Raw genomic sequence first — 115,343 nt, 5'->3', positions numbered from 1 at the left:
CGTAACTTGATTCGTGAAAACAAAATCCCACAAATGTATTCAGCGATTCAAACTGGTCAAAATGTGGGTATGCAGACCTTAGATCAGAACTTACAAGATTTAGTAAAACGCGGTGTAGTTTCAGCGAATGAGGCGCGTGCCAAGGCAGCAAACAAAGATACAATTATGGGGTAGTCGTAGTTTTATATCTAGGTAATCGCATTAATATCGGGTTTAGTAAAGGGAGTGGCCGTGCAAGGACAAATGGAAAAAGGGCAAGCTGAAAAGTTTGTGTTCGATTTATTAAGGCTGATGTTAGCTAAGAATGCATCTGATTTGTTCATTACAGTCGGTTTTCCGCCTGCCATCAAAGTGGATGGGAAAGTAACGCCACTTAGTAGCCAGGTGCTAACCGCACAGCAGGCACGTGAAATTTCGCGTGCGATTATGAATGATAAGCAAACAGCAGAGTTTGATGCGACTAATGAGTGTAACTTTGCGATTGGCATTCCTGGTGTTGCACGTTTCCGTGTGAATGCTTTTGTGCAAAGAGGTTCTGTTGGCTTAGTGTTTAGAACGATCACTACCAAGATTCCTGAGTTTGAAGAACTGGGTTTACCTTCTGTGCTGAAAGATGTAGCCATGACCAAACGTGGACTGGTTATTTTTGTGGGCGGTACAGGTTCGGGTAAATCAACTTCTTTAGCGGCAATGGTTGGTTATCGTAATCAAAACAGCTACGGCCATATTATTACGATTGAAGACCCCGTTGAGTTTGTGCATGAACATAAGAACTGTATTATTACCCAGCGCGAAGTGGGGGTTGATACCGATAATTGGCATATTGCCTTGAAAAATACCTTGCGTCAGGCGCCTGATGTGATTTTGATTGGGGAAATACGCGATCGGGAAACGATGGATTATGCAATTGCCTTTGCCGAAACCGGCCATCTCTGCATGGCGACCTTGCATGCTAATAGTACTAATCAGGCATTAGACCGTATTATTAACTTTTTCCCAGAAGAGCGTCGCCATCAATTGTTGATGGACTTGTCGTTAAATGTGCGCGCATTTATTTCACAACGACTGATTCCCAAAAAAGAGGGTAAAGGTAGAACCGCTGCCATGGAAGTGATGCTTAATTCACCATTAATCTCAGATTTAATTTTTAAAGGTGAAGTGCATGAAATTAAAGAGATTATTTCTAGATCACGTGAGTTAGGGATGCAAACCTTTGACCAATCATTATTTGATTTGTATGAGGCTGATGCAATTACCTATGAGGATGCTTTACGCAATGCTGACTCAGTGAATGATTTGCGCCTCAAAATTAAACTTGAAGGCAAGGGTGCACATAATAAAGACTTATCTGCAGGACTAGATGCCTTAGGAATCGTTTAACCTTAGGCAATTGTTTAGTTTTAGTAATAAAAAAGGGGCCGATTTATCAGCCCCTTTTTATTTGCTTTGTTGAAGTTGGTACTACGTGCGCTATCTAATCATGATAAACAACTATTCCATTCACCAACGTGAATTTCACCTTGCCTGCGAGTTCTAGTCCTGTAAATGGTGTGTTTTTCCCTTGGCTTTTCAGTGTCTTTGGGCTAACTTTCCAGTACTCATTTGCATCAAAAATACACAAATCCGCATTGCTGTTGGGGCTTAAGTCGCCAGCCTCAATCCCCAAAATGTTAGCTGATGCAGTGGTAATGCGCTCAATGGCGTGTAATAAGCTTACTTTTTCTTGAGTTGCCCACTTGAGTGTTAGCGGTAGCAGGAGTTCTAGGCCGGTTGCGCCAATTTCAGCTTCGGCAAAAGGTGCTAATTTAGCATCATCATCCACAGGCGTGTGGTCTGAACAGATGGCATCTATCGTACCGTCTTTTAAGCCAGCGCTCAGCTCAGCTTTGTCTCGTTGAGTGCGTAATGGTGGTTTTAAGTGGCAGTTAGCGTCAAAGTAGGCAATATCGTATTCGGTTAGGTGCAGATGGTTTGCACTGACATCGCAGCTCACTTTTAAGCCTTTTGCTTTAGCGGCACGAATCATGGCAACGCCTTCTGCAGTGGATAGGCGGCTAATATGTACGCGTGCACCTGCTTCTTGGGCAATGCGTAATATGCTCGCCAAAGCCAGTGCTTCTGCAGCGCTAGGAATACCTTTCAGCCCCATTCTGGTGGCAACTTCGCCATCATGCGCTACGCCATTTGCGGCTAAAAATGGTTCTTCAGCATGTAAAAATAGCGTGAAGCCGAAAGTCGCGGCATATTCCATCGCACGCCACAGTACTTGTGTGTCAGTGACCGCAATATTAGCTTGAGAGAAACCGACACAGCCTGCAGTGTGTAGCTCATTCATTTCTGAAAGTGCAGCCCCTTTTAATTGCCTAGTCATTGCACCAAGTGGATATACATGCGCTAATCCTTGTTGTTTAGCGCGATGCTTAAGCATTTCTACCAAGCCAGGTTCGTCTAATACTGGGTCTGTATCGGGAGGGCAGGCTAGGCTAGTGACGCCACCAGCAACTGCGGCTTGTAGTTCACTGGCTAATCTGGCTTTGTACTCATCACCAGGTTCGCGTAGTCTGGCAGATAGGTCGACTAATCCAGGGCACACTGTCAGGTTGGTTGCATCAATGGTTTTGGCCACAATAAACCCATCAGGCATAGCGCCAATGCTGACGATTTTTCCAGCGGCGATAAATACATCTAGTTTGTCGTTGATGTTATTTTTTGGGTCAATCACATGCCCATTTTTAATATGAATTTTCATAGTGTTGCTCCTGCACCGCCACCCAAAATGGCCATGACCGCCATGCGAATCGCAATGCCATAAGTCACTTGCGGCAATATCACGGATTGTTTGCCATCGGCTACTGTTGAATCAATCTCCACGCCCCTATTCATTGGGCCAGGGTGCATCACAATGGCATCGGGTTTGGCAAGAGCCAGCCGTTCAGGGGTAAGTCCGTAGGTTTTAAAATACTCTTCTGAGCTAGGTAGCATCGCGCCGTTCATGCGTTCATTTTGCAAGCGCAGCATCATGATGACATCAACATCTTTCAAGCCTTCATTCATATCGTGGTACACGTGAACGCCGAGTTTTTCAACTTGGGTAGGTAATAGTGTTTTTGGAGCAATCACACGTACTTCTGGCACACCTAGTGTCGTGAGCGCATGAATCTCTGAACGGGCTACGCGTGAATGCAAAACATCGCCCACAATCGCAACTCTTAAGTTGTGTAGCTCAGGCTTATATTTACGGATGGTAAATACATCAAGTAAGCCTTGTGTAGGATGGGAATGGCGCCCATCACCTGCATTAATGACGTGTATGTGCGGCGGTACATGTTTAGCAATTAAATGAGCAGCCCCCGACTGTGCATGGCGTACAACGAACATGTCAGCGTGCATGGCGATTAAGTTATCCACCGTGTCTAAAATAGTTTCGCCTTTAGATTGTGACGATGTGCTCACGTTTAAGCTGATCACGTCTGCAGAAAGACGTTTTGCTGCAATTTCAAAGGTGGTGCGGGTGCGGGTGCTGTTTTCAAAAAAGAGGTTGCATACGGTTTTTCCGCGTAGTAACGGCACTTTTTTTACTTCACGTTCAGCCACGCCTACAAATGATTCTGCGGTATCTAAAATTTGGTTCAGTATCTTTTTGGGTAAGCCTTCAATGGAAAGCAGGTGTCGCAGTTGACCGTCAGTATCAAGTTGAGGGTTATTCATGCTGTTATGGTCTCGCACTATTGTGTTGAGGGGTAAGGTCTAAGGCTAAACTACCGTCAGCTAATTGAGTTAACTGTAGGTGTTGTGACGTATTTAACGACAGGTCAGCCGCAACAATTTGCGGAGTGATTGGTAGTTCACGACCACCACGGTTAATCAGTGCGATTAATGTAATGCTGGCAGGTCTGCCGTAATCAAATAGCTCGTTCATCGCTGCACGGGTAGTGCGGCCTGTATAAAACACATCATCAATCAGAATGATATGTTTGTTTTCTACCTCAAATGGAATTTGGCTCGGTCGATTTTCTGCTTTTAAACCACGTTGTGCATAGTCATCTCTATAAAAAGAAACGTCTAGAGTGCCATGTTCAATTTGATGTAACTTAATGGCATCATCTAGCAACATTAATAGTCTTTGCATCAACCAGACACCACCGCTGTGAATACCGACTAGGGCAGTATTTGCTTTAAGCAAAGGCTTGAGTTTAGCTGCAAGGGTATGAAGTAGCTGTTCTGCATCTGGCAGCTGGCTATTGTCTAGTGGGGTGTTGGCATCAGTCATGTTGTTATTTTACTCAATATTCCTGATTACTTGTAATTCTTAATTGAATGCACGTACAAAGTTGTGCGCTTATAAAAATCATTATCTAGTATCAATTATTTTGCGTTGCAGATAGCGCCATTGCGAACTTAATGCTGATTTGATGCATGATCAAAATAACTTTGTAATATGGTCTGTGCTGCTACTTGGTCTAACATTTCTTTCTGCGCGCGGCCTCTAATACCAGCTTCATTTAATCGCTGACTTGCTTCAACAGAGCTGTAGCGCTCGTCAATCAACATAACAGGTAAGTTAAATCTGCCGTTCAGGCGACGTGCAAATTTTTTGCATAATTGAGTGACTGCGTGTTCTGTGCCATCTAAGCTCAACGGTAATCCAACCACTAAAAGCCTAGGCTGCCATTCGCTCACAAGTTTGGTAATGATTTGAAAGCGTATTTCATTGCTTTCGTTATCAATCGTCATGAGCGGCGTTGCGCTGGCTAGTAAATGTTCACCAACGGCAATGCCGATGCGTCTTTCACCAAAATCAAACGCGAGCACGGTGCCTGATTGCACATGGTCTTTGTTGTAAACTTTTTCGTTATCAATCAGTTGCATGTGTGTTGTCACTGACATTAAGCGTGCCCAGCAACATCTGACAGCATGGCAGGGTCAAATCCTAGCAGTGACATCGCAGCATTGAATTGCTCTTCGTGTGGGGTATCAAATAAGACTTTATTGAGTGTTTCTATATCTTTGGCCTGCACTGAAAGCCAGCTATTTTGTGCAATTTCTTGTTCAAGCTGATTAGGTGTCCACCCAGCATATCCTAGTGAAAAAATCAGTTTTTTGGGACCAGCTCCAACTGCCACTGCTTCTAGAATGTCTTTTGACGTGGTGAGTGAGGTTTTGTCGTTAATGATAATTGAGCTGTCCCAATCACCAAATGGCTCATGTAATACAAATCCACGTTCAGGTTGAACTGGGCCGCCGTATAGCACAGGGTCGTTTGCAATATGGGTATGCTCTAGTTTGATATTGATTTTTTCAAACAAGGTTTCATACGTCATATCAGTCGGGCGATTAATGACAATGCCCATTGCACCATCTTGATTATGGGTACATATGAAGGTGACTGATTTAGCAAAGTAAGGATCAGTCAAATTTGGCATGGCAATCAAAAAGTGGCCTGTAAGGTTCATATTATCTAAAGACATATATTAAAAAACAAATATTTAAGCAGGTTTAGTCGCTTCCAAGTAGCCAGTAACTTCTAGGCCAAATCCTGCCATGCTTGGCATTTTCCGTTGATTGGCCATCAATTTCATTTTTCTGACATTGCAGTCCAACAGTATTTGCGAACCGATGCCATAAGTGCGAAGTTCTTGATTCACACGGATAGGCTCGTCCGCACCTTTGATGCGGTCAACAATGGTTTCACCAGACTCTTGATGGTGCAGCAGTATCATGACACCTGCTTCTGCACCAGCAATGGTTTTCATGGCTTCCAGTGTATTCCAGCTATGTGTGCAACTTGAGCTATCTAATAGATCAAAAATAGAAAGCGGTTCATGTACGCGCACCAATACTTCTTGTTCTGGTGTCGGTGTACCCTTAATTAAAACCAGATGCGTTTCTTTGGCGATTTTATCCTGATACGCAATCAGTTTCATTTCACCATAAGGCGTTTGCACCATGCGTTCTGCAGCGCGCTCAATCAGGCTTTCAGTTTCAGCGCGGTAGTGAATTAAATCCGCTATCGTGCCGATTTTAAGTTTGTGTTCTGCTGCAAACTTCATTAAGTCTGGCAGTCTTGCCATGCTGCCATCATCTTTTAGAATCTCACAAATGACACTGGCAGGTTCTAAGTTGGCAAGTTGTGCCAAATCGCAGCCTGCTTCTGTATGGCCTGCACGTACCAACACGCCGCCATCCATGGCGGTAAGTGGGAAAATATGACCAGGGCTTACAATGTCTTGGGGCTTGGCTGCTTTTGCTACCGCAGCTTGAATGGTTCTAGCACGGTCGGCGGCAGAGATGCCAGTCGTTACCCCTTCTGCAGCCTCAATCGATACTGTAAAGTTGGTGCCCATGCGCGCACCATTTTTTTGCACCATTTTGCTTAAGTTGAGTTGATTGCAACGAGATTCAGTGAGTGTTAAGCAAATCAGGCCACGCCCGAATTTAGCCATAAAGTTAATATGCTCTGCAGTTGCAAACTCTGCAGCAAGCACTAAGTCACCTTCGTTTTCTCGATGCTCATCATCAACTAGCACCACCATGTGACCCAGTCTGATTTCTTCGATAATTTCTTTGGCCGGGCTGATGTTGTTGATAGGTGCTTCTGTGTAATTCATGGCTAGTGCCCCTGCTTTTCTGGCGATGCTTGATTATCTGTTTTAAGTGGGTCTTCTTTAATGCTGTCCTCTGTGGACCATTGTGTCATGCGCTCAACGTAGCGTGCAATCTGATCAACCTCTAGGTTAACTGCGCTACCCTCACTTAAGTGTTGTAAGGTGGTATTTTCCAGTGTGTGCGGTATTAAGTTGATGCTGAAATCGTCCCCGCTAATTTTGTTAACGGTAAGGCTGACACCGTTGACACAAATAGAGCCTTTGATAGAGATATATTTTGAGATCACGTGCGGTGCTCGAATATCAAGCTGCCAGCACTCTCCCAAAGACTCAAATTTAAGCACTTTGCCAACACCATCTACGTGGCCGCTCACCAAGTGCCCACCCAGTCTGTCAGATAAGCGTAACGCTTTTTCTAAATTCACTGTGTGTGCCATATTTAGTCCGACGGTCACGGATAATGTTTCCTGAGAAACGTGTGCTTCAAAATGCGCGTTGGTCATTTTAACTACCGTCAGGCAAACACCATTGACTGCGATGCTGTCGCCTAACTTTACATCGCTCATATTGAGCGCTTCGCTGGCGATTAAAAGATGCACATCTGCACCAACTGGGTTGGTTTGCGTGATTGCGCCGACTGATTGAATGATTCCTGTAAACATAATCAGAATTTTAACAGATAACACTAGATAACGATTAGAAGCCTGCTAAAATCTGCCCTATGAAATATCTACCATACGAATTATTTGTCGGCTGGCGTTATACGCGGGCTAAACGCAAGAATCATTTCATTTCATTTATTTCTTTGACGAGCATGATAGGCATTGCGCTTGGGGTTGCTGCCTTAATCGTCGTGCTTTCAGTGATGAATGGTTTCCAGAAAGAGCTACGTACTCGTATTTTAGGGGTGGCTTCGCACTTGGAAGTGACTGGAGCGGGTAATCAGCTTACGGATTGGCAGTCAGTTTCAGCGTTCACTACAAAGTTGCCAAATGTACAGGCAAGTGCGCCATATATTAGTGCGCAAGCGATGTTGAGCTACGATCAAGGTGTGCAAGGCGCGATTGTTCGCGGGGTGATTCCTAGCGCGGAAGACCAAGTGGCCGATTTGGGTAAGCATATGAAAGCTGGCCGCTTAGATAGTTTACGTGCAGGTGAGTTTGGTATTGTGCTCGGTGTTGATCTAGCGATGGCGCTGGGCGCAAAAATTGGGGATAAAGTCGTTTTGATGGCACCTCAAGGTCAGTTTACTCCCACTGGTGTTGTGCCGCGTTTAAAGCAATTTACGTTGGTTGGACTCTTTCAGATTGGCATGTATGAGTACGATGCTGGTTTGGCTTTAATTCATATTGACGATGCTGCAAAACTCTACCGTATGGGGCAAAACGTTTCTGGCGTGCGCTTGAAGCTGGATGATTTGTTTGATGCCCCAGCGGTGGCCGCCAATATCTCTGATCGACTAAATGGCCAACTGAATCAAAGCGGCAGTTATTATGTGTCTGATTGGACTAGGCAGCACGCTAACTTTTTCCGCGCAGTGCAGATGGAAAAGCGTGTGATGTTTATTATCCTTACGCTCATTGTTGCGGTTGCGGCATTTAATATTGTGTCAACGCTAGTGATGGCGGTGACCGATAAGCGCGCTGATATTGCCATCATGCGCACTTTCGGTGCTAGCCCTAGCAGCATTATGAAAATATTTATCGTGCAGGGTGCATTGATCGGCATTATCGGTACCGCATTAGGTGCGCTTTTTGGTATTTTGATTGCACTTAATATAGATACCATCATCCCTTTTATCGAAGGTTTATTTAATGTGCAGTTCTTGGCAAAAGATGTTTATTACATCAGTGACTTACCCTCTGATTTAATTTGGTCTGATGTAATCACCATCGTCACGGTTTCATTTTTATTAAGTTTACTAGCAACGCTCTATCCGAGTTTTAAAGCCAGTAGAATCAACCCAGCTGAGGCGTTGCGTTATGAGTAGCCAAACTTCAAAGCCAATTATTGCTTGTCAACATTTGCATAAAACTTATCAGGGCTTAGATGTTGCCGTGCTGAATGGTATCGATCTTAGTGTCAATACTGGGGAGCAAGTGGCAATTGTCGGTGCTTCAGGGTCGGGTAAAAGTACCTTATTGCATTTGCTGGGTGGTTTAGATGTGCCAAGCAGTGGAGATGTGCATATTCTTGAACATAATCTTGCACAATTGTCTGAAACGCAAAAAGGTGATTTACGTAATCAGTCTTTAGGGTTTGTCTATCAATTCCACCATCTATTGCCAGAATTTACTGCACTTGAAAATGTAGCGATGCCCCTATTGATTCGCCGCACCCCACGAGAGCAAGCGCTTACAGTGGCAGGTGAAATGTTGGCAAAAGTAGGGCTAAAGCACCGGCTGGAACATATGCCAGGTGAATTGTCTGGCGGTGAGCGGCAACGTGCCGCATTAGCGCGAGCAATGGTCACCTCACCGCAATGTATCCTTGCGGATGAGCCTACCGGTAATCTCGATCGTCATACTGCGCATGCAGTGTTTGATTTGCTATTGGAAATGAATCAAACGCAAAATGTAAGTTTGGTGGTTGTTACGCACGACTTGGAGCTTGCTGCAAAAATGCAGCGGCGCTACAAGCTCGTTGACGGCAAATTGGTGACTTTGTAAAGCATGATTCTTTTTGCACTGGGGTTTGTGTTAGGTGCTTTTTGCCTGCAACAGATGCCAGTGTTGCCAGACCTGATATGGTCATTGTCAATCTTACCTTTTGTCTTTATCAGTATTTATCTTCGTAAAGCGCAATTCAAATTTATACGTCTTTTTCAGCTGCAATTATGGTTAATGATTGCCCTGATGTTCGGTTTTTTCTGGTCTGCTGCTTTTGCTACATTCAGGCTTGCTGAAGCGTTACCAGTTTATTGGCAAAATAAGCCAATTGAGTTGGTGGGAGTTGTGGCAAGCGTTCCTGTTTTAACTGAGCAGGGTGCTCGCTTTAATTTTGCTGTTGAACGTGTTGTGACTAAAGGTGCTGTCGTTCCTCGACATCTTTCACTTAGCATTTACCGTAAACGAGACCAGCAACCACAAGTGCATGAGTCTATGCAGTTTTCAGACGTTCAAGCCGGACAGCGTTTGCATTTGGTCGCACGACTCAAACGTCCACATAGCGTACAAAATCCGCATGGTTTTGATTTTGAGTCATGGTCCTTGGCTGAGAATATCCGTGCTATTGGCAGTGTCAAAGGTAAGCCCACCGTACTTGATGAGTTTGTTTGGCGTCCGCAATATGTGGTTGAACGTATTCGTCAGTCAGTGAAACTACGCATTACTGAAGTCTTAATGAGTAAGCCATATAGCGGGGTGATACAGGCGTTGGTGATGGGGGATGATAGCCAGATTTCAGTGCGAGATTGGCAATTGTTTTTACGCACAGGGATTACGCATTTAATGAGTATCTCTGGTTTGCATATTACGATGCTGTCTGGGCTGATGTTTGTGCTAGTGAACTTTGTTTGGAGACGCGTCCCCAACCTAGGTAATAAAGTCCCAACGCGGAAAGCGGCAACTTTTGCAGCAGTATTGACCGCGCTAATATATGCCCTCATTGCAGGGTTTTCCGTGCCAACGCAACGCACCCTGTATATGCTGATGGTGTTTGGTGTTGCATTATGGTCTGGTCGGCGCTTTGTCATTGCTCAAGTGCTAGCCTTGGCCTTATTGATTGTGGTTTTAATTGATCCGTGGGCTGTGATTTCTGCTGGTTTTTGGCTATCTTTTGGTGCCGTTGCACTTCTAAGCTTTGCAATGGGCGCGCGAATAGCTACGCCGCATTGGTTGAAAGTTGCAGTGCAAACGCAATGGGCAGTGACAATAGGTATGTTGCCATTGCTATTAATCATGTTTCACCAAGCCTCTATCATCTCACCCGTGGCGAATGCAGTTGCAATTCCATTAATCAGCTTCTTTGTCACTCCCTTGGCTTTGCTAGGTAGTTTCCTGCCAATTGATTGGCCATTACATTTAGCTTATTACTTGCTAGAGCTATGTGTTGTCTTTCTGGATTGGCTAAATCAATTGCCCGTTGCTGTCTGGCAACAACATGCGCCTGCATTATGGACATTAGCTCCAGCGCTATTGGGTGTGATTTGGATGTTAATGCCACGGGGAGTGCCGTTACGCTGGTTGGGTATTTTTGGTTTTTTGCCCATGATGCTAATTTCACCTGTTCGGCCAGCATCAGGTGAGATGAAAGCGACGATTCTAGATGTAGGGCAAGGCTTAAGTGTGGTGGTGCAGACATCAACACATACCTTACTTTATGATGCGGGTGCAAGATTTAATGCCCAAAGTGATGCTGGTAGTCGCGTTGTTGTGCCATTTCTGCAAGGTGAGGGCGTTCAAAAGCTTGATGGATTTATCGTGACGCACGATGATAATGATCATAGTGGCGGCATGGACTCTGTATTGACCTTAATGCCAGTGGATTGGTTTGCAAGCTCAATGCCTGAAACGGTGATTACTCCTCCTAATGTTGAGCGTATGAAATGTTACGCCGGTCAGGGCTGGCATTGGGATGGTGTTGATTTTGAAATGCTATACCCGAACCTAAGTGATTATGAGAATGTTGGAATTAAAGATAATGATAGAAGTTGTGTGCTAAAAATTACCAGTGAGGCAGGCAGTTTATTGCTTACAGGAGACATTGAGCGTAATGCTGAAGCCGCCTTAGTTTCAGCAAACGCAAGTTCGTTACCAGCTATATTGAAAAGTGACGTCCTAGTCGTGCCTCATCATGGCAGCAAAACATCATCCACCACAAGTTTTGTGGAAGCTGTCGCACCTAGCGTTGCAATTTTTACAGTGGGGTATTTAAATCGCTTTAAACATCCAAGGCCGGAAGTCACTGCCAGATATCCGCTCGTTGGTAGTCAATTGTATAGATCCGATTATCATGGTGCAGTAGAGCTAAACTTCAGGATGCAGGGGCCTGCACCTCAAATTGCTGTGCAGAATTGGCGAGCCCAACGTAAGCGTTACTGGCATGATAAATTCTAAATTAGGTGATGAAAGTTAAGATTCAATTGCTAATCATTCTTAGGTGAGGCTTGCCCAAAAGCACATGACAAGCTAAAGTATCGCTGGGCCTGATTTATGGCATTTGTTACAGAATTTTATTTGGTATTGATTTAAGGGGAATTTCACTGTGTGGGAAATCATTCTAGCTGCTGGTTGGCCTATCTGGCCACTTGTTATTGCGTCAGTGATTGCTGTAGCAATCATAGGTGAGCGTAGTTTTGCATTGCGAGAAAATATTGTATCCCCTAGCAATTTATTACCAGAGCTACAAGCATGGTTAGCGAAGGGTGGTATCACAAAAGATACGATTAATCGCTTAGAGCAGCACTCATTGTTGGGCCGTGTATTTGCAACTGCACTTGCAAATGCAAAAAACTCACGTGAGGTGACGAAAGAATCTATTGAAGAAACAGCGCGTGCAGTGGCGCATCAGATGGAAAGGTATCTTTCTACACTAGGAACCATTGCAACCGTATCACCTTTATTAGGGTTGCTCGGTACCGTGATTGGTATGGTGGAGTTATTTGGTGCTTTCACTACGCAAGGACATGATGTCGCTCAATTTGCACGTGGCATTTCAGTTGCCTTATATAACACTGCTGCAGGTATTGTAGTAGCAGTGCCAGCGATGATCGCTTACCGTTATTTCCGTACCAAAGTAGATGCTTTGCTGATTGAGATGGAGCAACAAGCCATTAAGTTAGTTGAAATCATTCACGGCGAGCGTCAGTAATTTAGTACGATAGATAAAGGGAACACCAAATGGATTTTCAACGTGGGAAAAAACACGAAGAACTTGAAATCAACTTTATCCCGTTGATCGATGTATTGCTGGTGATTATTATTTTCTTAATCGTCAGCGCAACATTTTCACGTACTAACGAACTGCAAATCAATCTGCCAACAGCCGAGGCAAATGCACCTCAGGACAAACCGTTGATGATTGAAGTAGCGGTTGATGCAACCGGGAAATATCTGATTGATGGTAAACAGTTGGCTGACGGGTCAGTGTCTGCGATTAGTGCAGCCCTGCAAGCCGCAGCTAAAGCAAGTAATGAAGAGCCAACTATTGTTATTAATGCCGATGCCAATACCACGCATCAGTCTGTCGTTAATGTGATGGAAGCATCACGTGTTGCAGGGTACACAAGAATTACATTTGCCACCCAAGTGCAATCGGGATCTTGAGTTTTATATACTCAATCCCGTACGTTTCCTTTTAATTCTTATCGACGTTAGCCCATGTCGAACTCAAACCTAAAAAAATCTAAACCCAAAACGCACGATGTTGTGCATGTATCAAACGCAAAGGTTTTATATTTGCGTTTGTTTCACTATGCATGGCATTACAAATACGTCTTTATGATCAGTATGCTTGCGCTAGTATTGCTAGCCGGCAGTAATACTGCATTTCTTGCCTTGATCAAACAAGTCACGGATGAAGGTTTTGTTAAAAAAACAGCTGACCAGGCGATACTGCTACCCTTGATGTTGATTGCTTTAATGGTGGCGCGAGGCATTACAGGCTTTGTGTCTACTTATTGCATGCGAGTGGTTGCTAGGCGTGTGGTTGAAGACTTTCGTAAGGAAATGTTTTCTAAACTAATGCTTTTGCCAGTGCATTATTTTGATGCAAGGTCGGCAGGCTCTATCGTTTCCAAGTTTACCTATGATGTAGAACGGCTCTCAACTGCCACCACTCGTTCATGGATGAACGTGATGCGTGATTTGTTGACGGTGGTAGGTTTAATTGGCTACATGCTCTATCTTGATTGGCGATTAACCTTAATTTTTGCAATCGTATTGCCATTCATTGCCTTGTATTTGAAGAAAATGACGCCAAAATTAAAGGCAAATGCAAAACAAGTACAGCACAGCGTTGGTGAAATGACCAAGTCTGCAGAAGAGGCAATTGCGGGTCAGCGCATTGTTAAGATTTTTGGCGCACAAGATTTTGAATATAGCCGCTTTGCTCAAATTGTTTCTAACAATCGGAAAATTGAGTTGCGTGTGGCGCGCATTGCCGGCTTGAGTAGCTTTATTGTCGAGCTATTTGCGGCTCTAGCGTTAGGGTTGGTTATTTACTATGCGATAGGTAATTTTAGTGTAGGTGAGTTTGCTGCTTTTGTTGGCGCGTTGCTCATGCTTATCTCCCCTATTAAGCATATCGCTGCCGCTAATGAAGACTTGCAAGTAGGTCTAACCGCTGCGCAAAGTATTTTTGATGTAATCGATAGCCAGCCAGAAGTGGATCAAGGGCAGTTAACGATAGAACGAGCAAAAGGTGATATCGAGTTTAAAAATGTTACTTTGCATTATGAAGATACCCCAAAGCCTGCATTAGATAGCTTAAGCTTCAGCATTCAGGCTGGGGAAAAGATTGCGTTGGTTGGGCGCTCAGGCGGCGGTAAAACCTCTTTAGTGAATTTGCTGCCTAGATTTTACGAGCTACAGCAGGGTGCAGTGCTACTAGATGGTGTCGATTGCCGCGCAATACAGCTTAAAAATTTGCGCCAGCAATTTGCGCTGGTTAGCCAAGATATTATTTTATTTAATGATACTATTTTCAATAACATTGCATATGGTGTGTTGCGTAATGCAACCGAAGCAGAAGTAATTGCTGCAGCTAAGGCAGCTAATATCTGGGAATTTATCCAGCACTTACCTAATGGTCTGCAAAATGAAATTGGTGATCGCGGCGTGAAGCTATCTGGCGGTCAGCGTCAACGTATTGCCATTGCACGTGCCATTCTGAAAAATGCGCCAATCTTACTGTTGGATGAAGCCACATCAGCTTTGGATACAGAGTCTGAGCAACATGTTCAACAGGCAATGGATGCGTTAATGCTTAATCGTACCAGTATTGTGATTGCGCATAGATTAAGCACCATCGAAAATGCAGACCGCATCATGGTGATGGAGCATGGTCATATTGTTGAGATTGGCTCGCATGATGAGCTGATGAAGCTTGATGGATATTACGCAAAGTTATATCACAAGCAGTTTAGCGTTTAAGTGTGACTTAAATGGCTAATTGGCTGCAGAAGCAGTGGCTCACTTTTACACTGTGGCATTTGTTGCTTTTGCCAATTTCTTGGTTGTTTTCGATAATCGTAGCTTTAAGAAGATTCTTATATAAAGCAGGTTTTTTCCGCAGCTACCGTTTAAATGTTCCTGTCGTCGTCGTCGGCAACATCAATGTGGGTGGTGCTGGTAAAACGCCGTTAGTGATATTGGTGGCTGAGCAATTGATATTGTTGGGTTATAAGCCGGGTATTATTAGTCGCGGTTATGGAAGCAATTTGACTGGTATTGCCGCTGTATCCGCGAATAGCAATCCTGCTGCAGTTGGTGATGAGCCTGTATTAATTGCCATGCGTACAACATGTCCTGTATTTGTTGGCGCTAAACGTGTAGAAGTCGGACTCGCACTTTTGAAAGCACACCCCGAGTGCAATATTATTATCAGTGATGATGGTCTACAGCACTATGCATTACAAAGAGATGTTGAAGTAGTGGTGTTTGACGGGGCAAAGGGTTTTGGTAATGGAGCTCTTTTGCCTGCAGGACCTTTGCGTGAGTCATTAAACAGATTGAAAACGGTTGATGTCGTGATTAGAAATGGCGCACCATCGAACCCAAGCTTGCTTGTATCACCAATTCCTATTGAAATGCACTTGAAGGCAAGTCACTTCTATAACCTTAATAATCGTCAATTACAATTAAGTCCAGCCGAGTTTGCGGGAAAATCCATCACGGCAATTGCTGGCATCGGTAATCCTGAGCGATTCTTTCGACAGTTAACCGCGATGGGTTTGCATTTTAAATCCAAAGCATATAATGATCATTATCAATACTGCGCTCAAGACTTTGACGATATCGACACGGATATCGTCATCATGACTGAGAAAGATGCTGTTAAATGTACTACATTTGCACGCGCTAATTTTTGGGTGTTGCCGGTTAAAGCTGATATCGATAAGCAGTTGTTGACTCTTTTGTTAAACAAGTTAGATAAATTAAACAAACTAGATAAATTGAGAACTTAAATGGACGTGAAACTTTTACAGATTTTGGTCTGCCCCGTGACAAAGGGCCCTTTGGTTTATAACAAAGCGACGAATGAGTTGATTTCTAAATCAGCGCGTTTGGCATATCCTGTACGTGATGGCATTCCTGTTATGTTAGAAGACGAGGCACGTAAACTGGCGGATGATGAAGAAATTGCATAATCCTTCGCAAGTTGTGCCAGAATTTTATGTAGTCATACCTGCGCGTCATGCGAGTACTAGGTTACCAGGAAAACCTTTGCTAGATATTGCAGGAAAGCCAATGGTGGTTTGGGTGGCTGAACGTGCACTAGTCAGTGGCGCTAAGCAAGTGATTGTTGCAACAGACGACTTGCGCATAGTTGATGCAGTTAATCAGCATGGGCATGCTGCGGTGATGACAAAAGCAGATCATGTTAGCGGAACCGATCGTATTGCAGAAGTTGCGTCGATCAAAGGCTGGTCTGATGATGCAATCATCGTCAATGTACAAGGGGATGAGCCGCTGATAGATGCCAAGCTTATCGTGGAAGTTGCTTTTGCTTTATCTGCTAATAATGAAGCGGTGATGGCAACCGCATGCCATGCTATTCACGATAAATCCGATTTCATCAATCCTAATGTAGTTAAGGTGGTTATGGATGTAAATGGCAATGCGATGTACTTTAGTCGAGCGCCTATCCCATTCCCAAGAGACACTTACACAAGTCAGGATACGCTTGCTGTAGGAATTCCAGCATATAGACATATAGGTATATATGCTTATCGCGCTGGTTTTCTGAAACAATATGCCAATCTTGCCCCGGCTGCGATTGAGCAGTACGAATCTTTAGAACAGCTTCGTGTCTTATATGAAGGTTATAAGATCGCAGTGACTGTTTCAGATAACGCTCCTGCTGCGGGCGTAGATACAGAAAGTGACTTAACACGAGTGCGTACCTTAATGGCATCAAAATAGTTGGATTCATTTAAATTCAACTAAGTTGTTAATGTATATCGGTTTTGCTGAATTACTCTAAATAATTCGGCAGTATTTGTCATAATTTCTCTCAATAGTTCTTGCGGAAGCAATCTACCTTTGCTATAGTCTCACCTCTCGACGCAACATGTATTAAGTGATGTCGAGCCGGACGCGGGATGGAGCAGTCTGGCAGCTCGTCGGGCTCATAACCCGAAGGTCACAGGTTCAAATCCTGTTCCCGCAACCAAAAAAATCAAAGTGCTCTGCACTTAAATTTTTGTAGTAAACAGTAAGTATTTGCGCTGTGTTATATAAGTTAATTTTAATGAGTAAATATTACGAAATTAAGGTTGACGAGCGGTAAAAGCTCTGTATAATGCGCACCTCGTTAACGCAAAGCGTAACGACGGAAACAAAAAGTTCTTTAACAATATAACAACTGATAAGTGTGGGTGCTTGTGAATAAAGCAGCTGACTTAATCGCAACTAACTTGTTTTAGTGTTTACATTAAAATTTAACTTAGTTGATTGGTATTAAGATCAGACTCAGAAAAACAAGTGCTTACACTTAAATTTATGACAAGATTGTAGTAATACAAACCTTGACAATGAATTTGAGTCATTACTTAATTATCTTAAGTAATAAAGCAAAAGCGAAATAACCACCTCGCAAGAGGAAAAAGTAATAGTCAGAAATTAAACTGAAGAGTTTGATCCTGGCTCAGATTGAACGCTGGCGGAATGCTTTACACATGCAAGTCGAACGATGATTTCTAGCTTGCTAGAATGATTAGTGGCGAACGGGTGAGTAATGTATCGGAACGTATCCAATAATGGGGGATAACTAATCGAAAGGTTGGCTAATACCGCATACGCCCTACGGGGGAAAGCAGGGGATCTTCGGACCTTGCGTTAATGGAGCGGCCGATATCTGATTAGCTAGTTGGTGAGGTAAAAGCTCACCAAGGCGACGATCAGTAGCTGGTCTGAGAGGACGACCAGCCACACTGGAACTGAGACACGGTCCAGACTCCTACGGGAGGCAGCAGTGGGGAATTTTGGACAATGGGCGAAAGCCTGATCCAGCCATTCCGCGTGAGTGAAGAAGGCCTTCGGGTTGTAAAGCTCTTTCGCAAGGGAAGAAACGATGCAGTCCAATAAACTGTGTTAATGACGGTACCTTGATAAGAAGCACCGGCTAACTACGTGCCAGCAGCCGCGGTAATACGTAGGGTGCAAGCGTTAATCGGAATTACTGGGCGTAAAGCGTGCGCAGGCGGTTTTGTAAGTCAGATGTGAAATCCCCGAGCTCAACTTGGGAACTGCGTTTGAAACTACAAGACTAGAATATGTCAGAGGGGGGTAGAATTCCACGTGTAGCAGTGAAATGCGTAGAGATGTGGAGGAATACCAATGGCGAAGGCAGCCCCCTGGGATAATATTGACGCTCATGCACGAAAGCGTGGGGAGCAAACAGGATTAGATACCCTGGTAGTCCACGCCCTAAACGATGTCTACTAGTTGTTGGTGGAGTAAAATCCATGAGTAACGCAGCTAACGCGTGAAGTAGACCGCCTGGGGAGTACGGTCGCAAGATTAAAACTCAAAGGAATTGACGGGGGCCCGCACAAGCGGTGGATTATGTGGATTAATTCGATGCAACGCGAAAAACCTTACCTGGCCTTGACATGTAACGAACTTTCCAGAGATGGATTGGTGCTCGAAAGAGAACGTTAACACAGGTGCTGCATGGCTGTCGTCAGCTCGTGTCGTGAGATGTTGGGTTAAGTCCCGCAACGAGCGCAACCCTTGCCATTAATTGCCATCATTTAGTTGGGCACTTTAATGGGACTGCCGGTGACAAACCGGAGGAAGGTGGGGATGACGTCAAGTCCTCATGGCCCTTATGGCCAGGGCTTCACACGTAATACAATGGTCGGTACAGAGGGTTGCCAAGCCGCGAGGTGGAGCCAATCCCAGAAAGCCGATCGTAGTCCGGATTGTAGTCTGCAACTCGACTACATGAAGTCGGAATCGCTAGTAATCGCGGATCAGCATGTCGCGGTGAATACGTTCCCGGGCCTTGTACACACCGCCCGTCACACCATGGGAGTGGGTTTTACCAGAAGTAGTTAGTCTAACCGCAAGGAGGACGATTACCACGGTAGTATTCATGACTGGGGTGAAGTCGTAACAAGGTAGCCGTATCGGAAGGTGCGGCTGGATCACCTCCTTTCTAGAGACGTCTTTACTTTGCAAGCATTCACACTTATCAGTTGTTAGTAGTCAGCAGCATCAATGATTGACCAAACATTGGCGGAAACGCTAGTAAACCTTGAGGGTCTGTAGCTCAGCTGGTTAGAGCACCGTCTTGATAAGGCGGGGGTCGATGGTTCGAGTCCATCCAGACCCACCAGATTCACCTGAAAATGGGGGATTAGCTCAGCTGGGAGAGCACCTGCTTTGCAAGCAGGGGGTCAACGGTTCGATCCCGTTATCCTCCACCAATATTTTATTCAATAAAATATAAACGGTAGCATTGATGTTGTGAGTAAGAAATTAGAAGTAAGTGTTCATGATGAATCTTTACTTCTAGTTTTTAACTAGACTGTTCTTTAACAAAATGGAAGAAGTAAAGTGAGTACACATTATTGTGATGATATGTGTGTATTCAAAATGGGTAGTAATTGATTGCAAAATCGAAACATTTTGCTTCTGCTCAGTTTCAAGAATGAAAGTTCTTAAGCTTATTAAATTAAGCAAAACAAGCGAAGTAAGATAAACCAGTCATTATTCTATAACCTTGGAATAATGACAAAGTTGCTTTAGAAACACCTATGACGGATGTCTCATGCATCATGAGATCTGAATTTAAAAAGGGTTCAGGTTTTAACGTTATAGGATCAAGCGAATAAGTGCATATGGTGGATGCCTTGGCGATTACAGGCGATGAAGGACGTGATAGCCTGCGTAAAGTTTCGGGGAGCTGGCAAATAAGCTTTGATCCGGAAATGTCCGAATGGGGAAACCCACCCGCAAGGGTAACCGCTCCTGAATATATAGGGAGATGGTGGCAAACCGAGTGAACTGAAACATCTAAGTAGCTCGAGGAAAAGAAATCAACCGAGATTCCGTAAGTAGTGGCGAGCGAACATGGAATAGCCTGTTATTTTTAGCACATGCGATAGTAGAACGGAATGGAAAGTCCGGCCATAGAGGGTGATAGCCCCTTATACGAAATCCCGTGTGTGGAACTAGGGTAACGACAAGTAGGGCGGGGCACGAGAAACCTTGTCTGAACATGGGGGGACCATCCTCCAAGGCTAAATACTCGTAATCGACCGATAGTGAACCAGTACCGTGAGGGAAAGGCGAAAAGAACCCCGGGAGGGGAGTGAAATAGATCCTGAAACCGTATGCATACAAACAGTGGGAGCGGACTTGTTCCGTGACTGCGTACCTTTTGTATAATGGGTCAGCGACTTACATTCAGTAGCAAGCTTAACCGATAGGGGAGGCGTAGCGAAAGCGAGTCCGAATAGGGCGTCTAGTTGCTGGGTGTAGACCCGAAACCAAGTGATCTATCCATGGCCAGGATGAAGGTGCCGTAACAGGTACTGGAGGTCCGAACCCACAAATGTTGAAAAATTTGGGGATGAGCTGTGGATAGGGGTGAAAGGCTAAACAAACTTGGAAATAGCTGGTTCTCTCCGAAAACTATTTAGGTAGTGCCTCGTATATCATTCTCGGGGGTAGAGCACTGTTATGGCTAGGGGGTTCATAAGAACTTACCAAACCATTGCAAACTCCGAATACTGAGAAATGCAATTACGGGAGACAGACCATGGGTGCTAACGTCCGTGGTCAAGAGGGAAACAACCCAGACCGACAGCTAAGGTCCCAAATGACGTGCTAAGTGGAAAACGAAGTGGGAAGGCATAGACAGCCAGGATGTTGGCTTAGAAGCAGCCATCATTTAAAGAAAGCGTAATAGCTCACTGGTCGAGTCGTCCTGCGCGGAAGATGTAACGGGGCTAAGCACGTAACCGAAGCTTCGGATGCTACATTCTTCGGAATGTATGCATGGTAGGAGAGCGTTCTGTAGGCCTGCGAAGGTGTTCTGTGAGGAATGCTGGAGGTATCAGAAGTGCGAATGCTGACATGAGTAGCGATAAAGGGAGTGAAAAGCTCCCTCGCCGAAAACCCAAGGTTTCCTGCGCAACGTTCATCGGCGCAGGGTGAGTCGGCCCCTAAGGTGAGGCAGAGATGCGTAGCTGATGGGAAACAGGTTAATATTCCTGTACCTGTATACAATGCGATGTGGGGACGGAGAAGGTTAGGTCAGCCGGGTGTTGGATGTCCCGGTTCAAGCGTGTAGGCAGATTCTTTAGGCAAATCCGGAGAGTCAATGCTGAGGCGTGATAACGAGCGTACTTGTACGTGAAGTGATTGATACCATGCTTCCAAGAAAAGCCACTAAGCTTCAGTTGTATAGAGACCGTACCGCAAACCGACACAGGTGGGTAGGATGAGAATTCTAAGGCGCTTGAGAGAACCCGGGAGAAGGAACTCGGCAAATTAGCACCGTAACTTCGGGAGAAGGTGCGCCCCGGTAGGTTGTAGAGATTTACTCTCGAAGGCCGATGGGGTTGCAGTGAAAAGGTGGCTGCGACTGTTTAATAAAAACACAGCACTCTGCAAACACGAAAGTGGACGTATAGGGTGTGACGCCTGCCCGGTGCTGGAAGATTAAATGATGGGGTGCAAGCTCTTGATTGAAGTCCCAGTAAACGGCGGCCGTAACTATAACGGTCCTAAGGTAGCGAAATTCCTTGTCGGGTAAGTTCCGACCCGCACGAATGGCGTAACGATGGCCACACTGTCTCCTCTCGGGACTCAGCGAAGTTGAAATGTTTGTGAAGATGCAATCTACCCGCGGCTAGACGGAAAGACCCCATGAACCTTTACTGTAGCTTTACATTGGACTTTGACAAGATTTGTGTAGGATAGGTGGGAGACTATGAAGCGGCGTCGCTAGATGTCGTGGAGTCAACCTTGAAATACCACCCTGATGTTGTTGAGGTTCTAACCTAGGTCCGTAATCCGGACTGGGGACCGTGTATGGTGGGCAGTTTGACTGGGGCGGTCTCCTCCCAAAGAGTAACGGAGGAGTGCGAAGGTAACCTAGGTACGGTCGGAAATCGTACTGATAGTGCAATGGCATAAGGTTGCTTGACTGCGAGACGGACAGGTCGAGCAGGTGCGAAAGCAGGTCATAGTGATCCGGTGGTTCTGTATGGAAGGGCCATCGCTCAACGGATAAAAGGTACTCTGGGGATAACAGGCTGATTCCTCCCAAGAGTTCATATCGACGGGGGAGTTTGGCACCTCGATGTCGGCTCATCACATCCTGGGGCTGTAGCCGGTCCCAAGGGTATGGCTGTTCGCCATTTAAAGTGGTACGTGAGCTGGGTTTAAAACGTCGTGAGACAGTTTGGTCCCTATCTGCCGTGGGCGTTGGAAATTTGAAGGGACCTGCTCCTAGTACGAGAGGACCGGAGTGGACAGATCTCTGGTGGACCGGTTATCACGCCAGTGGTATAGCCGGGTAGCTAAATCTGGAAGAGATAAACGCTGAAAGCATCTAAGCGTGAAACTCGCCTTGAGATGAGATTTCCCTGGGGGTTTAACCCCCCTAAAGAGTCGTTCGAGACCAGGACGTTGATAGGACGGATGTGGAAGCGCAGTAATGCGTTAAGCTGACCGTTACTAATTGCTCGTGAGGCTTGATCCTATAACCTTAAAACTTGAACATGTTCGAGTCTATGGTTGTACTAAAGTAAGATAATGTAATCAATACCCCTATTTAAACCGAAGTGAACACTTCGATGACTTTACTTCTTCCAATTTGTTACAGACGCCTCATGAAAATGAGACGGCAACACAGCATAATCGCTTGTGTGTTTGAAGGTTAAACATGCGAGACACCAGTTATGCTTGGCGGCCATAGCGGTTTGGAACCACCCCTTCCCATCTCGAACAGGGCCGTGAAACGAACCAGCGCCAATGATAGTATGCTCCTTGCATGCGAAAGTAGGTCACTGCCAAGCTATTTATACCAAAAAACCCCATTACGCATGTAGTGGGGTTTTTTTATGTCCGTCAAATGAGTGACTCATCGTGGCTTGGTCTGAGTCGGCTAAGTCTTTACTATCTAAACTCTTTAAAGTATTTGTCGTTAGCGTAACAAGCGCAATCTATCTACTGATGCAGTCTATTTCAGAAGCAATACTTATTTCAATTTGATAATCTAAAAAGTGCATATTACTTTGGGGTGGGGAAATGCAACCAATGTTTAGGCATTTAGTTGTGTGTCTGCTGGAGCAACTTCAGATTAAGTTGCTATATTTATAGGTTTCTTAAACTGTTTACTTAGTTTTGTTTGTTGTTAGATGATTATTTTCATAATTTATCAACATGTGACTCAGTTCAGTTTCTAATAGCTTTTCATCACCGGTATTTAACTGAATCAATTTTCGTAAGTTTGTGATGCTATCTATATCAATATGTAGCGACTCTAAACCGACTAAAGAGCCTTCATGATGAATGACTTTGCCTTGCATGGTGATTTTTTGATCATGAGTGCCAAGCTTAAGTGTCATGACGCAGCTGCGCTGTTTAATGAATGTCGTAATCACTTTTTCAGTTTCAACTAGCGCGCCCTTAAGGGATATATCAAGCAAACGTGCGCTATGTATATCATCTAGTAGATGTATATTAAGTTGAACGACGGCATCAAAATGAATACGTGAAAAGCGCCTTGATTCATTCATAGGTATATAAACCTCCAACAAATAGATGGCGAAACGATTGTTTGCATGATTTTATTGTGAATAATGTATTTAATATACGCCTATGACCTAGTTAATGTATATATCAAATCAATTTTTATCACTCATTTCTTGAGTGTCGTATTGGATATTGAACTCACTAAATTAAAGTTAATTAATTTAGCAGGCGCTCAATGAGTGCTAAGCCAAAGCCCACGCCAAATCCGTTTGTATCACTTTCTACAGCGCCTAAGCCGCCTTTGCGATTTGCAGATGATAGGTCTGTGTGTATCCAAGGGATGTCATTTTCAATAAACTTGCCTAGAAAGCGAGCCGCATGAATATGGTCTGCACCACCATCTAGTGTGCATTGTTTAATATCTGCAATATCACTATCTAGGTCGCTGTCAAAGTCATCGTCATATGGGAAGCTAGCAATACGCTCACCTGATTTTGAGCCTGCATCAATAGCTTTAGCGGCAAGCTCTGGCCTGTTGACGATTACGCCACTCATGCGATCGCTAAGCGCAGTGATCATGCTGCCTGTCAGTGTGGCAAAGTCAATAATTGCATCTGGTTTTTCACGCGAGGCAAGTGTAAGTGTGTCAGCTAAGACCATGCGTCCTTCTGCATCAGTATGCACAATCTCAACCGTCAACCCGTTTAATGCTGTGATTACATCATTTTGCTTGAATGCATTTGGGCCAATATGGTTTTGTGCGATAGCTAACCAGCAATCCAGTTTGATGGGTAATTGCATTTTTGATACTGCTAGTAGAATGCCAAGGCAAACCGCAGAGCCATTCATGTCTTCATGCATGCCGAGCATGTATTTTGCAGGCTTAAGGTTATGCCCGCCCGTGTCAAAGCAAATGCCTTTGCCGACGATGGAAAAATGCTTTTGAGCATTAGTTGGATGGTATGTTAAATGTACAATGGCAGCATCTTGTGGCTCAGAGCCTTGTGCGACAGCAACAAAGGCACCTGCACCCATTTCTTTAAGCGCATTCATATCGTACTCTTTATGTAGCCAACTGTTTTCTACGGCTAATTTGGCAATTTTTTGACGATATAGTGTTGGTGTTAACTCGTTGGGTGGTGTGATGGTGAGTTCACGACATATTGTATTGCCTGCAACGCGTGCGTTGACGTAAGCGTAGTCATGGCTAGTTTTATAGCCATGAATTGTTACGCTTTTTAGGATGCTTGGTTTGTGTTCTTTTTTTCTGGATGGTAAGTTTGCGGCATTAACTGTTACCACATAATAGGCCGCACAGGCGTGCGCTTCTTTTGTAGAGTCGTCTCCAAAAACGCAAATATCGATAGTTTCCGCTTGCTCTGCAATGATGGGTTTGATTGCCGCGCGTAGTAAGGTGTGGCGTTGAAACATGTTTAGTTGACTATTTAATATGACATAACTAGCGACTCCACCGTTGGGTAGGTCTATCACTACTGGGGTCTTATTTAAGTCTTTGAGCTCACATTTGCTACGTTTGAGTTTTGTTTCTAACGTGGCTATAAAAGGAATGTTTTTGTCGTCAGTATTCGACAGTACAAAAAGCATGTGCTGATTATCTTTTAATGTATTTTCGTTCGCAATAGCTGCATTTTGTCGTAATTTAACTGACATTCGTTGTCCTTGTAGTCTTGTAGGAAATGTAGTGATTGTATATAAGATACATGTGCTAAATGTTTAAAAAACGCTAGTAAACTTGACCAAAACCACTAAAAAAGCCACACTACTGTTTTATAAAAAATTAAATTGCAACGCATTTTAAATGCGCGGTATTTCAGACACGCTGTATTTGTTTTTGTTTCATTATTCGATTGAATATTATACCTACTGAACAATTGCTTGAAGTAAGTACAAAACGATTAAATGGATTAGCAGATATGGCTACACGGAGCTACAACTGAATGTCATTGAACACACCTTTGAATAATCCCGATATTGATAGTCAAGAAACTCAAGAGTGGCTTGATGCACTAATGGCCGTTATTGAAAATGAAGGCACAGAGCGTGCACACTTTTTATTAGAGGCGATGATTGATAAAGCGCGTCGCTCAGGTAGCAACTTACCTTATAAAGCAACTACTGCGTATTTAAATACAATTCCTACACATTTACAGGCAAAGTTGCCTGGTGACCCAGAAATGGAGCGCAGAGTGCGTGCATTGGTGCGCTGGAATGCAGTGATGACTGTATTGCGTGCGAATGAAAAATCACCTGGCGTGGGTGGTCATATTGCGAGCTTCCAATCTGCTGCTACACTTTATGATACTGGGTTTAACTATTTCTTCCGCGCGCCGAATGAAAACTTTGGCGGTGACTGTGTGTATTTCCAAGGCCACTCATCACCAGGCGTGTATGCGCGAGCTTTCTTAGAAGGCCGTATTACCGAAGAGCAAATGGATAACTTCCGTCAGGAAACTGGTGGCAATGGTTTGCCTAGCTACCCACATCCTTGGTTGATGCCGGACTTTTGGCAGTTCCCTACGGTTTCTATGGGCTTGGGACCTTTGGCTGGTATTTATCAGGCGCGTTTCTTGAAGTATATCCATGACCGCGGTATTGCTGATACTAGCGACCGTAAGGTATGGGTGTTCTGTGGTGATGGCGAGATGGATGAGCCTGAGTCATTAGGTGCGATTTCATTAGCTAGTCGTGAAAAATTAGATAACTTGATTTTTGTCATCAACTGTAACTTACAGCGCCTTGATGGTCCTGTACGTGGCAATGGCAAAATCATTCAAGAGTTAGAGTCAGACTTCCGTGGCTCTGGCTGGAACGTATTGAAAGTGGTTTGGGGTTCTTACTGGGATCCTTTATTGGCGATGGATAAAGATGGCTTGCTCAAAAAACGCATGGAAGAGTGCGTGGACGGTGAGTACCAGAACTTTAAACAAAAAGGTGGCGCATACACACGTGAACACTTCTTTGGTAAGTATCCTGAGCTGAAAGAAATGGTTGCTGCAATGAGTGACCAAGACATTTGGCGCTTGAACCGTGGCGGTCATGACCCACATAAAGTGTTTGCTGCTTACAACTCTGCAGTAAACCACAAAGGTCAACCTACTGTTATTTTGGCTAAAACTGTTAAAGGTTATGGCATGGGTGATGCTGGTGAAGGTCAAAACACGACGCACCAACAAAAAAGCATGGATATTGAGTCACTGAAGAAATTCCGTGATCGCTTTGACTTGCCAATCACAGATGAACAAGTTGAGAGCTTGAGTTTCTACAAACCAGCTGAAGACTCACCTGAAATGAAATACATGGCATCACGCCGTGAAGCGATGGGTGGTTTTGTGCCACAACGTCGTCGTAAAGGTAATGAGCTTACCGTGCCGGCATTGTCTGCATTTGAAAATATGCTAACTGCTACTGGTGACCGTGAAATCTCTACCACCATGGCATTTGTGCGTATCTTATCTACCTTAGTGCGTGATAAGCAGATCGGTAAATATGTGGTGCCTATCGTGCCGGATGAAGCGCGTACTTTTGGTATGGAAGGTATGTTCCGCCAGTTAGGTATCTATGCGAGCCAAGGTCAGTTGTATGAGCCACAAGATTCTGACCAAGTGATGTACTACAAAGAGTCTAAAGATGGTCAGATTTTAGAAGAAGGTATTAACGAAGCAGGTTCATTCTCTAGCTGGTTGGCTGCGGCAACGTCATACTCTGTAACGGGTGTGCAAATGATTCCTTTCTACATTTACTACTCAATGTTTGGTTTCCAACGTGTGGGTGACTTAGCGTGGATGGCTGGTGACTCTCGTGCACGTGGTTTCTTGTTAGGAGCGACAGCTGGTCGTACTACTTTAAATGGTGAAGGTTTACAGCACGAAGATGGTCATAGCCATTTGATGTCTGCAACCATTCCAAATTGTATTTCTTATGACCCGACCTTCGCTTATGAGTTAGCTGTCATTATTCAAGAAGGTTTGCGTCGTATGGTGCAAAATCAAGAAGATGTGTACTACTACATTACTTTGATGAATGAGAACTATAGCCACCCAGCAATGCCAGAAGGCAGTGCTGAAGGCATCCTGAAAGGTATGTATAACTTTAGTAAATCTAAAGCCAAAGGTGAGAAAGTTCAATTGATGGGTAGTGGTGTGATTCTGCGTGAAGTGATTGCCGCTGCTGAATTGTTAGAAAAAGATTGGGGCATCTCTGCTGATGTATGGAGCGTACCAAGCTTTACTGAGCTGCGTCGTGAAGGCTTGGAGTGTGACCGCTGGAATATGTTGAATCCAGAAAAAACGCAAAAAGTTAGTTATATTGCTTCTTGTTTGAAAGATGCTAAAGGACCTGTCGTTGCATCGACTGATTACATGAAGAGTTTTGCTGAGCAAATTCAACGTTTTGTACCAAACAAGTTTGTAGCACTTGGTACGGATGGTTTTGGTCGCTCAGATAGCCGTGAAGCTTTGCGCGATTTCTTTGAAGTGAATCGCTACTATGTAGTGGTTGCTGCGCTAAAAGCGTTAAGTGATGAAGGTAAATTGCCGGTTGCTAAAGTGGCTGAGGCCGTTAAAAAATACAGTTTGGATGCTAATAAGCCAAACCCAACGACAGTTTAAGGATATACATAGATGGCAGTTCAAGATATTTTTGTCCCAGATATCGGTAATTTCGATAGTGTGGATGTAATTGAAGTACTAATCAAAGCTGGTGACGTGATTGCTAAGGATGATTCGCTCATCACTGTTGAATCTGATAAAGCTTCTATGGATATTCCTGCGCCATTTGCTGGCGTTGTGAAAGAAGTGAAAATCAAGGTTGGTGATAAAGCGGCTCAAGGTACTTTGTTAATGACGATGGATGTGACCGAGACGGTTGTTGCGCCTGTGGTTGAGACTAAGTCAGTTGCAGTTGCTGTAGAAGAGGCGCCTAAAGTTGCGATTCCAGAACCTACAAGACCTGCACCAGAACCACCTAAGCCAGTGCAGCCAACGCAGCAGCCTGCGCCTGTTGCTGAGAGTGCTGTCATTGTGTCTGGAAAACTTTCACATGCAAGCCCTTCGATTCGTAAGTTTGCACGTGAGTTAGGTGTGAACTTAGCGCTAGTCAGTGGTACTGGTGCTAAAAACCGTATTTTACAAAGTGATGTGCAGTCATATGTGAAAGGCGAGTTAGCAAAACCTCGCACTGAGAACATGGGCGCTGGCGTAAGTGGTTTAGCTGCATTACCAATGCCTGTGATTGACTTTAGCAAGTTCGGTGCGATTGAGACTAAGCCTTTATCACGCATTAAGAAATTATCTGGTGCAAACTTACACCGTAACTGGGTAACTGCACCACATGTGACGCAGTTTGATGAGGCAGACATTACGGACTTAGAAGACTTCCGTAAATCTATGCAGGCTGATGCTGAGAAACGTGGCGTTAAACTGACGATGCTTGCATTCTTAATCAAAGCTTCAGTGAATGCGCTAAAAGCATACCCTAACTTTAATGCTTCACTTTCTCCTGATGGCGATAGCTTGATATTGAAAAACTATTTCAATATTGGTTTTGCTTGCGACACCCCAGATGGCTTAGTAGTGCCAGTGGTACGTGATGTGCACCAAAAAGACGTGTTGGATATTGCGCGCGATTTGATGGACTTATCTGCAAAGGCACGTGAGCGCAAATTAAAAGTAGAAGAAATGCAGGGCGGCTGCTTCACGATTTCTAGCTTAGGTGGTATTGGCGGCACAATGTTTACACCAATTATTAACTGCCCAGAAGTCGCAATCTTAGGTGTTTCACGCTCCTCTATGCAGCCGGTTTACAACAAAGACACCAATGGTTTTGAGCCGCGTTTGATTTTGCCGATGTCATTGTCATATGACCATCGCGTGATTGATGGTGCTGATGGCGCGCGCTTTACTAGCCATATGCGCATGATGCTAAGTGATGTGCGTAGACTATTGCTCTAGTGAGATGAGTTGAGCATAGTTGTTAATTTGTTTGAATTTGACTTAACCTAAAAAGGACTGATTTCTGTCGATACAGATTCAGTCCTTTTTTATTTTTATTTTTATTTTATGTCTGTAGTCCTTGTCGTAACAATCACCATCTTTTGCCTACTTGATTTTAAAAGTGGGTACATTGAAGATTGTTAACCCTGTCGCGTATGCTAAATTCTTAAAGTTAAATAGATTAAAATTTAATTTAGTTCTTTACGATTGCCGATATACGGATATAGACTGAAACAAAAATGAGTGTTGGATGTTTTAATATTGCATTTAAGTGACTGATACCATGTTAGTTTGCAGCTATTTATCATGGCTGTAATTTTCTAAATGGGAGTGCATTCTTGTTGATTAACTAGTGATCGAGAGGGTGATATGGAGTGGGTTAGTCAAGCATTAGGGGGGCAGTCGTTGATTCCTCATGGTTATTGTCTTACGTGGAATCCAGCCTTGCTCTGGACGCTAGTTGTTTCTGACGCAGTGATTGCACTTTCTTACTTCTCCATTCCTTTTGCATTGTGGTACTTTGCAAAAAAACGTCCAGATATCCCATACAGGTGGTTAATGATCGTTTTTGGGATGTTTATTGTGGCATGCGGTGTTACGCACATCTTTGACATACTCAATATATGGCAGCCTTCATACTGGGCAAGTGCATACGCCAAGGCATTTACCGCCACTATCTCTTTTGCTACGGCTATTGCAGTTTGGTGCATTATGCCTTTAGCGCTTAAGGCGCCGTCCGCACAACAATTACAAGTACTTAACCAAGCATTGGCACAATCACATGCGGAGTTGGAAAACCGAGTGCAGATGCGGACTGTTGAATTGACGTCAGCCTTAAATAAAAGCCATCGATTGAGTGAGGCATTGGATCATATTCCAGCTTTTGTATACATCAAGGATATGAATGGTAAGTATGTTTACGCTAATCGCATGACATTAGATTTTTTCAACTGTTCTATTGATGAGTTGGTGACGATAGATGAGAGTCAATATTTCTCACCAAAGACGCTGGCTAAAGTGCAGGATGTTGATAAAAGAGTTATTGAAGGTGGCGAGGATGCTTGCGAAGAGATTGAAGCGATATCCCATGATAATAAGAAGCGTATTTTTTGGCAAATAAAGACACCAATCTATGAAGGTGATGCAGAACGTCATATTGGGGGGTTGTGCGGTATTTCTACAGATATTACCGATCTTAAAAATGCCGAGTTGTCTTTACGTATTGCCGCTACCGCATTTGAATCTTCTGATGGTATTTTAATTACAGATGCAGGTTGTTCGATTCTGCAGGTTAACTCTGCTTTTACAAAAATCACAGGTTACACAGCAGGGGATGTTGTTGGGAAAAACCCAAATATACTAAGTTCTGGTCGGCATGATCACCTTTTTTATCAGGCACTCTGGGAAAAAATTAATACTACAGGTACGTGGTGCGGGGAGATATGGAATCGACGCAAGACTGGTGAAATTTATCCGGAACGTATCACCATTTCAGTGGTTAAAGATAAAGATGGCAAAGTAACCAACTATGTGTCTGTCTTTACTGACATTAGCGAAAGTAAAGCCTCATCAGAGCAAATTGAGCATCTGGCGTTTTATGACCCTTTAACTAATTTGCCGAATCGTTTGTTATTGTTGGATCGCGTACGTCAGGCATTTTCTTCAAGTAGCCGTACCGGCAAAAAAGGTGCATTGCTGTTTGTTGATTTGGATCACTTTAAAGTGCTGAATGATACCTTAGGCCACAGCACCGGTGACTTGCTATTGAAGCTTCAAGCCGAGCGGCTTAGTCATTGTGTTAGGGCTGGCGACACAGTGGCGCGCTTCGGAGGGGACGAGTTTGTTGTGGTGCTTGAGGATTTGGATCAGAACGTGACTGATGCTGCTTCAATTGCAGAGCAGATTGGTAATAAGATTCTATTGGCCTTACATGAGCCGTGCCAGTTTGGTACGCATCAATATCAAAGTACTTCTAGTATCGGCATTACCTTGTTTAACGGTGATGAGCATGATATTGAGGAGCTGCTGAAACAAGCTGATATATCAATGTACCAAGCGAAAAAAGCTGGTAGAAATACACTGCGTTTCTTTGACCCAGCCATGCAGGAAAAGCTAAGTATACGGGCGAGCTTGGAAAGCGAGTTGCGATATGCCATTGAAAAGCAGCAACTAGCGCTTTATTATCAAATTCAGGTTGATGATAATCATCGGTTGATAGGAGCTGAGGCTTTAATAAGGTGGATACATCCTGAGCGAGGTATTGTTTCTCCAATGGAGTTTATTCCAATCGCGGAAGAAAGTGCTTTAATTTTAGATATAGGGCATTGGGTCATTGATACGGCTTGCTGCCAGTTAGCCGAGTGGGCAAAAAATGCCGATAAAAAACATTTGATTATTGCTGTGAACGTCAGTGCACATCAGTTTAGAGCGCTGGATTTTGTGCAATCTATTCATCAAGCTATTGAGATGCATAAGATTGATGCATCTCGCTTGAAGTTAGAGTTGACGGAAAGTGTGATTTTGGAAGATGTTGATGAGGTGATTGCGAGAATGCATGCGCTCAAAGCGCTGGGTGTTAGGTTGTCGTTAGATGATTTTGGCACGGGATATTCTTCGCTTTCTTATCTGAAAAAGTTGCCGCTTGATCAGGTGAAGATCGATCAGAGTTTTGTACGTGATTTGGCATATGACCCTAACGATGCAATCATGGTGAAAACGATTATTGATTTGGCGAATAACTTCCGTATTAATGTAATTGCGGAAGGCGTGGAAACTGAGCTTGAGTTGACTATTTTAAAAGATTACGGCTGCCGACTTTATCAAGGGTACTTGTTTGGTAAACCTGTGCCTATCGAGCAGTTTCAATTTTCTATTACTTAAACATCGATTTACAGGCCGGCGTTAGCAAGTTTCCAATCGCATACATCGCTTTAGCGTGTGCGATTGGAAAGTGTTAGTTTGCGCATCTAATTTTTCTCATCTAGTTTCGGGCTCAGATATGCAACTTTTCTTTAAGCCTGATTTTAGACATAAGCTCGATGTTGTCTCTGTTTTGCTATATGGTAGCAAGGTTATTGCATGTTAGTAGGCGATAAAATGCGAGGTTTAATGTTAAAATTGCAACAAATAACCAAAGTTTGCAAAGGGTATGCATGAGTAATTTAGTTGAAGTATTGGTGCCGGATATCGGTAACTTTGATAGTGTTGATGTGATTGAAGTGCTGGTTAAAGCTGGTGACACGATTGCTAAAGAAGATTCCTTGATTACAGTAGAGTCTGACAAAGCCTCTATGGATATTCCATCTTCACAAGCTGGGGTTGTAAAAGAAGTTAAAGTTAAAGTAGGTGACAAAGTAGCAAAAGGGTCACTGATGTTATTAGTAGAGGCTACTGAAGCTGTTGCACCAGTGAAGGCTGAGGTGCCAGCACCTGCTGCAACTCCTGTGGCGACACCAAGTGCAGTGCCAGTGACGGCTGTTGCGGTTGGCGATAGTGATATCAATACACAAGTGGTGGTGTTAGGTAGTGGCCCTGGCGGCTACACTGCGGCTTTCCGTGCAGCAGACTTAGGTAAACAAGTGGTTCTGATTGAACGTTATGCGACATTAGGTGGTGTATGTTTGAATGTAGGTTGCATCCCGTCTAAGGCATTACTGCATACTGCAAAAGTGATTACTGAGGCAGAAGAGTCTAGCCATCATGGGGTGAAGTTTGGTGCACCGCAAGTAGATTTAGAGCAACTGCGTAATTGGAAAGCCAATGATGTGGTTGGTAAGCTCACTGGCGGTTTAGCCGCAATGGCGAAGCAACGTAATGTAACGGTGGTGCAAGGTATGGGCAAGTTTACCAGCGCTAACCAAATTGCGGTGACAGCGGCAGATGGCAAAGTAACAACGGTAGGCTTTGAAAATGCGATTATTGCTGCAGGTTCACAGGCGACTAAATTCCCGGGTGTTGAGGCAGATGAGCGCATTATGGACTCAACCGGTGCCTTGGCGTTAGCGGATGTGCCTAAGCGTATGCTGGTGATTGGCGGCGGCATTATCGGCCTAGAGATGGGTACTGTATACGATGCATTAGGCTCAAAAGTGAGTGTGGTTGAGTTTACTGACGGCTTGGTTCAAGGTTGCGACCGTGATTTAGTGCGCCCATTACAAAAGCGTATGGAAAAACGTTTTGAAGCGATTATGCTCAATACCAAAGTGGCGAAGATGGAGCCTAAGATAGACGGTATTCATGTCACCTTTGAAGGTGTGAATGGTAATGCAGATGCACCTAAAGGTGTTGAAGTGTATGACCGCGTGTTGGTGTCGATTGGTCGCCGTCCGAACGGTAAAAACATCGGTGCAGAAAATGCTGGGGTGGCCGTGGATGATTATGGCTTTATTAATGTAGATAAACAAATGCGCACCAACGTGTCGCACATTTTTGCAATTGGCGATATTGTCGGCCAGCCAATGTTGGCGCACAAAGCAACGCACGAAGCTAAAGTAGCGGCTGAAGTGATTGCTGGTGAAAAAGTAGAATTTGTTGCATCAGTGATTCCATCAGTTGCCTATACAGACCCGGAAGTAGCTTGGGTAGGTTTGACTGAAACTGAAGCCAAGGCTAAAGGCATTGCCATTGATAAGGCGAGCTTCCCATGGGCGGCAAGTGGCCGTGCGTTATCGATTGCGCGTACTGAAGGTGCAACCAAGCTGATCTTTGATAAAGAAACCCATCGTTTGATTGGTGCTGGTATCGTGGGTGTTAATGCCGGCGAGTTGCTGGCTGAGGCTGTGTTAGCCATTGAAATGGGCGCTGATGCACATGATTTAGGCTTAACCATCCATGCACACCCAACGTTATCTGAAACCGTGTGTTTTGCGGCAGAGATGAAAGAGGGCACCATTACCGATTTGTATATCAAAAAGCGCTAAAGTATTCAACGCTAACATACTCAACGTTAGCGTGTTGTTTGTCTCTTAACTGTTTCAACGTCTAACTAGCCTGTCATGTCGATATGTCAGGCTGGTTTTAATTCAAGAAGGCCGTGCCAATGAATAAGTTGTTTCAATATAGTTCTCTAACACTGACTGTGATGATGTTTAGTGGCTGCGCATCAATCATGAAAGATGATTATCAGCGTATGCAGATTGAGACTTATTCAAAGAGTAACGCACTTGTTAGCAATGCTAAATGTAGAGCCAAAAATGACCGTGGTGAATGGGTGGTTTTTACTGCAGGCACTTTCATCGCTCGTCGCTCCGATCAAAACTTATTGATCAGTTGTGAGAAGGAAGGCGAAGCGACTGGATATGCAACCTTGATCTCACGTGCTAATGAAGGAATGTATGGCAATATATTTTTAGGTGGTGAATTTGGGGCAATGCTAGACCATCACAATGGCAATGCTTACAGTTATCCAGACTGGATTAGAGTAATCATGGGTGATAATTTGGTGTTTGATCGTAAGAATAACGAAAGGGGGCAGCTGATGCTTGGTAGTCCATCGGGGTCGGTAGTGCAGAACGATAAAAAAACCTTAGTAGATAAAGCTTTAGATTACTTACCATGACCAACGCTTCTTACACTGTATCTCGTAATGATGGGTTTTCTAGCGACGCTTTTTTAAGTGAGCTCAAATCAGTTTTGCCAAAAGAAAGAGTCTATACCGACCCTGTAGATTGCTACGCCTATGCTTACGATAACTCGCGTAACTATCATAGCCCTATCGCTGTTGTTTTTCCGCTCACTATAGAAGAAGTACAAAGTGTAGTTTTACTTTGTAATGCATATAAAGTACCTGTGGTGCCCCGTGGGCGTGGCACTGGTACTGCTGGAGGCAGCGTGCCGGAAGCGGGCGGGGTTGCGCTGTCATTAGAGCGTATGGATAAAATTATTAGCATAGACCCTGATAATCGCATGGCGATTGTTGAGCCGGGTGTGCTGAATCAAGTGCTGCAAGATGAGATTAACCCCGTAGGTTTCTTTTGGCCACCAGACCCATCAAGCGCTGCCTATTGCAGTATTGGCGGTAATTTAGCGACTTGTGCCGCAGGACCGCATGCGGTGAAGTATGGCGTGGCGCGTGACCATATTCTTGGCCTAAAAGCTGTGACTGGTAAGGGTGAGATCATCAAAACCGGTTGCTACACCAGCAAAGGTGTTGTTGGGTACGATTTAACACGCCTGTTGGTAGGGTCTGAGGGTACATTGGCGGTGATTTGTGAGGCAACCCTTAAATTGACGCCTTTGCCTAAGTTTACAGGCGGCATTACTGCTGAATTTGTTGATACTGAAAGTTGCGCCAAAGCGATTGCTGCCATTATGGCGCAGCCTTATACACCAAGTGCATTGGAGTTTTTAGATAACGGTGCACTCACATTGATTCGTAGCCGTCATCAAAATTTATTACCAGAGAATGCGCGCGCTTATCTAATGATAGAGGTTGATGGATCGCAGCAAGAGATTGTTGAGGCGACTGATGCGATATTGCAGGCATGCCAAGTTGCAGGGTTGATTGAAGCAAAACCAGCCCATGATACTAAAGCGTTGTGGGCGGCGCGTAAGGCTTTGTCGCCTTTACTAAAAGACATTGCACCTAAAAAGATTAACGAAGACATTGCCGTGCCTGTGTCTCACCTACCTGCGTTACTGACTGGTTTAGAGAGGCTTGCGGCATTACACCAAATCTCGAACGTGAATTTTGGCCATGCGGGTAATGGCAATATTCATGTTAACTTGCTGGTAAACCCAGATAATGCTGATGAAATGAAACGTGCTTATCAGTGTTTAGATGAGGTGTTTAGTTTGGTGTTGTCTTTACAAGGTACGCTGTCTGGTGAGCATGGTGTGGGTATGGCGAAGCGTCCATTTGTGCCGCGTGAGATTGATGCGACTACGATAAGCTTAATGAAGTCACTTAAACTAACTTTTGACCCAAATAATGTCCTAAACCCGGGTAAGTTGTTTCCAGCTTAACCAAAATTAGTGAATCTAGGTTTAGTTAGTTCAGGTTTAGTGGATTTAGGTTTACTGAATTAAAGTGCGTTGCAGCTAACTTCTTTGAGTTCTGCAGCCGGGAAATCTGGTTTAAGCTTTTTGATTTCAGCAATTTCATTTTCAGTCAGGTTTTTCAGCAATAAACTGGAATAACTTTTACCTTGGCTGCGTAAGGACTTTTCAACGCCTTTAATTCCTTTGGCTTGCAGTTCTTTTTGTAAGTTAATAGCCAATTGCTCATCGCTGAAGATGCCGAAGGAAATTGCATTTTTCCACCTAGGCTCTTGTACGACAAAAACATCTGTTATTCCGTTAGCCCTTAATTCTGCCGCTTTTTTTAGTGCTTCTGTGCTTGATTTAAAAGGCGGTCTGTATACCCAAAAGCGCTTAGCTTCTTGTGTGGTTTGCTCTTTGACCGTTGCTTGCAGGGTGAGGCTTTCTAGTGCCGTTTGTGCATGAGTTAGGTTGGCGTCAGAAAACACGCTCCATTCAAAGCACACATCAATCACTGGCGGGGGCGCTGAAGTGGCTACGTTCTTTTTGGTTACTGCAAGTGCGTCAATTTCTTGCTGTGATAACACTTTGATTTTTTCAGGTGCAATTTCTGCCTGTTGCACTTGGGCTGGTTTTGGTAAAACAACATCGAGATTGAAATAGCCCAATAATCCAATGTTGATGAATGCGAATAGCCAAAAAAAGTATTTCATGACAATGTGCTTTGCGTAGTTTGTTTAATGGCAGGCGTTGTAGATAGATATAAGCCTTGTAGCACTAAGTTATCCGCAATCGTAACAGGTTTTTTTGTCGGTTGAGCGGCACTGTCAGCTGAATTTTCGTTTGTAAGGTTTTGCTGTATCAGTATAGCGTTACCACCGCTGATGATAAGCGCAGGTGTATGCCCATATTGATGCTCAACTGTCTGTAGCATGTGTTTGATTGCGCCTAATGTCGCATGGGCTGCACCGCTGTAGATTGCATTGGTAGTTGTAGTGGCAAATGGACTAACAGCAGTTTGCTGACGAGTGGCGGTATCAGTTGTAGTTTTTGGTAATTGAGCTGTGGCAGTCCCTAAACTTTGTTGCATGATGTCTATGCCAGGTAAGATCATGCCGCCAATAAACACACCAAAGACCTCGCCATTAATTTGAGTGCTCACGATTGCATCTATTGTAGTTGCAGTGCCCGCGTTCACCACTACACAGGTTTCATGTTGCATGTGCCATGCTGCAATTAGCGCAGCCCAGCGATCACTACCTAGTAACTCTGGGGTGGCGTAGTTGTTAATCACATCGCTGCATTGTTTGCTCGCAGTAAACCAGTAAGCAGTAGCCTGATAAGCAACGGTGAGGTGGTGCAGCTGTTTTGCATGTTCTTCGCCTGCAACATTAGAAATCACAATCTGTTCGCATGTAAGCGAGCCAGGTAGCATGTTGGCTGACGCAATCTCTTTATTTAAACACGCACCCTGATGATGGATGTTGCCAGCATCGTCAAACAACGCCCATTTTGTTCTCGTGTTGCCAGCATCAATTGTTAGCACCATATTTATCCACGCTGATGCAGCAATATGCCACATTCTAGTAATTTACCTAAAGCGATACTCGCGCAGTGTCGTTAGTAGCAGCGCTGGTATGGCGATTTTATATTCTTATTAAGACGTTAATAGTTATTTTAACACCAACCATTTTTGAGCTCAGTGTTTTGATGTTTTGTTTATGCAGCATTTCCATACTTATCTCGCCAAGTCTAACTTAGGGGGGAAGCTCAAATGCTAATTAGCATGAGCTTGCGTGCTGGCGCTACGCAAGCTAATTTCACCCGACATGAATTTTTGCAGGCCATTGGCTGTTTCAACAATCAGTGAACCATTTTCGCTAATCGCCTGTACGATGCCAGTGACTTCACTGCCATCGGGCATGAGCATGCGTACAGCTTGTTGGTGGTAAGCATGATGCGTGGCCCACTCATCACGTAGCCCGTCAAAACCATCTCTTTCAAATGTTAACAGTACCTCTACCAAATGTTTAAGTAGAATCGCCATGAGCGAATTAGGGCTGACGGTATGCAATACCGCTTGGTTTAAATAATTGACTGGCTGGTCAATTTTCTGTAACAGCGTTTCGGGCAACTGCAAATTAATGCCCACACCGATGACGGCAGTGCTCGGGCCTTCCATATCACCTTGTAGCTCAATTAATATGCCAGCCAGCTTTTTCTGATTGATCAGAATGTCATTAGGCCATTTCAGCTTGGCTTCTGTTGCACCTATTTCATGCAAGCCACGGATGAGCGCCACGCCTACTGCTAGGCTCAATCCGGATAGTGCAGCGGCACCGCATTGAAAGCGCCATAACAGCGAAAAAGTTAAACTTGCACCCAAGCTGGCTTGCCACTCACGGCCACGCCTGCCGCGCCCGCTGGTTTGTAAATTGGTGACTACGCAAGTGCCATGCGTTTTCGCGCTCATGTTTTGCATCAAGTAGCTATTAGTGGAAGGCAGCGTGTCAAACACCTCTACATTAAGCCATGCGTGCTGTTGGCTCATGTTGTTGATGATAGATTGCTTGTCCAACAGTGTGAGTGCCTGCGGTAATTTGTAGCCTCGGCCACGTACTGAAAAGACTTCAATACCTAAGCTTTCTGCGTGTTGTAATGCATTCCAAATAGTGGCACGGCTCACATTAAAATGTTGTGCAATGGCCTCACCCGAGTGAAATTTACCATCCGCGAGCAATTTTAATATGGGAAAAGTTAAGCTGTTCATCATGGTCTAAGTTTAGCATAGGCATGTTGATAAGCCTCGCTTGGCTATATCTAACGCTGATTTATTCATGAATTCATTAGTGTTAATGTGGCGTACATGGTTTGAATTGAGGTGCATATAATCAATTTATACAGGTACTCATACAAGCGAGTAAGCTGGTGTAAAATAGCGGCAACTTAAATTGAATTTGTTGCTATGTCATCTGAAAAAACACCGATTCCTGCCGGCTCTAACTTTATCCGTGCGATTATTGAAAAAGACCTCTCTCAAAATAAATACGCTACCAAAAAATGGGCAGGTAGCCCAGGCGATGCGGCACATCAAGATACAGGCGTTGTAGATGCGGCTAAAATTCGCACGCGCTTTCCGCCAGAGCCTAATGGCTATTTGCACATTGGTCATGCCAAGTCTATTTTCTTAAACTTTGGCTTAGCACGTGATTTTGACGGTATCTGTCATTTACGTTTTGATGACACTAACCCAGAAAAAGAAAGCCAAGAGTATGTAGATAGCATTTCAGACTCAGTGAAATGGCTAGGCTTTGGTTGGGATAACGCTAACGAGAGCAACCTGTATTTCGCCAGCAACTACTTTGACTTAATGTACCGCGCGGCTGAAAGCCTGATAGAAACTGGCCATGCTTATGTAGATGAGCAAAGTGCAGACGAAATGCGTATTAATCGTGGCACATTAACCGAAGCAGGTAAGAACTCACCTTATCGCGGCCGCACTGTTGCTGAAAACTTAGCGCGTTTCCGTGAAATGCGTGATGGTAAACATGCCGATGGCAGTATGGTATTGCGCGCTAAAATCGATATGGCGTCACCTAACATCAATATGCGCGACCCTGCAATTTACCGCGTGCGCCGTGCACACCATCACAACACTGGTGACCAATGGTGCATTTACCCGATGTACACCTTTGCCCACCCGATTGAAGATGCATTAGAGCGCATTACCCATTCTATCTGCACGCTGGAATTTGAAGACCAACGTCCATTTTACGATTGGCTGTTGGAGCGCCTAGCAGAAGCTGGATTGTTAGCGCACCCATTGCCAAAACAATATGAATTTGCGCGTTTAAACCTCACCTATGTTGTGCTTTCAAAACGTAAATTGATTCAATTGGTAGAAGAAAAACACGTAAGCGGCTGGGATGACCCACGCTTGCCAACCATCGCGGGTGCACGCCGCCGTGGCTATACGCCAGCTGGCTTTAAGCTATTTACCGACCGTATCGGTGTGAGTAAGGCAGATTCATGGATCGAATATACGATTCTGGAGGACTGCATGCGCGAAGTGTTAAACGTTGATGCAGAGCGCCGCATCGCGGTGTTAGACCCAATTAAACTAGTGATTGATAACTACCCACTAGATTCTGATGGTAAATCCCAAAGCGAAGATTGCTTTGCCCCTAACCACCCACTCAAACCAGAGTTGGGTAAGCGCACGGTACAACTCACTAAAGAGCTTTGGATTGAGCGCGAAGACTTTATGGAAGTGCCAAGCAAAGGCTTCTTTAGATTAACGCCAGACGGCATGGTGCGCCTGCGCTACGGCTATGTAGTGAAATGCACAGGCTGTGAAAAAGATGCAGATGGCAACGTGACCGTTGTGCATTGCGAATACCTGCCAGACACCAAGTCAGGCACGCCGGGCTCGGACAGCGTAAAAGTAAAAGGCAATATCCACTGGGTAAGCGTAGCGCATGCTTACGAGGCGGAAGTGCGCTTGTATGACCGCTTATTCAAAGAAGCACACCCGGGCGAAGGCGACCGTGACTTCTTAGACGATATTAACCAAAACTCGGTGCAAGTCATCAAGACGCAGCTAGAGCTAAGTTTGAAAGATGCAAAACCAGAAGAAAGCTTCCAGTTTGAACGTCACGGTTACTTTGTAGCAGATAGAAAAGATAGCGTGGCAGGTAAGCCGGTGTTTAACCGCACGGTGACATTGAAGGATGCTTGGCAGAAGTAGAAAGCTACAATGAAAATTACTGACTATTCTGCAAATAAGTTAGGGGAGTATGTCGCTGGAGACATTGCTGGATGGCCGTATAGAAAAGGCGCTGAGTTAATAGATTTCTTTAATCAGTTTGGTTTTAATGATGTTTATGCGGAAGGGTTTCCTACTCGGAGAGTATTTGCTCAAGAGAAAATCAAGCAGTTGAATGGAAAGCCAATTTTAAAAAGTGTCATTCGTCAAATTCTTGACCCAAGACTTTGGCTGGACAGTTCAAATGGAAGTGTCGAGGAGGCTGTTGATAAGGTAAATGGCTTAATTAAATTCGATGGCTATGAAGTAGTTCGGGATGGTAATTTTTATAAGGTTAGGGATTTAGCAGACTCAATGATAGAAATTGATGCGCCTTTTGATGCGTCTAAGCTATCTGAGTCGCTGATAGAAGAACAAATTCGAAAGTGTAGAGAAAAAGTTGAGCTTGGAGACTACTCCGGGGCAATCACAAATGCGCGCTCTTTGATTGAAGGTGTGTGTATAAATATTGAGATGGAGTTGGTTGTAGCTCATCAAGAATACGATGGTGATTTGAATAAGCTTTTTACTCGGGTTAGAAAGTTGCTTAACTTAGACCCAAGTAGAAAAGATATTTCAGACTCTCTTAAGCAGGTTCTTTCCGGCCTGGCGGGTATAGTTTCCGGTTTGGCATGTATGCGAAATAAAATGTCTGACGCCCATGCTGGGAGCTATAAACCTAGTCGCCACCATGCAAAATTAGCAGTTAACGCAGCGAAAACATTGGCGGATTTTCTTTTCGAAACGAAAGCGTATCAGAAAGAAAAGGGTTTGTTGCCAAGCGGCTCAAATAGTTAGCTTTATGTTTAATTCAATAATGTTAGATGTTGCTTACCGCCTCCTAAACCACGGTCCTACCGTGCTTGTCACCACCGCTCACGGTGAGCAGTGCAACATCATGGCCGCGGCATGGAGTATGCCGCTGGATTTTGATCCGCCTAAAATCGCGATTGTGATTGATAAAAAAACTTACACACGCGAGCTGATAGAGGCTTCCGGCAGTTTTGCCATTAATGTGCCATGCTGTGCGCAGGCGGAGATGGTGGTGCAAGTGGGTGCTAGCTCCGGGCGTGAACTATTGGGGAAAGAGGCGGACAATAAGTTTGCCGCTTTTGATTTGCCCACGTTTGCCGCCAGCAAGATTGCTGCACCATTAGTCGCGGGCTGTGTGGCTTGGCTGGAGTGCAAGCTGATTGCCGAGCCGCATATTCAGGATGCTTACGATTTGTTTTTAGGTGAGGTGGTTGCGGCGCATGCGGATGAACGTGTGTTTAGTAATGGGCATTGGCATTTTGATGGGCATGATGAGTTACGCACCATACACCATGTGGCGGGTGGTAACTTTATGGCGATAGGCGAGGCGTTTAAAGCATAAGCGCTTAATCCATAAGTGTTTAATACATGGGCACTTAATACATAAGTGCTTAAATATACGCACTTAAATATAAGTCAGGTTAATCAATGAAAAGACGGCGTAAACCTAAAAAGCATCTTTCTACAAAAATCGGTATGGCGCCGGGCTCGCTAGTCTATGTGGGCAGTATGGATGCTGATGCCGCAGAAGTGGCAAAGCCTATCGTAAGCGTGATGGCTTATGACGCTGCAGAATTGACTGAGCAAGTGTTAAGTGCCGATGAACTCGCCAGCTTTAAATTGAGCGATTACACCAACGCCGGCAAAAAGCTTTGGCTAAATGTGCATGGCGTGCATGATGCTGCGCTGATTAAGCAAATTGGCGATTTATTCCACTTACACCCCTTGGTGCAGGAAGATATTCTCAATACCGAGCAGCGCCCGAAAATAGACGAATTTGACGATTACGTGTTTTTAGAAACGCGTTGCTTCAGGTACGACAAACTTGCGATGGCAATGGACTCAGAGCAGGTGAGCTTTGTATTAGGGCGAGATTATCTGCTGACGTTTCAAGAGCGCTCTACCGGTAATTTTGAGCCAGTGAGAACGCGCATGCGTGCAAGCCGTGCGCATATTCGTGAGTTGGGCGTGGATTACTTAGCCTACGCATTGCTTGATAGCGTGGTAGATAGATACTTTAGCGTGCTGGAGGCGGTAGGGGATGCGAGCGAGGCGCTTGAAGAGGTGCTGCTGCGCAAACCAACCAATACCGAGCTGCATGCGATTCATCAGCTTAAGCATGTGAGCATAGAGTTGCGCCGCGCGGTGTGGCCGCTACGTGAAGTGATTAACACCTTAACCCGTAACGAAAATGATTTTTTCAAACCCGCGACCATGCCGTATTTGCGGGATGTGTACGACCATACCGTCAGTTTTATTGAATCGCTGGAGTCTATCCGCGATGCATTAAGCGGCATGATGGATATTTACATGGCGAGCGTGAGTCAGCGCGTTAACCTGGAAGTGCGCGCCTTAACCGTGGTGGCGATGCTATTTATGCCAGCTACGCTGATTGCCGGTATTTTTGGTATGAACTTTCATGAGATGCCGTGGCTGGCAGATAAAGACGGCTTTTGGTGGGCAATGGGTTTAATGCTCGGTATCGCATTGGTGATGCTCACTATCTTTTGGCGCAGGCAGTGGCTAACGAGTCAAACTTAGTTGCCAATCTAGCTTTAGGCGCATATTCAGTATCTAAATGCAGTTTTTTGAGTATTGGGCCATAAAGGCGGTGGTTTATTTAGTCAAGCCCTTTGCGTGGGCTGGTAAATATGCTCGTTTTCTATAAAACTGCCTACCCCCGTCATTCCCACGAAAGCGGGAATCTATCTAAGTGTTTGATTACAGTGGACTCCCGCTTTCGCGGGAATGACGGTATTAGGAAGGTTAATGAGAAAGTACCATTCGAGCACAGGTCTTAAGTTGAAATATCTTGATTAATTTGCCTGCCAAATTAGCGACTTAACAGGCGCTAATCTGTTAAAATCTTGGATTATTCATGTCCTTGATATTTAGCTGAGTTTAATGAGCCAATCTAATCCAAACCCACAAATGATTAGCCTGCGTGGCAGTGCTGCTTTATCACCTTTCAGAATTGAAAAAATTCAAAATAAGCTAAGTGAAATTTGCCCAAACATTGGGCATGTTTACGCTGAATTTTGGCATTTTATATGGGTGGATGGTGAGCTATCAGCCCTGCAAGAAAACACACTGAACCAAATTTTAACGTATGGCCCTAGCATGCAGGCGGAAGAGCCTAGTGGCGAATTTATTCTGGTGCTGCCTCGCGTTGGCACGATTTCGCCTTGGGCTTCGCGTGCGACAGACATTGTGCAGCATTGCGGATTGCCAGCCACTCAGCGTGTAGAACGCGGCATTGCTTACTATGTGCAAACAAAAAATGGTCAAGCACTCACAGCCGATGAGCGTAAGTTGTTGTTGCCGTTGCTGCATGACCGTATGACAGAATCAGTGTTTGATAACAAGCAAGATGCGGATAAGTTGTTCCATACCGATACGCCTAAACCTTTAAGCACGATCGATGTGTTGCAAGGCGGTAAGGCTGCACTTGATCAAGCCAATAATGAGATGGGTTTGGCATTGTCGCCTGATGAAGTGGATTATCTTTTCGATAACTTCACCAGAATGCAGCGTAACCCAACTGACGTTGAGTTAATGATGTTTGCACAGGCAAACTCTGAGCATTGCCGCCATAAAATCTTTAATGCAGATTGGGTGATTGATGGCGCGCAACAGGAGATGTCTCTATTTGCGATGATTCGCAATACGCACAAGCTAAACCCAGGCAAAACAGTAGTAGCGTACTCTGATAACGCTTCAATTGTGGCGGGTCAGCAAGCGAATGAACCTACCAAACGTTTTTACCCATCTGAAGATGGCGCATATCGCTTTATTGAAGAAGATATGCACTTCTTGATGAAAGTGGAAACACACAACCACCCAACCGCAATTTCTCCATTTGCAGGTGCTGCAACGGGTGCGGGTGGTGAGATTCGTGATGAAGGTGCAACGGGCAGTGGCTCTAAACCTAAGGCGGGTTTAACTGGTTTTTCTGTATCTAATTTGAATATTCCTAACTTTACGCAACCTTGGGAATCAGCTGCTTACGGCAAACCTAATCGCATTGCTTCACCTTTGCAAATCATGGTGGATGGCCCATTAGGTGGCGCTGCCTATAATAATGAGTTTGGTCGCCCAAACATTACCGGTTATTTCCGTACCTTGGAAATTGAAGCGCCAGCTGCAAATGGCAATACTGAAGTGCGTGGTTATCACAAACCAATCATGTTGGCAGGTGGTATCGGTAATATCTCTGCACAGCACTCTAAAAAGAATCCAATTCCAGCAGGTGCAGCACTGATTCAATTGGGTGGCCCAGCAATGCTGATTGGCTTGGGTGGCGGTGCGGCATCTAGTATGGATACTGGCAGCAACGTTGAGAACTTGGACTTTGACTCTGTACAACGCGGTAACCCTGAGTTGGAACGTAGAGCGCAAGAAGTGATTGACCGTTGCTGGCAGTTGGGCGAAAACAACCCGATTTTAAGTATTCATGACGTGGGTGCAGGCGGTATTTCCAATGCATTCCCAGAGCTAGTGAACGATGCAGGTGTAGGTGCAATATTCCAATTACGCGATGTGAATAATGAAGAGCCAGGCATGTCACCACGTGAGCTGTGGAGCAACGAGGCGCAAGAGCGCTATGTCATGGCGATTGCGCAAGAAGATTTACCGCGCTTTAAAGAAATTTGTGAGCGTGAGCGCTGTCCTTATGCGGTGGTGGGTTACGCCACAGAAGAGCGTCATTTAACGGTCGCTGACAGTCATTTTGACAACAAACCAGTGGATATGGATTTGTCTGTATTGCTAGGTAAACCACCAAAAATGACGCGTGACGTGAAAAGCACGGTGCAAACACTTAAAGCGTTTGATACTAGCAAAATAGACTTGAAAGACGCGGCTGCGCGCGTGTTGCGTTTACCGGGTGTTGCAGATAAAACATTCTTGATTACCATTGGTGACCGTTCTGTGACTGGCTTGGTCGCGCGTGAGCAAATGGTTGGCCCATGGCAAGTGCCAGTGGCTGACGTTGGCGTCACCTTAGCTGGTTATGAAACTTACCGTGGCGAAGCTTTTGCCATCGGTGAAAAAGCACCACTCGCGTTAGTCAACGCTCCAGCATCTGGTCGTATGGCGATTGGTGAGTCTATTACCAATATTGCCGCGAGTTTGATTGATGACATCAGCGATTTAAAACTTTCAGCCAACTGGATGGCGCCAGCTGGGCATGCTGGCGAAGATGCTGCCCTGTTTGAAACAGTGAAAGCAGTGGGTATGGAGCTATGTCCACAATTGGGCGTCAGTATCCCAGTGGGTAAAGACTCCATGAGTATGAAGACGGTGTGGAATGATGATGGTCAAAACAAGTCTGTAACTTCACCAATTTCATTGGTAGTGACAGCATTTGCCGCAACACCAGATGCACGTAAAACACTCACGCCACAATTACAAACCAATGTTGCTTCTCAGTTGATATTAATTGACTTAGGCGCAGGCAAAAACCGTATGGGCGGCTCAAGCCTTGCGCAGGTGTATGGCGAAATTGGCAACGTAGCGCCTGATGTTGATGATGCTAACCAATTAAAACACTTCTTCAATACGATTCAGCAGTTGAATAAGTCTGGCAAGATTTTGGCTTACCACGACCGTTCTGATGGCGGCTTATTTACTACCTTGGTAGAGATGGCATTTGCTGGACACTGTGGTTTGAACGTAGACGTATCTAGCTTGCAAGGCAGTGTTGTTGATGCACTGTATAACGAAGAGCTAGGTGCGGTGATTCAGGTGCGTGCAAAAGATGCATCAGCGATTGTTGCTCAGTTCAATGGGTTGGCACATGTGGTGGCAGAGGTGACAACGGCTAACCAAATTGAGATCAAACAAAATGGTCAGGTAATCTTTGCTGATACGCGCGTTAACTTGCATCGTATGTGGTCTGAAACTACTTACCATATGCAAAAGCTGCGTGATAACCCAGTAAGCGCTCAGCAAGAATACGACAGATTGTTAAACGATTCTGACCGTGGTTTGTTTGCAGAGTTAACTTATAACCCAAGTGAAAATATTGCTGCGCCGTACATTGCAACCGGTGCGCGTCCTAAAATGGCTATCTTGCGTGAGCAAGGTGTGAACGGCCATGTGGAAATGGCAGCTTCATTTGACCGTGCTGGTTTTGCCGCCTATGACGTTCACATGAGCGATATTATTGCAGGTCGAGTATCTCTTAAAGACTTCGCGGGTGTGGTTGCCTGTGGTGGTTTCTCTTACGGTGACGTGCTTGGCGCGGGCGAGGGCTGGGCTAAATCTATTTTATTTAACGCACGTGCGCGCGATGAGTTTTCTGCGTTCTTTAATCGTCAAGATAGCTTTGCGCTTGGTGTATGTAACGGCTGTCAAATGATGAGTAATCTGCGCGAGCTGATTCCAGGTGCGGCGCATTGGCCACATTTTGTGAAAAATAAATCAGAGCAATTTGAAGCGCGCTTGAGCATGGTAGAGGTTTTAGAGTCTCCATCTATCTTCTTTAATGGCATGGCTGGTAGCAAAATGCCAATTGCTGTTGCACATGGTGAAGGTTTTGCGGAATTTTCTCAGACTAACGCTGTCAATGAGCTGTTAGCACAGAAATTAGTGACGATGCGCTTTATTGATCATGCATCTACAGCTACTGAGATGTATCCGTTTAATCCAAACGGATCACCGCAGGGTGTCACTGGATTAACCAGCACAGATGGGCGTTTTAGTATTATGATGCCACATCCTGAACGTGTGATTCGCAATGTGCAAAACACATGGCAACGTTCTGATGACACTGAAGATAGTGCTTGGATTCGTATGTTCCGCAATGCGAGAAAGTACATTGCTTAACTTATTATTCTAAGGCATTTTATTATCTAAGGCGTTTTGTTAGCTAAAGCTTGGTTAATATTTGGCTTTAAGTAAGCTTTAAAAGTAATCGTTTTAATAAGTACTGTTTTGATAGCGACAGAAATAAATTTTAATAAATGATTTTGGAGAAAAGCAGCATGAATTTTTTTAGAACACTTGTTTTAGCATTAGCCTTTAGTTTTACTTTTATCTTTCCTTCGGCATCAATGGCGCAATTGACTGATGATGACCATATGCGTTACACCGAAGCGTTGCGTGATGGTGACGTTAAGTTAGTTAAGAAATATTTAGATGGCGATGCAAAAGCCAATGACAAGTTCTTTGGTTGGTCTGCATTGCAAATTGCAGCGACTAAAGGTCAGGTTAAAGTGGTTCAGTTGTTAGTTGAGCGCGGTGCGGAGTTGGATTATCAACACCCAATCAGCAAAAATACAGCTTTTCATATGGCAGCATTTGGTGGCTATAATGATGTGGTCAAATATTTAGCAGCTAAAGGCGCTGATATTAATATTAAAATGCGTGCAGATGTTTCTATCGTTCGAGCAGTACGTGATGAGGGCAACACTAAAATGGTAGAGTTGTTAACTTCACTTGGCGTTAAAGATGATGGCTGCTTAGAAGAAAAATGTTTCTAATTGCCTTAACTTGATGCTGTAATCTAGTGTTGTGGTTTAATTGCAGCACTAGATTAAATGAATACAGAATTACAATCTTAGATTTAATCGTTTCAATATTAATGATAACTTAATAATATGTAGTGGAGCTTCTCAATTGATTAAGACCCCATGAACAGATTCCTTCTAAATCTTATCCTTGTATCCTCAGTTATTTTGCCTAGTCAGGGCAAAGCAGCTGAGGATTTTGTTTATGTAGACCATGCATTACATACCCGAACGTTAGCAGCGTCTTGTGCCGCATGTCATGGCACGCAGGGTAATGCTGTGACACTCAATGCAGAGTTTGATGCCACTACACTTGCTGGGTTGGAGAAGGCTTATATTGTTCAGCGACTCACTGATTTTCGTAGCGGCGCGCGGCCAGCGACGGTAATGCATCGACATGCCAGTGGCTTGAGTCTAGAAGAAATCAATCAGTTGGCAGATTATTTTTCGCATCAGAAAAAAGTAAAGCGCTACATGCCAAAAACACAAACGCTTAAGGCGGTGCAAGATGAGTAGCTTCCCTATGAATAGCTTCACTGGTTTTAATCGCCGTGATTTTATTAAGACAGCCGCAGCGCTGGGTGCACTATCGTTTGCTCCATACGCAAGCGCCATGGGTAAGAAGCCGCCAATCGGGCGCGTGGTGGTCATTGGTGGGGGCTATGCAGGCACGAGTGCAGCTAAATATATTCGTATGTGGAGCATGGGTAGTATCGAGGTGGTGGTAATTGAACGATCCCCTCAGTTCATATCGTGTCCATTAAGTAACTTGGTGTTAGGCGGCAGTCAGCAGATTAACGACTTGACCTTTAGCTATGATTTGCTGAAAAAGAGTCATGGGATTCAGTGGGTGCAAGATAGTGTGATTGCCATCAACACGGATGCCAAAAAAGTGACCATGCAGCGTGGCGATATTACTTATGACCGTTTGATTGTTGCCCCGGGTGTAGATTTTATCTATGACAGCTTGCCTCAGTTGCAAACGGCTGAAGCACAGAAGCAGATTCCGCATGCATGGAAAGCTGGTTGGCAAACGGTTTATTTACGGCAACAGCTTGAAGCGATGCCTGATGGTGGTGTGTTTGTGATGACGATTCCTAAAGCGCCATATCGTTGCCCACCCGGCCCATATGAACGTGTTTGCCAAGTGGCTCATTATCTAAAAAACCATAAGCCAAACAGTAAGATTATTGTACTGGACGCTAATGCTGAAATTGTGTCTAAAAAAGGGCTCTTTACTAAAGTTTGGGCCAATACTTACACAGGCATGATTGACTATCGCCACGATAGTGCTGTTGTCTCCGTTGATGTGCGCACTAAAACAGTAAGTACTGAGTTTGAACAGATTAAGGCTGATGTGTTGAATGTTATTCCCCCTCAGCGCGCTGGCAAGCCTGCGCAAATGGCAAACTTACTTGAATCAGATTATCCATGGTGCGAGGTTGATTTTTTAAGTTATGAATCTGAAAAAGTGCCCAATGTGCATGTAATCGGTGATAGTGTTGCGTCTGGCTTGCCAAAGTCTGCGCATATGGCAACTTCGCAGGCACGTGTATGTGCTAGCGCGATTGTTGAGTTGATGCAGGGCAGGGCGCCTGACCCCGCACCGGTGTTTGCGAACACTTGTTATAGTTTTGTCGATGATAAGCAAGCTATGCATGTGGCCAATGTTTATCGATACGATGCTGCAAAAAAAATCATGGTGTCTGCTGACGGTGGCGGCGTCTCATTGGCACCGTCTGATAAAGAGGGTGCATATGCCAAAGCTTGGGCACACAATATATGGTCAGATATATTGACTTAACTTAGGTATGGCATAACTTAGGTATGCCATAGTCCCTGACTTGGATTTTGCCAATCATCGGTTCTGGTAATCTTGGTTTTGTTAATAAAGCATTGTTAGGGCAAAGGCCATTAAAATGCATCACGTTTTGAAACTTTTCATGTCTAAATCAAAAAATCACATAGGGCTAATAGCGGGTTTGGGGCTGTTCGTTATGCAGTCTGCTTCTGCTAATGGATTAGCTGATATTCAACTTCCTGCAGGCTTCAAAATTGAAGTGTTTGCAGACATGAACACCAAAAATGGTGAGCACTTATCTAGCCCTAGAATGATGGCCGTTGATGCAAAAGGTAACCTTTATGTGACTGCTGTTGGTGGCCATCGTGTTGTGATGTTGCCTGATGATAATCGTGATGGGGTTGCGGATGAGGTGGTTACCGTCGCTCAGGATTTAAATGCACCACAAGGGATTGCTTTTGTCGGCGATGCATTACTGATTGCGAATCAAGATGGTGTGGTTAAAGTCAGCCAAACACAAGGGCGCTGGTCTACACCACAAGCATTTATCGCAAACCTGCCTACCGGTGGACATACGCTCAAGAATGTTAAATTAGGCCCTGATGGCTTTTTGTACATCAATGTGGGATCCAGTTGTAATGTATGCATAGAAAATGAACCTATGCGCGCAACAATTCTCAGATATACAATAGAAGGGAAGCCTGCGGGTGCATTAGTAACCTTAGGGCGACATCAGCAGTCTGCGATATTTGCACGTGGTTTACGTAACTCACAAGGGTTTGCATGGCATCCTGTCACAGCTGCGATGTATGCCACTAATAATGGCGCTGATAACCGAAGCAATACACTTGGCGGCGCTGTGAATGATGAGTTGCCGCCAGAACATTTAAACAAGATTGAAGCAGGCAAGCATTATGGTTGGCCGCATTGCTGGGGTGGTAGCAAGGCAATTGGTACGCAGGTTGAAGATCCTAATTTCAAGGGATCTGCTGGGTTTTGTGAAACCACACAAGCACCTGCGGTGAGTTTTAAGGCACATACAACACCAATAGGCATTAGCTTTTTAGATAAAACTAATTGGCCGTCAGCCTATAAAGCCGATGCGATTGTGGCGTTACATGGGTCATGGAACCGTAAACAGCCGGCAGGCTATCAGTTAGTCAGGGTAAAATTCAAGGCCAATGAACCGGTTGAGCTGGAAGATTTTGTAACGGGTTGGTTACAAAACCAGCAGGCTTGGGGTAGACCTGTTGATGTTGCCGTAGGTGCTGATGGTGCGCTTTATGTGTCTGATGATAAAGCCAATATTATTTATCGTATTAGTTATAAAATTAAGTAGGGAAGCTGAATGAAAATAAATGTAATTAAATTAATCGCCTTGTTAGCAATTGGTGCCAGTGTTAACGCATACGCGGCTACGGAAGTTGATAGTAAGTCCTCATCTAAACTGTTGATGTATATTCAGCCAGTGGATTATACAAATCCAATCAAACTTTGGCATCCATACCATGATTATTGGTTGTATCAAGGCCCTATTGTTGAAAAAGTTGCTATGACCAAACTCACTGATGCATACGGTGATGTAGGCATGTGTGAGATCAATCAGTCTGGTAAAGCCTTAGTTTGGTTGCAACCTAAATTGTTTTATAACCCACAGGTACAGTTGTTTTATGGGGAAGTGACTGCCGATGTGTATAGAGGCGTAGGTGAGCATCTGGGTGAATATGTAGGTAAATCTCAAGTGCACGGTTTTTTAAGTATGCAGACAGACGCTTCTATAGAAAAAGCCTACGCAATGGCTGTTGCGGATTTGGTGGCTAAAATGCAAGCTGATACTACTTTACAAGCGCGTATGGGTAGCCAAACTCAATCTAGTTCGACCGATAGCACGCCTTGTGGCATGGTGACCTTATTCCCGACGAAAAAAATTAGAGCAATGTCATTTTAGGGCTTATTCGATGACTTTATAGGTCTTGCTCAAGGGTGTCCGAGCGCTCACCAAACTCAATAATCAAACAACACTTTTAGTAGAGGCAATCATGTTGGAAAAATATATCAAACTCAGTGCATTGATGATAGTAGGTGCCTTAGTGGTTGGATGCCAAACTACAAAGCAGATGACGTATGCATCAAAAAAAATTACAGGCTTAAAAACGCCAGAGTCTGTAGTTCAGGCGAAAGATGGCAGGATTTTTATCTCGGAAATTAACGAGTTTGGTAAAGATGGTGATGGCCAAATCACTGTTGTGAATAACGATGGTAGCGTTGCTGTTTTTGCGAGTGGATTAGATGACCCTAAAGGCTTGGCCATTATTGGTGATGATCTGTATGTGGCAGATAAAACCAAAGTGCTTAAAATTACACCAAAAGGGCAGGTCAGTGTGTTTGTCCCTGCCACGGCATTTCCTAATATGCCAAGTTTCTTAAATGATTTAGAGGCAGACTTGCAAGGGAACTTGTATGTGAGTGATAGCGGTGACCTATTTAATACGGGTAAAGGTGGTGCTATTTATAAAATTGCACCGAGTGGTGAGCTTAAGCTGTTAATTAAAGACACACAAGATGCTCGAGTTAAAGCACCCAATGGCTTGCTTGCGGACGATACTGGTAACAATTTGATTTATGTGGATTTTACATCTGGCGTGTTGTACAGCTTAAACACATCAACAGGTGCGCTATCTGATCTTGCGGAGGGTGTCAGTGGTGGTGATGGTGTTGTGCATCACTCCAGTGGCATTATGTATGTGAGTGACTGGAAAAACGGCAAAGTGTTTAGTGTGAATATGATGGGTGATGTTGCTTTGGTGAAGTCTGGGTATCAGTCTGCTGCAGACATTGCAATCACAAAGGATGAGCGGTATCTGTTAGTGCCGGACATGAAAGCTGGCGAGTTGGACTTTATTCCACTTAATCCATGAGGACATTCACCTGCGCCATGGCGTAACTAAGCGTAATTAAAAAAGAAATAAGAATGTGTGATTGGAATTTTCTAATCAATCGTATGCATAAAGGTAACAAGTTTTGAAGAACGGAATAAATAGATGCAAGAGTTAAGGCAACAAGCATTGAATTGCTTAGCAGAATGCGGCCTTAATCATAAAGTTGAAAAAGTGTCAGCGCTTTACCAGTCGTGGCAGTCAGAGTCATTGCAACTTGATACTGCACTAGCGTTGGCTTCCACACAAGCGATACCAGGTCTTCCTGAAAAACCTACTTTGGTTTCACCATTAGACGTAGGTAAACGCTCTATGCGTACGGTTGAGGGGCGTGCCGCGCTGATTCATGCATTGGCGCATATTGAGTTTAATGCGATTAATTTAGCGCTTGATGCCATTTGGCGGTTTGCTGATATGCCGAGGGAATATTACGCTGATTGGCTAAAAGTGGCGGCCGAGGAAGCTTATCATTTTGGTATGCTCAATGCGCATTTGCAAACCATAGGCTACCAATATGGCGATTTCAATGGGCATAACAGCTTGTGGGAAATGACGGATCGAACTAAGGGAGATGTGCTGGCAAGAATGGCACTGGTTCCACGTACCATGGAAGCGCGTGGGCTAGATGCTAGCCCTGCATTACGTAATAAATTTGCACAAGTCGGCGATACCGAGGTTGCAGCTATTTTAGATATTATCCTGCGCGATGAAATCGGGCATGTGCTGATAGGCAATACTTGGTTTAATTGGTTATGTGTTCAACGTGGGCTTGAGCCAATCTCAGCTTATGCAGAACTGGCCCAGCGGTATAGCGCGCCAACCTTACGCAAGCCATTCAATTTAGAGGCTAGACGCAAAGCTGGATTTACCGAAGCAGAGCTGGCACTGCTGTAATGCCTTATCCATTTATAAATCATTCGTGTCTAGGCGACGAGGCGAAGACAGTGCTGTGGCACGGCGAGCCAAAGGCAACAACGACACGAATGATTTAGAATTGGAATTAGCTTGCAAATAAGTTGATAACGCCATCCAACCCAACGAAATTAAGCGCATAACTTGCTTGTGCTTGCACCACTGGTTTTGCATGGTACGCAACACCTACACCGGCAACTGACATCATTTTTAGGTCGTTCGCGCCATCACCAATCGCAATGGTTTGCGATGTGTTCAAGCCTAAACGGTCACGCAGTTTCACTAACTCATCTGCTTTAGTTTGTGCGTCAACAATATCACCTAGAATCTTACCTGTTAGTTTGCCATCAATGATTTCTAAGGTATTTGCCACGGCATAATCTAGCCCGAGCATAGCTTTTACACGGTCAGCGAAAAAGTTAAAGCCGCCAGAAACCAACAACGTCGTGATGTTGTTAGCTTTACAGGTATCTATCCATTGTTGCGCGCCTGGGTTAAGTTGCAGGCGTTCGTTCAGCACACGCATCAGGTCTGACTCTTGCAAGCCTTTCAGTAAGGCCACACGCTCGCGTAGGCTTTGTGCAAAATCTAACTCACCTTGCATGGCACGTTCTGTAATGGCTGCCACTTGTGGTTTTAAGCCGACCATATCGGCAATTTCGTCGATACATTCAATACTGATGAGTGTGGAGTCCATGTCCATCACACATAAACCAAAATTCTGAATAAATTGATTGTTCTCTACATAGGCGCAGTCGATTTTTTGGTCCGCACAAAACTGCTGCACTGCAGAGTTTATTTCAGATTGGTTAGCTAGGTAGTAGCCATGTTGCGCGATTTGAACAAATTGCACGCTAGAGGCACAGAGTTGGTGAATATGAGCTAAATGTGCAAAAGTAATGGCCTTGCCTTGAACAACTAAACGCATAAGTAAACAATCTGAACGTAAAGTTTTATTATACACTCGACTATCCACTTCATTAATGGCATCAACTTACATTACTTTGCTAGCGCATTTCTCTGAATTGCGAGAAAATGTGCATAACCTTTAAATAGAGCTATTTTTATGAATTTGCATGAGTATCAAGCTAAAACGTTACTTCAAAAATATGGTATTCCAGTGCCTCGCGGTCAAGTTGTTGCGGTTGCGAAAGAAACGGTAGGCGTTACTACCGAAATCGCTAGTGACGGTTGGGTAGTTAAAGCGCAAGTGCACGCTGGTGGTCGCGGTAAAGCAGGTGGCGTGAAAGTGGTGAAATCTGCTGCTGAGGCGCAAAGTGTCGCGAGTGAGTTATTAGGCAAGACGCTAGTTACTTATCAAAATGCACCTGACGGTCAGCCTGTGAATCAGGTGTTGGTTGAAGAAACATTACCTATTGCTCGTGAACTGTATTTGTCTATGCTCGTGGATAGAACTTTAGAGCGTATCGTGGTGGTGGCATCTGTCGCTGGTGGCATGGATATTGAAGAAATTGCACAGACTAGCCCAGATAAAATCCTGCAAGAAGTCTGCGATCCACTGAATGGTTTAGTGGATTTTCAAGCGCGCAATTTAGCCTTCAAGCTTGATTTAAGTGGTGATCAAATAGGCGCTTTTACTAAATTGTTAAAAGGCTTATACCGCTTGTTTAAAGATAATGATTTGGCCTTGCTGGAAATTAATCCATTAGTGGTGACTACTGACGGCAAACTTTTTGCACTAGATTGCAAAATGAGCGTGGATGACAATGCCTTGTATCGTCAAAAAGCCTTAGCCGAGCAACGTGACTGGAGCCAGGAAGACAGTAAAGAAGCGGTTGCGCATCATGCAGGTTTAAACTATATCGCGCTTAACGGTAATATTGGCTGCATGGTGAACGGTGCTGGCCTTGCTATGGCGACTATGGATTTGATTAAGTTGCACGGAGGCATGCCTGCCAACTTTTTAGACGTGGGTGGTGGCGCAACGGCAGAAACCGTAGCTAAAGCGTTTAAAATTATTTTGGCAGACAGCAACGTGAAAGCAATTTTAGTCAATATTTTCGGCGGTATTATGCGTTGCGATATCATCGCAGAAGGCATTATTACTGCAGTACGTGAAGTCGGTATGCAGATTCCTGTGATTGTGCGTTTAGAAGGTACGAATGTGGATTTAGGTAAAAAAATGTTACAAACAAGCGGGCTTAATATTATTTCGGCTGAAGGTCTAACGGATGCAGCACAGCAAGCAGTAAAGGCGGTGGTAGCATGAGCATCTTAGTCAATAAAAATACTAAAGTGTTATGCCAAGGTTTTACTGGTAAACAGGGCACTTTCCACTCAGAACAAGCGCTGGCTTATGGCACGAAAATGGTGGGTGGTGTTACTCCGGGTAAAGGCGGTCAACTGCATTTAGGCTTGCCTGTATTTAACACCATGCGTGATGCTGTGCGCACAACAGGTGCAAATGCCAGTGTTATTTATGTGCCGCCAGCGTTCGCCGCAGATTCTATCTTAGAAGCTAGCGATGCAGGCATTGAGCTGATTATCTGTATTACTGAAGGTATCCCTGTTTTAGATATGCTGAATGTAAAGGCAGCATTGAAAGCCAATGGCACGCGTTTAATCGGACCAAATTGCCCAGGTGTGATTACACCGGATGAATGCAAAATCGGCATTATGCCGGGTAGTATTCACTTGCGCGGAAAAGTGGGCGTGGTCTCTCGCTCAGGTACGCTAACCTATGAGGCGGTGCATCAAACCACGGCATTGAATCTAGGCCAAAGCACTTGTGTGGGTATCGGTGGCGACCCAATCAAGGGGCTTAACTTTATTGAGTGTCTAGAAATGTTTGAAGCGGATGCTGAAACTGAAGCCATTATTATGGTGGGTGAAATCGGTGGCTCAGACGAAGAGGCCGCTGCTGAATTCATTAAAAGTAATGTGAGCAAACCTGTTGCCGCTTATATTGCAGGCCAAACTGCACCTGCCGGTAAGCGCATGGGGCATGCGGGTGCGATTATTTCTGGCGGTAGCGGTAAAGCGTCAGATAAGATTCGTGCATTGGAAATAGCGGGTGCAGTCGTTGCGAGTTCACCTGCGGGCTTGGGTGAGGCTGTTCTTGCTGCGATGCGTCAGAAAAATCTTTGATTTAGAGAGCGATAACTGAGTGAAACCTATGCAAACTTTGGCCATACGTTTATTTACCTTGCTGCTAGCAGCGCTGATGTCAGCTTCGCTGGCACATGCTGCAGAGGATGTCGCTTATCTGCTCACGGCAGCTTCTAAAGGTGATGTAGCAACGGTCAATGCAATGTTGGCAAGTGGTGCTAACCCTAACATTAAAGATGATGAAGGTATTAGCGCTTTAATGTATGCAGCTCGTAAAGATAATGCTGATGTGGTTGCTGCGCTTGTGGCCAAAGGTGCAGACATTAACGCTAAAGATAATGATGCTTGGACCGCTTTAATGTTTGCAGCGAAAAAGAATCATGTAGCGAGTGTTAAAAAGTTATTAGAGCTAGGTGCTGACTCTTCTGCCAGAGACGGTGCTGGCTGGAGTGCATTTGGCCTTGCTGCTTCATCTGGGTATGCAGAAACAGTTGCATTGCTTGTAAAGCATGGCGCTGATGTCAACATTAAAAGCGATGATGGCAAGACCGTGCTGATGCATGCTGCCAAAAGTGGTGATGTTGAAACGGTTAAAGTATTGGTCGATAACAAAGTTGATTTACATAAGCAAGATAGCTTTGGGGTGACTGCAATGATGATTGCTGCGCGTGAGGGACATGCACCAGTCGTGGGTTTTTTACTGAAGCGCGGTGCACAGGTTAATCAAAAAGACTCATCAAAATGGACAGCGCTCACTTGGGCTGTGAAAAAGAAGAAAATTGAGGTCGTCCGCGTGTTGGTTGACGCTGGCGCTAATGTGAATAATCTAGATTCAGAAGGCACACCTTTGCTACATATTGCTGTAGATAACGGAGATGCTGAAATGGTTAAGTTGTTGCTCGAGCATAAGGCAAAAGTCAAAGCTAAAGATCAATATGGATTAACCGCTTTAGTTTATGCACTTAAAGGGCAGCACACAGAAATAATCAAGTTGATTAAAGACGCCGGCGGTAGTTATTAAGCGTATTAACTATATTGTTTCTCTCAATTTAAAGTAGCTATTTATCAATAAAATATCAATGAAAATTGCAATCGCGCAAATCAATTGTATTGTCGGAGATTTGGCTGGCAATGCGAAAAAAATCGTTACCAATGCCACCTTGGCTAAAGAGCAGGGCGCAACCTTAGTGGTAACCCCAGAGCTTTCCCTATGTGGCTACTCTCCTGAAGATTTGTTATTACGACCAGATTTCTTGCTGGCGTGTGAAGATGCACTGCTTGCACTAGCCAAGCAACTGCCTGATATTACTGTGATTGTTGGGCATCCGCATCAAAAAGGCGAACTGTGTTTTAATGCCGCCTCGGTATTGGAGGGCGGCCGTATTGTTGCCACTTACCATAAACAGGCTTTACCTAATTACGGTGTGTTTGATGAAAAACGCTATTTTACATCTGGGTCTGAAGCGTTAGTGTTTAATCACTGCGGGGTTAAGGTGGGTGTGCTGATTTGCGCGGATGTGTGGGAACCAAAACCCGCATTGCTTGCAAAAATGGCTGGCGCAGAGTTGTTAATTGCCATGAATGGCTCACCGTATCACATGAAGAAGCAGAACACTCGGTTTGAGGTGTTAAAGCAACGCGCTGTCGAGAATAATTTACCCGTTGTCTATGTCAACATGGTTGGTGGGCAGGATGAGCTAGTATTTGACGGTGCTTCTTTTGTATTAAATGCACAAGGCGACCTCATGTGCGAATTACCTGCATTTGAGTCTCAGTTAGAAATCGTTCATTTTGATCATGCTCAGCCAATATATGGGCAAGTGACGCGAAATTTACCACTTGAGGCGACTGTCTATCATGCATTAAAACTAGGGCTTGCTGATTACGTCAATAAGAATGGTTTTCCTGGTGTCGTGATTGGGTTATCTGGTGGCGTGGACTCTGCCTTAACCTTAGCATTGGCGGTAGATGCTATTGGTGCTGATAAAGTACATGCTGTGATGATGCCATCGGAGTTTACCGCTGATATCAGTGTGAATGATGCGCGTGAGATGGCTGAAATTGTTGGCATTGAATATAGCGAGATTGCAATTAAACCTTTATACGACAAGTATCTAACCGCATTGTCACCACAGTTCGGGGATATGCCATTCGACGCGACGGAAGAGAATCTACAAGCACGTATCCGTGGGATGTTGTTGATGGCAATATCAAATAAATTTGGCAGCATTGTCGTTACCACGGGTAACAAGAGTGAAATGGCTGTGGGTTACTGTACTTTGTATGGCGACATGGCCGGTGGTTTTGCACTACTGAAAGACGTGCCTAAAACGTTGGTGTATCAGCTATGTGCGTATCGCAACCAGCTTTCAAGGGTTATTCCTGAACGCATTATCACACGCCCGCCATCTGCCGAGTTAAGGGCTAATCAGGTTGACCAAGATAGCCTGCCGCCATACGATGTGTTAGATGCCATTATTGAAGCTTATGTTGAGGACGATTTGTCTCGCACAGACATTGTGGCATTAGGTTACCCGATTGAAGATGTTAATCGTGTGATTGCCATGATTGATCGGAATGAGTATAAGCGCAGGCAATCACCCGTTGGTGTGCGCATCACAGACAAAGGTTTTGGTAAGGACCGACGTTATCCCATTACAGCGAAGCTAAGCGAATATTGGAAAACTAGATTAAACTAAGCAAGTTAGCTTAAGTGAAAACCCTAAGCACAGTTCCTAAGTGAAGTCGGTAGTGACTGTCATGCTGAACAGTCTTAGGCATTTAAAGCAAGAGCATTTAAAATAATAAATTAATACAATCACAGAAACTAAACATTTTCAGGAGTTTGCCGGTATGAAAAAAATTGAAGCGATTATTAAGCCATTTAAGTTAGATGAAGTGCGTGAAGCGCTTTCTGAAATTGGTGTGAATGGCTTAACAGTGACAGAGGTAAAGGGCTTTGGTCGCCAAAAAGGGCATACAGAACTATACCGTGGTGCTGAGTATGTCGTTGATTTCTTACCTAAAATTAAACTAGAGCTAGTGGTTGCTGATGCCATTGTTGAGCCTGCTGTGGATGCTATTATTAATGCTGCGCATACAGGTAAAATTGGCGATGGCAAGATTTTCGTCAGTAGCGTAGAGCAAGTGGTACGGATCAGAACTGGTGAAACAGGCGAAGCTGCAGTTTAGTTGTTGATTGGGCATGGAAGCTTAGCGATGCGATTCTGCATCATCATGAGTAAACATGCCCCGCTGTGTTGGGCTACAATCTAAACACAGAGAGTTTATGCCCGTCATTTTTAAAACAATCCTATTACTTACCATCTCTAACGTGTTTATGACGTTTGCATGGTATGCCCATTTAAAAAATCTTAATAATAAACCTTGGATGATTGCTGCGCTCGTTAGTTGGGGCATTGCGCTATTGGAGTATTTATTTCAAGTGCCAGCAAATCGTATTGGCTTTACTGTGATGTCGCTCGCACAGCTTAAAATATTGCAAGAGGTGATTACTCTAAGCGTATTTGTTCCATTTGCAGTCTTTTATATGCAACAGCCAATGAAGCTTGATTTTTTATGGGCAGGGCTTTGTTTGATGGGGGCTGTTTATTTTATGTTTAGAACATAATTGCAATCTGTAAAGATTGTACTGGGTTAAGCGTTAGCTTTTAACCAATCTATTACGCCTAAGCCTGCGCTACGGCCAGACGCAAAGCACGCCGTCAGTAAGTATCCGCCAGTGGGTGCTTCCCAATCCAGCATTTCTCCAGCACAGAATACACCGGGTAATGCTTTTATCATCAGTCGTTCATTTAAGCATTCAAAATTAACACCACCTGCGCTACTAATCGCTTCGTCAATCGGGCGTGTTGAGGTTAATTTGAGTGGAAGCGTTTTAATTGCGTTACCTAGCTTAACAGGGTTCATATAATCTTGAGCAGAGAGTAACTCTCTTAATAAAGCGGCTTTAATGCCTTTGATGCCAAGCCTACTTTGGAGGTGGCTCGATAGTGAGCGAGAGCCTCTAGGGTGGGTAACGTCAGCAAGCACCTGTTCTAATGATCGATCAGGCAATAGGTCTACATGAATGGTTGCCTCGCCACCGGTATCTATTGTGTTACGAATGTTTGCAGAGAGCGCATAAATTAAACTACCTTCTATGCCATTTGCCGTAATCATGCATTCACCATGTTTACGTTGTGTTAGGGCATGCTCATCTATGATAGATATAGCGATAGTCTTCAGTGGTGATCCAGCAAAGCGAGTACTGAAGTGTTCACTCCAATTGGTATTGAAGCCACAATTGGCGGGCTTTAATGGAGATACAGATATGCCATGGTGACTAAATAAATTGACCCAAGCGCCATCTGAGCCTAAACGCGCCCAACTGCCGCCACCTAAAGCGAACACTATTGCATCAGCTTCAGAAGTGAGCTCTCCATCTGGTGTGCTAAATGTTAGTTTGCGATTATCCCAGCCTGTCCAGCGGTGACGCATATGAAAGTTAACACCAGCTTCACGTAAGCGATGTAACCAGGCACGTAATAATGGTGCGGCTTTCATGTCCGTTGGAAAAACACGCCCAGAAGAGCCCACAAAAGTATCAATGCCAAGCGCATGTATCCACTCACGTAATGCTTGTGGGCTCATGACATTAAGGAGCGGGGCAATGTGTGCATGACGGGCACCATAACGTGATAGAAATGGTGTTAAAGCTTCCGAATGGGTGATATTCATACCACCTTTGCCTGCCATCAGAAATTTACGCCCTACCGTGGGCATGGCGTCATATAAGTCTACATGGATGCCTGCGAGGCTTAAGGTTTCTGCTGCCATTAGGCCAGCAGGACCACCGCCGACGATGGCAACTTTTGGAGATTTAACGATATTGGATGATTTTGTCACAATTCAATGCGGCTCAAGGCTAGGCTAAGTGAGGTGCTAATGCCACATTGTAAAGCTATGTTGTCACGGGAGCTATGTTTTGTGGGGTGGTGGTTGCTCAATTAGTCATTAAGTTAACGACTAATTGAGAGTGTAGCAACTTTAGTATCCAAGTAAGCGTGCGCTTTGGTAGAAAGCAAAGCTGATAATCCACGCGAGACCTAAAGACCAAATGATGGATAGCCACATAAAAGCAGTGCTTTTGGATTCATTTTTAATCGTGGCAATCGTAGATAGGCACGGCGTGTAAATCAAGGTGAATAGCATAAAGCTCATGGCTTGCACCCAGTCGATTTGCGTTGCCATCTGCGCCATGAGCGCATCGCCTTGCAGGCCGTAAATTACAGCAAGCGCACCCACCACAATTTCTTTAGCAACAAAGCCAAAGATCAGCGCAATAGCAAGCTCATGATTAATGCCGATAGGGTCGAGCATTGGCGCGAAAAATACACCGATTTGTCCTGCGTACGTCTCTACGCTTGCTGGTGCTACATTGCTCGGGAAGTTAGTTAGCAACCACACAAGCACAACACCAAATACGATGAACTTACTTGCTCTGTTCAAGAAGTGTTTTACCTCATGCCAACCACGTAGCACAATCTGGCGAGGTGTTGGGAAACGATAAGGCGGTAGTTCTAAAATAAAAGGCTCTGTATTCTGATACTGCTTTTGGAATAAAACTGCGGTTAAGAACATGGTGAAAAAACTCATCACGTATAACGAGAATAATACTAATGGTGCGTGGCTTGGGCTAAACAGTGCGGCAATCATGAAGATGAATACTTGCATTCTAGCCGAGCACAATGATAGCGGTATCACGAGCATAGTGAGTAAACGCATGCTGCGTGAGCGCATAATTCGGGTACCCATGATAGCTGGCACATTACACCCAAAGCCCATGAGCATCATGACAAAGCCACGTCCATCTAGGCCCATTTTTGCCATGATTGCATCCATGAGAAAGGCTGCGCGTGATAAGTAGCCGCTGTCTTCTACCATGGACATCATTAAGAAAAATAAAATAATGATAGGCACAAATGCTGCAACAGTCGCTACACCATTATAGACACCATCTAACATTAAACCGCTAAGCCACTTAGGTGCGCTGGCAAAAAGAGGATCTAATAACTCCGCGCGGATTAAATCTAATAGCCATGCTAGGCCATCTTGTATGGGAGCGCCTACCGTAAAAATAAATTGGAACAGTAAAAACATGGCAGCAAAAAATAGCGGCAAACCCAACCATTTATGCAATAACACTTTATCTATTTTGTCGGTAGTATCGTCGTTAAGTGTCGCCGGAATTTGAACATGCTGCTGAATGAGCTCATGCATTTCATGCTCAATGTCATGGTCTTCTTGTAGTAGCAAGCTGATACTTTGAGGGTTGGTTGTTGCATCTTGCTGGTTGATAATGGAGGTGGCTGCTTCTAATGCTTTTGGCAGGCCATCGCCATATTTTGCGCTGATCTGGATAACCGGCAAACCTAAGGTTTGACTTAAGCTTTCTGTGTTGATGGTAATGCCAGCGCGTTTTGCTTCGTCTGCCATATTGAGTGCAAGGACAATTGGAAAGCCAAGTTTTTTAATTTGTAATAGCAGTGAGAGCTGGCGATCAATTTGTGTGCTATTAAGCAACACAACCAGTAAGTTGACTGGATTGTTTGTGATGAAATGCCTAACCACTTGTTCATCTTCTGAAAAGCCGTGAAGATCATAAATGCCAGGTAAATCAATCAGCTCTACGATATTGCCACCAAGCAGTATTTTGGCGCTCATTAAATCAACGGTGATGCCAGGCCAATTGCCAACGCGTGCAGAAGCACCGCTAATGCGATTAAATAGCGTGGATTTTCCAGTGTTCGGCATGCCGAGTAGCGCAATACGCTTCATTTTTTAACTTTATATTGCGTTGATTTGAATGCGGTCGGCTTCTGTGACACGCAAAATGACATCTGTAGTACCAAGACGCACATGCAACGGGCCGTTGAAGCTAGCACGACGCATGATGCTTAAAGGCTTGCCAACGCGAAAACCCAATGCCGAGAGGCGATGAAACAGAGACTCTTCAGCCTCTATGGCTGAGATAACCGCTTGTTGACCAGCTTTTAATTCTGATAAAAATTGCATATGGTGTGAATGATGCATTTTGTAGATGATAACAATTCTTATTATCGCATAATTTAAGCGAAAGTGCAGGCCGTCACTTAAAAATAGCCAAGACCTATGAGACCTATGATAAGAAAAAAGGCTCCATTACTGGAGCCTTAGGCCTAACTTAAATTTATTTACTAATATCTACTTTAGCTTTAGCACGTAAATCGCCCATGAGTTTTTCTAGGTTACGTTGTTGCAGGTTTTTTTGTAAACCGTCTTTTAGTTTATCGTAAGCAAGTGGTTGAGCCGCACGGCTGTCAACCAGTTTGATGACATGCCAGCCAAATTGAGTTTGCACTGGGCTGTTTGAAGTAGCACCTTTTTGTAAGTTAGCAACAACATCGCTAAATGGCTTAACCATCGTTGCTGGTGAGAACCAACCTAAGTCACCGCCTTTTTCTTTAGAACCTGGATCTAATGATTTTTCTTTTGCGATTTTTGCAAAGTCGCCGCCTTTACCAAGTTGAGCAATGATGTCTTTAGCTTCAGCTTCTGTTTTCACTAGAATATGACGAGCGCTATATTCTTTGTCGCCATAAGCTGTTTTGTATTTCTCGTAGGCAGCTTTTGTATCTGCATCTGAGATTGGGTGTTTTTTAACATAGTCTTGTAAGAACACGCTGGTAAGCAATTTACGGCTAGCCAGTTCTTCGCGTGCAACAAAGTCAGCTTGTTTGTCTAGACCGAGTCTTTGTGCTTCTTGGTATACAAGCTCAGAACTCACAAGTTCATCAATGATCGCTGCTTTGGTATTTGCATCAATTTTTTGGCCATTTGCAGTCACGTCTTTTACGATCACATCGTAAAGAGATTGTTTCACTTGCTTGCCATTCACTGTTGCTACTGCATCAGCGGCGAAAGCTGATGGTGTCATTGATAAAATAGCAATGGCAATTAATGTTTGGGTGAATTTCATTAGTAAAGAATCCTTAAGTATTAAATTTTAGAGTATTAAATTTAGTTAACAAATTTGTCACGTATTTTAAACTTCATCTGTTGCAATTGCGTGAATACTTAGCGCATGAATTTTGTGAGGCATCAAGTCAGCGAGCGCCTGATAAACAAGGCGATGACGCATTATCTGTGATTTGCCACAAAAATGCGAGCTTGTGATATTGAGTTTATAGTGACCACCGCCGCCATTGCCTTTGTGGCCTGCGTGCTGCGCACTTTCGTCAATTAAATCCAGAGAAGTAGGTGCCAACGTTTGTAGGCGAGTTTTGATTTCATCAATCATGGTAGAAACTTAAAGTAGATAACTTAAATATGGTGAATAACTAAATACTGAATGTAGATACTTAGGGTAGTGTTTTTCTAAAAGGTTTCACTGTTACTAGGCCATAAACACCAACGGCCACAAATGGGTCGTTATTTGCCCAGGTGGTTGCTTCTTCAAGGCTAGTGAATTCAGCAACGATTAAACTGCCTGAGAACCCTGCTGGGCCTGGGTCGTTGCTGTCGATACTAGGAAAAGGGCCCGCGAGTAGCAGGCGACCTGCATTTTGTAGTGCCTGTAGCCTGCCTAGATGTTCTGGTCTTGCGGCTAAACGTTTTTCTAAGCTATTGGGGGTGTCTTCTGCAATGATGGCATACCACATTATTCAGCATCTCCTTTGTTGTCCTCTATTGAGTTGTCTTCTTTTGGTAGATATTTACTGATCATGATGGTTTGCACAATAATAAAGCCGAACATGATGCCAGTAATGCCGAAAAGCTTAAAGTTTACCCATGTATCTTGTGAGTAATTAAATGCCACATAAAGGTTAATAAAACCAAGTGCTGTGAACAGTAGCGCCCAAGCAATGTTCAGGGCAGACCAGACATTGTCTGGTAATTTAACTTGCTTTTCCATTAGGCTACGCATCGGATTTTTATTAAAGATAAATTGAGATGCAAGCAGACCCGCTGCGAATAGCCAGTACAAAATGCTTGGCTTCCATTGAATAAACGTCGGGTCTTTAAGCAGTAAAGTAGCGCCGCCGAACACAGTGATGATGACACCGCTGAGTAATAGCATTTTTTCAACAACACCATGTTTGATTTTGACATAGATAATCTGTGCAAGTGTTGCGACGATTGCCACTGCCGTTGCAGTGAAAATGCCGAAAAACTTGAAAGCAACAAAAAACAAAATAACGGGAAATAAATCAAACAGAAACTTCATATTCACTCTTTGTATAGAAAAACTTAGGATGCTCGGATGCTAAAACAAATCTAAAAACAATACTTTAGCGTAATGTGCTATTTTGCTATTATAGTTACTCGTCTGCAAGGCGTAATTTTAATTGGTTGAAATACTTGATAAGTCATTTAGTATCGGGTGTTTTCTTAGGGGTTGAGCTGGCGCAAGTCGTTTATTACCAATGGTTTAATGATAGATTTACATTCGCACTCCAATATTTCTGATGGTCTATTTTCTCCAACTGAGCTAGTTGCACATGCTGCTGAGCATGGCGTTAGTGTGCTGGCGTTGACTGATCATGATGACATTAGCGGTTTGTCTGAGGCGCGGCAAGCTGCTCACTTGCATGGTATCCAGCTGATTAACGGTGTGGAGATTTCCGTGACATGGAAAAAACGCACATTGCATATCGTTGGTTTAAATGTCGATGTGGACAATGAAGCGCTAAAGACGGGTTTGGCTGCAGTGCGTCAAAGTAGGCTGGATCGGGCAAAACAAATGGCGGCAGGTTTAGAGAAATCTGGCATCCATGGTAGTTTTGAAGGGGCCTCCGCTTATGCCAAACAAAGCATACTGACACGTATGCATTTTGCACGCTTTTTGGTGGAGCATCAATACGCTAAAGATCCCAAGTCCGTATTTAAAAAATATCTGGTAAAAGGTAAGCCTGGTTTTGTGGACCATCAATGGATGGATTTAGAGTCAGCGGTTAGCTTGATTGTAAACGCTGGCGGTGTTGCAGTGTTGGCCCATCCTGGGCGCTATGATATACGCCGAACTAATATGTTATTGTTGCTTGAAGAGTTCAGAGCGCTCGGCGGCTCGGCCATTGAGGTGGTGACTGGTAGCCACACTGCAGCCCAGTATGTTGAATATGCAAAATATGCGCAGTTGTTTGGTTTGAAAGCATCGCAAGGTTCCGATTACCATGGCAAAGGCATTAGTTTTATGGAAATGGGGCGTTTGCCAGCCTTGCCAAGTGGATGTGTTCCTGTGTGGCAGGATTGGGCTAATCTTCAGGATTTATCTATTCAGGATTCCTCTAGTGTGACAGATGTGCCAAATGTTAAGTTATCGTAAAGTATAGACCGATAGAAAATAGGGATACATGTCGCAATTTTTTAATATCAACCTGAGTAATCCTCAGTCTCGTTTAATTGCACAAACTGCCGAAATTTTGCGTAAAGGTGGGGTGATTGTTTATCCCACAGATTCTGGCTATGCGCTGGGGTGTATGCTAGGGCACGCGGATACTCAAATGCGTATACGTCAGATTCGTGCGGTAGATGATAAACATTTCTTTACTTTAATGTGTCGAAGCTTAAGTGAGTTAGGTAATTACGCGGTAGTCAGCAATAGTCAATTTCGCTTGCTTAAAGCAAATACGCCGGGTGCTTATACCTTTATTTTAAATGCCACGCGGGAAGTGCCGCGTAAATTGCAACATCCCAAGCGCAGTACAATAGGTATACGTGTACCACAGCATCCTGTTGTGCAGGCTTTGCTAGAAGCGATCGATACACCGATGCTTAGCATGACGTTAAGTTTGCCAAATGACGAGGATGTGTCGATGATGGTGCCGTGGGAGATTCGTGAGCGTCTGGAGCATGTCGTGGACTTAGTGATTGAAGTTGAGCATTGTGAAGCGGGTGCAACGACCGTGATTGATTTGACAGGAGAAAATCCTGTGCTGATTCGTGAAGGCTTAGGTGACCTAAGCCCTTTTTCTTTTTAAAGTTGATTAATTTGGGTTTTAGCTAAATGACGAAACCCGATTGATTGCGTTGATAAATACCTGATTAATAAATAGAGTAATTAATGGAATTAACGATCATACAAAAAATAGCGATTTACGCGTTACCAGTGATTTTTGCAATCACGGTGCATGAAGCCGCACATGGCTACGTGGCAAAATATTTCGGGGATATGACCGCGTTTAATGCTGGGCGAATTACGCTTAATCCGATTAAACATATCGATCCTTTCGGTACGATTTTGCTACCTGCACTCACCATTATGTTGGGCGGTATTTTATTCGGTTGGGCAAAACCTGTTCCCGTTGATTTTGGTCGACTACGTCATCCTAAAAAAGACATGCTTTGGGTTGCAGCAGCAGGACCCGCTTCAAATTTTGTGATGGCTGTGTTTTGGGTATTAGTGCTTAAGTATTCTGTGTTTGCGCCAGAAGCCTTTGCTTACCCTTTAGCGTTGATGGCAAAAGCGGGCGTTGCGATTAATGTCATCCTCATGGTGCTTAATTTACTACCATTACCGCCATTAGATGGTGGCAGAATTGCGGTAAGCTTACTTCCGTATCGTTTTGCGCGACCGCTCGCTAACATTGAACCGTATGGTTTTGTTATTTTGATCGTACTCTTATTTACTGGGGTGCTCGGGGATATACTGAAACCATTAATTGCTATTGTAAATGGCTTATTGGTGAGTATTTTGTAGGTTTTGCATGATTGGTTTTGCAGGCATAGTTAGTATAATAAGCACATATTTAATTTAGGGTTTTTCATCACATGGCAATAGAACGCGTTTTATCGGGCATGCGCCCTACAGGCAATCTGCATTTGGGGCACTACAACGGTGTGTTGAAAAACTGGATACGCTTGCAGCATGAGCATGAATGTTTGTTTTTTGTTGCCGATTGGCATGCGTTAACTACGCACTACGATACGCCGGAAGTGATTGAAGAAAGCGTGTGGGAAATGGTGATTGACTGGTTAGCGGCAGGGGTGGACCCAGCAAGTGCGACTATCTTTATTCAATCTCGTGTGCCTGAGCATGCCGAGTTGCATACATTGCTCTCGATGATTACCCCTTTGAGCTGGTTGGAGCGCGTACCTACCTATAAAGACCAGCAAGAAAAGCTATCAAGCAAAGATTTATCAACCTATGGCTTTTTAGGATATCCATTACTGCAAAGTGCCGATATCTTAATCTACAAGGCAACACAAGTACCTGTGGGTGAAGACCAGATCCCGCATATTGAATTTACACGCGAGATTGCACGTCGCTTTAACCATATTTATGGCAAAGAAAAAGGCTTTGAAGAAAAAGCAGAAGCCGCTATTAAAAAGCTAGGTAGCAAGCGTGGTTCGCTGTATCAGGAAATGCGTACCGCTTATCAACAAAGCGGTGACGAAGAGGCGTTGGAAACAGCGCGCGCGATGATTCAAGAGCAGCAGGGCATGAGCATGGGCGATAAAGAACGCCTGCTGGGCTACCTTGAAGGCGGCGGCAAGATGATTTTGATTGAGCCCGACTACAAGTTAACGCCTGCATCAAAAATGCCGGGTTTAGATGGCCAAAAAATGTCTAAATCGTACAACAACACGATTTCATTGCGTGAAGATGTCGATAGCGTTGCTAAGAAAATCAAAACCATGCCGACTGACCCTGCACGTATTCGCCGTACAGACCCGGGTGACCCTGCAAAATGTCCGGTTTGGCAATTGCATGAAATTTACTCGGACAAGTCTACCCAAGATTGGGTACAAGCCGGTTGCAAAGGCGCGAGCATTGGTTGTATCGAATGCAAAGGCCCTGTGATTGAGGGCGTGTTGAAAGAGTTGAAGCCAATTCAAGAGCGCGCTGCAGAATATGCTGAAGACCCGACATTAGTGAAGAATATCGTTGCCGATGGTTGTGAGCGTGCTAGAAAGCTTGCGCGTGAAACTATGCGCGATGTGCGTGATGCCATGGGTTTGAATTACAACTAGCGCATACTGTTTTGATAGATATCCCATTTTGATAGACACCCCACTCAATGCAAAAATCAAGGGTGAGGGATTTACGACCCTGCCCAAGGATCTGTATATTCCGCCCGATGCATTAGAGGTGTACTTAGAAGCCTTTGAAGGGCCTTTAGATTTACTGCTGTATTTAATCCGCAAGCACAATTTAGATATTCTTGATATTCCGATGGCAGATCTAACTCGCCAATACATGGTGTATGTGGATAAAATGCGTGCCATCAAGTTAGAGCTGGCTGGTGACTATTTGCTGATGTCTGCAATGCTGATAGAGATTAAATCACGCATGTTATTGCCCAAGCCTACCGAAATCGTGGAAGAGGATGACCCGCGTGCTGAGTTGGTAAGGCGCCTGATGGAGTATGAGGCGATTAAGCTTGTAGCACAGAGGCTCGATGAGATGCCTAAAGTCGGAGATGGTGTCTACGTCGCTAGTGCATATTTTCAGCATATTAGTCAGCTAAAGCCACCTGAAGTCAGCTTGGATGACCTTACAGAGGCATGGCGTAATGTCCTGAAACGGGCTAATCATTTCCAGCATCACAAAGTAGGGCGCGCTGAGCTTTCTGTACGTGAGCATATGAGCTTGATTCTGCGGCGCCTTAAATCTGAGCGCATGCTGGAATTTACCCAGTTGTTTGATGTGGCCAGTGATGGTATTCCGAAATTAGTGGTATGTTTTTTGGCAATATTGGAGCTTGCACGAGAGGGCTTGTTACGCATTACACAACAGCAGGCTTTTTCACCTATTTACGTACAAATAAACAACGATGAGTGAACATAGTAATATTCGTGAATTGAAGAATGTGCTTGAGGTCGCCTTGCTCACCTCACATCAGCCGCTGTCTTTAGATGATCTGTTACGTTTGTTTGCTGAGCGTATGGACCGGGCAACCTTGCGCATGTTGCTGGATGAGTTAAGGCAGGATTGGGCTGAACGTACCATGGCCTTGGTGCAAGTAGCTTCAGGATATCGATTTCAGGCACGAGAGGAGTATACGACTTATCTCATGCGGCTTAACCCTGAAAAACAGGCTAAATACTCACGCGCTGTGATGGAAACATTGGCAATTATTGCTTACCGCCAGCCAGTCACGCGTGGTGATATCGAAGAGATTCGTGGTGTCACGGTTAACCCTAACGTCATGCGACAGCTACAAGAGCGCGATTGGATCGATGTGGTCGGTCAGCGCGAGGTGCCAGGGCGTCCATCATTGTATGCAACGACCAAGCATTTTTTAGATGATTTTAACTTGCGTTCTTTGGCAGAGCTGCCACCGATGGAAGCCTTTGTTCAAGCTGAAATTTAGTACAATAAGTTTTTGTTGAGCAGCTTCATTCTCTCTACAGCAGTAATATGCTCGGCATTATAAAATGCACGCAACCAAGTTTAAATATCTACTTAATCCACAGAAGTCGTGATAAATCCATTTTATCTACTGCGATTCACTTTATCTGCGGTAAAATTGCAACATTCAATCAAATTAGCGAATTATCATGGCACGTCCTTTTAAGCAACAACGCGATCCGCAACGTCCCGTACGCAGACCAACCACCAACTTTACACCGATTGAAGTTGACCCAAACGTGCCTGCGGCACCAACGCAAAGGTTACATAAGTTGTTAGCGCTTGCTGGCTTAGGTTCGCGCCGCGATATGGAAGAGTTGATTGCTAGCGGGCGTGTGACGGTTAACGGTCAAATAGCCACGGTAGGTGCGGGCGTGACTGAGCACGATGTGGTGCGTTTGGATAGTCGTCCATTGCGTTTGCCATTTGAGGCTGAGTTGCCGCAAGTGTTGATTTACCATAAGCCAGAAGGTGAAATCGTTAGTCAGGATGACCCTGAAGGCCGTGCTAGCGTATTTGATAAGTTGCCAAAAGTGAAAAATGGTAAGTGGATTGCGATTGGTCGTTTAGATATGAACACGAGCGGCCTGTTAATATTTACCACTTCAGGTGAGTTGGCTAATCGTTTTATGCATCCACGTTATGAGGTTGAGCGTGAGTATGCGGTACGTATTTTTGGCGAACTGACAGAAGGTCAAATCGCACAGCTTAAAGAAGGTATTGAGCTTGAAGATGGCCCAGCTAACTTTGACAGCATCATCCCACAAGGTGGTGAAGGTGCTAATCACTGGTATCAAGTGATTTTGCGTGAAGGCCGTAATCGTGAGGTGCGTAGACTGTTTGAAGCATTCCAATTACCAGTAAGCCGATTAATGCGCGTGCGCTTTGGCCCAGTTAATTTGCCGCCACGTGTTAAACGCGGAAAAATGCTTAAATTAGAGCAAAAAGAAGTTGTTGGTTTATTAGAGTGGGCAGATTTGCCTGTACCAAAAGCACCGTTAAGACAATTAACGCAACGCGAGAAATTGAAATCAACCGCGGTATTTACGCCTAAAGTACGTAAGCAACGCGTCAGTGCATTAGACAGGCCACCTCGTGACGCTGCTGAAGGTGAAACTAAAGGTTATCGTGGTAAATCAGATGCGCCACGTAGTCCTGCTGCGAAAAAACCAGCAGCAAGAAGACCAGCGGCTAATCGACGCGTGCGCCAAACCAGTGATTTAAGTGCGCCACAGATGCAGAAGAAAAGTGATAGGAATCGGGGTAGGGGTTAGTTAACTTTTAGATTTCTAACAAATTTATCTAGAAGACTAAACATTGGTGAAATTTGTCTTTCTAGTTTGATTGTATACATTAAAAATGGCTAAAGATTAAATCTTTAGCCATTTTTAATTAGAGCAGCAGTCTGTCTACGACAGTTTGTGGTCTGGGTTTAATACTTAAGCTTTACCTAAGCGCCACAATGACGTGACTTCTGCTTTTCTTGCTGCATGCAATGGGTCGCTGGCATCTAGTGTTTTGTTGTGCGATGCTTTGGTGTCCATTTTATCAATCACTTTTAAATCTGCTGCACTTATCCATGCCAGCAGGTCATCGCGGGTTCTTAAGCCTAAGTGTTCAGCAAAGTCTGAAAGTATCAACCAGCCTTCTCCAGCATCGTTTAAATGTGCTTTAAGACCAGTTAAGAAGCCTTTTAGCATTTGGCTGTTTTCATCGTAGATTGCAGATTCCAGCACCGAGCTTGGTCTTGCTGGTAACCATGGCGGATTACATACAATCAAGTCAGCTTTGCCGTATGACTCATCTGGAAATAAGTTTGCATTGATCACTGTCACTGCATTTTTCATCTCTAGTTGATTGATGTTTTTTTGTGCGCAGTCTAAAGCGCGTTGCGAGTTGTCGGTTGCGATAACAGTTTTTACGCCGCGGTTTGCCAGTATCGCTGCTAGTACGCCGGTACCGGTACCAACGTCAAACGCTGTGGTGCATGGGGTAGGTAATGGTGCTGTATCCACTAGTGTTAGGTATTCACCACGAATCGGTGAAAACACACCGTAGCTTGGGTGGATTTTATTGTTGATGACGCTAATTTCCACGCCATTTTTACTCCACTCATAGGCGCCGATTAGACCTAGAATTTCACGTAAAGACACCACAAATGATTGCGTACTTTTGCCGTAGGCGTGCTCACAGGCGGCTTTGATATCTGGCGCGCGGCGTAGGTTGATGTGATAGCCAACGCTTACTTCCAGTAATAACATGCCTAGAATTCTAGCTTTTTGAGATTGTGCCTGACGGTGCAAGTGAAAAGCCTCTGTCATATTGGCAGGTGCTTTTTTAGGTTTTTTACCTGGGCGATCTATTCTGCGAGAGATGGCTTGCATGAGCTGTTTTGCATTTTGAAAATCACCTCGCCATAAAAGCGCAGTACCTTCGCAGCATAGTTTGTACGCGGCATCTGCTTTAATTGTATCGTCTGCAACTTGCACCTTCTTAGGTGCTGGCGTTTCATTTTCAGAGTGCCAGATACTGGTTTTGGTTTTGCCAGCTTCTTGCCAGCTGATGGTTGGGGTGTCGTTCAAAATGGGTTAGCCTTGGTGGTAGTTGTGTATAAATACAGTTTGTTGCTTGTTGAGTCGTGATTATGACTGACTTTAGCGTATTTTCTGTTTTTTATGCTAATTAGCGTGGATGTAAGGATGAATTATAAGCGCAATGTGAATATTCGCAGTATTTACTATGAGAGTGCCGTTTCTGCTATTGATGGTGACATTTCATCACAGGTACATGACTGTGTGTAAAGTGAGTTTAGCAGGGGGTGTTTTAAATGAGGTTTGTTTCCATTGCTACTTGATGCTTAGTTTCGCTAAGTGCAATCAGGTAATGCTCCGCTTCATTTGCTGGGACAGGGCGGCTGTGCAGAAAACCTTGTGCTGTGTCGCAATCATGCATTTTTAAGAACGCAAGTTGTGCTTCTGTTTCAACGCCTTCGGCCACTAGTTTCATCCCTAAGTTTTTGCCTAGGGCAATAATCGCTTGGGTGATTGCAACATCATTGGCATCCCCTGGGAGGTCAGAAACAAAGCTACGGTCAATTTTTAAAGTATCAATTGGGTAGCGCTTGAGGTAACTCATTGAAGAGTAGCCAGTGCCGAAGTCATCGATAGAAATAGTGAAGCCTGAAGCGGATAGTTTTTCAAGTTTACCAAGTGTTTCTTTAGAGCGATCCATCAGAATAGTTTCGGTTAATTCGATTGTCACTAAATGAAATGGTAGCTTAGTTGAGTTAACGATACTGATAATACGCTCAACAATATTGGATTGTATTAATTGGCGGCCAGATAAGTTAACACTCATTACCGTATCAACTTGATAACGTTCGCGCCATTGTTGTGACTGTAAGCATGCTTGATATAAAACGAACTCACCAATTGGGATAATGAGGCCGATATCTTCAGCAAGTGGGATGAAGTCCACTGGGCTAGTTAACCCCAGCTCAGGATTATCCCAGCGCAATAATGCTTCAAACCCAGTGACCTGATTAGTTTTGATATCAATCTGAGGCTGATAATGTAGAAACAACTCTTTGTTGTCTAATGCACGGTGCAAAGCGCTTTCCAGCGCAAAGCGCCGGATATTTTTGGCTTCCATTTCTGGTAAATACATCTGGCAATAGTTTTTCCCCAGTTTCTTAGCGTTATACATGGCAGTATCAGCATTGCGCAGTAATACTGGGATGTTTGTTGCATCGTTTGGGCAAAAGCTGATGCCAATACTTGCACCAATAAACACTTCTCTGTCTTCTAAGACGAAAGGCAGCGCCATCAGTTGAATGATTTTTTGTGCGACATGCTGGGCTTGTTCTGTGTTTGATAGATTATCTAAGATTAAAGCAAACTCATCTCCACCAATACGGCAGAGTATATCTTCGGCACGCAGGTCATGGCTGAGGCGTTCGCCAACAGCCAAGAGTAAATCATCGCCGATATGGTGCCCTAGTGTATCGTTCACTATTTTAAAATCATCAAGGTCTATTACCATGATGCAGCAAAGTACGTTGTTTTGGCTGGATGCTGCAACTACTTTTGCCATGCGTTCATTGAAGTGATGGCGATTAGGAAGCTTGGTAACTTCATCATAATAAGCAAGCTGCTGAAGACGATTTTCAGCTTGCATGCGTAAGGTTAACTCCGAATCCAACTCGGCCTCATGTGATTGAATAGTGCTTAGCATGGTATTAAACCCAGCCGCTAACTCACCAAGCTCATCTTTGCTTTCCAAATTAAAACGCAATGCATAATTATCCGTATTGGAGACAAGCCGCATGGATTTTGTGAGTTCAATAATTGGCTTGGTTAGATACTTTTGTAAACGTCGAATCATGAATGCACCCAGCACGCCAGCCAGTAACATTGCGAACATGATGAATAGTAAGAGTTTTTGTAATTGGCTGTAGATATGGTCAAGCGATGCATTAATTTGAATTTGACCAACTTGCTGCTTACCTATTCTAATGGGCTGCTGAACGGAGACGCCAGATAAATAGTTCGATAGTGTCTCGTCTTCATTAAAGTTCAGCGTAGTATTCAATGGGTATTTAGAGAATGTTTTTCCTTGGTTATCTAATATGACAACTTGTTTGATGTGCGGTGACCAGCGTAAGGCTTCCAGTAGTGTTTGTGCAGACTTCTCATCATTGAATGCAAGCGATGCGGTTAAGTTTTCACTTAAAATATGCGCTTCTGCATTGAGATCGTGAATCAAACTGGTGCGATTGCTGTGAAATGCAATTAGCGCGATGCAAACGACAAGCATCATCATCGATATAGAGGCTGCAATAAGATTGATCAGCAGTAATTTATTTCCAATTTTTAAGTCGTGTAGCAACATGAGTGATTAATTTACCTAATAAACCGTTTTAGCCCTAGTAAACCATTTTTGCTAAGCTCAGTAATTTTGAGCTTAAATATAAATTGGATTTTTTTGCCGCCAGCGTATCTACTTCAAAGACAATACGTTTGTTTTCGGTTTTGATGCCAATCATCACGCCTTTGCCAACTAGCTCAGGGACATCAGTAATCGTAAGCACTGGTGTATTTTCTAATAGCGTTAATATGACGGGAATTCGCTGCTTATCTTCTTCTGAAAGATAAACAGCCTGACATTCTTTTAATGCCTCAAGATTTGATATCTTACTAATGATGAGTGTTGCGCCATGAGGTTGATGATCTCTAAATTTTTCGAGCTCATGTTTTAAGGTGTCTGACTCTAGTGTGCAGATTTTCAGCGTATTGTTCGGGAGTGTTGGCCATTGCGTGAAAAGCGTGAAGTTGTAAACAAATGCTGCTTTCATGGCATATTCAGGTAAAGGCCCAGCAAGGCCAACGGATATAAATGGTAAGCCGACAATTGCAACAATGAAGCAAGCTAGCCGGCGCATTGTTATTGAAATCCGTAAGTTAATTGCAACCAAAGATTCCGTCCATCTTGCTCTACAAGTGCAATAGGGGAGATATAGTCTGGTGCAATGTGTACATAACGTTTATTAAATGCGTTGCGTACTGTTAATGCTGCGTCAAGGTTAGGTAGTACGTGATTAGCACTGATGGTGAAATTGCTGAGCGCATAGCCCTCGGCAACCTTTCCAAGTGCGGATACTCGTCTTGAAACTGCTTGTACTTCTAAGCCTGCTCTTAATGCATTATGAAATAATGGTGCTGATAAGTTTAATTTGGCAAGGTGGTGTGGTGAGTTCGCCGCCCATTCGCCTTCAGCGTCTCTTGAGTTTTGGTAAGCATAGCTTGTGCGTATATGCGCACCCATTTCGGCGTGGTGCTCAAACTCAAATTCAATGCCATGGGTATATGTGCCGCCGGCATTAAAGTATTGGATATTGTTGTATGCAGTGCTGCTAATCATGCGGTCAGTAGATTGCTGATAAATGGTGCCAAGCAGACGCGAGCGGTTGCTCCAGCGGCGCTCTGCAATAAGCTCAGTTGCGGCCACTTTTTCTATTCTAAGGTTTTCGTTAGACATTTGAGCATGACCATCTGCAAAATACTTTTCATAGGCAGTAGGTGTGCGATGACCTACGCTGTGCGATAAACGTAATGTGTAGGATGGAATTGGCTCGTAAATGACTGCAACACTTGGTGAGATAGCATCGCCATCATCTGTGAAGTAATCGTAACGTGTGCCTAAATTAAGCCAAAAATTGTTACGTAAGGTAATTTCATCCTGTAAATATAGGCTTGTACTTTGCCGTGCACGATTAGATGATATTGCAGGCGTCGAGATTTTTCTTTCATAATCGTCACGATAAGCAGCACCAAAGATGAGTTGATGGCCTGTAAACCAGCTGGCGACAAATTTAGCCTCTGTTCCCCATTTTCTCCCTGTTGCATTTTCTATGACCTTATTACCGCTAAAGGTTGATCTTCCGTCATAGAGATAGTCGCTGTAATCGGTTTGTAATGAAAGCTTCAGCTGATTTGAGAGGTTGGTGTGGTACTGGCCTGAGATGAATTTGCTGGTGTCATCGTAAGTGTATCGACGATTAAAATCTGCACCATATGGGGCCGTAGGAATTTCTTTATGGCGACCGCTGTAGCCTGCACTAATTGACCAAGAGTCACCTTGTATTTTGGTCAATAGGCGTTGGTTTTGCTGCGCATCTAAGTTGTGGGCAATCCAATTGTTAATTTCGGGGAAGCGAAGTGATTGACCTTCGCTACTAAGCCCTGATGCCGAAACGAGTAGGTCTACACCATTGCTCAGACGCTTTCCGTAAGTGGCTCGGGCCTTTTGTGTGTCATAGCTTCCTATCGATAGCCCAGCTTGTCCACCATCAAAATCATGACCATTCTTAGTAATAATGTTAATGATGCCAAAAAACGCATTGTTGCCATAAGCGACGGAGCCAGGTCCTGACACATACTCTACACGCTCTATCAGTTCGGTATCAATGATGCCATCGTTGCCTAGGTAGGACTGGTTATATACATTGTCATTCATTTGTATACCATCTACCAGCAACATGATGCGGCCGCTATAGTCGCCAGGGCTACTGTAACCACGTCCTCCAAGAAAGTCGTAGGAGCGGTCGTTGGTAATGGTTAGCCCACGCATGCTGCTGAGTATCTCTGCCAGAGTGCGATAGCCGTAAGTCTTGATGTCGTCGGCAGTGACAATGCTCACCGCAGAGCGTGCATTGCTGACTTGGCGAGCAATTTTAGATGCGGTAGTGACTTCTAGTTGAAGTAAGTGCTCAAGTGAGGTTTGGGTTAAATCCAGCTGTTCGGTATTGATATGTTCGGCGTAGACGCCTGTCGAGAAGAGTGAGCAAAATGCAAATGCTGCAGAACGCAATAGATTGCCTGCTGCATGATGCTTAGTATGCATTTTTCTGAACATGCAGCTTTGTTGTTACAGCGATTGCAGTTGATCACGTGTGAGTAAAAACACAAACTCATCACCTGAAGATACCTCTAACCAAGTAAATGGTACGTCTGGATAAGCCTCTAACAGCGCGTCACGATTATGGCCAATTTCAACGATTAGCACGCCCTCTTCGGTAAGGTGGTTTGCTGCTTCACGTAAAATGGTGTGCGTATGATCTAAACCAGCATCGCCGCTACCAAGGGCTAGTTGTGGTTCATTGCGGTATTCTGCAGGTAATGCTGCCATGGATGGCGCATCAACGTACGGTGGGTTGCTAATGATTAAATCGTATTGCTTACCTTTAAGCTGGCTAAACATATCAGACTTAATTGCTGTGATGCGATCTTGCAGGTCGTAGTTCTTGATATTGATATTGCTTACGTCAATTGCATCTTGTGAAATATCAATCACATCGACATTTGCTTCTGGGTAGGCATCAGCCAATAACACACCTAAACATCCACTACCAGTGCAAATGTCGGCAGCACTGTTTATCAGCTCCGGAAACTCAATCCAAGGAGCTAAACCATCATTGACCAATAGTTCAGCGATAAATGAACGTGGAATCAGTACGCGCTCATCCACGAAAAACTTAAAGCCTTGCAGCCAAGCTTCTTTTAGCAGATAAGCGGTTGGTGTATGTTTAGTGACACGTTGCTCAACAAAGCTAGCGAGCTTGTTACGTTCACTATTAGTGAGCTTTGCATCTAAAAAGTTGTTTAGTGTGTCATGTGGTAAATGTAATGCCCCCATGACTAGCCAGACGGCTTCGTCATAACTGTTGTCAGTGCCGTGTCCGTAAAAAATATCGGAGGCCTCGAACTGACTGACTGCAAATCTGAGCCAATCTCTGATCGTTAGAAGTTCGGTGGTTTCTTGATTGTAGGTCATTATTTCTTGTCAGCGATTGATTGAGCGTCTAAAAGGGCATCAGTTCTTATTGAACAGTTTTTGTTTTAGCTACCTATTTTAAAAGCTTTTCCATGGTTAATTGATAGGTTTGTTTGAGTGGTTCTATATCTGCAACGCCTACACATTCATTTAATTTATGAATAGTTGCATTTAGTGGACCAAATTCAATCACTTGTTTGCATATGTCTGCAATAAAACGGCCATCAGAGGTGCCGCCAGTGGTCGAGAGTTCTGGCGTAATGCCGTAGGCCTGTTCAATCGCCCCTGAAATCGCCTCAACTAGATTGCCGCGCGGCGTAATGTAAGGAGGGGAGTATTCCCACTCTAATGAGTACTCTAGTGCGTGTTTGTCTAAAATGGCGTGCACGCGGCTTCTTAGGTTTTGCTCTGTGCTGCCTGCGCCATCAAGTTCTGGGCAGAACCGGAAGTTAAATAAAATCTCTACTTCGCCAGGTACCACGTTAGTAGCACCAGTACCGCCGTTCATGTTTGATATCTGCCAAGAGGTAGGCGGGAAGTATTCGTTACCTGTGTCCCAAACCGTTTCTACCATGTCTTTAATAGCAGGTGCCACCATGTGAATCGGGTTCTTGACCAAGTGCGGGTAAGCAATGTGACCTTGTATGCCTTTAACCACCAAATTGCCAGACAGCGAGCCACGACGACCATTTTTAATCATGTCGCCTACTTTTTTATTACTGGTTGGTTCACCAACGATACAGTAATCAATCATCTCACCGCGTGCTTTTAGTGCTTCAACTACCTTTACCGTACCGTTCACGGCGATACCTTCTTCATCTGAGGTAATCAGCAAGCCAATAGAACCTTGGTGGTTTGGGTTTTCAGCCACAAAGGCCTCAATGCTAGTGATAAACGCAGCTAACGAGGTTTTCATGTCCGCTGCGCCACGCGCATAGAGCATGCCATCTTTAATGGTTGGCTCAAACGGTGGTGTATGCCATTTATCTAATGGGCCTGTTGGCACTACGTCGGTATGGCCGGCAAATACTAACAATGGACCGGTTGTGCCGCGGCGTGCATAAAAGTTATCAACGTCACCAAAGCGCATACGCTCGATTTTGAAGCCTAATGGCTCCAAGCGCGAAATCATCAACTCTTGGCAGCCAGCATCTAGCGGCGTGTTAGATTGGCGTTGCAGAAGGTCGATTGCTAACTCTAAAGTTGTGCTCATGATTTAAAGGTTTCTCTGTATATGTTTTCATCAAAGCCCAAGCTAATGACTTTGCTGTCTTTAACAAGTACTGGACGTTTAATGACTGAGGTTTTCGCTTGCATGAGTGCCGTGGCGGTCGTATTGTCGGTAATGCTGGATTTTGTTGCGTCATCAAGCCCGCGCCATGTCAGGCCGGCACGATTGATGAGTTTTTCCCAAGGGTGTTGCATCAGCCATTGTTGAATAGTTGCTGCATCAATGTCTGATTTTTTGAAATCATGAAACGTATAGGCAACACCGTTTTCATCTAGCCAAGTGCGGGCTTTTTTAACGGTGTTGCAATTGGGAATGCCATAAAGCGTGAGCATTGTATTTTAGGCTCTTTGAAAGCTTAGATACCGCGAAGTAATTCGTTAATGCCTACTTTACCCAATGTTTTAGCATCTACTTTTTTCACGATCACAGCACAGTAAAGGCTGTAGCTCCCGTCTTTTGATGGTAAGTTACCTGAAACCACTACTGAACCAGCTGGTACGCGGCCGTAGAATACTTCACCTGTTTCGCGGTCGTAGATTTTGGTAGATTGACCAATGTAAACACCCATTGAGATTACGCAGTTGTCTTCAACAATAACGCCTTCAACCACTTCAGAGCGAGCACCGATGAAACAGTTGTCGCCAATGATGGTTGGGCCTGCTTGTACAGGCTCTAATACGCCGCCGATACCAACGCCACCGCTTAAGTGCACGTTTTTACCGATTTGTGCGCATGAGCCTACCGTTGCCCATGTGTCTACCATGGTGCCTTCGCCCACGTAAGCGCCAATATTGACGTATGAAGGCATCAACACTGCATTTTTACCGATGAATGAACCACGACGTACAATCGCGTTAGGTACTACGCGGAAGCCGCCTGCTTTAAAGTCTTCTTCAGTGTAATCTGCAAATTTAGGTGGCACTTTGTCAAAGTATTTAGTGACGCCATCGTCCATTAACTCATTGTCTTTTAGACGGAATGAAAGCAATACTGCTTTTTTCAACCATTGGTGTGTTTCCCATTGTTGCGTGTCAGCAACACGGCTTGCAACGCGTAGTTTGCCGCTGTCTAAATCTGCAAGCACAGAAGCTACAGTAGATTTGATTTCAGCAGATGCGTTGCCTGGGTTGATGTTAGCGCGGTCTTCAAACGCGGCTTCGATAATGCTTTGACGTGGATCCATAAAAGTCTCTATTGATTTTGAATAAGTTGGTAAATTGAATAATGCGACATTTTAACTCAAACAGGAGAATAGCCCAAAAATAAAGCGCACAACTTATGCTGTGCGCCATAACAAAATGAGGGTAGTCTAAAAACCGTTTGAATCGTGATTGTTTGTTATTTTTTTGCCGCGTCGTACAGTGGTCTTACTTTAGGGGCAAGTGCGCGTAATTCTGCGATGCGACTTGCACTTGCAGGGTGGGTGCTTAGGAATTCAGGCGGTTTTGCGCCACCTTGAGCTTCCATTTTTTGCCATAGAGTGACGGCTGCATCTGGATTGTAGCCTGCACGCGCAGCCAGCTCAAGGCCGATTCTGTCAGACTCTCGCTCTTGCTCACGCCCATTAGGAAGCGCGAAAAATAATTGTGAACCCATGTTTGCCGCTTGTACTGAAGCATTGCCAACAGCAGCACTGGTACTTGCGGATAGTACGGCACCTAGTGCTTGTAAGCCAAATTGTTGAACATACGCTTGCGACATGCGTTCACGTCCATGCTCACGCAATGCATGAGCGATTTCATGGCCGATGACTGCAGCCAGTTCATCATCAGTGGTTTTTAACTTATCAATCAAGCCTGTATACACCATAATTTTTCCGCCAGGCATGCAGTAGGCGTTGAGTTCATCATTCTTTTCTACGTTGATTTCCCATTTCCATTGGGTGGCATCTGGTCTAAATACACCAACCTGCGCAATTAGCCTGTTAGAGATTTTGCGCACGCGATCAAGCTGTGCTTTGTTGGCGTTGAGTGTGTTTTTCTTTTCAGCCTCTTGTAGCGTTTGAGTGTAGGCTTGAGTCGACATAGAGGTAACTTGTGACTCTGGTAGCAGTAGCAACTGTGAACGGCTTACCCCAGATACGCTATCTTTGGTTGTAGTGGCGCAGCTGCTTAAATGGGCAATGAAAACAGCAGCCATCATGACGCTAAACTTTTTGCTTGCAAATAGATGGGTCATTTTTACTAATCCGTATGATTTATTTAAATGTTAATGCTTTAGATTCGTTTTGGTTTAATGCTGTGCGGTAATTAAACAAACTTTTACATTTAATCTTAATGCTTTAAAGCTTAGAAGGTGACTTGCGTGCCAAGTTCAACGACGCGGTTAGGCGGGAGTTTGAATTGGTTGGTAATCGTTTCTGCGCTTCTAAATAGGCCGATAAATATTTTTTTACGCCAGTAAGCCATTTCGGATGATTCATGGGCAATTAAAATTTCTTTACCGATAAAGTAGGAGGTATCCATTGCCTCTAATTCTAGGCCTTTTTCTGCGCATAAAGCCAAGTCTCTTGGTAGATCTGGCTCGTCTTTAAATCCGTAATGCACGGTTACGCGGTAAAACTCGTGTGGTAATACTTCAACTGTCACTCGGTCTTCCACTGGAATACGTGGAAAATCTAAAAACTTTACCGTCAATATAACGACTTTTTCATGCAGCACTTTGTTGTGTTTTAAATTATGAAGCATGGCATGAGGCACACCCTCTGGGTTGGGCGTCATAAATAACGCAGTACCAGATACACGTGCGGGCGGGTGTGCACTGATCGCTTCAATAAACGGGTCTAGGGCCATTGCTTCATTTTTTAGATGCTTATAAAGCATGTTGCGGCCAGTTTTCCAAGTGATCATTAAGGTGAAAATAATCACGCCGATGATGAGTGGAACCCAACCACCATCTGGAATTTTAAGGACGTTCGCACTAAAGAATGCGATATCAACCGTTAAAAATATGGCGATTAATGCGCCAGTGCGTAGTTTGCTCCAGCCCCAAAGGTTGTGGAACACAATACCAGCTAGCAATGTGGTGATAATCATATCGCCTGTGACTGCGATGCCATAGGCGGCTGCCAGATCACCAGATGAGCCAAACCCAATCACTAATACCATGACGGCAAGCATGAGCCCCCAGTTCACTCTTGGCATGTAGATTTGGCCTTGTTGGCTTTCTGATGTGTGTGACACATGCATGCGCGGTAAAAAGCCTAACTGTAATGCTTGGCGTGATACAGAGAATGCGCCTGTAATAACAGCTTGCGAGGCGATAACAGCGGCCATGGTCGCTAAGATGATGAGCGGAAACAGCATCCACTCAGGCGCCAGTAAGTAAAATGGATTTTTAACGGTTTCTGGGTTTTTTAGTATTAAAGCCCCTTGCCCAAAGTAGTTTAGAATCAGCGCCGGCAAGACAAAGCCAAACCAAGCTAGGCGGATAGGGGAGCGTCCAAAGTGCCCCATATCAGCATACAGTGCTTCAGCACCAGTCACAGCCAATACCACCGCACCTAGTGCGACAAATGCAATCCATGGACTAAGCTGAAAAAAGTGAATGGCATACACAGGATTCAGTGCATTGAGTATGGTTGGATATTGCATGATGCCGTTAATACCTAATATGGCTAAGGTACTAAACCAGAGCAGCATAATAGGCCCAAAAAAAGCGCCAACCAGCGCCGTGCCTTTGCTTTGTGCCCAAAACAGGAGAAACAGTACAACTAGCGTAATAGGAAGTATCAGCGGGTGCAGAATCGGCGCGGCTACTTCTAAACCTTCTACAGCGGATAATACTGAAATAGCCGGTGTAATGATGCCGTCCGCATAAAACATGCAGGCACCAAGAATCCCTAGCAACATAATATTGCGCTGTTTTCTTGCATCGTCTGCCACATTGCGGCTGGCGAGCGCCAGTAGCGCCATAATACCGCCTTCGCCGCGGTTGTCTGCTCGCATAATAAACGCGACATATTTGATCGATACAACCAAAATGAGTGCCCAAACGATTAGCGACAAAATGCCAAACATATTGATTTCGGTGAGCGGTACTGGGTGTACGCCCACTGAAAAGACTTCTTTAAGTGTATAGAGAGGACTTGTCCCGATATCGCCAAACACTACGCCAAGTGCGGCAAGCGTGAGTGCTGAGCGTTTGGTGTTGCTACCAGAGGCTGATGACATTATGGAGTAATGAGCATTAATAATTAAGTTGGCTATTATCAGCCAATTCTCGTATGAAACCAATAATTATCTTAGGCGTAATGGGTTTTTGGAGGGTGGTGCACGTTTTGACCATGGCTGAGGGCGTGATGTTCGCTAGCGCACAGAGCAGAATTCACTTGAAGCAGATGATTTGAAAAGTTGGGTGAATTGAAGTGAGTAGTTTGATTTTATAGTAACAGTGCTTTTGATGGTGGCGGTTATTTAAGGATAAGACAAAAGTAGCAGCATGGAACGATACAAATTTAAAATAGTCATAGCAACGATATTAAAAAATTTATGGACTCAGTGAGGTGATTTTCTTTGTTAACTCTGAGTCCGGTATTAACAACGCTATTGATGTTGCGAGTAAAGTAAATAATGTGGTGTTGGTTGAGCATAGTCCGTCTTTAAAAACCAACCAACTGATTAGGTTTTTGCTTGGCTTGATTGTAACTGGGGGTGTCATAATGCTTGAAACAATTGCCATAATTTTGATTATTCTATGGTTGCTAGGGTTGGTATCAGCCTACACCATGGGCGGTTTTATTCACTTGCTACTGGTGATTGCTGTGGTGGTGATATTGGTGCGTTTGATTCAAGGAAAGCGACTTTAAATATGCGTCAGTAACTATTTCCAAAGGGTTTGTTTAAACTTTTTTAATTGAGAGTGCTCATAGAGAGCTGGATGCTTAAAAGGTGGAAACTAAATGAAAGCAATTAAGTTGTTAGGTGTTGTACTGCTGATCGCAGGTGGTTTGGCATTAGCCTATGGTAGTTTTACCTACACTAAAGATACACACACAGCTAAAATTGGTTCGATAGAGTTGTCAGTAAAAGAGTCTGAAACAGTCAATATTCCGGTCTGGGCTGGCGTCGTTTCTATGGTGTTTGGTGCTGTTTTATTAATCTCGCGTAAGTAGCCTTTAATATTTACGTTACTCGTTGCTGATTGTTTTAATCGTCGCATCGGCTGAGCCAACACCTAGGGTTAACATCACTTCATCACCACTTTTGAGTTGCGAGCTAGCGCTGACAATCGCCCCTGCTTTAGTTTGTACTAGCGCATATCCTCTGGTGAGTACCGCTTTAGGGTTTAGATGTTGCAGGTTTTGCTGTAGGCGTAGCAATGATTGTTGTTTGCCTCGCAACTGTTGATTGATGCTGTTATTTAAACGGTAAGCCATTTGTGTGACTTGAGTTTTTTGTTGTGCAATTTGCTGCGATGGCGAAATCAGCCTGCGTGCTAAATAATCTAGTGCTTGATATCGCTGATTAAGTACAAACTGTATGTTTTTTGATAGTTGTAGTTTTAATTGATTGGTTCGGCTGAGCATTTCATCGCGTGAAGGCGTTGCAAGCTCGGCAGCAGCCGTTGGGGTGGCTGCACGAATGTCCGCGACAAAGTCACAAATGGTGAAGTCAGTTTCATGACCAACGCCGCTAATGGTTGGGATTGTGCAGTTGGCGATGGCTCGAGCGACCACTTCTTCGTTAAATTGCCATAAATCCTCGATACTGCCACCCCCGCGACAAATAATGAGTACATCGCATTCTGCACGTTCATTGGCGGTGTTGATGGCATTGGCGATGAGTTGAGCAACACCTTTGCCTTGCACTGGGGTAGGGTAAATAACAATCGGGATATTGGGCATGCGGCGTTTGAGCGTGGTCAGCACATCTCTTAATGCGGCTGCATCTGCAGAGGTCACAATCCCAATTTGTTGAGGATTTTTTGGAATCGCCCGTTTGATATTGGTATCAAACAAGCCTTCGCTACTTAGTTTTCTTTTGAGCTGTTCAAATGCTTCGAATAAAGCACCTAAGCCAGCACGTTGTACAAACTCTACAGTGAGCTGAAAGTCACCGCGTGCTTCATACAAAGTAACTGTACAGCGTGCTTCAATTTTATCGCCTTCACGCGGCGTAAAATCTACATAGCTGTTGCGGCCTTTAAACATCACACAGCGCACCTGTGCACCTGCATCTTTTAATGAGAAGTACCAATGCCCACTAGCTGCGCGTGTAAAATTGGACACCTCGCCTGACACCCAAAATAGCGGGAAACTTTGCTCTAGGATATTTTTTGCCAAACGATTCAGTTCGCTAACGGTCAGTACTTTAGTGTTGAGTGTGTTTTCCTGAGATAAATTTGCAGCGAAGTCAGTCAAAATGGGCTTAATCCGTTAAAATGATTTTTTAAGATTATATCGTGATGGGCACCATGCTAAATAAAATTCTTACAGGTCGTACAGGTTATTTACTCGGTTTTGTTGGCTGCTTTGGATTGGTCGGGCTGGCATTGTGGATACAAACACAATACGGTCTTGAGCCATGCCCATTGTGTATCTCACAGCGTATTGTTTTTATGTCCTTAGGCGTACTGTTCTTGTTAGCAGCTTTGTTGCCTAAGTGCCTAAAATTGCAGTCGCTATTACAAGTATTAACGGCATTAGGCGGTGCAGGTGTGGCAGTGCGTCATTGGTGGATACAGGCACATAAAGACGAAATGATTGCAGACTGCGGCGTGGGTTTTGACTATATGTTTGAGAACTTCCCCTTAGAAAAGGCGTTGACGCTGGTGTTTAAAGGAACTGGTGATTGCGCTGCTATCGACTGGACGTTTTTGGGGCTTACCATTCCGCAGATGTCGCTGATTGCATTTATCGGTTTTGGCCTATATGCAGTGTATTTAGCAAAATTAAACACTAATAAAAAGTTAAATACCAAAAAATAAATGTAATTAATCATCAATATCATCAAAAGATAGAGAAATTATTTAATGTACAAAACGATAGACGACTTTGTTGGCAATACCCCATTAGTTAAGTTGCAACGCATGCCCGGCAATACTAGCAATACCATTTTATTGAAACTTGAGGGTAACAATCCAGCCGGTTCAGTCAAAGACAGACCAGCTTATTCGATGATTACGCGCGCAGAAGCACGAGGAGACATTAAGCCGGGTGATACGCTGATTGAGGCAACTAGCGGTAATACCGGTATCGCGCTTGCAATGGTCGCTGCGATGCGTGGCTATAAAATGATATTGGTGATGCCGGACAATCAAAGCATAGAGCGCCGCCAGAGCATGAAAGCCTATGGTGCAGAGCTAGTATTGACACCGAAAGACGGCAGCATGGAGTTGGCACGTGATGTTGCCATGAAAATGCAAGCAGAGGGCGAGGGCATTGTGCTAGACCAATTTGGTAATGCTGATAACCCGTTAGCGCATTATGAAGGTACCGGCCCTGAAATTTGGCGTGATACTGAGGGCAAGATCACGCACTTTGTTTCTAGCATGGGTACGACAGGCACCATCATGGGCACGTCGCGTTTTTTGAAAGAGCAAAACCCTGATATCCAGATTGTTGGTGTGCAACCTGAAGAGGGCGCGCAAATCCCTGGTATTCGTAAATGGCCAGAAGAATATATGCCTAAAATTTACAATGCTAGCGCGGTAGATGAGTTGATTTATGTTAGCCAGAAAGATGCTGAAAATACCACACGCAAACTAGCAACTATGGAAGGAATTTTTGCAGGAATTTCATCCGGAGGTGCTTTGTATGCAGCGTTGCAACTATCTAAGCGCGTAGAAAATGCTGTGATTGTTAGCATTGTGTGTGACCGAGGTGATCGCTACCTTTCTACAGGTGTTTATCCATCGTAACCTAGACGTGAAATGAACGCTCTAGGCCGCCTTGTTGGTTTCTTCTGTTTAGTTTGTTATAGCGTTTTTGCACATGCGGTTTCTGAGATTTCTATCAGTGCAGCACATGTTGAGCATGAGATGGGGGATGCAAAAGACATCGCATTAAAAGTGCGCCTGCATCAGCCCAACCCTAATGTCACGCTACATGCTGCAGTAAAGCCTGCAAAGTCGAATGCACAGAGCAAGCCTGAAGATTGGATGCAGTTTGATTTAGCTTGTGATCTGCCAAAACGCCTTAATGCAGTTGAAGTGCGTTGCATCAATGGGCGGTTAAAAGGTACACGCGTCGACTTACCTTTTGATTTAGAAATCAATCGCTTATTTAGTCGACATCAACTGGATTTAAACGCGGTTCTTCACTTAAAAGGTGGGAGCTTTAGTGACGAGGCTGGATTGCATGCAGCAGAAAAGCTGAATGGAGCTCTCACGCTTGCATTAAAACGAGAAACGTTAGGTTGGCAATGGCAAACTTCTCTGGATTGGAAAACCGGCGAAGTATTCTGGCAGCCGTTTTATATTGAAAGTGGCGGCCATACTGTGGTTGCAAACGGCACCCTGAAGGACGATATGCTGCATGTTGACCATGCCCATTTGAAAATCAACCGGGTGGGTGAGTTGGATGCAGATGGGGTGATGCGTCTAACTGACGCTAAGTTACTTGATTTAAACGCCACGCTACCTAAGCTAAATCTGAGTGCCGCTTATCCTTTGCTGTTTAAGCCGCTGTTAGGCAACACTGCTTTTAACAACGCCACGATTGAGGGTGATGCAGCCTTGGCGCTTAAAATCAAGAATGCAGAGTTGCAGTCATTTGCACTAAAACTCAATCATGTTGATATTGTTGATATTAATAACAAGTTTGCGTTTTATCAGCTAAATGCCAATATTCCATGGAGCTATGAGGCATCTAACCCTGTTCAGTTAAGTTATGACCACGGAAGTTTGCTCAACTTGCCTTTAGGTAAAACTGAAGTGAATGCTGAAGTGAATCGTTTCTCGCTAACGGCGCCTAATATCCGGTTGCCGTTGCTGGATGGCGCTTTGAGTTTATCTAATGTGTCCGCAGCACGTATCCGTGATGAGTGGTATTGGCATCTCAGCGCTAAGTTAGAGCCGATATCAATGTCCGACTTTACAACACAGCTCAAGTTGCCGCGTATGCTAGGTAAGGCTTCTGCTGAAATTCCCCTAGTAACTTATAGTGGCGGCGTGCTGACCACTGATGGCAGTGTGGTACTGCATGTGTTTAACGGCACTGCAACAGTAACCCAGCTGACGATGCATACCCCATTGGGAATCGCACCAAAGTTGAATGCGGAGATTGTACTCAGAAATCTGGATTTAGGTGAACTTACCAGAACATTCTCGTTTGGCGCCATTGAGGGGAAATTAGATGGCGATATTAAAGCCTTAGAGTTACAGAACTGGAAGCCGGTGACCTTTGATGCCAGCGTGCAAAGTAGCCCGGGTAAGTATCCTAAGAAAATATCACAGCGTGCAGTGGAGAATATTTCGGCCTTGGGTGGCAGTGGTGCGGCAGCGGCAGTGCAACGCAGTTTTTTGCGATTTTTCGAGCAGTTTAATTATGGAAAAATGGGATTAAGCTGTCGATTGCGCAACGATATTTGTGAAATGGGCGGTGTTGAGTCAACCCCGCATGGGTATATCATCGTTAAAGGAAGTGGTATCCCAGCAATTACAGTGATGGGGTACAATCAAACTGTAGGCTGGAGTGAACTGTTAGCGCGGGTGAAGCGTGTGACTGATGGTAATAGTAAGGCTGTTGTTAAGTAATCTCTTTAAATCATAAAGGATTTGGTAATGAAAAATTGGTCGATCGCTTTGGTGCTGGCATGTGCCTTACCAGCTTGTGTCACTATTAATATTTATTTCCCTGCTGCTGCGGCAGAAAAAGCTGCGGACAAAATTATTGATGATGTATGGCAACTTAAAAATGGTGCAGAGAAACCAAGCACTAATACGGTAGAGCCTAAGTAAGCTTTGGAGCCTCAGTAAATTACTGATCAGCTTAAATAACTCACTTTACATATGAGTTTGAGCCAAATAAATAATCCAGTTAAAGGAATGATGATGAAAAAAATGTTATTCAGTTTGTTGTTAATAGGCGCAATGTTTGCAAGTCAGATGGTGGTTGCAGCGGCAGACCTAGAAGTTAACACGCCAGCGATTTCAGCGATTAAGGGTAGCATGCAATCTCGCCATGCACAGCTTGCGCCACATTATGCAAGTGGAGCTGTTGGCTTAACTAAAGACGGCATGGTTGCTGTACGTGACGCTAACGCAGTGCCGTTAAAAGACCGCGCATCACTCAATGGCGTAGTGGCTGCTGAAAATGCTGACCGTGCCAAACTTTACAAAGAAATCGCCACCGCCAATGGTCATCCAGAGTGGCAAGCTGAAATTCAAAGCACGTTTGCAACCCGTTGGATTGATAAAGCGCAAGGCGGATGGTGGGTGCAGGATGCCAGTGGTTGGACCAAAAAATAGTTGAGATTCATTTACTCCGCGTTTGCTTTACCCCGAGTTTTCTTACGATTTTAATAAAGCCCTGACATGACTCCTACTTTAGTTTTTGATATCGAAACCATTCCAGATACATATGGTTTACGCACTTTACTAGATTTGCCCGCAAACGTTTCTGATGAGGATGTTGCTAATATTGCGCTACACCAACGTCGGCAACAAAATGGTACCGAGTTCCTGCCGCTGCATCAGCACCGCATTTGCGCTATTTCATGCGCGTTGCGTGAGGGTAAGCAATTTAAAGTATGGACGCTAGGCGATCCGGACTCATCTGAGGCTGAAATTATCCAGCGTTTTTTCGATGGGATAGAAAAATACACGCCACAGATTATTTCTTGGAACGGCGGCGGGTTTGATTTGCCGGTGCTGCATTATCGCGGGCTAATTCATGGTATTAACGCCAGCCGTTACTGGGATTTAGGCGAAGACGACAAAGAGTTTAAGTGGAACAACTATATTAGCCGTTATCACACACGTCATTTAGATTTGATGGATGTGATGGCCATGTTTAATGCACGTGCCAATGCGCCACTGGATGATTTAGCCAAGCTGTGCGGCTTCCCTGGTAAGTTAGGCATGGATGGCAGTAAAGTGTGGGATGCCTACAAAGCGGGGCAGATTGCGGAAATTAGACATTATTGTGAAACTGATGTGGCCAACACGCATTTGGTTTATTTGAGATTTCAGTTGATGCGCGGTCATTTAACGCCCGAAGCGTATGAAGCGGAAATCGATTTAGTGCGTGATACCTTATCAGGCTATACCGCGCCGCATTGGACAGAGTTCCTAGCGGCGTGGAAATAGTGCAGGATGATGGTAAAGCGCTAAGTAGGCACTTGGTTATTTCTTAACCCAAGGTTTACTTTTTTAGCTCGGGGTTGAGTGCGGCGCCTTTTTCAAGCTTCCCTTTAATTTCTTTCACGGTTTCTTCAATCGCGACAAACCGCTCTGGCGTTGTTGGGTGAGAAGATTTTGTGGTGATTGCTTGAGAGTTATTAATTGCCATTCTTCTCCAGAAGCCAGCAGCGTTATCGATATTAAAGCCAGCTTTCTGCATGATGTATAAGCCTACGTAGTCAGCTTCTTGCTCAAACTCAACAGAATAGGCATTCCCCGCAATGCCGGCACCCATTCTGCTAAAGTCTCCATTTGTGTTAACACCGGCCGTGGCTGCGGCTATATCCAGTAATAAACCAAATATTCCACCTGCGGTGGCGTTTTTCTTTTTTGCATCGATGTGTTGCATCGCGTTGTGTGCAAGCTCATGGCTGACGACTAATGCCATCTCTTCATCTGTTTTAAAGAAGTCCATTAGCCCCTTATAAACTACAATGTTTTTACCATCTGCATAAGCGTTCTTGGTGTCGTCAGGCGCTAGATGTACTTGAAAGTCACAGGACTTGACTGGCGTGATAGATACTTTATGTTCTGCACCATCTCTTAATACTGACATCTCGACTGGGGATAGGCTTTTTGCCTGTTCTGCTAGCTTTTGTGCTAATTGTTTATCTGCGTCTTTGCCAATTGGTACTAGCCAGTGATTGATGGATACCAGAATATCACCGTCTTTTAGTGCTGCTTTATCAGCAGGCGACTTTTCAACGACATGCAGAATCTTAAATCTTTCGTCTAAGTTAAACTTAGACTTAGTGACTTCTTTCCAAGCAGGTTTAAAGCCATCCTGATTCCAGTAGTTAAAGCCATAGTAGCCGGCGGTTTTGTCCCCGCATAAGTCAGTGCCATAAATAATAATACGTGAAGAAACATTCTGTAATTTTTTATAGTTACTCATGTAATCTTCTACTACAAGCTCTTGTTGTTTCTTTGCTTCAGCGTTAGTGATCTCGTTATTAGCAATCGGTGCCCGAGTTTGTGGTGCGGCACATCCAGTAAGGATTAAGATTGCAATAATGAGTGAGGGTTTTGTAAATAACACCTTGATTTCCTTATTTTTTATATTTTGATGACGTGGTTTTATTTGTGTTGTATACGGGGCTTAATTGTTTTAATGCAATTGATTAAAGTGCTTGCTCAGTTGGCTGGGTTGAACTTGCTTCTTTCCAGTTAAGAATGATTTTTTGATTGCTACTTGCATCAACGGTTAACCGATGGCGCAATTTTTCTCCATTGTTCGTAGCCAATATCGTATAGGAACCTGCTGGTAAATTAACGTATAGCATAGGTTTGGCATTTTTTAACCTAAAAACGAGTTCATTTTGAGTATTGTATATATTGATGTTAATCGCCGTGGCTAAGTGACCATCTTCACCTTCTGAGAAAATTAAGTTCAGTGTGAATTTCTTTGCATGAGGGCGCATTTCAATCACTTCTTCATGGCCAATGCCGCCAGTGAGATACTGAATGCCACTTTTTGTGGTGTGAATTTGTTGTTCAGCCGCATTGGCAACTTGAAATAGAGCTGTTCCAATGAATGCAATTGTGACAAAAAAGTTTTTTAGATTCATGAGAAAAATCATTTCTTATTATTTAGGTTTGGTTGAAATTGAAGCGTTGATATCCAGTTTATCAAAATAAGATAATTTCCTCTAATACAAGCTCTGCGGTAAAATTTAGCCTATGAGAAAAAGACGAAATAAAGCACAAGCTGAAAATATACCTGCACCAATCTTAACGGCGGTGATTGAATCATTAGACCAAGAAGGCCGTGGTGTTACCCATGTAGAAGGTAAAACGATTTTTGTTGATGGCGCATTGCCAGGTGAAAAGGTTACTTTTCAGTCACAACGAATTAAACCGAGCTATGAAGTCGCTAATGTGGTTGAGGTATTAAAACAATCCAATCAACGCGTCACGCCAAAATGTCCGCATTTTGGTCTGTGTGGCGGGTGTAAGTTACAGCATTTAGATTTTGCAGCACAGGTGGCGACAAAGCAGCGTTTACTTGAGAGTGATTTGTGGCATATCGGCAAAGTAACAGCTGAAAATATGTTACCCCCGCTTTATGGACCTACTTGGGGTTATCGTCACAAAGCGCGCCTAAGTGTTAAGTATGTAGAGAAGAAACAGCGTGTATTGGTTGGTTTTAATGAGAAATCAACACGCTTTGTGGCGGATATGAATAGCTGTGAAGTGCTGGTGCCTGAAGTTTCTGCATTGATCGCACCACTGCAAGATTTGATTGTGCAACTAAGTATTCGAGATAAATTACCGCAAATCGAATTGGCAGTGGGTGAACCAGATGCTACTCCGCCAGACGCACGTGCACAAACAGGTAAGTCTGTCATTGTTTTGATTCTGCGTATTATGGCACCATTAACAGAGCAAGATGAAACCCTGCTCAAATCGTTTGCGGATGATCATGACGTTCAAGTTTGGACGCAAACTAAAGGCCCAGATACCATTAAGCCTTTTTATCCTTTAAATGGCTCTGCACTAAGCTATAGTCTGCCAGAGTTCGATTTGAAGTACCCATTTAAACCTAATGAGTTTACGCAAGTTAACCCGCAAATTAACCAGGTGATGATACGCCGCGCGATGCAGTTGCTTTCGCCTAAAGCGGGCGAGAAGATTGCAGATTTCTTCTGTGGTATTGGTAACTTCACATTACCTATCGCACGTAGTGGCGCGCAAGTGCTAGGTTTAGAGGGGCTTGCAAATCTGGTTGAGCGTGCCAACGAAAGTGCACAATTAAATGAGATTAATCACGTTAAATTTGGGGTGGCTGATCTATTTAAAATGACACCTGAAGCTTTAACAGGGTTAGGGCGTTTTAATAAGTGGTTAGTCGACCCGCCGCGTGATGGGGCGTTTGAGCTGGTTAAATCGCTAGATGCTAGTAATCAGCCAGAGTCTATTGTGTATGTCTCTTGTAACCCTGCTACATTGGCGCGCGATGCTGGCGTGCTGGTGAATGAAAAAGGGTATCAGTTAAAAGCTGCGGGTGTGATTAATATGTTCCCGCATACTGCGCATGTCGAGTCTATTGCGTTATTTACATTAAAACACTAAGGGCTGTTGCAAAAAAGCAATAATCTCTGATTAGCACTACTTCACTTGATGCAAATCAAAATGCATCTGAAATTAGCTCAATATAATTCACCCATCGAATTTAAATTAGTTAATTTTAAGTGGAGAGTGGAAATGAATAAGTCAGTATTAGTGTTGGCAATCGCTGCAGCTTTTGCCCCAATGTTAGCGCAAGCTGAAGCGGGTGATTGGGTGGTACGTGCACGTGCTGTAAATGTTAGTCCGAATGAAGATAGCCGATTAGGCACGAAAACAAACCAAGGCAGTCTGGGTACGGTTTTGTCTTCCGACGCAGAGTTGACTGTTAGCGACAAGGTAATTCCTGAGTTGGACATTTCTTACTACATCACAAAAAACATTGCAGCAGAGTTGATTTTGGCTTTAGGTACACGCCATAACGTTAGCATTGAGGATGATTCACTAGGTGCGGTAGGTAATCAAGATTTAGGTAGTGTGAATCTTTTGCCACCTACATTAACTTTACAATGGCACTTTAACCCAGACCAAATGATTGACCCATACGTTGGCGCCGGTATTAACTACACGAACATGCTTGATAAGAAATTAAAATTCTCTAGCGGCGCTCGTGCTGGTAATTCAATCAAAATTGATTCAGATAGCTGGGGTTATGCACTACAAGCTGGTGTTGACGTTAACTTGAAAGATGGTTGGTTGATTAACGCTGATGTTAAATATGTCACGATAGATACTGATGTTAAAGCTAGACTTGGCGCTAATAATACTGGTGCTTGGGAAAAAATTGACTCACTAGATATTAACCCATGGGTTGTAGGTATCGGTATTGGTAAAAAATTCTAATTATTTAATGAATGCTATGTAATCAAGAATAATTAACGGTTTTAAGGCTCCACATTTGCCCCTGTTATCCTAGAAGCAGGGGCTTTTTTTATGTCCTTTCCGGCGAGAAGGTGGTTTTTTGTCGCGACGGATGCAGCCTGCCTTTTAGGCGATTGAAGAATAGTGCGGATTAACCAGCTAAGTGTTTGCTGTATGGAAGCAGGTGGGTGAGTAGTTTTGGCCGTGTGTGGGGTGATGGGGTGACAGAGTTTTTCTCTGTACACCCACATAAGACTGATGCAGCGAGTTAGATTATTTTAGAGAATCTTGCTCGGTTACGATCAGTTTGTAAGTAACGGTCAAAGATCATGGCTACGGCACGTACAAAGAACCATCCAAAATCGGTGACTTGTATGCCTGATTTTTCTAAGATAATCATGCCAGTTTTCTCAAGCTCTTTAAGTGACGCTAGTTCTGCTACAAAGTATTCTTTAAAGTTAATCATGTAGGCAAGTTCAATCGATTCATACTGCAATTCACCTTGGCACATTATGGCCATAATTACGGCACGACGAACCAGGTCGTCACGAGTTAATGCTAAACCACGCACAATCGGGAATCTGCCTTGATTAAGAAAGTCGTAATATTCCTCTAGTGTTTTGGCATTTTGGCTATAGGTTGCGCCTACACGACCAATTGCAGAAACGCCTAGGCTGATTAAATCGCAATCTGGTTGAGTGCTATAGCCTTGGAAGTTGCGATGTAACCTGCCTTGACGTTTGGCAATCGCCAGTGCGTCTGTAGGTAAGGCAAAATGATCCATACCTACATATACATAACCTGCGTTAAGGAATGTGGAAATCGCATTAGATAGCATCGTAATCTTGGCTGACGCTGCCGGTAGCTCGTAAGCGTCAATTCTACGTTGAGGTTTAAAGCGCTCAGGCAGATGCGCATACGCATACAGTGCGATTCTTTCAGGTCTTAGTTCTACAATTTGCGATAAGGTTTTTGAGAATGATTCTGGTGATTGCTTGGGTAAGCCATAAATCAAGTCAACATTCACTGAATCAAACTTAAATCGTCGCGCTGCTTCTACTAGCGAGAATACTTGCTCAGCCGGCTGAATGCGATGTACCGCTTTTTGTACTTCTGGGTCAAAGTCTTGAACACCAAAACTGAGACGGTTAAATCCAAGTTTGGCTAAGTGCTCCAAACGCTGTTCGTTAACCGTGCGTGGATCAACCTCTATGGAGTACTCTCCATTAGGCGCTAATACAAAACTGCGACGTATCATCGCCATCAGTTCACTGAGCTCGTCATCGCTAAAGAAAGTAGGTGAGCCGCCGCCTAAGTGCAATTGTGAGATGGTTTGGCCAGCACCTAAGTGCTCAATATGTAAATCAATTTCACGGCTGAGATATCTTAAGTATTCTGCGCTGCGCTCGTGGTGTTTAGTGACGATCTTGTTGCAGGCACAAAAAAAGCAGAGTGACTCACAAAATGGGATGTGCACATAAATTGATAAGGGCAGGGTTAAACCACCAATACGGCGTTGCGCTAAAGTTTGTTTGTAGACGTCTTCTGTAAAGGCTTCAACAAATCGGTCAGCAGTTGGGTAGGAGGTATACCTAGGTCCTGACACATCAAACTTTTCTAATGTTTCTGGCGTTAATGTCGGTATGGTGTTTTTTATTTCAATCTTGCTGCCATTTGATTGGCTATTGGTGGATTGTTTGCTAGGAAAGTTGATTGTATTGTTGGCAACCATGATTGTGACTCCTAAACCGTTTGGTTTATCCTGTAAATATGAAATACACGCTGCGCAATGGCATTTGCTTCCTAACTGAGGTTAGGTGTTTTGCTGTAGTTTGCCTCACTATCAGGCACTGTTTGTGATGACAGCTTAATATTGACAGGGCAAATGACAGGACTGTACTTTGCCACGACTACGATCAAAAACCTTTGATGCACATCAAAAGATAATGATGAAGAAATGATTATTTAATTTACTGGCGGCAAATTGCTGAAAGCGGTATGCTTAATAAAATCGTATTAATGGGCACATTATGCAACCTGCTTTAAATCTAGAAACCATCAAAGTCGCTTGTTCAAACTGTAATCTACGCGAGCTTTGCATGCCCATCGGTTTTAATACCGATGAAATGAAAAGGCTTGATGAAGTAGTGGAAAAGCGTCGCCGTGTGAAACAGGGTGAGTTGTTATTTAATAGCGGAGATACGTTTACTTCTCTGTATGCAATCCGTACCGGGTTTTTTAAAACCTGTGTCACCAGTGAAGATGGCCGTGAACAAGTGACTGGTTTCCAAATGGCGGGTGAAATTATTGGCATGGATGGTATTGTGAGTGACCGCCATAACTGTAATGCCGTGGCGTTAGAAGATGCAGAAGTCTGTGTGATGCCGTTTGCAACGGTGGAAGACCTTTCGCGTGAGTTGCCTGTGTTACAAAGACACGTACATAAAATTATGAGCCGTGAAATTGTGCGCGAGAATAGTGTGATGATGTTGTTAGGTAATATGCGCGCAGAAGAGCGTTTGGCAGCATTTTTGCTGAATCTTTTGCAGCGCCTACATGCCCGTGGCTTATCTCAATCTGAACTAGTGCTACGGATGACGCGCGAAGAAATCGGCAGTTATCTAGGTCTTAAATTAGAAACGGTAAGCCGTGCGTTTTCTAAGTTTAGTGAAGACGGCATTATTGAAGTAAAACAGCGTTACGTTAAAATTCTAGAACCAGAAGCGTTGAAAAAAATATTCAATCCACAAACTTTATTGTAAAGCCTCACGTATTTTAATGACGAGTTTTAAGTCATTTGCTATTTAAAAGTAATGATTCCTGCATGACCACAAAAATTCATCTAACCACCACCGACCATAACCGAGATGTCATCGGGCTTAAGTATATTTATCCGGTTATTTCACGACGTGCGGGTGGCGTATCTGTCGGTATCAATCTTAATGTTAATAATGCCTGTAACTGGCGCTGTATTTATTGCAATGTGCCTAATCTTACCCGGGGCACACCTCCAGCTATTGAACTGGATGTTTTAGAGCAGGAGTTGAGAGCGTTTCTTCATGATGTGCTGCATGGTGATTTTATGCAACGCCATGTCCAAGAAGGCGACCGTCAGCTTCAAGATATTGCATTCTCTGGCAATGGTGAGCCAACCAGTGCAAAAGAATTCCCACAAGTGCTGACATTGGTGGAGAGCGTGCTACGTGATTTTGGGCTACTAGGCAAAATTAAAGTGCGACTTATCACCAACGGCAGTTTGATGGATAAGCCTTTAGTACTGGAGAGCATGAAGCATCTGGCAACACTAAATGGCGAAGTTTGGTTTAAAGTGGATGGCGGCTCTAAAGCCGCAATTGCGCGTGTGAATGACGTTAATTTAAACCCAGAGAGCCACCTACAGCGCCTTAGGCAATGTGCGATGGCTTGCCCAACCTTTATACAAACCTGCATGTTCTCGTTAGATGGCGTGCCGCCAAGCGAGGCCGATATCAGCGATTATCTGGCATTGATTAGCCAGGCAAAGGATGTAATTAAAGGCGTGCATCTTTATGGGCTTGCGCGCCGTTCAGAGCAAGCTGAAGTGGATAGGTTGTCACGCTTACCAGCTGAATGGCTAGAAGCCTTGGCGCAGCGTATCAGAGAGTGCGGCATCACTGTGTACGTGAGCCCTTAGCTCAATTGGTGTAGCCGCCGCTGTTTAAAGCATCATGACAGACAGCTTGTCTGTGTAACTTGTATGATGGGTCATATGACACACGCTAAATATAGATGTGAGCGCTCATCGTTATTTGTATTAGAAGAGAAGCCTACGGTGCCTAAGTCAAGTAGCAATGATAGCGAGTCAATAACTGCATTGATATGTCTGGTATGGTGGCGACTTTTGTAGGGTTGGGTTTTAACCCCACACAGAAGTGACAAACTCCACAATTGCAGCGCGTGGGTCACAAGTGACCCACCCTACAGGGCTGACCAGCCATGAATGCCCTACGTTCAAGGTAACCGGCGTTGCACGGCTCTATCGCACAGTGTCCGGCTGACCACAGGGTTGTGCCTCATTGCGCCTCGCTCACGAGAGCCAATCGGCAACAAGTTTTTCAACTTCTTCAATCATAGAACGCACATTGGCAGCATCGAATTCGGCTGATTTTCCATGAGCGGCACTATTCCGGATGGCGGCTAGTGCCGTAATCCTTTTCTGGACAAGTGAGTTGTATTGTCCATCCTTCGCAAGGTCGGCGTTCATTTTGTCCAGCTTTCCCGTAGCCAAGCTACGCGCTTCACACAAGCCACGTAGGTTTGTTTCAAGGACTACGCCACAAATGACCGCCGCTGGGATGTGATAACCTGCGGCCAGAAGTTCGCGAGCCTGCTCAAGTTCCGTTGAGAAAAGCTCTGCTTGAACCAGATTACGAACAGACAAAAGATACCCGCCTTCAAAGTCCTCTTTGGCAGCAAGGAAAACGGACCTCAGACGGCTTAGTCTGGTTGGGTTGCTTTCGAAAGAAAGAGGTTCTTCGGCTTCCATAAATGACTTGAAGTGCTCAGATTCCCGGCCGCATGCAGAGGCAAGTAAGCTTCGTGCTTTGACGCACCAGCCCAGCAATTGGTCTCTATCAACTTCTTCGTACGAGCCAGAGTACGAGCTGTACTTTGTCTGTTTTGTAGCAGCGACTCCATCTGCTTGCGCAACCAACTCATTAAAGCGCTTCTCTAAATGCTTAATCACCGCACGGCTCCTGAAAATGAGGCATAATAATTATTACGCGGACGCACGCGTCCGTGTAATAACATTGTGGATGTTGATTTTGACATGTTATTTTTCTTTTTAAATCTTATAGTTAAGTATTGCTCTGTTTGTATAGTAATAAACTGCAAGTAGGGACGCAACTTGTTTTAAGTTGAGTACACTTTGGGTGATGTTATTTACTGAGAGTACATAATTCCTTTCCCAATCCAACCAAGTTTTGCACACAAAGGGACAGTTGTGCATTATCTACTTAAGTTGAATTCTAATCCTAGATTACATATAGTCATATTTTAGTTAGTGAGCAGTACATCACATGTTGCTGAATAAGCAACGCCTTTACTAACGCTACCAAGTAGCCAGTTTTCAAGACCACTTTTTTCATTTTTACCAAGTGTGATTAAATCCGCATGTTGTGTTTCTGCATGGTTGCAAATGCTTTGCGATGGGTAGCCAGAAAGTATTGTTCTTGATACTTTTTTACCGAGTGCTTGTTCATTAAAGATGGCACTTAACCTACGGTCTGCATCTGCTAGTGCTTGAGTACGGTATTGTTGCAAGAGTGTTTCATTCATCCCAGCTTTATACATATGTGCCTCCTGATTGGTGTCAAATATCAGCAAGCCTTCAATTTGGGCATCGGGGGCAATGGTGCGTGTCATGGCGGGTACATTTTCTGCACCAGCTAAGAAATTTACTGCTGCGATAACATGACGGTATGGCGGTGTTGAGTTATCTTTGTTTTTAACAATCAAGATTGAGCATTTTGAAACTGCCATGAGCCGTGAACTGGTCGAGCCCAATAATTTTTCGACTAAAGTGTGCTGCCCTTGCGCACCTGTCACAATTAGGCTGGCATGGACTTGGTCAGCGTAATGCGATATTTCAGTGTGCGCACGGCCTATGCGGGTTACTGCCTCTACCGCGATATTAAACTGTTCTCTTAATTTAAATGCCAATGTGTCAATTTGTGTTTTGACTATCTCTTGTTGTGCTTGCTGATAGTGGGTTTGAAAGCTGAAGGAAAGCTCAGAGCCTGCGTATAAATCAAGTGGATGTACCACATGGATAAGATGCAGTTTGGCACCCAGTCCTTTGCAAATTAAGGCAGCACGATTGACTGCCAAGTCTGCTTCCGCTGAAAAATCAGTACCTGCAATTACATGGCGAATGGGGTGCATGTTACTCTCCTCAATATAGCGGAACTTAATGACTTAAACTTAATGACCGAAACTATGGGTTAATCTAGCAATCTCTGCTTCCTCATCGGCTGGAATCATCAAAATAGGTTTTGAATCTGTGCTGTTTAACAGGGTTGCATGCTGTTCATTTTTATCAGAATCTAGCTTGAACCCCATAAATTCAAGATGCTCACAAATCATCGTGCGCACTAGTGCTGAGTTTTCTCCAATGCCGCCTGTAAAGACGATGGCATCAAGGCCGCCTACTTTAGCTGCGTATGCACCTATTGTCGCTCTCACTTGTCTTGTAAAAAAAGCAATTGCAAACTTGGCATGGTCGCTATTACTTGCAATCAGTGTCGCCATGTCGCTACTTTCGCCATTTGAAAGTGCTAATAAGCCCATTTTTTGATAAACAAGTGCTGATAGCGCATGATAATCATAATGCTTTGTTAGCTCTAACATGACGCCTGGATCAATATCTCCGCTGCGTGTTCCCATCGGAATGCCACTGGCAGGGGAGTAGCTCATGCTGGTATCAATAGCGTGTAGGTTTTTAATGAGGCATAGGCTGGCACTACTGCCTAGATGTGCAATGACAATGCGACCATTTGCTGTCTTGCCAAGGTGTTGAGGGAGTTGCCTTGTAATATTTGCGTAATTTAGCCCATGAAAGCCGTAGCGTCTGTAATCAAGAGCTTTTGGTATGGGTAGGCGGTAGGCTAGTTCTGATAGTGTGTGATGAAAGGCGGTGTCAAAACATGCCACTTGAACTAATTTAAATAAATGCGCAAATGTTTTAGTGCAAATATCCACGCCTAGAAGATTACTTGGTATGTGGAACGGCGCTAAGTGTGTAATGCTTTCAAGCCGCATGCGTTCATCAGCATCAATCAGTCTAGCGGTTTCGGCGATATCACCGCTATGCACAAAACGGTGGCCAATTAATAGCGTATGTTTTTCTGTAGACGAGGCGTAATCAGCGAGCGCTACTGCTAGGTCATCTAATAGGCATTCAAAGAGTTTTGCGTGGTGATTGTCATGTGTTTGATTGAGAGGCTGGCGATAGAAGAAATTGATACGTTGACCATCTGCCAAGAATAAACTGGCTCTGAGGCTGTATGAGCCACAGTTAATGGCGAGGGTGTTTAGCATTGCCATGACCGTGGAAAGTGCTCACATAACAATAAAGTTATTGTAAGCGCTGCTTTAGTTGGAAATTTACCCGTACGTGCCATGATGAAGCTCAGCTCCTTACGTTACTCATTGGTAAGCAATCAACTAATTATCTTTAGTTGCGGACATGCATCGAACTTATAAGCAATATTAGCAGATTTTTGATTGTATTATTTGAGTAAAAGTAATAAATAATCGTATCAACATGGCGTTAAGTTAACGCTACTGCTTCAATAGTGTAGGCTACGTGTTTAATCGTGCAAGTATTAGTTTACGGTTAAACATGTTGTTGGTAAATGCAATTAATCAGGCCAGATTAATTGTTTGTTTAAGTGGTCAGAAACTAAGATGTAGAAAACGGTATGTCGCTCTCTAGGCAATCTATGTGATGGCTAAGTTATTTCTAATTGCCTGAGCTGATGATTAAGGGCGGGTAGGCTTTATTCCAGTGGCTGCATGGTTGCGACCTTGAATGGCAGGGACTAAACCATCGTGTCTTCCTTCTAATGTTTTGTTAATTTCAATGCCTTTGCGATAGTAGTCTACATCCACAACAGGATCTGGTACTTTAATTGCAAAGTAGAGCGTGACGAATGATGCCATGACGACAGTTAGTGGCCCCCCGACTACAAGCCACATATGGCCATAATGCCACCAAGCCTTTGATGAGTTTTCAGTGTCTAAGTCATGGTTGTTTAAATTGTTCATATTTACCTCTGGTTGAGACAATTGTTTGTATTGATATAAATTTATACTGGTGTAACCATTAATCTTGATGCAAGATTTCTCACTTCAATAATGCCGATCTGCATGGTTATCTGGGCACTAGAAATATTGACTTCTCGGTGACGACAGCATCACTTTCTGTAGCTTTAATTTCGAATGTCACGGTATGTGAACCTGACTTCATTGATCCATCAGGAATCTGTAACCTGACCGGTACCCCACGTGACTCAGCCGCATTGACTACTACCGTATGATTAGCATCTAAGACATCTGACTGAATCACTAGTTGGTCTAGCCCGGTAGCTTGTAGCTGATAATGTTGGGTAGATTCGGTTGCATTCATAATCTGTAGGCGATAGACATTTTCTAGCATTCCGCCTTCAGCTAAACGTGCCATTACGCCACGGTCACGAATCACGTCCACTTTAAATGGAGAGCGTAACCATAAGCTTGTTAATAGAGTTACCAATAGCAAAATGAGTATGGCTGCATAAATCATCACTCGAGGGCGTAAAATGCGTTTTAACATCTGGGTATGTGACCAACCATTGACGATGGCAGCTTGCGTAGAATATTTGATTAGTCCGCGTGCATAGCCCATCTTATCCATCACGGTGTCGCATACGTCAGCACACGCGCCGCAGCCGATACACTCATATTGCAATCCTTTACGGATATCAATACCAGTAGGGCATACCTGTACGCACATGCTGCAATCGATACATGAACCTAAGTTATTACTTGTTAGATCAGCCTTACGTGAGCGGCTACCACGAGGTTCACCTCGCGCTTCATCGTAGGTGACGACCAAGGTATCATCGTCAAACATTGCACTTTGAAAGCGTGCGTAAGGGCACATATATTTACATACTTGTTCGCGCATGAAACCAGCATTGCCATATGTTGCAAACCCATAAAATAAAATCCAAAAGGTTTCCCACGGCCCAAGGCTTATGTTGGCGGCTGCAGTGCTTAACTCGCGGATTGGCGAGAAGTAACCTACAAATGTAAAACCAGTCCATAAGGAAAACGCAATCCACACAAAATGCTTAGTGCCTTTTTTAACGAGTTTCTTGCGGGATATGCCTGCACCATCTAACTTCATACGCGCGGCACGGTCACCTTCTATTTTGGCTTCAATCCAAAGAAATATTTCAGTGTAGACCGTTTGTGGGCAAGCATAACCGCACCATAACCGCCCGGCGATTGCGGTAAATAGGAATAATGACAGGGCGGATATGATAAGAATTGCGGTGAGGTAGATCAGGTCTTGCGGGTATAGCACCAGATTAAAGATATAAAAGCGTTTGGCTTCTAAATCAAATAATAAAGCTTGGCGGCTACCCCATTCAATCCAAGGGACACCGTAAAAAACAATTTGCGTGAGCCAGATTAAGACCCAGCGCCATTTAGTAAAGAACCCAAAGGTGCTGCGCGGATATATCTTTTCCGCTGCAGCATACAAGTTGATTACGGCTGTATCGCTAGGCGCATTTGATGCGCTTGTTGAGACCTTTGGGTGCGTAGTGCTTTTCATATAAGTTGATAATACTTTTACTGAAGACTAGCGTTGTTAGATAAGCTCCATACATAAGCAGTGAGTACATGGATTTGCTCTGGTGAGAATTTAGCTGACTGCGCAGGCATTTGGTTAGCCACACCAAGATTGATACGTTTAATAATCGCTTCTTCACCAGCGCCGTGTAGCCAAATATTGTCTGTTAAGTTTAGCGCACCAACGGCTTGGTTACCTTTGCCATCTTGACCATGGCAAGCGGCACAGGCAGCGAATTTCTCTTTACCTAACGCTGCACGTGCATTGTCATATTTGCTGGACGATAAGCTAAGCACATAATTTGCTAAGTTTTTAACGTCGTCTTCGTTGCCAACGGCTGCTGCCATTGGCGGCATCATGCCAATTCGGCCATTAGTGATGGTTTCATTGATTTTCTCAGCGTTACCACCATGAATCCAATCATGATCAGTCAAGTTAGGAAAGCCTTTACTGCCATGCGCGTCAGAGCCATGACATAGCGCACAGTTGTTCATAAATAAACGCTCACCAATCGCTTGTGCTTCTTTATTTGTAGCTAGTTCTTCAATTGGCATTGCTGCAAACTTGGCATAAATTGGTGCAACTTTTGCATTTGCAGTGGCCATCTCTTGTTCATATTGACCGACTTGTGACCAGCCCAACTTGCCGGTATAACCACCAAGTGCTGGGTAAGCTAAGAAATAAAACAATGAGAAAACAATCGTGATAATAAACATCCATACCCACCAACGTGGTAATGGATTATTCATTTCACGTAGGTTTTCATCCCACACATGGCCATTTGTATTGTCGCCATTTGGGCTGCTAGCTTTAATTTTGCTAGTAATCCATAGTAACCATGCACAACCAAATACGCCGGCCAAAGAGATCACCGTAATAAATATTGGCCAAAAACTACTGGTAAAGTCGCTCATTTTGTTTTCCTCTAAACCTCTAAAACGAGGTTTTAAAAAGTGTTTGTTTAGTCTTTTAAACTTTAATCATTAGTAAAGGGCAGGTTGGCTGCTTCTTTAAAATCTGATGTGTTACGGCGTTTCCAAGCCCAACCCATGATGCCGATAAACACGGCAAAGCTAGCAATCGTGGCAAGAATCCGTAGCGTATTGATATCCATGGTGTTGCTCCCCTGATATTTAAGTTAAGTTATTTAAGATGTGTGCCTAATACTTGTAAGTAAGCAATCACCGCATCTAACTCTGATACATCTTTGGCTTCTTCAGCCGCACCAGCAATTTGCTCGTCCGTGTATGGCACACCTACTGCACGTAATGCACGCATATTTGGTGCAAGAGAGGCTGCATCCACTTTGGTGGTTTCTAACCAAGGGTAAGCTGGCATAATTGACTCAGGCACAAGGTCGCGTGGGTTGATTAAGTGTATGCGTTGCCATTCATTGCTATATTTACCACCGACGCGGTGCAGGTCTGGACCAGTACGTTTACTACCCCATTGAAATGGATGGTCATAAACAAACTCGCCAGCGACTGAGTAATGACCATAGCGCAATGTTTCAGCACGAAACGGGCGAATCATTTGTGAGTGGCAGTTATAGCAGCCTTCACGAATGTAGATGTCTCTGCCAGCAAGCTGCAATGGTGTATATGGCTCTAAACCTTTGATAGGCTCAGTGGTTGATTTTTGGTAGAACAACGGTACGATTTCTACCAATCCACCAAACGCAACAACGACCAGTATCAGCACAATCATCAGAAAGTTGCTGGTCTCAATTTTTTCGTGGCTGAAGCCAGTATTTGTATCTTGATTTGACATGATTGTTTTCCTTAAGCGTGAGCAGCAACTGGTGGAATAGTGGCCGTCACAGATTTGCCACTGGTTGCTGTTTTTATAACGTTCCACAACATGATAGACATGCCGCTGAGGTAGAGCAGGCCGCCCAACATACGAATGATGTAGTAAGGTTGTTTTGCTTTTACGCTTTCAACAAAGGTGTATGTCAATGTGCCGTCAGTGTTGATAGCACGCCACATCAAGCCTTCCATCACGCCAGAAATCCAAAGTGCTGCGATGTAAAGCACAATACCTACTGTTGCAAGCCAGAAGTGCAACTCAATCGCTTTAATGCTATGCATTTGTTTTTGACCAAATAAGCGTGGAATCATGTAGTAGATTGCACCCATTGAAACCAAGCCAACCCAACCTAAAGCACCTGAATGAACGTGACCAACAGTCCAATCTGTGTAGTGTGATAGAGAGTTAACCGTTTTAATTGCCATCATTGGGCCTTCAAACGTACTCATGCCGTAGAAAGACAATGAAACAATCATGAAGCGTAAAATCGGGTCGGTACGTAATTTGTGCCATGCGCCTGATAAAGTCATCATGCCGTTGATCATGCCACCCCAGCTTGGTGCTAATAAAATCAGTGAGAACGCCATCCCTAATGATTGTGTCCAGTCAGGCAATGCGGTGTAGTGTAAGTGGTGAGGGCCCGCCCACATGTAAGTGAAAATCAATGCCCAAAAGTGCACAATTGATAAGCTGTATGAGTACACAGGGCGGTCTGCTTGTTTAGGCACAAAGTAGTACATGATGCCCAAGAAACCAGCCGTTAAGAAGAAGCCAACAGCATTGTGACCATACCACCATTGCACCATCGCATCTTGTACACCAGCATAAGCGGAGTATGATTTCATCATGCTAGCCGGCATTGCTGCACTGTTTACAATGTGCAATAAAGCAACGGTAAGAATAAACGCACCAAAGAACCAGTTTGCTACGTAAATATGCTTTACTTTACGCGTACCAATCGTGCCAAAGAACACCACTGCATAAGATACCCAAACAACTGCAATCAGCACATCAATTGGCCACTCAAGCTCTGCATACTCTTTACCTTGCGTGAAACCTAAAGGTAAAGAAATAGCGGCGGCGACGATCACCGCTTGCCAACCCCAAAATGTAAACTTAGCTAACGATGGTAGGAATAGTGTTGTATGGCAAGTTCTTTGCACCACATAATATGAAGTGGCAAACAAAGTACAGCCACCAAATGCAAAAATAACTGCATTGGTATGAAGTGGGCGTAAGCGGCCAAAGCTGGTCCAAGGTAAGCCTAGGTTAAGTTCAGGCCAAACCAGTTGGGCGGCGATAATCACGCCTACCAACATGCCGACCACGCCCCAAACCACGGCCATGATAGAAAATTGCCGTATAACGGAGTCGTTATACGTGTTTGATTGCGAATTCGAGACTTGCATTTAGTTCTCCCCCCACCAAAAAGTGCTTTAAAGTGCTATTAATAATTTATTGCGATTTTTACACGTGGCATTTTGTCGCAGCTTTGGGTAATGGCATTTGATTCAAATCAAATCGATTGCAATTCAAAAAAATTAAAAATGGCTAAATTAAAAAAAACTTATAGTTAGATGAGATAACTTTGCAGAAAGTCGTGTTTTCAGCGGCCACTTGAATCCTTATTTTTTGTAAATCAAGTAAACTGACGCACATGAAATTATTGAATTTTTTATTGCTCATCTGCCTTTTGCAGCTTGGCGCTTGCGGTCGTGAACATCAATATGAAGGGGTGCATCAATCTGCACCTATTCACTTTGCGCTATCTCAAGCACCTTTGAGCTTAGATCCGCGAGTGGCGACAGATGCGGCATCTGAACGGGTGATGCGTTTAATTTATCAACCATTGGTTGATTTTGATGAGAATTTCAAGCCAACCCCAAAATTGGCAGATTGGAAGACGGTCAATACAACGGAGTATCTCGTTTCTTTAAGGTCACCGCGCCCACTATTTCACAATCAACAGCCACTTAATGCTGAGGACGTAAAAGCGACTTATGATGCGATTGTCCAATTGGCTAATTCACCACTCAGCGCTGAGTATGCCAATATCCAGAAAATTACGGTGCATGATACAGATCACCTCACTTTCTACCTTAAACAGCCAGATCCCTATTTCGCAGCGAAATTGATTATTGGGATTATGCCAAAGCACTTACTCGCACAGCAGCATGACTTTGCGCATCATCCTATAGGTAATGGCCCACTGGCTTTTGTTGAGAAGGAGGCTAAGTTAGTGCTACGCAGAGTTTCCGATGGTCAAATCATTACCTTCAGTGAAGTGAAAGACCCGACAGTCCGAGTGCTGAAACTATTACGTGGCGAAACTGATTTATTGCAAGGCGAGCTACCTGCTGAGTTGGTTAAGTACCTGCAAACCAAGCCTGAAGTGACAGTGAAAACGAGCCCAGGGGTTAACTACTCCTATTTAGGCTTGAATATGCAAGACCCAGTGTTGAGCAATCTCAAAGTAAGGCAAGCGATTGCGCATGCGATTGATCGGCAAACCTTGATTCATAAAGTAATGGTCGACCACACCCGTATTGCGGGTGCCATTTTGCCGCCAGAGCATTATGCGGGTAACGCTGACTTAAACGCCTATGATTACAACCCTGCGCTGGCTAAGCGCTTGCTGACCGAAGCAGGGTTTAATGTGCCAATTAAGCTTATTTATAAAACCTCTACAGATGCACAACGCGTGCGTATCGCAACCATATTGCAAGCGCAAATGCGCCCTGCTGGCATTGAGCTGGAAATACGCAGCCTAGATTGGGGTACTTTTTTTGAAGATGTTAAACAAGGAAATTTCCAATTGTTTGGGCTCACTTGGGTGGGTATCAAAACCCCTGAAATCTATACAAAAGTATTTGGTAGCCATCATTTTCCGCCTAATGGCTTTAATCGTGGCCGGTTTTCCGATGCAACATTAGATGGCTTACTCGCAAAAGAAGACTGGCAGGCAGCAACTTCTAGGATTCATGAACAATTGCCTTATATTCCACTATGGTACGAGGGACAGTTTGCGGTGTTTAATAAAAATATCACTAACTACTCACCAAAACCAGATGGCAACTGGGATGATTTAGCTACAATACGTAAATATGCACATTAATATTTCTATTTTGCAGCAGAAGCTAACCTTACTCGACGACACTGGCAAGGTTAAAGCGAAATATGCTATCTCTAGTGCGGCTAATGGCGTCGGCTGTGAAAAAAATAGCGGTTGTACGCCATTGGGTGCACATATTATTCGCGCCAAAATCGGCGATAAGCAGCCACTCAATACCGTATTTGTCGGCCGTAGGCCAACAGGTGAAATTTGCACGCCAGAATTGATGGCAGAATTCCCTAACCGTGATTGGATACTGACACGTATTTTGTGGTTATCTGGCAATGAGCCTGGCAAAAATCGCTTAGGTAATGTGGATACGATGCAGCGCTATATTTATATTCATGGCACGCCTGATAGTGTTGCCGTTGGTCAGCCTGAGTCGCACGGATGCATCCGTATGCGCAATGCAGATATCGTTGAGCTGTTTAATCTAGTGCCGGCAGGTACTTCTGTGATGATTGCTGATTAATGCGTGTATTTTTATCTGACCGTGGCGTACCAAACACTGACGCATCATTTAGTGGCTCTCATTGCTTCTTGCAGCTTTGGTAACGAGAAGTAGTCATGAATCCCATCAAGCGTTTAACCAGTTTATTGACTGTCATTTTCGGCGTATTGCTACTCACTTTTTTGCTGATTCATTTGGTACCGGGCGACCCAGTTGATGTCATGCTGGGCGAGTCGGCAAATGTGGCAGATAGAGAAGCGTTACGTGCAGACTTAGGGCTAAATCAGCCGCTGGTTAAGCAATTTGGAAGCTATTTGGCAAAGTTGATGCATGGTGACCTTGGTAAGTCTATTCATACACAAACTCCGATTATTGAGTTGATTCAAGCGCGTTATCCTGCCACCCTCAAACTGGCATTGCTATCATTATTGATTGGCATTGTGATTGGTGTGCCGTTAGGTATTTTTGCTGCGCTTAAAGCCGGACGTTGGCAAGATTTTATAGTGACCATTGTTTCTGTGCGTTTATCAGCGATGCCTGCTTTCTGGCTTGGGCCGGTGCTGATGCTGATATTTGCTGTCTGGTTAGGTTGGCTGCCGGTGAGTGGGATGGATTCCGGTACCTCAATCATTTTACCAGCCATTACTTTAGGGTTTGGTTTAAGTGCGATTTTGACACGGATGACGCGGACCAGTTTGCTGGAAGTGTTAAACGATGATTATATTCGTACCGCACGCGCTAAAGGCTTAAGTGAGCAAACCGTGATATTGCGTCATGCTTTACGTGCAGCGTTATTGCCGATTATTACGATTGTTGGCTTACAGATGGGTAGCCTACTAGCTGGTACTGTCATTACTGAAACTATTTTTAGCTGGGATGGCGTGGGGCGATTACTGGTAGAGAGTATAGAAAAGCGTGATTACCCTGTCACGCAAGCCTGTGTGCTGATTGTTGCTTTAAGCTACGTGCTGGTGAATCTAGCCACGGATGTTTTATATAGATTTGCTGACCCTAGAGTGCGCCATGCTTAGTGCATGTAATATATTTGGTGAGCGCTTTACACGAATGATATTTTCTCATCAATGTTTCTCATATCGTCATCCTCGCGAAAGCGGGGATCCATCTAACTGTTTCATTAAAATGGATTCCCGCTTTCGCGGGAATGACGGAGTTGTAAGTTTTTAAGGTTAAAACTGCATCGTGCAAAACGCTCAATATTAAGACTATTTAATGAAATTTATTGCCTATTTAATTTTAGTGTTGTGGCTGGTTGCGGTAGTGGTCGGAAATGTGCTGCAACTTAGCCCCAATGCGATTGATTTAGATGTGATTTTACAAGCGCCGACTACTCAGCATTGGTTTGGTGCGGATGACTTGGGCCGAGATATTTTGGCGCGTGTGTTAAGCGGTGTGGAAGTATCGTTCCTCGTTGCACTGATTGTCACTGGCGTGACAATGGCAGTAGGTGTGCTCATTGGCCTGCTGGCTGGATTTTACGGGGGCAGGGTAGATGCAGTATTGATGCAAGTAACTGATATCTTTTTAGCGTTCCCAGGTATCTTATTAGCAATTGCTTTTGCTGCTGTATTAGGGCCTGGGCTTGGCAACTTAATCATGGCTTTATGTCTAACCGGTTGGGTAAGCTATGCGCGATTAACGCGTGGGCAGACCTTAAGTTTGCGTCATCGCCAGCATGTGCAGGCCGCAGAGTCCTTGGGCGCAGGTGTGCCGCGTTTGCTGTTTAAGCATATATTGCCTTTATTAGCATCAATCTTGGTGGTAGAAGCCACTTATAGTTTAGCGAGTGTCATGATTGCAGAGGCTAGCTTGTCATTTCTAGGCTTGGGGATACAAGCACCAGATGCCTCTTGGGGTGCCATGTTGCGAGATGCTGTGCGCTATATGTTAATTGCCCCGCATTATGTATTAATTGTAGGCGGATGTTTGATGAGTTTGATTTTAGCCATTAATCTAGGCGGAGACTATTTGCGCGACGCTTTGGATGTTAGAAAACCAGATTAAGAAAAGAGATTGCATGAGTTTAGGTCCAGTCATGTTAGATGTTGTCGGCACGGAATTAACCGATGATGACATACGACGTTTAAAGCACCCCCTAGTCGGTGGCGTGATTCTATTTAAGCGTAATTATGAAAATAATGCGCAGCTTAAAGCGCTTACTGCAAGTATTCATGCGGTACGCCAACCGCCGTTGTTGATTGCAGTTGATCATGAAGGCGGGCGCGTACAGCGCTTTAGAGATGGTTTCACTAAAATTCCTCCCATGCGTGAATTTGGCAAAATTTGGGATAAAAATCCTAAAAAAGCCAAAGAGCTAGCCACAGAAGCCGGTTGGATTTTAGCCGCAGAGCTACGTGCCCACGGCGTAGATTTTAGTTTCACACCAGTGCTGGATATGGATTATGGCGATAGCTTGGTGATAGGCGACCGTGCATTTCATTTAAATTCACAAGCGATTAGTGATTTAGCTTATGCGCTGATGCAAGGCTTAAAGAAAGGCGGCATGGCAGCCGTAGGTAAGCACTTTCCTGGGCATGGGTTTGTGGTGGCAGATTCGCATGTGAGTATGCCAGTGGATGAGCGTGAGTTTGACCAGATTGCACAGCATGATATGCAGCCTTTTAGAATGCTGATTGATGATGGCATACAGGCCATTATGCCCGCCCATGTGATTTACGCCAAAGTTGATAATAAGCCTGCTGGTTTTTCACCACGCTGGTTACAAAAAGTATTGCGTGAGCGCTTAGGCTTCAATGGCGTGATTTTTAGCGACGATTTAAGCATGGAAGCAGCAACGGCAGGCGGTGATGTCACCACCCGTGCGCTAGAAGCGCTTAATGCAGGGTGTGATATGGTGCTGTTATGCAATCAGCCAACTATGGCAGATGAACTGCTGGACAATCTAAGTTGGACTATCTCTGCACAAAGCTTGAGCCGATTAGCGCGTATGCATGGGCATAAGCACCCGTTAACGATGGATGCATTGCATGAGAGTGCAGCGTTTGTAGATGCAGTGCATCAAGTGGCGCAGGTTGGAATAGTTGAGGGTGAGCTGTTTTCCTAATTAATAGTTAGATTGAGAAGCTATTAGAGTTAAGTGATGCAGAACAAAACTAAGCAATTAGAGCAAGATGAAGAGCCGAGTCTTCTGGATAGGCTGGGGACTGCTATATTGGCTCCTATTGCGTTTAATTTCGGCATTGTTGTTATAGTCTCATTGATATCTGGTAGCGTAAGGAGCCCTTTGTTAAACCCTTTTCGTTGGCTTTATGGTATATCAGCTAGTTACCTACTACTGGTTAGCATATTATTACCGGCGATAGCAGGTTTTATAATGGGGATGACTAAATTTACTACATTGTACGGTCACTTTTTTTATACTAATGGTGACGATGAGAAAAGTATTCCAATGACGATTTTAGTATGGGCGGTTTTGCTTCTAACTGCTTATATATTTTCTGCGTTGCGTATCCCATTTTAGACTGTTTCAATTATAAATTTTACTTGAAACTTATGGCCTTAATCGGTATCTTAGTGTTAGTTGTATTTTTAATATAAAGGAAATAAACAATGTTAGACAACACCCCAGTATTAGGTCGTTCAGAGTCGGCTGAATTAGCGACGAATCGAGTCTTGCGTAATACATACGCGCTGTTGGGTTTGACAATGATTCCAACAGTGATTGGTGCTTTTATCGGCATGAGCATGAATTTTGCGATTGCACAGCAACATCCATTTATTTTTGCAATTGGTGCAATGGCCGTCATGTATGGTCTATTTGCAGCCATTTCTGCTAACCGTAACAGC

At 44.2% G+C, this 115,343-nt stretch carries 104 protein-coding genes, 3 tRNA genes and 3 rRNA genes (2 of these 110 cut by a window edge); 67 read left to right on the top strand and 43 right to left on the bottom strand.

Annotation, left to right across the window (positions count from 1 at the left end; all coding sequences use genetic code 11):
* Together FG24_RS01080 and FG24_RS01075 are read left to right on the top strand one after the other, a co-directional pair.
* Positions 1–174: the 3' end of a type IV pilus twitching motility protein PilT gene (locus FG24_RS01080; protein ID WP_036300071.1), read on the top strand. Its footprint begins 870 nt before the window's first position; the window shows 174 of its 1,044 coding nt (coding positions 871–1,044); its start codon lies beyond the left edge, outside the window; the stop codon is at positions 172–174.
* 69 nt (positions 175–243) lie between these two features.
* Positions 244–1,380, top strand: a complete 1,137-nt coding sequence (locus tag FG24_RS01075) for a PilT/PilU family type 4a pilus ATPase (RefSeq protein WP_036300068.1) — start codon at positions 244–246, stop codon at positions 1,378–1,380.
* Positions 1,381–1,474: 94 nt separating this feature from the next.
* On the opposite strand, the gene FG24_RS01070 is transcribed toward FG24_RS01075, so the two are convergent.
* The 7 genes from FG24_RS01070 to FG24_RS01040 all read right to left on the bottom strand — a co-directional run bounded on the left by FG24_RS01070 (position 1,475) and on the right by FG24_RS01040 (position 7,267).
* Positions 1,475–2,749, bottom strand: a complete 1,275-nt coding sequence (locus tag FG24_RS01070) for a dihydroorotase (protein ID WP_036300066.1) — start codon at positions 2,747–2,749, stop codon at positions 1,475–1,477.
* Positions 2,746–3,708, bottom strand: coding sequence for an aspartate carbamoyltransferase catalytic subunit (locus FG24_RS01065; protein WP_036300063.1), 963 nt, complete (start codon positions 3,706–3,708; stop codon positions 2,746–2,748). The genes FG24_RS01070 and FG24_RS01065 overlap by 4 nt, the downstream gene beginning before the upstream one ends.
* Positions 3,709–3,712: 4 nt before the next feature.
* Positions 3,713–4,270 carry a bifunctional pyr operon transcriptional regulator/uracil phosphoribosyltransferase PyrR gene (pyrR, locus tag FG24_RS01060; protein ID WP_036300060.1) on the bottom strand — a complete coding sequence of 186 codons (558 nt, stop codon included), beginning with the start codon at positions 4,268–4,270 and terminating at the stop codon, positions 3,713–3,715.
* A 128-nt stretch (positions 4,271–4,398) separates the two neighbouring features.
* A complete protein-coding gene (gene ruvX, locus FG24_RS01055; RefSeq protein WP_051901557.1) occupies positions 4,399–4,869 on the bottom strand; it encodes a Holliday junction resolvase RuvX in 471 nt (156 codons plus the stop codon).
* 17 nt (positions 4,870–4,886) lie between these two features.
* On the bottom strand, positions 4,887–5,468 hold the full coding sequence (locus FG24_RS01050; protein WP_036300055.1) for a YqgE/AlgH family protein: 582 nt from the start codon (positions 5,466–5,468) through the stop codon (positions 4,887–4,889).
* An 18-nt stretch (positions 5,469–5,486) separates the two neighbouring features.
* On the bottom strand, positions 5,487–6,608 hold the full coding sequence (ribBA, locus tag FG24_RS01045; RefSeq protein WP_036300052.1) for a bifunctional 3,4-dihydroxy-2-butanone-4-phosphate synthase/GTP cyclohydrolase II: 1,122 nt from the start codon (positions 6,606–6,608) through the stop codon (positions 5,487–5,489).
* A 2-nt stretch (positions 6,609–6,610) separates the two neighbouring features.
* Positions 6,611–7,267 (bottom strand): riboflavin synthase, encoded by a 657-nt coding sequence (locus FG24_RS01040; RefSeq protein WP_036303795.1) that lies wholly within the window; start codon positions 7,265–7,267, stop codon positions 6,611–6,613.
* A gap of 59 nt (positions 7,268–7,326) precedes the next feature.
* Here FG24_RS01040 and FG24_RS01035 point away from each other — a divergent pair, with 59 nt between their 5' ends.
* From FG24_RS01035 to rrf, 15 genes are all read left to right on the top strand, one after another.
* Positions 7,327–8,595 (top strand): lipoprotein-releasing ABC transporter permease subunit, encoded by a 1,269-nt coding sequence (locus FG24_RS01035; protein WP_036300051.1) that lies wholly within the window; start codon positions 7,327–7,329, stop codon positions 8,593–8,595.
* Complete coding sequence (gene lolD / locus FG24_RS01030) at positions 8,588–9,274, top strand: lipoprotein-releasing ABC transporter ATP-binding protein LolD (protein WP_036300048.1); 687 nt, start codon at positions 8,588–8,590, stop codon at positions 9,272–9,274. Before FG24_RS01035 ends, lolD begins: the two co-directional genes overlap by 8 nt.
* A 3-nt stretch (positions 9,275–9,277) precedes the next feature.
* Positions 9,278–11,662, top strand: coding sequence for a DNA internalization-related competence protein ComEC/Rec2 (locus tag FG24_RS01025; protein WP_036300046.1), 2,385 nt, complete (start codon positions 9,278–9,280; stop codon positions 11,660–11,662).
* A 148-nt stretch (positions 11,663–11,810) separates the two neighbouring features.
* Positions 11,811–12,416, top strand: a complete 606-nt coding sequence (locus FG24_RS01020) for a MotA/TolQ/ExbB proton channel family protein (RefSeq protein WP_019899389.1) — start codon at positions 11,811–11,813, stop codon at positions 12,414–12,416.
* A 29-nt stretch (positions 12,417–12,445) separates the two neighbouring features.
* Positions 12,446–12,871 carry an ExbD/TolR family protein gene (locus FG24_RS01015; protein WP_036300044.1) on the top strand — a complete coding sequence of 142 codons (426 nt, stop codon included), beginning with the start codon at positions 12,446–12,448 and terminating at the stop codon, positions 12,869–12,871.
* 54 nt (positions 12,872–12,925) lie between these two features.
* A complete protein-coding gene (gene msbA, locus FG24_RS01010) occupies positions 12,926–14,698 on the top strand; it encodes a lipid A export permease/ATP-binding protein MsbA (protein ID WP_036300042.1) in 1,773 nt (590 codons plus the stop codon).
* Between the two features lie 11 nt (positions 14,699–14,709).
* Entirely contained in the window at positions 14,710–15,732 is a 1,023-nt protein-coding gene (gene lpxK, locus FG24_RS01005) for a tetraacyldisaccharide 4'-kinase (protein ID WP_036300040.1), read from the top strand.
* Positions 15,733–15,915 (top strand): Trm112 family protein, encoded by a 183-nt coding sequence (locus FG24_RS01000; RefSeq protein WP_019899384.1) that lies wholly within the window; start codon positions 15,733–15,735, stop codon positions 15,913–15,915.
* Positions 15,899–16,690, top strand: coding sequence for a 3-deoxy-manno-octulosonate cytidylyltransferase (kdsB, locus tag FG24_RS00995; RefSeq protein WP_051901383.1), 792 nt, complete (start codon positions 15,899–15,901; stop codon positions 16,688–16,690). Before FG24_RS01000 ends, kdsB begins: the two co-directional genes overlap by 17 nt.
* 173 nt (positions 16,691–16,863) lie before the next feature.
* Positions 16,864–16,940: transfer RNA gene (locus tag FG24_RS00990), tRNA-Met, on the top strand.
* Positions 16,941–17,391: 451 nt separating this feature from the next.
* Positions 17,392–18,929, top strand: a 16S ribosomal RNA gene (locus FG24_RS00985).
* A gap of 103 nt (positions 18,930–19,032) precedes the next feature.
* A tRNA-Ile gene (locus tag FG24_RS00980) sits at positions 19,033–19,109 on the top strand.
* Between the two features lie 15 nt (positions 19,110–19,124).
* Positions 19,125–19,200 (top strand) — tRNA-Ala (locus FG24_RS00975).
* A gap of 394 nt (positions 19,201–19,594) precedes the next feature.
* Positions 19,595–22,487 (top strand): 23S ribosomal RNA (locus FG24_RS00970).
* Between the two features lie 202 nt (positions 22,488–22,689).
* A 5S ribosomal RNA gene (gene rrf / locus FG24_RS00965) occupies positions 22,690–22,803 on the top strand.
* Together the 16S, 23S and 5S rRNA genes with 3 tRNA genes alongside form the textbook arrangement of a ribosomal RNA operon.
* Positions 22,804–23,121: 318 nt before the next feature.
* Here rrf and FG24_RS00960 read toward each other — a convergent pair.
* On the bottom strand, positions 23,122–23,526 hold the full coding sequence (locus tag FG24_RS00960) for a PilZ domain-containing protein (RefSeq protein WP_036300037.1): 405 nt from the start codon (positions 23,524–23,526) through the stop codon (positions 23,122–23,124).
* 172 nt (positions 23,527–23,698) lie between these two features.
* Positions 23,699–25,153 carry a M17 family metallopeptidase gene (locus FG24_RS00955; protein WP_036300035.1) on the bottom strand — a complete coding sequence of 485 codons (1,455 nt, stop codon included), beginning with the start codon at positions 25,151–25,153 and terminating at the stop codon, positions 23,699–23,701.
* Positions 25,154–25,440: 287 nt separating this feature from the next.
* On the opposite strand from FG24_RS00955, the gene aceE reads away from it, so the two are divergent.
* The 6 genes from aceE to FG24_RS00925 all read left to right on the top strand — a co-directional run bounded on the left by aceE (position 25,441) and on the right by FG24_RS00925 (position 36,456).
* Positions 25,441–28,110 (top strand): pyruvate dehydrogenase (acetyl-transferring), homodimeric type, encoded by a 2,670-nt coding sequence (gene aceE, locus FG24_RS00950; protein ID WP_036300034.1) that lies wholly within the window; start codon positions 25,441–25,443, stop codon positions 28,108–28,110.
* 12 nt (positions 28,111–28,122) lie between these two features.
* Positions 28,123–29,451 carry a dihydrolipoyllysine-residue acetyltransferase gene (gene aceF / locus FG24_RS00945; RefSeq protein WP_036300032.1) on the top strand — a complete coding sequence of 443 codons (1,329 nt, stop codon included), beginning with the start codon at positions 28,123–28,125 and terminating at the stop codon, positions 29,449–29,451.
* Positions 29,452–29,862: 411 nt separating this feature from the next.
* Complete coding sequence (locus FG24_RS00940; protein ID WP_036300030.1) at positions 29,863–32,373, top strand: bifunctional diguanylate cyclase/phosphodiesterase; 2,511 nt, start codon at positions 29,863–29,865, stop codon at positions 32,371–32,373.
* Positions 32,374–32,645: 272 nt separating this feature from the next.
* Positions 32,646–34,412, top strand: coding sequence for a dihydrolipoyl dehydrogenase (gene lpdA / locus FG24_RS00935; protein WP_036300028.1), 1,767 nt, complete (start codon positions 32,646–32,648; stop codon positions 34,410–34,412).
* Positions 34,413–34,531: 119 nt separating this feature from the next.
* Positions 34,532–35,050, top strand: coding sequence for a hypothetical protein (locus FG24_RS00930; RefSeq protein WP_036300026.1), 519 nt, complete (start codon positions 34,532–34,534; stop codon positions 35,048–35,050).
* Complete coding sequence (locus tag FG24_RS00925) at positions 35,047–36,456, top strand: FAD-binding oxidoreductase (RefSeq protein ID WP_036300024.1); 1,410 nt, start codon at positions 35,047–35,049, stop codon at positions 36,454–36,456. Before FG24_RS00930 ends, FG24_RS00925 begins: the two co-directional genes overlap by 4 nt.
* A gap of 59 nt (positions 36,457–36,515) precedes the next feature.
* Here FG24_RS00925 and FG24_RS00920 read toward each other — a convergent pair whose 3' ends face one another.
* The 3 genes from FG24_RS00920 to birA form a co-directional block, all read right to left on the bottom strand.
* A complete protein-coding gene (locus tag FG24_RS00920; RefSeq protein WP_036300023.1) occupies positions 36,516–37,184 on the bottom strand; it encodes an SPOR domain-containing protein in 669 nt (222 codons plus the stop codon).
* Positions 37,181–38,020 (bottom strand): type III pantothenate kinase, encoded by an 840-nt coding sequence (locus tag FG24_RS00915; protein ID WP_235189702.1) that lies wholly within the window; start codon positions 38,018–38,020, stop codon positions 37,181–37,183. Before FG24_RS00915 ends, FG24_RS00920 begins: the two co-directional genes overlap by 4 nt.
* Positions 38,021–38,248: 228 nt before the next feature.
* Positions 38,249–39,244, bottom strand: a complete 996-nt coding sequence (birA, locus tag FG24_RS00910; protein WP_200876859.1) for a bifunctional biotin--[acetyl-CoA-carboxylase] ligase/biotin operon repressor BirA — start codon at positions 39,242–39,244, stop codon at positions 38,249–38,251.
* A gap of 192 nt (positions 39,245–39,436) precedes the next feature.
* Between birA and FG24_RS00905 the strand changes: the two genes are divergently transcribed.
* From FG24_RS00905 to FG24_RS00850, 12 genes are all read left to right on the top strand, one after another.
* Positions 39,437–41,218, top strand: coding sequence for a glutamine--tRNA ligase/YqeY domain fusion protein (locus FG24_RS00905; protein ID WP_036300019.1), 1,782 nt, complete (start codon positions 39,437–39,439; stop codon positions 41,216–41,218).
* A 9-nt stretch (positions 41,219–41,227) separates the two neighbouring features.
* Entirely contained in the window at positions 41,228–42,073 is an 846-nt protein-coding gene (locus FG24_RS00900; RefSeq protein WP_036300016.1) for an abortive infection family protein, read from the top strand.
* Positions 42,074–42,077: 4 nt separating this feature from the next.
* Positions 42,078–42,650, top strand: coding sequence for a flavin reductase family protein (locus FG24_RS00895; RefSeq protein ID WP_036300014.1), 573 nt, complete (start codon positions 42,078–42,080; stop codon positions 42,648–42,650).
* Positions 42,651–42,736: 86 nt separating this feature from the next.
* Complete coding sequence (gene corA, locus FG24_RS00890) at positions 42,737–43,849, top strand: magnesium/cobalt transporter CorA (RefSeq protein WP_036300011.1); 1,113 nt, start codon at positions 42,737–42,739, stop codon at positions 43,847–43,849.
* Positions 43,850–44,212: 363 nt separating this feature from the next.
* Positions 44,213–48,136: a phosphoribosylformylglycinamidine synthase gene (gene purL / locus FG24_RS00885; RefSeq protein ID WP_036300009.1), complete on the top strand. Its 3,924-nt coding sequence runs from the start codon at positions 44,213–44,215 to the stop codon at positions 48,134–48,136.
* Positions 48,137–48,294: 158 nt separating this feature from the next.
* Entirely contained in the window at positions 48,295–48,792 is a 498-nt protein-coding gene (locus FG24_RS00880; RefSeq protein ID WP_036300007.1) for an ankyrin repeat domain-containing protein, read from the top strand.
* 150 nt (positions 48,793–48,942) lie between these two features.
* Positions 48,943–49,335 (top strand): c-type cytochrome, encoded by a 393-nt coding sequence (locus FG24_RS00875; RefSeq protein WP_036300005.1) that lies wholly within the window; start codon positions 48,943–48,945, stop codon positions 49,333–49,335.
* A gap of 7 nt (positions 49,336–49,342) precedes the next feature.
* The gene (locus FG24_RS00870; RefSeq protein ID WP_036303791.1) at positions 49,343–50,623 is read left to right on the top strand and encodes an NAD(P)/FAD-dependent oxidoreductase; all 1,281 of its coding nucleotides are present in this window, start codon (positions 49,343–49,345) and stop codon (positions 50,621–50,623) included.
* A gap of 139 nt (positions 50,624–50,762) precedes the next feature.
* On the top strand, positions 50,763–51,959 hold the full coding sequence (locus FG24_RS00865; protein ID WP_036303789.1) for a PQQ-dependent sugar dehydrogenase: 1,197 nt from the start codon (positions 50,763–50,765) through the stop codon (positions 51,957–51,959).
* Positions 51,960–51,968: 9 nt separating this feature from the next.
* Positions 51,969–52,568, top strand: coding sequence for a hypothetical protein (locus FG24_RS00860; protein WP_036300003.1), 600 nt, complete (start codon positions 51,969–51,971; stop codon positions 52,566–52,568).
* Positions 52,569–52,659: 91 nt separating this feature from the next.
* Positions 52,660–53,538 (top strand): SMP-30/gluconolactonase/LRE family protein, encoded by an 879-nt coding sequence (locus tag FG24_RS00855; RefSeq protein WP_088178447.1) that lies wholly within the window; start codon positions 52,660–52,662, stop codon positions 53,536–53,538.
* Positions 53,539–53,661: 123 nt separating this feature from the next.
* A complete protein-coding gene (locus FG24_RS00850) occupies positions 53,662–54,450 on the top strand; it encodes a ferritin-like domain-containing protein (RefSeq protein ID WP_036300001.1) in 789 nt (262 codons plus the stop codon).
* 106 nt (positions 54,451–54,556) lie between these two features.
* Here FG24_RS00850 and serB read toward each other — a convergent pair whose 3' ends face one another.
* On the bottom strand, positions 54,557–55,396 hold the full coding sequence (gene serB, locus FG24_RS00845; protein ID WP_036303785.1) for a phosphoserine phosphatase SerB: 840 nt from the start codon (positions 55,394–55,396) through the stop codon (positions 54,557–54,559).
* A 138-nt stretch (positions 55,397–55,534) separates the two neighbouring features.
* On the opposite strand from serB, the gene sucC reads away from it, so the two are divergent.
* From sucC to FG24_RS00815, 6 genes are all read left to right on the top strand, one after another.
* Complete coding sequence (gene sucC / locus FG24_RS00840) at positions 55,535–56,698, top strand: ADP-forming succinate--CoA ligase subunit beta (protein ID WP_036299999.1); 1,164 nt, start codon at positions 55,535–55,537, stop codon at positions 56,696–56,698.
* Positions 56,695–57,576 (top strand): succinate--CoA ligase subunit alpha, encoded by an 882-nt coding sequence (gene sucD / locus FG24_RS00835; RefSeq protein WP_036299997.1) that lies wholly within the window; start codon positions 56,695–56,697, stop codon positions 57,574–57,576. The genes sucC and sucD overlap by 4 nt, the downstream gene beginning before the upstream one ends.
* Positions 57,577–57,604: 28 nt before the next feature.
* Positions 57,605–58,558, top strand: a complete 954-nt coding sequence (locus tag FG24_RS00830) for an ankyrin repeat domain-containing protein (RefSeq protein WP_036299995.1) — start codon at positions 57,605–57,607, stop codon at positions 58,556–58,558.
* A 58-nt stretch (positions 58,559–58,616) separates the two neighbouring features.
* Positions 58,617–60,236, top strand: coding sequence for an NAD+ synthase (locus FG24_RS00825; RefSeq protein WP_036299993.1), 1,620 nt, complete (start codon positions 58,617–58,619; stop codon positions 60,234–60,236).
* Between the two features lie 154 nt (positions 60,237–60,390).
* Positions 60,391–60,729, top strand: a complete 339-nt coding sequence (locus FG24_RS00820; RefSeq protein WP_036299991.1) for a P-II family nitrogen regulator — start codon at positions 60,391–60,393, stop codon at positions 60,727–60,729.
* Between the two features lie 97 nt (positions 60,730–60,826).
* Positions 60,827–61,168: a DMT family protein gene (locus FG24_RS00815; RefSeq protein ID WP_036299988.1), complete on the top strand. Its 342-nt coding sequence runs from the start codon at positions 60,827–60,829 to the stop codon at positions 61,166–61,168.
* A 26-nt stretch (positions 61,169–61,194) separates the two neighbouring features.
* On the opposite strand, the gene FG24_RS00810 is transcribed toward FG24_RS00815, so the two are convergent.
* From FG24_RS00810 to FG24_RS00780, 7 genes are all read right to left on the bottom strand, one after another.
* Positions 61,195–62,445 carry a TIGR03862 family flavoprotein gene (locus FG24_RS00810; RefSeq protein ID WP_036299986.1) on the bottom strand — a complete coding sequence of 417 codons (1,251 nt, stop codon included), beginning with the start codon at positions 62,443–62,445 and terminating at the stop codon, positions 61,195–61,197.
* 141 nt (positions 62,446–62,586) lie between these two features.
* Positions 62,587–64,377 carry a ferrous iron transport protein B gene (gene feoB, locus FG24_RS00805; protein WP_036299984.1) on the bottom strand — a complete coding sequence of 597 codons (1,791 nt, stop codon included), beginning with the start codon at positions 64,375–64,377 and terminating at the stop codon, positions 62,587–62,589.
* Positions 64,378–64,386: 9 nt separating this feature from the next.
* Positions 64,387–64,614, bottom strand: a complete 228-nt coding sequence (locus FG24_RS00800; RefSeq protein ID WP_036299982.1) for a FeoA family protein — start codon at positions 64,612–64,614, stop codon at positions 64,387–64,389.
* Between the two features lie 154 nt (positions 64,615–64,768).
* On the bottom strand, positions 64,769–65,557 hold the full coding sequence (locus tag FG24_RS00795; protein WP_036299979.1) for a peptidylprolyl isomerase: 789 nt from the start codon (positions 65,555–65,557) through the stop codon (positions 64,769–64,771).
* Positions 65,558–65,623: 66 nt separating this feature from the next.
* Positions 65,624–65,878 (bottom strand): BolA family protein, encoded by a 255-nt coding sequence (locus tag FG24_RS00790; RefSeq protein ID WP_036299977.1) that lies wholly within the window; start codon positions 65,876–65,878, stop codon positions 65,624–65,626.
* Between the two features lie 61 nt (positions 65,879–65,939).
* The gene (locus FG24_RS00785; protein WP_036299973.1) at positions 65,940–66,239 is read right to left on the bottom strand and encodes a YciI family protein; all 300 of its coding nucleotides are present in this window, start codon (positions 66,237–66,239) and stop codon (positions 65,940–65,942) included.
* Complete coding sequence (locus FG24_RS00780; RefSeq protein WP_036299971.1) at positions 66,239–66,805, bottom strand: septation protein A; 567 nt, start codon at positions 66,803–66,805, stop codon at positions 66,239–66,241. The genes FG24_RS00785 and FG24_RS00780 overlap by 1 nt, the downstream gene beginning before the upstream one ends.
* Before the next feature lie 207 nt (positions 66,806–67,012).
* Here FG24_RS00780 and FG24_RS00775 point away from each other — a divergent pair, with 207 nt between their 5' ends.
* From FG24_RS00775 to FG24_RS00745, 7 genes are all read left to right on the top strand, one after another.
* A complete protein-coding gene (locus tag FG24_RS00775) occupies positions 67,013–67,903 on the top strand; it encodes a 3',5'-nucleoside bisphosphate phosphatase (protein ID WP_036299969.1) in 891 nt (296 codons plus the stop codon).
* 28 nt (positions 67,904–67,931) lie between these two features.
* A complete protein-coding gene (locus tag FG24_RS00770) occupies positions 67,932–68,558 on the top strand; it encodes an L-threonylcarbamoyladenylate synthase (RefSeq protein ID WP_036299967.1) in 627 nt (208 codons plus the stop codon).
* Between the two features lie 83 nt (positions 68,559–68,641).
* Positions 68,642–69,277, top strand: a complete 636-nt coding sequence (locus tag FG24_RS00765) for a site-2 protease family protein (protein ID WP_036299965.1) — start codon at positions 68,642–68,644, stop codon at positions 69,275–69,277.
* Between the two features lie 71 nt (positions 69,278–69,348).
* Entirely contained in the window at positions 69,349–70,551 is a 1,203-nt protein-coding gene (locus FG24_RS00760) for a tryptophan--tRNA ligase (RefSeq protein ID WP_036299963.1), read from the top strand.
* Positions 70,552–70,579: 28 nt separating this feature from the next.
* Positions 70,580–71,362 (top strand): segregation and condensation protein A, encoded by a 783-nt coding sequence (locus tag FG24_RS00755; RefSeq protein ID WP_200876858.1) that lies wholly within the window; start codon positions 70,580–70,582, stop codon positions 71,360–71,362.
* Positions 71,355–71,894 carry an SMC-Scp complex subunit ScpB gene (gene scpB / locus FG24_RS00750; protein WP_036299960.1) on the top strand — a complete coding sequence of 180 codons (540 nt, stop codon included), beginning with the start codon at positions 71,355–71,357 and terminating at the stop codon, positions 71,892–71,894. The genes FG24_RS00755 and scpB overlap by 8 nt, the downstream gene beginning before the upstream one ends.
* A gap of 187 nt (positions 71,895–72,081) precedes the next feature.
* Positions 72,082–73,206 carry a pseudouridine synthase gene (locus tag FG24_RS00745; RefSeq protein WP_036299958.1) on the top strand — a complete coding sequence of 375 codons (1,125 nt, stop codon included), beginning with the start codon at positions 72,082–72,084 and terminating at the stop codon, positions 73,204–73,206.
* A gap of 165 nt (positions 73,207–73,371) precedes the next feature.
* Here FG24_RS00745 and FG24_RS00740 read toward each other — a convergent pair whose 3' ends face one another.
* The 10 genes from FG24_RS00740 to FG24_RS00695 all read right to left on the bottom strand — a co-directional run bounded on the left by FG24_RS00740 (position 73,372) and on the right by FG24_RS00695 (position 85,666).
* Positions 73,372–74,514: a methyltransferase gene (locus tag FG24_RS00740; protein WP_036299956.1), complete on the bottom strand. Its 1,143-nt coding sequence runs from the start codon at positions 74,512–74,514 to the stop codon at positions 73,372–73,374.
* Positions 74,515–74,755: 241 nt separating this feature from the next.
* Positions 74,756–76,822 (bottom strand): bifunctional diguanylate cyclase/phosphodiesterase, encoded by a 2,067-nt coding sequence (locus FG24_RS00735; protein WP_036299954.1) that lies wholly within the window; start codon positions 76,820–76,822, stop codon positions 74,756–74,758.
* A gap of 34 nt (positions 76,823–76,856) precedes the next feature.
* Positions 76,857–77,372 carry a YfiR family protein gene (locus FG24_RS00730; protein ID WP_036299952.1) on the bottom strand — a complete coding sequence of 172 codons (516 nt, stop codon included), beginning with the start codon at positions 77,370–77,372 and terminating at the stop codon, positions 76,857–76,859.
* Positions 77,373–77,374: 2 nt separating this feature from the next.
* Positions 77,375–79,345 carry a TonB-dependent receptor plug domain-containing protein gene (locus tag FG24_RS00725; RefSeq protein ID WP_036299950.1) on the bottom strand — a complete coding sequence of 657 codons (1,971 nt, stop codon included), beginning with the start codon at positions 79,343–79,345 and terminating at the stop codon, positions 77,375–77,377.
* 12 nt (positions 79,346–79,357) lie between these two features.
* Positions 79,358–80,263: a 50S ribosomal protein L3 N(5)-glutamine methyltransferase gene (prmB, locus tag FG24_RS00720; RefSeq protein ID WP_036299947.1), complete on the bottom strand. Its 906-nt coding sequence runs from the start codon at positions 80,261–80,263 to the stop codon at positions 79,358–79,360.
* Positions 80,264–80,336: 73 nt separating this feature from the next.
* Positions 80,337–81,476 (bottom strand): succinyl-diaminopimelate desuccinylase, encoded by a 1,140-nt coding sequence (gene dapE / locus FG24_RS00715; RefSeq protein WP_036299945.1) that lies wholly within the window; start codon positions 81,474–81,476, stop codon positions 80,337–80,339.
* A complete protein-coding gene (locus FG24_RS00710; RefSeq protein ID WP_036299943.1) occupies positions 81,473–81,826 on the bottom strand; it encodes an ArsC family reductase in 354 nt (117 codons plus the stop codon). The genes dapE and FG24_RS00710 overlap by 4 nt, the downstream gene beginning before the upstream one ends.
* 23 nt (positions 81,827–81,849) lie before the next feature.
* Positions 81,850–82,677, bottom strand: a complete 828-nt coding sequence (gene dapD / locus FG24_RS00705) for a 2,3,4,5-tetrahydropyridine-2,6-dicarboxylate N-succinyltransferase (protein WP_036299941.1) — start codon at positions 82,675–82,677, stop codon at positions 81,850–81,852.
* Positions 82,678–82,832: 155 nt separating this feature from the next.
* Positions 82,833–83,672, bottom strand: coding sequence for a M48 family metallopeptidase (locus tag FG24_RS00700; protein ID WP_235189701.1), 840 nt, complete (start codon positions 83,670–83,672; stop codon positions 82,833–82,835).
* A gap of 110 nt (positions 83,673–83,782) precedes the next feature.
* Complete coding sequence (locus FG24_RS00695) at positions 83,783–85,666, bottom strand: potassium transporter Kup (RefSeq protein ID WP_036299938.1); 1,884 nt, start codon at positions 85,664–85,666, stop codon at positions 83,783–83,785.
* A gap of 332 nt (positions 85,667–85,998) precedes the next feature.
* Between FG24_RS00695 and FG24_RS12850 the strand changes: the two genes are divergently transcribed.
* Together FG24_RS12850 and FG24_RS00685 are read left to right on the top strand one after the other, a co-directional pair.
* The gene (locus FG24_RS12850) at positions 85,999–86,301 is read left to right on the top strand and encodes a lmo0937 family membrane protein (protein ID WP_036299936.1); all 303 of its coding nucleotides are present in this window, start codon (positions 85,999–86,001) and stop codon (positions 86,299–86,301) included.
* Between the two features lie 93 nt (positions 86,302–86,394).
* Positions 86,395–86,607 (top strand): hypothetical protein, encoded by a 213-nt coding sequence (locus tag FG24_RS00685; RefSeq protein WP_036299935.1) that lies wholly within the window; start codon positions 86,395–86,397, stop codon positions 86,605–86,607.
* A 15-nt stretch (positions 86,608–86,622) separates the two neighbouring features.
* On the opposite strand, the gene xseA is transcribed toward FG24_RS00685, so the two are convergent.
* Positions 86,623–87,855 (bottom strand): exodeoxyribonuclease VII large subunit, encoded by a 1,233-nt coding sequence (gene xseA / locus FG24_RS00680; RefSeq protein ID WP_036299934.1) that lies wholly within the window; start codon positions 87,853–87,855, stop codon positions 86,623–86,625.
* Positions 87,856–87,899: 44 nt separating this feature from the next.
* On the opposite strand from xseA, the gene FG24_RS00675 reads away from it, so the two are divergent.
* The 6 genes from FG24_RS00675 to FG24_RS00655 all read left to right on the top strand — a co-directional run bounded on the left by FG24_RS00675 (position 87,900) and on the right by FG24_RS00655 (position 92,744).
* The gene (locus tag FG24_RS00675) at positions 87,900–88,421 is read left to right on the top strand and encodes a disulfide bond formation protein B (protein ID WP_235189778.1); all 522 of its coding nucleotides are present in this window, start codon (positions 87,900–87,902) and stop codon (positions 88,419–88,421) included.
* 45 nt (positions 88,422–88,466) lie between these two features.
* Entirely contained in the window at positions 88,467–89,354 is an 888-nt protein-coding gene (gene cysM / locus FG24_RS00670) for a cysteine synthase CysM (protein ID WP_036299931.1), read from the top strand.
* A gap of 12 nt (positions 89,355–89,366) precedes the next feature.
* Complete coding sequence (locus FG24_RS00665; protein ID WP_036299929.1) at positions 89,367–91,190, top strand: hypothetical protein; 1,824 nt, start codon at positions 89,367–89,369, stop codon at positions 91,188–91,190.
* 27 nt (positions 91,191–91,217) lie between these two features.
* The gene (locus FG24_RS12720; protein WP_200876857.1) at positions 91,218–91,394 is read left to right on the top strand and encodes a hypothetical protein; all 177 of its coding nucleotides are present in this window, start codon (positions 91,218–91,220) and stop codon (positions 91,392–91,394) included.
* Between the two features lie 93 nt (positions 91,395–91,487).
* Positions 91,488–91,904 (top strand): YdbL family protein, encoded by a 417-nt coding sequence (locus tag FG24_RS00660; protein ID WP_036299926.1) that lies wholly within the window; start codon positions 91,488–91,490, stop codon positions 91,902–91,904.
* 66 nt (positions 91,905–91,970) lie between these two features.
* Positions 91,971–92,744, top strand: coding sequence for a 3'-5' exonuclease (locus tag FG24_RS00655; protein ID WP_036299924.1), 774 nt, complete (start codon positions 91,971–91,973; stop codon positions 92,742–92,744).
* 55 nt (positions 92,745–92,799) lie between these two features.
* Here FG24_RS00655 and FG24_RS00650 read toward each other — a convergent pair whose 3' ends face one another.
* Positions 92,800–93,876, bottom strand: coding sequence for a M48 family metallopeptidase (locus FG24_RS00650; protein WP_036299923.1), 1,077 nt, complete (start codon positions 93,874–93,876; stop codon positions 92,800–92,802).
* Between the two features lie 82 nt (positions 93,877–93,958).
* Entirely contained in the window at positions 93,959–94,405 is a 447-nt protein-coding gene (locus FG24_RS00645; RefSeq protein ID WP_051901381.1) for a hypothetical protein, read from the bottom strand.
* A gap of 112 nt (positions 94,406–94,517) precedes the next feature.
* Between FG24_RS00645 and rlmD the strand changes: the two genes are divergently transcribed.
* The gene (rlmD, locus tag FG24_RS00640) at positions 94,518–95,909 is read left to right on the top strand and encodes a 23S rRNA (uracil(1939)-C(5))-methyltransferase RlmD (protein WP_036299922.1); all 1,392 of its coding nucleotides are present in this window, start codon (positions 94,518–94,520) and stop codon (positions 95,907–95,909) included.
* A gap of 132 nt (positions 95,910–96,041) precedes the next feature.
* The gene (locus tag FG24_RS00635; RefSeq protein WP_036299920.1) at positions 96,042–96,746 is read left to right on the top strand and encodes an OmpW/AlkL family protein; all 705 of its coding nucleotides are present in this window, start codon (positions 96,042–96,044) and stop codon (positions 96,744–96,746) included.
* Between the two features lie 286 nt (positions 96,747–97,032).
* On the opposite strand, the gene hemN is transcribed toward FG24_RS00635, so the two are convergent.
* The gene (hemN, locus tag FG24_RS00630) at positions 97,033–98,496 is read right to left on the bottom strand and encodes an oxygen-independent coproporphyrinogen III oxidase (RefSeq protein ID WP_081880911.1); all 1,464 of its coding nucleotides are present in this window, start codon (positions 98,494–98,496) and stop codon (positions 97,033–97,035) included.
* 298 nt (positions 98,497–98,794) lie between these two features.
* Between hemN and fnr the strand changes: the two genes are divergently transcribed.
* Together fnr and FG24_RS00620 are read left to right on the top strand one after the other, a co-directional pair.
* Positions 98,795–99,526 carry a fumarate/nitrate reduction transcriptional regulator Fnr gene (gene fnr, locus FG24_RS00625; RefSeq protein ID WP_036299918.1) on the top strand — a complete coding sequence of 244 codons (732 nt, stop codon included), beginning with the start codon at positions 98,795–98,797 and terminating at the stop codon, positions 99,524–99,526.
* Between the two features lie 62 nt (positions 99,527–99,588).
* Positions 99,589–100,437: a radical SAM protein gene (locus FG24_RS00620; RefSeq protein WP_036299916.1), complete on the top strand. Its 849-nt coding sequence runs from the start codon at positions 99,589–99,591 to the stop codon at positions 100,435–100,437.
* Positions 100,438–100,830: 393 nt separating this feature from the next.
* On the opposite strand, the gene FG24_RS00615 is transcribed toward FG24_RS00620, so the two are convergent.
* The 9 genes from FG24_RS00615 to ccoN all read right to left on the bottom strand — a co-directional run bounded on the left by FG24_RS00615 (position 100,831) and on the right by ccoN (position 109,364).
* Positions 100,831–101,490, bottom strand: a complete 660-nt coding sequence (locus tag FG24_RS00615; RefSeq protein WP_036299914.1) for a hypothetical protein — start codon at positions 101,488–101,490, stop codon at positions 100,831–100,833.
* Positions 101,491–101,801: 311 nt separating this feature from the next.
* Entirely contained in the window at positions 101,802–102,689 is an 888-nt protein-coding gene (locus tag FG24_RS00610) for a universal stress protein (protein ID WP_036299911.1), read from the bottom strand.
* Between the two features lie 39 nt (positions 102,690–102,728).
* A complete protein-coding gene (locus FG24_RS00605; protein WP_235189700.1) occupies positions 102,729–103,844 on the bottom strand; it encodes an acetate/propionate family kinase in 1,116 nt (371 codons plus the stop codon).
* A gap of 444 nt (positions 103,845–104,288) precedes the next feature.
* Positions 104,289–104,573 carry a FixH family protein gene (locus tag FG24_RS00600; RefSeq protein WP_036299907.1) on the bottom strand — a complete coding sequence of 95 codons (285 nt, stop codon included), beginning with the start codon at positions 104,571–104,573 and terminating at the stop codon, positions 104,289–104,291.
* A 106-nt stretch (positions 104,574–104,679) separates the two neighbouring features.
* Positions 104,680–106,128 (bottom strand): cytochrome c oxidase accessory protein CcoG, encoded by a 1,449-nt coding sequence (gene ccoG / locus FG24_RS00595; protein ID WP_036299905.1) that lies wholly within the window; start codon positions 106,126–106,128, stop codon positions 104,680–104,682.
* A gap of 17 nt (positions 106,129–106,145) precedes the next feature.
* Positions 106,146–107,060 carry a cytochrome-c oxidase, cbb3-type subunit III gene (gene ccoP, locus FG24_RS00590; protein WP_036299903.1) on the bottom strand — a complete coding sequence of 305 codons (915 nt, stop codon included), beginning with the start codon at positions 107,058–107,060 and terminating at the stop codon, positions 106,146–106,148.
* Between the two features lie 62 nt (positions 107,061–107,122).
* Complete coding sequence (locus FG24_RS00585; protein WP_036299901.1) at positions 107,123–107,260, bottom strand: cbb3-type cytochrome oxidase subunit 3; 138 nt, start codon at positions 107,258–107,260, stop codon at positions 107,123–107,125.
* Between the two features lie 29 nt (positions 107,261–107,289).
* Positions 107,290–107,916 (bottom strand): cytochrome-c oxidase, cbb3-type subunit II, encoded by a 627-nt coding sequence (gene ccoO / locus FG24_RS00580; RefSeq protein WP_036299899.1) that lies wholly within the window; start codon positions 107,914–107,916, stop codon positions 107,290–107,292.
* 11 nt (positions 107,917–107,927) lie between these two features.
* Positions 107,928–109,364: a cytochrome-c oxidase, cbb3-type subunit I gene (gene ccoN, locus FG24_RS00575; protein WP_036299896.1), complete on the bottom strand. Its 1,437-nt coding sequence runs from the start codon at positions 109,362–109,364 to the stop codon at positions 107,928–107,930.
* Between the two features lie 248 nt (positions 109,365–109,612).
* Here ccoN and FG24_RS00570 point away from each other — a divergent pair, with 248 nt between their 5' ends.
* The 7 genes from FG24_RS00570 to FG24_RS00540 form a co-directional block, all read left to right on the top strand.
* A complete protein-coding gene (locus tag FG24_RS00570) occupies positions 109,613–111,070 on the top strand; it encodes an ABC transporter substrate-binding protein (protein ID WP_051901380.1) in 1,458 nt (485 codons plus the stop codon).
* Positions 111,060–111,539, top strand: a complete 480-nt coding sequence (locus FG24_RS00565; RefSeq protein WP_036299894.1) for a L,D-transpeptidase — start codon at positions 111,060–111,062, stop codon at positions 111,537–111,539. The genes FG24_RS00570 and FG24_RS00565 overlap by 11 nt, the downstream gene beginning before the upstream one ends.
* Before the next feature lie 95 nt (positions 111,540–111,634).
* Complete coding sequence (nikB, locus tag FG24_RS00560) at positions 111,635–112,549, top strand: nickel ABC transporter permease (RefSeq protein ID WP_036299893.1); 915 nt, start codon at positions 111,635–111,637, stop codon at positions 112,547–112,549.
* Positions 112,550–112,748: 199 nt separating this feature from the next.
* Positions 112,749–113,540 carry an ABC transporter permease gene (locus FG24_RS00555; RefSeq protein ID WP_036299890.1) on the top strand — a complete coding sequence of 264 codons (792 nt, stop codon included), beginning with the start codon at positions 112,749–112,751 and terminating at the stop codon, positions 113,538–113,540.
* Between the two features lie 13 nt (positions 113,541–113,553).
* Positions 113,554–114,600: a beta-N-acetylhexosaminidase gene (gene nagZ, locus FG24_RS00550; protein ID WP_036303773.1), complete on the top strand. Its 1,047-nt coding sequence runs from the start codon at positions 113,554–113,556 to the stop codon at positions 114,598–114,600.
* Between the two features lie 36 nt (positions 114,601–114,636).
* Complete coding sequence (locus FG24_RS00545; protein ID WP_036299889.1) at positions 114,637–115,017, top strand: hypothetical protein; 381 nt, start codon at positions 114,637–114,639, stop codon at positions 115,015–115,017.
* An 89-nt stretch (positions 115,018–115,106) separates the two neighbouring features.
* Positions 115,107–115,343, top strand: partial view of a Bax inhibitor-1/YccA family protein gene (locus FG24_RS00540; RefSeq protein ID WP_036299888.1) — the 5' end (the start) only. It continues 453 nt past the right edge of the window; 237 of the gene's 690 nt are visible here — the first part of the coding sequence; its start codon is at positions 115,107–115,109; its stop codon lies off the right edge, out of view.

It is taken from the genome of Methylotenera sp. L2L1, from assembly GCF_000744605.1.
Lineage (GTDB): Bacteria > Pseudomonadota > Gammaproteobacteria > Burkholderiales > Methylophilaceae > Methylotenera.
The sequence above is the reverse complement of the archived record's forward strand: the minus strand, read 5'-3'. Positions and strand labels throughout refer to the sequence as shown.

Bases quoted from the DNA above. Each gene is read 5' to 3' on its own strand.
- FG24_RS00785 (WP_036299973.1), bottom strand. From the start codon at position 66,239: ATGTGGTATGCCATCATTGCAGAAGACACCCCCAATAGCTTAGAAAAA.
- scpB (WP_036299960.1), top strand. From the start codon at position 71,355: ATGAGTGAACATAGTAATATTCGTGAATTGAAGAATGTGCTTGAGGTC.
- ribBA (WP_036300052.1), bottom strand. From the start codon at position 6,608: ATGAATTACACAGAAGCACCTATCAACAACATCAGCCCGGCCAAAGAA.
- birA (WP_200876859.1), bottom strand. From the start codon at position 39,244: ATGATGAACAGCTTAACTTTTCCCATATTAAAATTGCTCGCGGATGGT.
- FG24_RS00875 (WP_036300005.1), top strand. From the start codon at position 48,943: ATGAACAGATTCCTTCTAAATCTTATCCTTGTATCCTCAGTTATTTTG.
- FG24_RS00860 (WP_036300003.1), top strand. From the start codon at position 51,969: ATGAAAATAAATGTAATTAAATTAATCGCCTTGTTAGCAATTGGTGCC.
- dapE (WP_036299945.1), bottom strand. From the start codon at position 81,476: ATGAGCACAACTTTAGAGTTAGCAATCGACCTTCTGCAACGCCAATCT.
- rlmD (WP_036299922.1), top strand. From the start codon at position 94,518: ATGAGAAAAAGACGAAATAAAGCACAAGCTGAAAATATACCTGCACCA.
- FG24_RS00570 (WP_051901380.1), top strand. From the start codon at position 109,613: ATGAAATTATTGAATTTTTTATTGCTCATCTGCCTTTTGCAGCTTGGC.
- FG24_RS00855 (WP_088178447.1), top strand. From the start codon at position 52,660: ATGTTGGAAAAATATATCAAACTCAGTGCATTGATGATAGTAGGTGCC.
- FG24_RS00600 (WP_036299907.1), bottom strand. From the start codon at position 104,573: ATGAACAATTTAAACAACCATGACTTAGACACTGAAAACTCATCAAAG.
- FG24_RS00735 (WP_036299954.1), bottom strand. From the start codon at position 76,822: ATGTTGCTACACGACTTAAAAATTGGAAATAAATTACTGCTGATCAAT.
- FG24_RS00865 (WP_036303789.1), top strand. From the start codon at position 50,763: ATGTCTAAATCAAAAAATCACATAGGGCTAATAGCGGGTTTGGGGCTG.
- FG24_RS00925 (WP_036300024.1), top strand. From the start codon at position 35,047: ATGACCAACGCTTCTTACACTGTATCTCGTAATGATGGGTTTTCTAGC.
- prmB (WP_036299947.1), bottom strand. From the start codon at position 80,263: ATGACCTACAATCAAGAAACCACCGAACTTCTAACGATCAGAGATTGG.
- FG24_RS00660 (WP_036299926.1), top strand. From the start codon at position 91,488: ATGAAAAAAATGTTATTCAGTTTGTTGTTAATAGGCGCAATGTTTGCA.
- FG24_RS00775 (WP_036299969.1), top strand. From the start codon at position 67,013: ATGATAGATTTACATTCGCACTCCAATATTTCTGATGGTCTATTTTCT.
- FG24_RS00880 (WP_036300007.1), top strand. From the start codon at position 48,295: ATGAATTTTTTTAGAACACTTGTTTTAGCATTAGCCTTTAGTTTTACT.
- FG24_RS00820 (WP_036299991.1), top strand. From the start codon at position 60,391: ATGAAAAAAATTGAAGCGATTATTAAGCCATTTAAGTTAGATGAAGTG.
- ccoP (WP_036299903.1), bottom strand. From the start codon at position 107,060: ATGAGCGACTTTACCAGTAGTTTTTGGCCAATATTTATTACGGTGATC.
- msbA (WP_036300042.1), top strand. From the start codon at position 12,926: ATGTCGAACTCAAACCTAAAAAAATCTAAACCCAAAACGCACGATGTT.
- FG24_RS00565 (WP_036299894.1), top strand. From the start codon at position 111,060: ATGCACATTAATATTTCTATTTTGCAGCAGAAGCTAACCTTACTCGAC.
- FG24_RS00920 (WP_036300023.1), bottom strand. From the start codon at position 37,184: ATGAAATACTTTTTTTGGCTATTCGCATTCATCAACATTGGATTATTG.
- FG24_RS00645 (WP_051901381.1), bottom strand. From the start codon at position 94,405: ATGAATCTAAAAAACTTTTTTGTCACAATTGCATTCATTGGAACAGCT.
- FG24_RS00830 (WP_036299995.1), top strand. From the start codon at position 57,605: ATGCAAACTTTGGCCATACGTTTATTTACCTTGCTGCTAGCAGCGCTG.
- FG24_RS01040 (WP_036303795.1), bottom strand. From the start codon at position 7,267: ATGTTTACAGGAATCATTCAATCAGTCGGCGCAATCACGCAAACCAAC.
- lpdA (WP_036300028.1), top strand. From the start codon at position 32,646: ATGAGTAATTTAGTTGAAGTATTGGTGCCGGATATCGGTAACTTTGAT.
- FG24_RS00655 (WP_036299924.1), top strand. From the start codon at position 91,971: ATGACTCCTACTTTAGTTTTTGATATCGAAACCATTCCAGATACATAT.
- FG24_RS01000 (WP_019899384.1), top strand. From the start codon at position 15,733: ATGGACGTGAAACTTTTACAGATTTTGGTCTGCCCCGTGACAAAGGGC.
- ruvX (WP_051901557.1), bottom strand. From the start codon at position 4,869: ATGCAACTGATTGATAACGAAAAAGTTTACAACAAAGACCATGTGCAA.
- FG24_RS00725 (WP_036299950.1), bottom strand. From the start codon at position 79,345: ATGTTCAGAAAAATGCATACTAAGCATCATGCAGCAGGCAATCTATTG.
- sucD (WP_036299997.1), top strand. From the start codon at position 56,695: ATGAGCATCTTAGTCAATAAAAATACTAAAGTGTTATGCCAAGGTTTT.
- FG24_RS00700 (WP_235189701.1), bottom strand. From the start codon at position 83,672: ATGACCCATCTATTTGCAAGCAAAAAGTTTAGCGTCATGATGGCTGCT.
- FG24_RS00765 (WP_036299965.1), top strand. From the start codon at position 68,642: ATGGAATTAACGATCATACAAAAAATAGCGATTTACGCGTTACCAGTG.
- FG24_RS00795 (WP_036299979.1), bottom strand. From the start codon at position 65,557: ATGAAATTCACCCAAACATTAATTGCCATTGCTATTTTATCAATGACA.
- FG24_RS01070 (WP_036300066.1), bottom strand. From the start codon at position 2,749: ATGAAAATTCATATTAAAAATGGGCATGTGATTGACCCAAAAAATAAC.
- ccoG (WP_036299905.1), bottom strand. From the start codon at position 106,128: ATGAAAAGCACTACGCACCCAAAGGTCTCAACAAGCGCATCAAATGCG.
- FG24_RS00960 (WP_036300037.1), bottom strand. From the start codon at position 23,526: ATGAATGAATCAAGGCGCTTTTCACGTATTCATTTTGATGCCGTCGTT.
- FG24_RS00730 (WP_036299952.1), bottom strand. From the start codon at position 77,372: ATGCGCCGGCTAGCTTGCTTCATTGTTGCAATTGTCGGCTTACCATTT.
- FG24_RS00930 (WP_036300026.1), top strand. From the start codon at position 34,532: ATGAATAAGTTGTTTCAATATAGTTCTCTAACACTGACTGTGATGATG.
- FG24_RS01050 (WP_036300055.1), bottom strand. From the start codon at position 5,468: ATGTCTTTAGATAATATGAACCTTACAGGCCACTTTTTGATTGCCATG.
- serB (WP_036303785.1), bottom strand. From the start codon at position 55,396: ATGCGTTTAGTTGTTCAAGGCAAGGCCATTACTTTTGCACATTTAGCT.
- FG24_RS00815 (WP_036299988.1), top strand. From the start codon at position 60,827: ATGCCCGTCATTTTTAAAACAATCCTATTACTTACCATCTCTAACGTG.
- FG24_RS00695 (WP_036299938.1), bottom strand. From the start codon at position 85,666: ATGTCATCAGCCTCTGGTAGCAACACCAAACGCTCAGCACTCACGCTT.
- FG24_RS00780 (WP_036299971.1), bottom strand. From the start codon at position 66,805: ATGAAGTTTCTGTTTGATTTATTTCCCGTTATTTTGTTTTTTGTTGCT.
- aceE (WP_036300034.1), top strand. From the start codon at position 25,441: ATGTCATTGAACACACCTTTGAATAATCCCGATATTGATAGTCAAGAA.
- aceF (WP_036300032.1), top strand. From the start codon at position 28,123: ATGGCAGTTCAAGATATTTTTGTCCCAGATATCGGTAATTTCGATAGT.
- lpxK (WP_036300040.1), top strand. From the start codon at position 14,710: ATGGCTAATTGGCTGCAGAAGCAGTGGCTCACTTTTACACTGTGGCAT.
- FG24_RS00790 (WP_036299977.1), bottom strand. From the start codon at position 65,878: ATGATTGATGAAATCAAAACTCGCCTACAAACGTTGGCACCTACTTCT.
- FG24_RS00895 (WP_036300014.1), top strand. From the start codon at position 42,078: ATGTTTAATTCAATAATGTTAGATGTTGCTTACCGCCTCCTAAACCAC.
- FG24_RS00905 (WP_036300019.1), top strand. From the start codon at position 39,437: ATGTCATCTGAAAAAACACCGATTCCTGCCGGCTCTAACTTTATCCGT.
- FG24_RS00760 (WP_036299963.1), top strand. From the start codon at position 69,349: ATGGCAATAGAACGCGTTTTATCGGGCATGCGCCCTACAGGCAATCTG.
- FG24_RS01065 (WP_036300063.1), bottom strand. From the start codon at position 3,708: ATGAATAACCCTCAACTTGATACTGACGGTCAACTGCGACACCTGCTT.
- lolD (WP_036300048.1), top strand. From the start codon at position 8,588: ATGAGTAGCCAAACTTCAAAGCCAATTATTGCTTGTCAACATTTGCAT.
- FG24_RS00635 (WP_036299920.1), top strand. From the start codon at position 96,042: ATGAATAAGTCAGTATTAGTGTTGGCAATCGCTGCAGCTTTTGCCCCA.
- FG24_RS00665 (WP_036299929.1), top strand. From the start codon at position 89,367: ATGAACGCTCTAGGCCGCCTTGTTGGTTTCTTCTGTTTAGTTTGTTAT.
- FG24_RS00900 (WP_036300016.1), top strand. From the start codon at position 41,228: ATGAAAATTACTGACTATTCTGCAAATAAGTTAGGGGAGTATGTCGCT.
- FG24_RS00955 (WP_036300035.1), bottom strand. From the start codon at position 25,153: ATGTCAGTTAAATTACGACAAAATGCAGCTATTGCGAACGAAAATACA.
- FG24_RS00620 (WP_036299916.1), top strand. From the start codon at position 99,589: ATGACCACAAAAATTCATCTAACCACCACCGACCATAACCGAGATGTC.
- FG24_RS00545 (WP_036299889.1), top strand. From the start codon at position 114,637: ATGCAGAACAAAACTAAGCAATTAGAGCAAGATGAAGAGCCGAGTCTT.
- FG24_RS00825 (WP_036299993.1), top strand. From the start codon at position 58,617: ATGAAAATTGCAATCGCGCAAATCAATTGTATTGTCGGAGATTTGGCT.
- FG24_RS00710 (WP_036299943.1), bottom strand. From the start codon at position 81,826: ATGCTCACGCTTTATGGCATTCCCAATTGCAACACCGTTAAAAAAGCC.
- hemN (WP_081880911.1), bottom strand. From the start codon at position 98,496: ATGGTTGCCAACAATACAATCAACTTTCCTAGCAAACAATCCACCAAT.
- FG24_RS01015 (WP_036300044.1), top strand. From the start codon at position 12,446: ATGGATTTTCAACGTGGGAAAAAACACGAAGAACTTGAAATCAACTTT.
- nikB (WP_036299893.1), top strand. From the start codon at position 111,635: ATGAATCCCATCAAGCGTTTAACCAGTTTATTGACTGTCATTTTCGGC.
- ccoN (WP_036299896.1), bottom strand. From the start codon at position 109,364: ATGCAAGTCTCGAATTCGCAATCAAACACGTATAACGACTCCGTTATA.
- FG24_RS00940 (WP_036300030.1), top strand. From the start codon at position 29,863: ATGGAGTGGGTTAGTCAAGCATTAGGGGGGCAGTCGTTGATTCCTCAT.
- FG24_RS00770 (WP_036299967.1), top strand. From the start codon at position 67,932: ATGTCGCAATTTTTTAATATCAACCTGAGTAATCCTCAGTCTCGTTTA.
- FG24_RS00610 (WP_036299911.1), bottom strand. From the start codon at position 102,689: ATGCACCCCATTCGCCATGTAATTGCAGGTACTGATTTTTCAGCGGAA.
- FG24_RS00605 (WP_235189700.1), bottom strand. From the start codon at position 103,844: ATGCTAAACACCCTCGCCATTAACTGTGGCTCATACAGCCTCAGAGCC.
- pyrR (WP_036300060.1), bottom strand. From the start codon at position 4,270: ATGACTGATGCCAACACCCCACTAGACAATAGCCAGCTGCCAGATGCA.
- ccoO (WP_036299899.1), bottom strand. From the start codon at position 107,916: ATGTCAAATCAAGATACAAATACTGGCTTCAGCCACGAAAAAATTGAG.
- purL (WP_036300009.1), top strand. From the start codon at position 44,213: ATGAGCCAATCTAATCCAAACCCACAAATGATTAGCCTGCGTGGCAGT.
- dapD (WP_036299941.1), bottom strand. From the start codon at position 82,677: ATGGATCCACGTCAAAGCATTATCGAAGCCGCGTTTGAAGACCGCGCT.
- corA (WP_036300011.1), top strand. From the start codon at position 42,737: ATGAAAAGACGGCGTAAACCTAAAAAGCATCTTTCTACAAAAATCGGT.
- kdsB (WP_051901383.1), top strand. From the start codon at position 15,899: ATGAAGAAATTGCATAATCCTTCGCAAGTTGTGCCAGAATTTTATGTA.
- sucC (WP_036299999.1), top strand. From the start codon at position 55,535: ATGAATTTGCATGAGTATCAAGCTAAAACGTTACTTCAAAAATATGGT.
- FG24_RS12720 (WP_200876857.1), top strand. From the start codon at position 91,218: ATGAAAAATTGGTCGATCGCTTTGGTGCTGGCATGTGCCTTACCAGCT.
- FG24_RS00915 (WP_235189702.1), bottom strand. From the start codon at position 38,020: ATGGTGCTAACAATTGATGCTGGCAACACGAGAACAAAATGGGCGTTG.
- FG24_RS00555 (WP_036299890.1), top strand. From the start codon at position 112,749: ATGAAATTTATTGCCTATTTAATTTTAGTGTTGTGGCTGGTTGCGGTA.
- FG24_RS00585 (WP_036299901.1), bottom strand. From the start codon at position 107,260: ATGGATATCAATACGCTACGGATTCTTGCCACGATTGCTAGCTTTGCC.
- nagZ (WP_036303773.1), top strand. From the start codon at position 113,554: ATGAGTTTAGGTCCAGTCATGTTAGATGTTGTCGGCACGGAATTAACC.
- FG24_RS00800 (WP_036299982.1), bottom strand. From the start codon at position 64,614: ATGCAATTTTTATCAGAATTAAAAGCTGGTCAACAAGCGGTTATCTCA.
- FG24_RS00870 (WP_036303791.1), top strand. From the start codon at position 49,343: ATGAATAGCTTCACTGGTTTTAATCGCCGTGATTTTATTAAGACAGCC.
- FG24_RS00685 (WP_036299935.1), top strand. From the start codon at position 86,395: ATGAAAGCAATTAAGTTGTTAGGTGTTGTACTGCTGATCGCAGGTGGT.
- FG24_RS01075 (WP_036300068.1), top strand. From the start codon at position 244: ATGGAAAAAGGGCAAGCTGAAAAGTTTGTGTTCGATTTATTAAGGCTG.
- FG24_RS00675 (WP_235189778.1), top strand. From the start codon at position 87,900: ATGGGCACCATGCTAAATAAAATTCTTACAGGTCGTACAGGTTATTTA.
- fnr (WP_036299918.1), top strand. From the start codon at position 98,795: ATGCAACCTGCTTTAAATCTAGAAACCATCAAAGTCGCTTGTTCAAAC.
- FG24_RS00745 (WP_036299958.1), top strand. From the start codon at position 72,082: ATGGCACGTCCTTTTAAGCAACAACGCGATCCGCAACGTCCCGTACGC.
- FG24_RS01025 (WP_036300046.1), top strand. From the start codon at position 9,278: ATGATTCTTTTTGCACTGGGGTTTGTGTTAGGTGCTTTTTGCCTGCAA.
- FG24_RS01035 (WP_036300051.1), top strand. From the start codon at position 7,327: ATGAAATATCTACCATACGAATTATTTGTCGGCTGGCGTTATACGCGG.
- cysM (WP_036299931.1), top strand. From the start codon at position 88,467: ATGTACAAAACGATAGACGACTTTGTTGGCAATACCCCATTAGTTAAG.
- FG24_RS00850 (WP_036300001.1), top strand. From the start codon at position 53,662: ATGCAAGAGTTAAGGCAACAAGCATTGAATTGCTTAGCAGAATGCGGC.
- feoB (WP_036299984.1), bottom strand. From the start codon at position 64,377: ATGAAGCGTATTGCGCTACTCGGCATGCCGAACACTGGAAAATCCACG.